Origin of the sequence: Erwinia sp. OLFS4 (assembly GCF_002752165.1) — a bacterium.
Taxonomy (GTDB): Bacteria; Pseudomonadota; Gammaproteobacteria; order Enterobacterales; family Enterobacteriaceae; genus Izhakiella.
This window is the reverse complement of sequence record NZ_MOMB01000003.1, coordinates 1-115,343: the sequence shown is the minus strand read 5'-3', so window position 1 is coordinate 115,343 and position 115,343 is coordinate 1. Positions and strand designations below refer to the sequence as shown.

Genomic DNA, 115,343 nt, shown 5'->3' with positions numbered 1-115,343 from the left:
GTGGAGCTGGCCTGGCCACAGCGCCGTGGTAACGCCCCACGCGATCTGCTTATCAGCCTGCTGCCGGAATTTGCAGATTTTGCCACCGCTTTCTATGAAGTGATAGACTTTGTCCCTCATGAAGAAACTTTGAAACAGCAGGCGCGTGAACGCTATAAAGCCTACCGCACCGCCGGCTTCCACTTGAATACGGCCACGCCTGTGCAGCCGCAAACGACATAGCAGAAATGGAAAAGACATATAACCCGCAAGAGATCGAACAACCGCTTTACCAGCACTGGGAAAAACAGGGCTACTTTAAGCCAAATGGCGATACCAGCCAGCAAAGTTTCTGCATCATGATCCCGCCGCCAAACGTAACCGGCAGTCTGCATATGGGACACGCCTTCCAGCAGACGATTATGGATACCCTGATCCGTTATCAGCGCATGCAGGGCAAAAATACCCTCTGGCAGGCCGGCACCGATCACGCGGGTATCGCAACCCAGATGGTGGTTGAGCGTAAAATTGCGGCGGAAGAAGGCAAAACGCGCCATGACTATGGCCGTGAAGCATTTATTGAGCGAATCTGGCAGTGGAAAGCCGAATCCGGTGGTGCCATTACCCGTCAGATGCGCCGTCTTGGCGATTCAGTGGACTGGGAACGCGAACGTTTTACGATGGATGAAGGTCTGTCGGAGGCTGTAAAAGAAGTTTTTGTCCGCCTGTATAAAGAAGACCTGATTTATCGTGGTAAACGGCTGGTTAACTGGGATCCTAAATTACGCACCGCCATTTCCGATCTTGAAGTGGAAAACCGCGAATCAAAAGGGTCGATGTGGCATATCCGCTACCCGTTACTTGATGGCGCCAAAACCGCTGACGGCAAAAATTACCTGGTGGTGGCCACCACCCGCCCGGAAACGCTGCTGGGTGACACCGGTGTAGCCGTCAATCCGCACGACCCGCGTTATAAAGACCTGATTGGCAAGTGCGTACTGCTGCCGCTGGTTAACCGCCGTATTCCGATTGTCGGTGACGAGCATGCCGATATGGAAAAAGGCACCGGCTGTGTAAAAATCACCCCGGCGCACGACTTCAATGACTACGAAGTGGGTAAACGTCACGGTCTGCCCATGATCAACATTCTGACCTTTGACGGTGCCATTCGGGAAAACGCCGAGGTATTTGACAGCGCCGGATGCGAATCTGCGGCTTATGATACGCATATCCCGGCAGAATTTCGTTGCCTTGAGCGTTTTGCGGCCCGTAAGGCCATTGTTGAGAGCATTGATGAGCTAGGTCTGCTTGAAGATATCAAGCCTCACGACCTGACCGTGCCTTATGGCGATCGTGGCGGCGTAGTGATTGAACCGATGCTGACAGACCAGTGGTATGTGCGCACGGCCCCGCTGGCAAAAGTCGCGGTTGAGGCGGTGGAAAACGGCGAAATCCAGTTCGTACCGAAACAATATGAAAATATGTATTTTTCCTGGATGCGTGATATTCAGGACTGGTGCATTTCGCGCCAGCTCTGGTGGGGGCACCGTATTCCTGCCTGGTATGACGAAGCCGGCAACGTCTATGTTGGCCGTACTGAACAAGAAGTGCGTCAGGAATACCAGCTGGCCGCCGATGTAGCATTGCAGCAGGACGAAGACGTACTGGATACCTGGTTCTCTTCCGGTCTCTGGACTTTTTCCACTCTCGGCTGGCCGGAAAACACCGAAGCGCTGCGTCAGTTCCACCCCACCAGCGTGCTGGTGAGCGGTTTTGACATTATCTTTTTCTGGATTGCGCGCATGATCATGCTGACCATGCATTTCATTAAAGATGAAAACGGCAAGCCGCAGGTTCCGTTTAAGACGGTCTATATGACGGGTCTTATTCGCGACGAGGAAGGACAGAAGATGTCCAAATCCAAAGGTAATGTCATTGACCCGCTGGATATGGTTGACGGTATCTCGCTGGCCGACCTGCTGGAAAAACGCACCGGCAATATGATGCAACCGCAGCTGGCAGAGAAGATCCGTAAACGCACTGAAAAGCAATTCCCTGACGGTATTGAAGCACACGGCACCGATGCGTTGCGCTTTACCCTCGCGGCGCTGGCGTCCACCGGGCGTGACATTAACTGGGACATGAAGCGCCTGGAAGGCTACCGTAACTTCTGTAATAAGCTGTGGAATGCCAGCCGCTTTGTGCTGATGAATACCGAAAATCAGGACTGCGGTCAGCATGGCGGTGACATGCAACTGTCGCTGGCAGACCGCTGGATCCTGAGCGAATTTAACCAGACGGTAAAAGCATACCGTGAGGCACTGGATAATTACCGTTTCGATATCGCTGCCAATATCCTTTACGATTTTACCTGGAATCAGTTCTGTGACTGGTATCTTGAACTGGCCAAGCCGGTAATGAACGGCGGCAGTGAAGCCGCACTGCGCGGTACAAGGCATACACTGGTCGACGTGCTGGAAGCCCTGCTGCGGCTGGCACATCCGATTATTCCGTTTATTACCGAAACCATCTGGCAGCGGGTGAAGCGGTTGAAAGGAATTAACGCCGATACCATCATGCTGCAGCCGATGCCGGACTATGAGGCGGCGAAGGTTGATCCCGTTGCTCAGGCCGATACCGAATGGCTGAAACAGGCAATAATTGCAGTACGTAACATCCGTGCCGAAATGAACCTTTCCCCGGCGAAATCCCTGAGGTTACTGTTACGTGATGCCAGTGCCGATGCCGAACGGCGCGTTAATGAAAACCGTCATTTCTTGTCAACACTGGCACGTCTTGACGATGTCACCGTGCTGCCGGCGGGTGATAAAGGTCCGGTATCCGTGATCAAACTGGTGGACGGTGCCGGGCTGCTGATCCCAATGGCGGGACTGATTGATAAAACCGCCGAAATGGAACGGCTCAACAAAGAAATTGCCCGACTGGATGACGAAATCGGACGCATTGCCAGTAAACTCAACAATGCCGGTTTTGTTGACCGTGCTCCGCCAGCGGTAGTGGCAAAAGAGCGTGAAAAAATGGAAAGTTACGCCCAGTCAAAAAGCAAAGTGCTTGAACAGCTGACGGTGATTCAGGGCCTGTAGCCAACCGGTTGAAGGGCTGTTACCACAGCCCTTTTATTCCCTTGCGCGATTCCCTGCGGCAATCGTCCAGCATAAAGTCAATAAATCGTCCCATTGCATCGGCAAAGCGGGGATGTTATTACAGTTTTTTCCCTGAATAAATGCTGAGTTGATGTGATGAGTACAGCGCTTAACCACGATCTGCGGCTGCGTCCGCTTACTGCCGCCGATAACGCCGCCATTGCCGGAGTAATCCGTGAGGTCTCGGCCGAATTTGGTCTGACTGCCGATCGTGGTTACACCGTGGCCGATCCCGACCTCGATCGTCTGTTTGAGCTTTACAGTCAGCCAGACAGCGCCTACTGGGTGGTGGAGCTGGAAGGTAAAGTCGTCGGCGGTGGCGGCGTAGCCCCCCTGCAATGCAGTAGCGAGGCCATTTGCGAACTGCAGAAAATGTATTTTCTGCCGGTCGCTCGTGGCCTTGGTCTCGCGCGCACCCTGGCGCTTAATGCCATGGACTTTGCCAGAAAACGCGGTTACCAGCGCTGCTATCTGGAAACCACCGCCAGCCTGACCCGCGCCATTAAATTGTATCAGCAGCTCGGTTTTACCCATATTGATACGGCCATGGGCTGTACCGGCCACGTTGATTGTGAAGTCAGAATGCTGAAAACGCTGTAACCGCCTGGGCTATCTGGTCGTCCTGTGGTGCCCCTTGTTATTGTCACCGCGCGTCCTGTGCCAGCAGGCGGCTGGGCGAAAACGGTTTAAAACGCCGGTACACCACTGTGAAAACGCAGTTCGTCGTCCGGCTGGTTAATCAGCCGCGCCTCAGCCCGGCCAATTTTGTCTACCCGCGGAGCAATATCCAGCGGCGAGATTTGCTGTGCCAGCGCCAGATAATCCTGGTAGTGGCGCGCTTCAGAACGCAGCAGCGAAACATAAAAGGTACGCAGTTCGCTATCCAGCAGCGGCGCCAGACTGGCAAAGCGTTCACAGGAACGCGCCTCAATGTACGCACCGCAAATCAGCTTATCCACCAGCGTATCCGGTTCGTGGGTGGTCACTTCGCGCATTAATCCCCTGGCATAACGGCTGGCAGTGATTCTGCGGTAGGGAATCGCGCGTGCCTGCATGATTTCCCAGACCTGATAAAAATGATGCAATTCTTCTTTGATTAACAGCACCATCTTATCCACTAGCTCATCCGCCCACGGCAGGGTATTTTGCACAATAATCCGCCGGTTCAGATTACGGTGAGCGTTGATGAAATCACTGTCAGCGTCTTCATAATAAATAAAATCTTCATAGGGCTTGAGCCAGGCAAGGATTGCCTCTCCGCTCGGCTTATCCGCAACATATTTACGAATCAGCCAGGTAGCGGTTTGTGCGGCCTTGAGTTCACAAACCAGATGATCGGTTAGCAACAGAGCCAGATTTTCCGGCTGACTGGCAACATCCAACCAGCGTTGCGGCGTCCGGCATTGCAGGAAAGCGTAGATTGGCGAAAGCAGCGCGTCGTATTTCATCGTTCAACATCAATGTTATTGTCAGGCATTCTCTGGCGCGCTCAACCCGGCGCGCCGTCAGGCAGCAATCAGTGGCGGACGCCGTCGTCGTCTTCATCGACATAGTCATCGTCTGATTGTGGATCTTCCGCATTCGGATCTTCGAAATAAGTCCCCCAGCCGTCATAATCAACATTGAATTTTCCGGCCAGCTTAACCAGCTGTTCCACTTGTTCATCAAGCAGCGCGGCATTTAATGCCAGCTCACTGATAATGTCACAGCACATGACTTTACTGCCGTCTTCAAGCTCCAGCTCTTCAGGATCGGTTACTTCATAGCCGAGCCTGAACGCTTCCACTGCCACCTTTTCCAGCGCGTCAAAGTTTGCGCAGGACAGGTGATGCTCAATGGTATACAGCGCGTCGGGATCGCTACCGTCCTCCAGCAATTCATCAATAATCAGCCGCGTCTCTTCGCGCTGCTCTTCCAGCAATTCTTCATAGGACATGATGCGACTCCTTCGGTCAGCACAGGTTACCGGCGTATTTTCCCACAGCGCTTCGGGCACCACTACCCTTATGAGAAAAAGTTTCTTCACGTCAAGCTTGAAAAAGCATATTCATGCGGTTAAATTGAATTTTAATTCACATGACCGGAGTGCAGTATGAGTCAGCTTTTTCAACGTCATTTACTCAGACTTCTTGATTTCACCCCTGCAGAAATTACCACCCTGCTGGCGCTGGCAGCCACGCTTAAAGCGGCAAAAAAACAGGGTCGCGAAGTGCAGCGACTGACGGGAAAAAATATTGCGCTCATCTTCGAAAAAGATTCAACCCGCACCCGTTGCTCTTTCGAAGTTGCCGCTTTTGACCAGGGCGCAAAGGTCACCTATCTTGGCCCGAGTGGTAGCCAGATTGGCCATAAAGAATCGATGAAAGACAGCGCGCGGGTGCTGGGACGGCTATATGATGGTATTCAGTATCGCGGGTACGGTCAGTCGCTGGTGGAAACGCTGGCTAAGTATGCCGGCGTCCCGGTGTGGAATGGTCTGACTAATGAGTTTCATCCAACGCAAATCCTCGCTGACCTGTTGACCATGCAGGAACAGTTACCGGAGAAGCCGTTGAGCGCCATGACGCTGGTGTATGTCGGTGATGCACGCTACAACATGGGCAACAGCATGCTGGAAGCGGCAGCGGTCGCCGGACTGGATTTACGTATTGTGGCGCCACAAAGCTGCTGGCCGCAGCAACAGCTGGTTGACGAGTGCAGACAAGCCGCGCAAGCCAGCGGTGGCCGCATAACCCTGACAGAAGATGTCGCTGCCGGCGTTAAAGGGTCCGATTTTATCTATACCGATGTCTGGGTGTCGATGGGAGAGGATAAAACGGTCTGGCAGCAGCGTATTGCGCTGCTACGTGCTTATCAGGTTAATCGTGAAATGCTGGCGCTGACCGGCAATCCCCAGGTAAAATTTCTCCATTGCCTGCCGGCTTTTCATGATGATGAAACCACGCTTGGTCAGCAAATTGCCGAACAATATGGCCTGACGGGCGGCATGGAAGTCACCGACGAGGTCTTCGAATCCGAACATAGTGTGGTATTCGATCAGGCCGAAAACCGCATGCATACCATTAAAGCGGTGATGGTAGCGACTCTGAGCCCGGAAGCCGGCTAGCGAAAGCCGCTGTCTGCCATCAGCGCCGGTGATAACACGGATAACTACCCGCTTATTGTGAATGAATATTCACAGCAAACGTTTAATAAGCTAATTTTTCGCATGGTCAGGGTTGCTAAACGATCGGACATGAGTATAATGCCCGGCAATTTGCCAGGAGGAAATATGCAACTGCGATTGTTGAACATTGTCGACAACCCCGCTCTGAATGCAGCGGAGCAAAATCCGTTTTATTTCCGTGGTAATACCGATCGTAACAGCCCCTTTTAAAGGGGCTTTTTTTTGTCCGTCGATAAGCTGCATAACGGCATCCGGAGGGGAAGATGGCCAACCCGCTGTACAAAAAACATATCATTTCCATCAACGATTTAAGCCGTGAAGAGCTGGAACTGGTGCTGGATACCGCCGCCCGGCTGAAAGCAAATCCACAGCCAGAACTGTTAAAAAATAAGGTGATTGCCAGCTGCTTTTTTGAAGCATCCACCCGCACCCGGCTGTCGTTTGAAACCGCCATGCAACGGCTGGGTGCTTCGGTGGTGGGTTTTGCTGATAGCAGCAATACCTCGCTGGGTAAAAAAGGCGAATCTCTGGCGGACACGATTTCGGTTATCAGTACCTACGTTGATGCCATCGTCATGCGCCATCCGCAGGAGGGGGCAGCCCGGCTGGCCGCTGAGTTTGCTGGTGACATTCCGGTGCTTAACGCCGGTGACGGCGCCAATCAGCATCCTACCCAGACCCTGCTGGATCTGTTTACCATTCAGCACACCCAAAGCCGCTTAAGCCATCTGAAAGTAGCTATGGTCGGCGATTTAAAATATGGCCGTACCGTTCACTCTCTGACCCAGGCACTGGCCAAATTCGACGGAAACCACTTCTATTTTATCGCCCCGGATGCTCTGGCAATGCCCGGCCATATCACCAGCATGCTTGATGACAAAGGCATTGCGTGGTCACGCCACAGCAGTATTGACGAAGTGATAACCGAGGTGGATATCCTGTATATGACCCGCGTACAGAAAGAACGCCTTGACCCCTCTGAATACGCTAACGTCAAGGCGCAGTTCGTTCTGCGTGCCGCTGACCTCACCGGCGCGCGTGACAACATGAAGGTGCTGCATCCGCTGCCACGTATCGATGAAATTGCCACCGACGTAGATAAGACCCCCCATGCCTGGTACTTTCAGCAGGCCGGTAACGGTATTTTCGCCCGTCAGGCATTACTGGCCCTGGTGCTGAACAGTGAACTGCCGCAGTAAGGAGATGTAAGATGAAACAAGACAATAAATTGCAGGTTGAAGCGATTAAAAGCGGCACGGTGATCGACCATATTCCGGCACAGGTTGGTTTTAAGCTGCTGTCGTTGTTTCGCCTGACCGAAACCGATCAGCGTATTACCATCGGCCTGAACCTGCCTTCCGGTGAAATGGGCCGCAAAGATCTGATTAAGATTGAAAATACCTTTCTGACGGACGACCAGATCAACCAGCTGGCAGTGTATGCGCCGCACGCCACGGTGAATCGTATTGATGACTATGAAGTGGTTGGCAAAGCGACGCCGGCCTTACCCGATATTATTGAACGGGTACTGACGTGTCCCAATGGCAACTGTATCAGTCGCAGTGAGCCGGTCATGTCCAGCTTTACCGTCAGGCAGCGACCGCATGATATTCATCTGCAGTGTAAGTACTGTGAAAAAGAGTTTGCCCATCACGTGGTCCTGAGTAACGGCTGATAAAGGCAGAGGTTGCTGAACAGCGCCGGGCAGCAGTGCTATAGTGCTGCTGTCATTTTTAAAGGAGAACGCTATGTCCCGCGAAATCAGTACCGAAAATGCCCCAGCGGCGATCGGCCCCTACGTACAGGCCGTTGACCTGGGTAATATGATCATCACCTCTGGCCAAATCCCGGTTGATCCGCAATCAGGCGCGGTTGCTGAGGATATCGCCGCCCAGACGCGTCAGTCACTGGCAAACGTCAAAGCTATTGTCGAAGCCGCCGGGCTTGCCGTGGCTGATATTGTCAAAACCACGGTGTTTGTTAAAGACCTGAATGATTTTGCCACGGTAAACAGCACCTACGAGGCGTTTTTCAATCAGCACAAGGCCAGCTTCCCTGCCCGTTCCTGTGTGGAAGTCGCCCGCCTGCCAAAAGATGTGAAAATTGAAATTGAAGCCATTGCGGTGCGCCGTTAAGGGCTGATACAACTTCAGCGCTGACCCGGTTATTCGCGGCCGGGTTCGCGGTTTTATTTTTCTGCCTGTAGCAATGTTTCAACCGGATACACCAGCGCATTTACCGTTTCACCCTGCACCTGTGCCGCATTATCCAGCCGGTCATGCATATGCTGGCGTTCCCGAGCGCCGAAAGTGCGATCGTTTTCCATGGCATTCAGTATGGCAATCCCAATGGCACTGACCTCTTTGGTCTGCTGCGCCAGCGGTTTTAACGCCTGTAACTGATAATTTTGCTCCAGCAAAGGCATCACCACCGGCACAATATTTTGCCAGCGCAGTAACTTTTGCCGTATTGCCTCTGCCACCCACTTATCACCCCGGTTTTTTATCAGCTGGTTGACCATCATTTGCAGTTCACGCATCGCATTACTTTCCGCCGGCAGCACATCCACCAGCCGGTTGAGCGCTTCAGACTGGTTGTCGCGTCCACGGTGAAACTTAAGGTGATAACGGGTGTAGTACTGGGCCGGTTCCAGCACCTCGGCGAAAACCTGCAGCGGCAGGATAGCCTGATGGTTAGCCAGCCGCATCATTTGTAGCTCTGTCTGCGCGTGCTGTTGCAAACCAACCGAAACAACTGACCAGCGATCCACGGCTTTCAGCCGCTGATAAAGATGGGTTTCGTCGCTGACGGCCTTTGCCGACCACAATCGTTCAGCAATAACAAAAAGCCGCGGCCAGAGTTTGGTATCAATATTGCGGGCGTTCACCAGTTCGCTCCACAATGTTGCTTCACCCCCCAGAATATAGCCTTGCTGTAAAGGCGTCGCGGCCAGCGGTAGCCTGCCCGGTGGCCTATTTTCCAGCCGGTGGCCGGTCAGCGGATAGCGGACATTGCCAATCCGTGCATAGCCACTGATCCGCTGCTGATTAAAGGTCATTACCGGTTGTATGACACTCATCCAGTTATCCACGCTAAACGTCAGCTGATCCGGTGCCAGCCAGTGAATGCGCCGTACCTCGCGGCGGGAATAGCCATCAAAGTCGATAAATCCGCGCGGACCTTTTTTCCCGTCAATCAGCGTAAAAGTGCCGCTCACGACTTTTCCTTTCAGCATCAGCAACGTAAATCGCCAGCTTTGGCTGCATTCCCCTTCCTGCGCACTATCGCGTCCGTTCAGCGCCGGCACCTCAGGGTCGTTACGATAGTAATAAGCAGCGGGTTGTGGCTGATTAAGAGAAAATCCGCCGGAAAATATCGCGCGATAATTTGCGCTGACGGCAGCGGCAAGCGCGTCCTGTCCCTGCCATGACTGAATCACACTTTCAGCGGGTAGGCCAGAATTGCGCATTTCATCCCAGCCGACCATCCGGCGCTTATGGGCAATCAGGATCTTTGCAACCCGGCGATTAAAATAGGCCTGCAGGGCGTGGGTATCCGCCAGTCCATGACGATGCATAAATTGCTGGATAGTCGCTGACTCGTTCCACTGGCTGGCATCGATTTCATCGCCCCCCATATGTAAATAGCTGTCGGGAAAGATGTCTGTCAGTTCACCCACCAGGGTATCGATAAACTGATAAACCCGCTCATTACTGGGGTCGAGCACCGGTTTCATCATGCCCCAGCTTCGCGCTATCTGATAATGTCCCGGCGCGGCGATTAATTCCGGCATCGCCGCCGCCAGTGCCGAAGCGTGGCCGGGCAGGTCTACTTCCGGTACCACCCGAATGCCAAGATCGCGGGCATAGGCGACAATATCACGCATCTGTTGCTGACTGTAAAACAGCCCGTCACTGCCTTTTTCCGTCAGCGCCGGAAAATGCGAAGACGCCAGACGCCAGCCCTGATCGTCGGTGAGATGCCAGTGCAAAACGTTCAGACGGGCAGCCGCCATACCATCGAGCTGTCGTTTGATATCTTCTACCGGCAGAAAATGGCGCGCCGAATCCAGTAACAGCCCGCGCCAGGGAAATCGCGGTTTATCATTGATAGTCACCAGTGGGATAAAACTGTCGTGCGGGCCATTTTGTACCAGCTGTAGCAGGGTTTCCATTCCGCGCAGGGCGCCAAAACGGGTCTGCGCCTCCAGTATCACGCCCTGATGGTCAACCTGCAGGCGGTAGCGTTCATCAATCCCCAGCGCCGGCAGCGGATTAACGCGCCTGGCAATACGGATACAAATAGTTGGCCGGCCTTGACTGCCGGTTTGCGGCCGTAATTCCCAGCCGGTCTGACGGGCAATCCGTTCGCGCCAGCGGATGACCGCATCCGCTAAATCGTCACCACTTACCGAAATGGACAGCTCAGGACTGAGGGTGAATTGCCCGCCGTTTACCGGCAACACAACCTGCTGTGGCCAGGGCATAAGGGGTAACGGACTGCCGCCGTGGGCGGCCAGCAACGAACCGGGTAAGATCAGCGCCACCGTCAGCACAATGAAAAGCAAAACGCGCAACATGAAGACTCCCTTCAAATCATGATGTTATGACGAAATGAACGGGCTGATAACACAGAACGGATAACACCTATCGGCTCTCAGCATAACCACTCGTTCATTCAGGAACTCAGCAGACCCGCCAGCTCTTCATCACTGAACAAAGCGGTTTCATCGGCGCTGCCTTGCAAAATACTCTCGGCCAGAGAAGCCTTTTGCTGCTGCAGATTAACAATCTTTTCTTCAATACTGTCTGCAACAATCAGTTTATAAACAAAAACGGTTTTTTGCTGCCCGATACGCCAGGCCCGATCGGTCGCCTGGTTTTCCGCCGCCGGATTCCACCAGGGATCATAGTGTATCACCGTATCTGCCGCCGTCAGATTGAGCCCGACGCCCCCCGCCTTCAGGCTAATGAGAAATACCGGTACTTCACCGCGCTGGAAGCGTTCCACCGGCGCCTGACGATCGCGGGTACTGCCGGTCAGCATCGCGTAATCAATCCGCGCTTTTTTCAGCTCCCCGGCGATCAGCATCAGCATTTCGGTAAACTGGGAAAAAATCAGCACATGGCGATCCTCTGCCAGCAGTTCCAGCAACATTTCACGCAGCAGCGTCAGTTTCGCCGACTGACGTACGCTGGTCGCATTATCCAGCTTAACCAGCCGCGGATCGCAGCAGATCTGACGCAGTTTGAGCAACGCGTCCAGCACCAGAATCCGGCTGGAAGCATGTCCCTGACGGCGGCTGAGTGCCAGCCTGACCTGACGTTCCAGCGCGACGCGTACCGTCTCATACAGGTCGCGCTGCGCCCCTTCAAGCAATACACGACGCACCATACTGTTTTTCGGCGGCAGTTCTGCAACGACTTCCTGCTTGCGGCGACGGAGCATAAAAGGCCGCACTCGCTGCGCCAGCAGCTGACGGCGGGTGTGATCACCATGGCGTTCCACAGGAATACGCCACTGATGTAAAAAATCTTTTTCGCTACCCAGAAAACCGGGCAATAAAAAATCAAACTGCGCCCACAGCTCACCAAGGTGATTTTCCAGCGGGGTACCGGTGAGACAGAGACGATGACGTGCATCCAGCTTACGAATGGCCCGTCCGGCCTGAGAATGTGGATTTTTCACATACTGCGCTTCATCAAGGATCAGCAGATGCCAGGACTGGTTCCTTAACACCGCCTGATCGCGCCATAATAATGAATAGCTGGTCAGCACCACATCATACTGATCAAGACAGGAAAAATATTCGTTGCGCTGTGGTCCGCTAAGGGATAACACGCGCAGCTCAGGAGCAAAGCGCTGAGCTTCACTCAGCCAGTTATAAATAAGGGTGGTCGGCACCACAATTAACGCCGGCAGATCCAGCCTGGCGTTCTCTTTTTCCAGCAAGATATGCGCCAGGGTTTGTACCGTTTTACCCAGTCCCATATCATCGGCCAGAACGCCGGCCAGCGATTGCCGGCTTAAGGCCTGCATCCAGCTTACCCCCTGCAGCTGATAATCACGCAGGGTCGCCTGCAGACCCGCCGGGGGCGTAATAGCCGGTAACTTATCCACCTGCAGCAACTCGCCATTCAAAGCCAGTCTTGCTGCCTCATCATCCGCCTGCCAGCATCCCACCTGGGACAGAGCCGCCAACCGGCCCCGATCCCACCGCGGCAGCGGCAGGCTGTGACTCTGTGTGCCATCATCAGGCAGCACGTCAATCAGATTCGCCAGCAGCGGTTTCAGCTGCGCCGCCGCCAGCGCCAGCCGCGTATTATCGGCATCACGCAGCTCAATAATTTCCTCATTGGCAATGGTGCTAAGATCGCCGCTGAGCCAGCGAGTATCCTGGGCCAGCAGAGCCGGTAACATGGGCAACAGTGGGATGATACGCTGACCGGCGCTGACCGTCAGTTCTATTGCGAAATCACCCTGTTCGTGGCGGCTTATCCGGCCGGAGATCATCTCGATATCACGGCGATTCCAGGTAAAATCGTCATCCAGAGTGATAAGCCATCCGCGGGCGCGCAATGCCGGTAAAAGCAGCCGGATAATCTGCCGCCAGTCGCCGGGTTGCTCTGGCACAAGTAGCTGGCCGGGCAACGGCGAAGAGGCCGGCGTATAGATGTGGCTGGCCGGCACCCCATGCAAGCCGGCCGCCTGTAATTCAGCCAGCCAGCGTTGCTCTTTTTCGGTCTGACGCACCAGCTGCCAGCGCTGGCCACGGTCATCAGGAAAAATCGTTTCCTGACTATCGGCATCAACCATGATGCCGTTATAGCTGAAGGATAGCGCGGCAAAATCCAGTCGTTTCTGCCGGTGACCATAGCGGCCATAGCCACTGACAAAGCGCGAACGCGATTGCAAATGCAGCGCCGGAACCGGCTCAGCATGCAGCGGCCGCGGCGCAGAAGCTTCCTGTTGTACCGGCTGTTGCAAATTAGCCAGCATCACTGCTGCAACATGCCGGCAGTTGGTTTGCACCGGACAGGTACATTCGCCACTGACGTGCAGTTTTCCTTGTGGTCTGCTGAAATGGACAACAACCCGCCATGGCTCATCCCCGACGCCAGGAATTTCCCCCGTTAACAGATTATGCTGTCGCTGCAGGTTCTGTACCCTCGGGATCAGGTCCTGTGCCTTGGTAACAGTCCGCCCCCCGAGCCAGCGTCTGACCTGAGTCGCGTCATAAGAAAAAGAAGACATTAAGGTTCTCATTAAGCCTTTTACGGACTTTTTTTACCGCATAACAGGAAATAGTAACGACCTGCGGCAGGGAGATGCAACCCGCTTTACCGTGACATTGCCAATTTATTCGCTGTTGTCTGTTCTTTGACCTGTATCAATTCAACCACAGTTATTTTCGACAAAACGCTACATATTGGGTCTATTATCGAATTAACACGCCATATATTGATAAGGAGTCAATCGTGGCGACACAGGTGATCAAACGAGATGGTTGCAAAGTGGCCTTCGATGCCAGCCGCATTGAACAGGCTGTTCGCCGGGCAGCGCAGGCCGCCGGAGTAGCAGATAGCCCCCTGAGCCAGACAATCACCGCCAGCGTCTGTGAACGCCTGCAAACCCAGCATGAAGTCGATATCAGCGACATTCAGCGGGCGGTGGAAGATGCGCTGATGGCCAGTGCCTGGCCGCAGGTCGCACGCTGCTGGATTGAATATCGCCACGATCGCGATCTGGCGCGCGAGCAACGCGGCCGGCTGAATACGGCAATTCGTGGTCTGATTGAGCAAAGTGACGCCGCCTTGCTCAGCGAAAATGCCAATAAAGATGGCAAAGTCATCCCCACCCAGCGCGACCTGCTGGCCGGCATTGTTGCTAAGCACTATGCCACCCGCTACCTGCTGCCGCGCGAAGTGGTTGAGGGACACGAACGCGGTGAAATTCATTACCATGACCTGGATTACGCGCCTTTTTTTCCCATGTTCAACTGCATGCTGATTGATCTGCAAGGTATGCTGACCCGCGGTTTTAAAATGGGAAATGCCGAGATAGAACCGCCAAAATCCATTGCCACTGCCACCGCCGTAACGGCTCAAATCATTGCTCAGGTTGCCAGCCATATTTATGGTGGCACGACAATTAACCGCATCGACGAAGTGCTGGCACCCTATGTGCGCGCCAGTCAGGAAAAACATCGGGCCATTGCCAGACAGTGGCAAATTGCCGACGTTGAAGGCTATGCTGATGCGCGCACGCGCAAAGAGTGTTATGACGCGTTCCAGTCACTGGAATATGAAGTTAATACGCTGCACACGGCCAATGGCCAGACGCCTTTTGTCACCTTTGGTTTTGGGTTGGGGACCGATGAGGCAGCGCGCCTGATTCAGCAGGCGATTTTAGAAAACCGGCTGGCGGGTCTTGGCCGCAACCATAAAACCGCCGTGTTTCCCAAGCTGGTTTTTGCCCTGCGTGAAGGGGTAAATTTACGTCCACAGGACGCTAACTACGATATCAAACAGCTGGCCCTACGCTGCGCCAGTCAGAGGATGTACCCCGACATTCTCAATTTTGAACAGGTAGTGAAGGTGACCGGCTCATTTAAAACCCCGATGGGTTGCCGCAGTTTTCTGGGCCGCTATGAAGAAAATGGCGAAGAAATCCATGAAGGACGCAATAATCTCGGGGTGATCAGCCTTAATCTGCCGCGCATTGCGCTGGAAGCCGCCGGTGATGAATCGCGTTTCTGGTCATTGCTGGATGAGCGGCTGACGCTCGCCAGATGTGCGTTAATGACCCGGGTAGCCCGGCTGGAAGGGGTAAAAGCGCGCGTTGCACCCATTCTCTATATGGAAGGTGCCTGTGGCGTTCGTTTACAGGCGGATGATGATATTGCCCCGTTATTCCGTCACGGCAGAGCCAGCCTGTCGCTGGGCTACATCGGCTTACATGAGACCATCAACGCCTTGTATGGCACCGAATGTCATTTGTTTGACTCGCCGGCACGTCGTGAAAAAGCGCTGGCTATTGTGCAGCATCTGCGGACAGCGACGGAAAAATGGAAGGCGGAAACCGGCTACGGGTTCAGCCTGTACAGCACCCCAAGCGAAAATCTGTGCGATCGCTTCTGCCGGTTGGATGCCGCCCGCTTCGGGCTGGTCGCCGGGGTAACCGATAAAGGCTATTACACCAACAGCTACCATCTTGATGTGGAAAAAAAGGTCAACCCCTACGATAAACTGGACTTTGAAGCCCCTTATCCTGCTATCGCCAGCGGTGGTTTCATCTGCTACGGCGAATACCCTAATTTACAGCATAACCTGAAAGCGCTGGAGGATGTCTGGGATTACAGTTACAGCCGGGTACCCTACTACGGCACCAACACGCCAATTGATGAATGTTATGCATGCGGCTATCACGGCGAATTTACCTGTACCAGTAAAGGATTTGTCTGCCCTGGCTGTGGTAATCACGACCCGGCTAGCGTTTCGGTAACCCGCCGCGTCTGTGGCTACCTTGGCAGCCCCGACGCCCGTCCGTTTAATGCCGGCAAGCAGGAGGAGGTTAAACGACGGGTAAAACATTTGCCCGCAGGAGTAGCGGAATGAATATTCAGCAATATTATCCGGTGGATGTGGTTAATGGTCCCGGTACCCGCTGCACGCTGTTTGTATCCGGCTGTGAGCATCAGTGCCCGGGCTGTTATAACCAGTGTAGCTGGCGGGTAAATAGTGGCGTGCCTTTTACCTGCGAGTGGGAAGATCGGCTCATTGCTGATCTGCAGGATCGTCGCATTCCGCGCCAGGGGCTGTCACTCTCCGGTGGCGATCCGCTGCATCCGGCCAACGTTGCGGAAGTACTGCATCTGGTGAAACGCGTGCGGCATGAGTGTGCCGGAAAAGATATCTGGCTGTGGACCGGCTACCGGCTGGAGGAGCTTAACAGCGCACAGCAGGCAGTTATTGCCCATCTGGATGTCTTGGTGGATGGCCGCTTTGAGCTGGCAAAAAAAGATCCTCGCCTGGTGTGGCGCGGCAGCAGCAACCAGGTTATCCATCGGCTGCGTCAGGCCAGTAGCAGCACGCTGTAGTCAGCTTACGGCCAGCACACTCTCCTTTCAAAAACTGGCAGCATAGCGGTTGCAGAATATTCCTGGTTGCATAACCACCATCGCCAGCCAGACTTAACCGGTGGGTATGATGATCTGAAAGGAGGAAACATGATGAAGACCATCGCGGTGCTGATCAGCGACCAATTCGAAGACACCGAATTCACTTCCCCCGCCAAAGCCTATCGTGATGCGGGTTATAACGTGGTAACCATTGAGAAACAGGCGGGAAAAACCGTCACAGGCAAAAAAGGCCAGACGGTGGTGATCGATAAAGCCATTGACGGCGTCAGCCCGGCAGACTTTGATGCATTGCTGCTTCCCGGCGGTTACTCACCGGACAGCCTGCGTGCAGACGACCGTTTTGTAACATTCACCCGGGACTTTGTCGCCAGTGGTAAACCGGTTTTTGCTATCTGTCATGGTCCGCAGCTGCTGATCAGTGCCGATGCGGTACGCGGCCGAAAAATGACGGCGGTGAAACCGATCGTAGTTGACTTAAAAAACGCGGGTGCCGATTTTTATGATAAAGAAGTGGTAGTCGATAACGATAATCTGGTTACCAGCAGAACACCGGACGATCTGCCCGCTTTTAATCGCGAATCACTGCGTCTTCTCAAAATGGCATCCTGAACGCCGGGCGGGATCGGTCGCCGTTAGACACTTTCATGCTGCCAGCGTAACTTGCTGCCAAATCCCAGCGTGTTATCCGTCATTTTCAGCTCCCTGATGGCGATTTCCCACAGCGGAGCTTGCGCACTGGCAGCAATGGGGAAACGGCGGATATAGGCACTGCGCGCCCGTGAAGCCTGTTCGCCAGCAAGCCGGACAATAACGCCCTGATACTGGACACCTTTAATCAGCATCGGACTGCGCGTCTGGCCATTAATCGTTCCGGCCACCAGCGGTTGTGCCTGCATCAGCATGCCGTGGCGCGTGGCGGCATCGCTCATCAGCCAGAAGACCTGCTGCTGTTCATTGAAAACGTAAAAACAGTTAGCACACCACGGCGGGGTTCCGGCGCACAGCGATAGCACATGTTGTTTTTTCAGGTAGCGGCAGATAGCCGCCGGGATGCTATTATCCATACTGATTAATTCCTGAATAAAAAAGGTGCGTTGCCATAGCATCCGGCATAACCATGACTTCTGCCCTGTTACCACCTGCACAATCAGCAGCGCTAACGCCGCCATTGGTGGCCGCCTGGCGGCTCTATATTCTGCGCACCGCGCGCGGCGTGCTTTATACCGGCATCAGCACCGATGTCAGCCGCCGTTTTGCCCAGCACCAGCGTGGCAAAGGGGCAAAATCTTTGCGTGGCAAAGGCCCGCTGGAATTACTTTTTGATACTGCCGCCGGCGATCGCGCCAGTGCATCGCGGCTCGAATATCGGGTTAAGCAGTTAACACGCCAGCAAAAACTGCGTCTGATTGCTGAACAGCCATGCTGTCTCAGTCACTGGCTGCTGTCGGTTAAACACGGTTAAAAGGTGCGGAAAACTCAACCTCACCCTGCACACCTTCAACAGCCTGTGCAGCCAGTGGGTAAACCTGAAAAGTTGCCTCGCTTTCTGGCCAACGACAGCGCAGCTGATAATCTGCTGCCGGTACGAAACCATAACGGCCATATCTCGTCGCATCGCCCAGCACAAAAATAGCGCTATAGCCGAACTCATTAAGCACATCCATGGCTTCATAGATCAATTTTTTGCCCAGCCCTTCGCCGCGCATACGTTCATCGACCGCCAGCGGCGACAGCACCACCCAGCCGCGATCTTCACCCCTGAGCGTAAGCGGACTGAATGCGGCATAGCCCAATACCTGCCCTTCCTCATCTGTTGCCACCATGCCCAGCGTTAACAGACCGTCTTCGCGCAACTGGTGCACCAGTTGCGCTTCGTCAGACCCGGCAAAGCAGCTGCGTAACAAGCTGTCGATGCTGGCGGCATCAACCCCAATTTCAGTTCTGATTAACATAGCTTACCTGCGCGATCCGGCGACGAATTCGCGCCCTCGTTAAGTCCCGCTTCGACAAAAGATGCCAGCGTTAATAACCCGATACGCAGGGGCGCTGGCAGCGTTTCAAGCTCGATGGCGTCCATCAGGTTTTTTACCTCCAGCCCGAGTTCTGTATCACCTTCGATAATCAGCCTGCGCTGGAAAAATAGCGTGTCCGGATCCTGCTTACGGGCAGCAATTAACAGTAAATCATTTACCTGACCGCGAAACCATACATCAGCCAGGGGGCCTTCGGCCAGCACAATCCGGCCGTTACTGACCGTCATTTTCCAGCATAAAGCCAGATCGGTGATATCAATCCCTAACCAGCGCCCTTCAAGAAAGTCTATCTCACCGTCAGCCAGTGCCTGGCTGAACTGCCAGCATAGCACTTGTTGCAACACATGTTTCCTGACGATGAAAGGGGTAACGCGCAGTGGAAACCGCATAAAACCCGGACCTTTATTAACGCATGCCGCACGGAAGCGATGGAACATCTGATAACTCCTGTTTGCAAATTTTTCTCATTTTGCCACAGGCCGATTAACGATCGGCTGGCTGGATCAACAAAGCAGGCGATTGGCCGTATTTTTCCTCAGCAACCGTAATCCGTCCTTTTCACTGCCTCAAATCAAAGCCAGCATGCGCCAGGCTATTTAAACTGCTGCGCACCTCTCAAAAAATAAGGACCCCGAAAATGGAACTGCTATGCCCGGCCGGGAATCTTCCTGCGCTGAAAGCAGCCATTGAAAATGGTGCGGATGCGGTTTATATCGGCCTGAAAGATGATACCAACGCTCGCCATTTTGCTGGCCTGAATTTTAGCGAAAAGCGCTTACAGGAAGCGGTCGCTTACACCCATCAGCATCAGCGCAAGCTGCATGTGGCCATTAACACCTTTTCCCATCCGGATAATTTTCGCCGCTGGCAGCAGGCCGTCGATATTGCGGTCAATAGCGGCGCCGATGCGCTGATTCTGGCAGATATTGCCACGCTGGAATACGCTTCGACGCGTTATCCGGCAATGGAGCTGCATCTTTCCGTTCAGGCATCGGCCACTAACAGCGAAGCGATTGCTTTTTACCAGCGCCATTTCGCCATTGCCCGAGTGGTATTGCCACGCGTGTTGTCCCTGCATCAGGTACGTCAGCTGGCACGAAGTACTCGGGTTCCGCTGGAAGTTTTCGCCTTTGGCAGCCTGTGCATTATGGCTGAAGGTCGCTGTTATCTCTCTTCATGGCTAACCGGTGAGTCGCCCAATACTGCCGGCGCCTGTTCGCCAGCCCGCTTTGTCCGCTGGCAGCAAACGGACGACGGCTTAGAGTCACGGCTTAATAATGTGCTGATTGACCGTTACCGACCGGATGAAAATGCCGGCTACCCAACCCTGTGCAAAGGTCGTTACCGCGTGGATAAACACTGCTATCACACGCTGGAGGAACCGACCAGCCTGAATACCCTTGAGCTTCTGCCCGAACTACTGGCAAGCGGTATTGTTTCGGTAAAAATCGAAGGCCGCCAGCGCAGTCCGGCCTATGTTGCTCAGGTGTCAGCTATCTGGCGTCAGGCTATTGACCAGTGTAAAGCTTGCCCGGACGATTTTCGTATCGATCCGGCCTGGAACGAAGGACTCGGTAAACTGGCGGAAGGCACACAGACCACGCTCGGTGCCTATCACCGCCAATGGCAGTAGGAGACACCATGAAATATGCTCTCGGCCCGGTACTCTGGTACTGGCCAAAAGATCGGCTTACAACCTTCTGTGAAATCGCCAGTCAGAGTGAAGCAGATATTATTTATCTTGGTGAAACGGTATGTAGCAAACGCCGTGAAACCAAATTTGCTGACTGGATGGCACTGGCGCGTGAACTGAGCGCCAGCGGTAAGCAGGTCATACTCAGTACTCTGTCACTGATACAGGCGCCTTCTGAACTCAGTGAGCTAAAGCGGCTGGTGGAAAACGGGGAATTTATCATTGAAGCGAATGATTTTGGCACGGTCAATATGGCCGCTGAACGTCAGCTTCCCTTCGTTGCCGGGCACGCACTTAATGTGTATAACGCCCAGACGTTGCAGCTGTTGCAGCGTCTGGGAATGATTCGCTGGTGTATGCCGGTTGAATTATCCCGCGACTGGCTGATCAACCTGCTGGCACAGTTTGATGCGCTCAAACTCCCCCGGCAGTTTGAGATTGAGGTTTTCGGTTACGGACATCTGCCCCTGGCATTATCAGCGCGCTGTTTCAGCGCCCGTGCGGAAAATCGCAGCAAAGATGCCTGTCAGACCTGCTGCATTGACTATCCCCAGGGCCGCCAGGTCTATAGCCAGGAAGATCAGCAGGTGTTTGTGCTGAACGGCATCCAGACCATGAGCGGAGAGTGCTACCACCTCGGTAACCATCTGCCGGGAATGCAGGGACTGGTAGATGTCGTGCGCCTCTCGCCGCAAGATAGCGACACACCGGCGCTGATTAGCCGGTTCCGTGCCAATGAGCAGGGCGAGCAGCCTTTTTCTGCCGACGATCGCCCCTACTGTGATGGTTACTGGCGTCAGCTGGCAGGACTGACGCAGGTAACCGCTTAACCAGGCAGCCTTCTGCGCTGGCGATGTAATCGCAGCCAGCGCAAGGCAAGACCACATAATGTCCAGCCCGCACCCAGTAACAACAGCATCCCCACGCCTGGCAAGGTCTGCTGCCAGGGCCGCCCCATCTGATTGACGCTGGCAAGAATGTTGACCTGCCAGGTAGAAGGGAAAAGATGGGTAAACAAATTAATCCAGACCGGCATGGATTGTAGTGGCCAGAGCATACCAGACAAATAATAGACCGGCGTGGTGATAAAGGTGAGCGTCAGGTAGATATGCTCAATTCTCCCCAGACATTCAGTGATAAACTTGCCAAACCCCAGCACCGCCAGCAAAAAAGGAAACGTCAGTAGCAGAACTTCCGCCACGCTGCCGGTCTGGCGATAACCCAGCACCCAGGGCCAGAGAATATAAAGCAGGATAGAAAGAAACAGCCAGGGGGGAATCAACGCACTCAGGGTACCCAGCGTTTGTGCCACCGGCACGTTACCCTTCGCCCGCAGCACAATATTAACGCGAATACTGGCAATCAGCAGGGTTTGCTGCAACAGCATCACCAGCAAGCCGGGGAAAATAATCGCCGCAAATCCAATTCCGGGGTTAAATACTTCTTCGGTCTGACCAATAAAAGGGGTGATAACAACCTTCGCTTCCTGACGCGAAAAATTCTGATCTTGTGCCAGTCTTAGCTGATATTTCGTCAGCATCTCCTGATACGCGGCGCTAACGTCCATCTCAATCTGCCCCCCCGCCAGACGATTGGTCGCATCGCCGTATACCGGGATCGTCACCGCAATGCCGGCCAGCATTTTCTTTTCAAGATCCTGCGGCATAATAATAACGGCAAACAATTTACGTCGTCCCAGATCATGCAACGCGTCACGCAAACTACTGTAGCTGACGGTATTCATCTTCGACGTGGCGTTCAGATCGCGAATAATCCGGTAACTGGCGGTTGAATGGTCCTGATCGATAACCCCTACCGGCAGATCCCAGACGCTTCCCTTTGCGTATATCAGACTCATCAGGCAGAGCGATATCAGCAGCATCAACCACATCGGACGTTCCAGTAAGCCTTTCAGTGTAGTACTGAATGCCTGCCACCACTGCTTCATGCCAGCGTCTCCTTTTGCTCAAGTCGCCATTTAAGGCGTTTACGTAGCACGATGATGGCGATTAAGGGATAAATCAGAAGCAGCATGCAGGTATTCATGACCGGGGCCACGGGAATATCACGCAGGAAAAGATCGAACATTGCGGCCAGCGCATGCGTCAGTGGCTCAAGGTCGGCAATTAAACGCGCCGGCAGCGGCATAGAAAGCTGAGGCATGGCCGTACCCGAGAAAGACATCGCTACACCAACCAGAATACTGGTAAACATGTAGGCAAAAATGATCCCCGGAGTGAAGGAAAACAGCATAAGGCCAATGCTCTGAGCGGCGATAACGTAGAAAAAAGCAACCGCCAGCATATAAAGTGGGTCACCGACAACCCTGGCGCCAAAAATACCCACCAGCAACGCTAACTGCACCATCAGCAGCGTGGTAAAACATAATGTGTAAGGCAGTAATTTACCGATCAGCGAGGCAAAAAAATAACGCTGCTTTACCAGCGGCCGGCTGCGCGCCAGCACGTAGATCATACAAACCACGGCAAACAGCTGGGTCAGATGAATGGTGGCGGAAAACTGCTGATAATAGATATAGCTGCCACTGGCGTTAAACAGGCTATCGTACATTAAAGCGACCTGCGGCATACCGCCCAGCGCTTTGCCCGAGGCGCTGGCTAAAAGCGGACTGTACTGGCTGTTAATTGCACTGACCAGTCCGGCGAAATCCTGCGTGGAGTAAAAGCCCGGGCCAAACATCAGGGCGTTATAATACAGTGTGACCCGCGGCTGGCGCCCTGCCAGGGTGTCGGATTCGAAATTACGTGGCACCCACAGCAGGGCATAAACACCGGCGCTTTCCAGTTGCTCGCGGGCTTCAGGCAGATTGCCGTTAAAACGGGTAATACGCGCATGGGAACTGGCATTGAGATTACGAATGAGCGTACGTGACAGGTTGCTGTGGTCATTATCCACCGCCGCTACCGGTAAATGAAGTAACGTCCCTTCCGAAAACGCACTGCCCAGCACCGCAAACAGCAGTAGCGGAAAACACCAGCATAACCAGTGAATCACCGGCTTACGCCAGGCGACGCGGACTTCATGGCCAAAAGCACGGCTAAAACCATGCCAGTGGGCTTTCAGTACTTCCATGACCATAATGCGCTCATTCCCTGACGCAAGCCTGAGACCGGCTCCAGCGGATAAAGCCTTACCTCAAAGGTTTTCAGATCGAAATCACCGGTTGCCCGCGTGGCACGCCGGGTCGCGTAATCCCCCAGTGGGGCTATATAGCGCACTTCAGCTTCAATCTCTTTATTGCCCAGTGCCGGGACCCGCATCTTAACCTTATCGCCTTTACGCACATGGGCCAGAATATCCTCACGCAGGTCGAAAACAAAATAAGCCCGTGATAAACGAACCAGTGTTAGCAAAGGGCTGGATGCGTTGAGTAGCTCGCCATCCTCCGCCGGAATCGGCCCGACCTCACCGGCAACCGGTGCATGGACATTCAGCTCTTCAGCCACCGCTTCCACTTCGTGCAGCTGTTGCTCTGCCGCCCTTAGCGCAGCGGCATAGCCTTCGCGCTGCTCGATACGGTCACCATGAATACCTTCATCAAGGCTGGCTTCAGCGGCACGCATTGCCTGCCAGGCACTTTCACGATTCTGACGAGCGGTTTCCAGTGCCTGCGCGGAAACATATCCTTTGGCAGCAACGGCGTTATCACGTTTCCAGATGGCATCAGCATCCTGATATTTTGCCTGCGCCTGCAGCCACTGCGCGCGCAAATTTCTCAGGCTCTCTTTTCGGGTACCGTCGAGCGACATTTTCAGCTGAGCCGCGGCCTGATCGCGGGTCGCTTGCGCAGCACCAAGCTGGGCAATCAGCTCCGGAGCGGAGAGCCGCATCAGGGGCTGGCCCGCTTTAACATCATCGCCACGATGGACAAAACGCTCCACCACTCTGCCCTTCGCTTTCGAGGTCACAATCACTTCAGGTGCATCAACCTCGCCCTGCAACAGCAAATCGTCACTGTGCGCGCGAAATAATACGGCCAGTGCCACAACGATAATCATAAAAAGCAGGGTGAGAAAGGTGGTCTTTTTCATTAAGACGCGCCTCCGTATCCAGACAGGAAGCGGTGATATCCATATGGCGTCACAATAAAGTCCTGATAAGCAGTTAACAGAAAAACCGGATTATAGCGGCGCACAGATGATTTGATTTGATTTAAAACCACGATCATCGCCAATGGATGACCAGAAAGGGTTAACATCTGTTACAAATATAGTGAATACTTTCCGGAGAGCAGACTACCCCGGGAGTGAATGATGACTGAAAAAACACAACTTCGTGTCTCCGTGCTGGATTTAGCCCCTATTCCACAGGGCGCCACGCCACGTGATGCCTTTCATTCTTCTCTGGCACTGGCTCAACTGGCGGAAAAGCTGGGATATCATCGTTACTGGCTGGCGGAACATCACAATATGACCGGCATTGCCAGCGCCGCAACCTCGGTGTTAATTGGTCATCTGGCTGCGCATACCTCAACGCTGCATCTGGGTTCCGGGGGGGTGATGTTACCCAATCACGCACCGCTGGTAATTGCCGAACAGTTCGGCACGCTGGCGTCACTGTTTCCCGGCCGTATCGACCTGGGTCTGGGACGTGCTCCCGGTTCCGATCAGCGAACGATGATGGCATTACGGCGTGATATCCCGGGGCGGGCAGACACCTTTCCTGAAGATGTAAAACAGCTCATCGAATGGTTTGATTATCAGCAGCAGGAACAGCCGGCAATACAACCGGTACCGGGGCTTGGACTGCGGGTGCCCATCTGGCTGCTTGGTTCCAGCCTGTACAGCGCCCAACTGGCCGCTCAGCTTGGGCTACCCTTTGCCTTTGCGTCACACTTTGCCCCCGAGATGTTGTTTCAGGCACTGCATCTTTATCGCGAAAAATTTCAGCCATCTGCCCGGCTGGAAAAACCTTATGCCATGGTATGTATTAACGTCGTGGCTGCCGACAGTGAGCGCGACGCACGTTTTCTGTTTACCTCTATGCAGCAACAGTTTATTAATCTGCGCCGGGGTAAACCGGGACCGTTACCGCCACCGGTGGATAATATGGACACCATCTGGTCGCCTTCGGAGCAGTTTGGCGTGCAGCAGGCACTGAGTATGTCAGTGGTTGGCGATCGGGAAAAGGTTCGTCAGGGCCTGGCCGCGCTGCGGCGTGAAACCCAGGCGGATGAAATTATGCTTAATGGTCAGATTTTTGATCGCCAGGCACGCCTCGACTCCTTCGCGCTGGCAAAAGCAGCCTGTGACGACCTCGGATAAGTGGCCAGTCGACATAAAAAAGCCCGCAGAAGCGGGCTTTTTTACTGGTGTTTACTGCTAAGCGTTATCAGGCATCACGACGACGCACCGGGGCCGCGTCATCGCGACGACCACGGCCACCTTCACGGCGTTCACCGGCATAACCACCGCGACCGCCTTCACGGCGATCGCTAAAGCGACGACCACCTTCGCTACGCTCACCGCCAACGTTACGACCGCCACCATCACGTCCACCCCGGCGCTCACCACGCTGTGGCTGGGCTGCACCAATAAGCTGCATATTCATTGGCTTATTAAGGATACGGGTGCGAGTAAAATGTTGCAGTACTTCACCCGGCATGCCTTTGGGCAGCTCGATAGTCGAATGGGAAGCGAACAGTTTAATGTTACCAATATAACGGCTGCTGATATCACCTTCGTTGGCAATCGCCCCCACAATGTGGCGCACTTCAACGCCATCATCACGGCCCACGTCAATGCGGTACAGTTCCATATCGCCCACGTCACGACGCTCACGCCGCGGCCGATCGCCATCACGTCCACCGTCACGTCCGGCACGACGGTCATCGCGGCGATCGTCACGGTCACGGAATTCACGACGCGCAGGACGCGGCGCATCAGGTGGCAGGATCAACGGACGTTCACCCTGTGCCATTTTCAGCAATGCGGCGGCCAGCGTATCCATATCCAGTTCATTCTGCGGTGCAATTTTGCTCAGCAGAGCACGATATTGCTCCAGATCGCTGCTTTCCAGCTGCAACTGCACTTTTTCCGCAAACTTAGTCTGACGACGCTCGCTCAGCAGATCGGCATTTGGCAGCTCTACTTCCGGAATAGTCAGCTTCATAGTGCGTTCAATATTACGCAGCAGCCGGCGTTCACGATTCTCAACAAACAGCAGCGCCCGTCCGGCACGACCCGCGCGGCCGGTACGGCCGATTCGGTGTACATAAGACTCTGAATCCATCGGAATATCGTAGTTAACCACCAGACTGATACGTTCAACATCAAGCCCACGGGCCGCAACATCCGTTGCAATCAGAATATCGAGACGGCCATCTTTCAGACGCTCCAGCGTCTGCTCACGCAACGCCTGATTCATGTCACCATTCAGTGCAGCACTGTTATAACCACTGCGTTCCAGCGCTTCAGCCACTTCCAGCGTGGCATTTTTAGTGCGGACAAAAATAATTGCCGCATCAAAATCTTCCGCTTCAAGAAAACGGACTAACCCGTCAGTTTTACGTCCCCATACCGTCCAGTAACTCTGGCTGATATCCGGACGGGTAGTGATACTGGACTGAATACGCACTTCCTGCGGTTCTTTCATAAACCGGCGGGTAATACGACGGATTGCTTCCGGCATAGTGGCAGAAAACAGTGCGGTCTGATGTCCATCAGGGATCTGAGCCATAATGGTTTCGACATCTTCAATAAAGCCCATACGCAACATTTCGTCGGCTTCATCCAGTACCAGCCCACGCAGGCTGGACAGATTCAGGGTGCCACGTTTCAGGTGGTCAAGCAGACGACCAGGCGTCCCGACAACAATTTGTGGTCCCTGGCGTAAAGCGCGCAGCTGTACGTCATAGCGCTGGCCGCCATACAGGGCCAGCACGTTTACGCCACGCATATATTTGGAAAATTCAGTGGCGGCCTCCGCCACCTGCACCGCCAGTTCGCGGGTCGGTGCCAGCACCAGGATCTGTGGTGCTTTCAGTTCAGGATCAATATTGTTCAGCAGCGGTAAGGAAAACGCAGCCGTTTTTCCGCTCCCGGTTTGTGCCATACCCAGTACGTCACGACCTGCCAGCAGATGCGGGATACAGGCGGCCTGGATTGGTGAGGGTTTAACATAGCCCATATCATTCAGTGCTGACAGAATGGATTCGTTAAGGCCAAGGTCGGAAAAATTAGTTTCAATATCAGTCATGTAGTACATGTGCCTCTTGGATTGCGGCGGCCAGTCTACATAACTCGTCATGAAAATCTTCAGTCATTTTCATCGAAAAGTGTGAACCGGCTCATATTAGTGGTTTGGACGAACAACAAAGCCTTCACCCACCTGGGTGATGACTTTTAAAAACATCAGGCAATGAAAGTTCGTCAGCTATTGCTGGTCAGATTCTGATAAATCGTCTTGTGTCTGGCCAAGAAGCGCCAGTTCCAACAATGCATACCGGTGCTCAACAAAATTATTCACGTTGTTGGCGACCGTCAGCTTGAATAACGCTTCCGCGTTATCCTTATCCCCCAGACTTAGGTAGTACTTACCTAAATAGAAGTTGGTTTCACTGAGATGCTCAGCGAGCGAGGTGTTATCCGTTGCGTCCGCCTTGAGTCGTTCCATCAGCGTTTTTTCACTGATGTCGCCAAGGTAGAACTCGACAATGTTCCATCCCCACTGGTCTCTGACCGCTTTGTCGTAACGCTGTCTTAGCGCCACATTAGCCTGTTTAGCATTCATCTCACGCTCCGTGAGATAGAGCCACAGGCTGCGGAAAGGATCATTAGGATCGTCTTGATAAAACGCCAGCAGATCATCTTGCGACAATTTATACCGACCGCCATAGTAAAGCGCGATACCCCGGTTTAAATGCGCATAGTTATAAGTTGGATCAAGCTCAAGTACAGAATCAAACGCTTCGTAGGCAGCATCAAAATTGCCTGCCTGCGTTAAATATATGCCTAAGTAATTGAATACTTCAGGCATATCGGGTCTGATGGATAGCGCTTGCGAAAAATCGTTACGCGCTAAAGCCCGCAGACCAAGACTATCATACAACACTCCGCGCTCATATAACAGCTGTGCGCGTTCATCATCGCTCAGTGCACGACTGGCAAGAATTTGTTCCATACGTGCGAGGATAACTTCCTGCTGCAACGTAGGCTGTAGCGGAACCGCCAGTACTGCATCTTTACGCCAGTTAGCGTTGCTGCATCCTGCCAGCATTAAAGCCGTTGCAACAAAACACCAGCGCAAAAAAGGCTTCATTTCCCACTCCCGAATACAAACATTGGGATAACGTTCCGGTTATCCGCCTGCCATGCACAAGGTTTCCCGTCCTCGCAATTAAACGCCACCCTGTACATTTCCGTTACCGCTATTCTGGCAGTTCCACACCGCCTGAAAAGACGGCAATCATAATTCCAGGACTCGCGGTTACCAGCGGGTAACATCGAGCAAGCAGCGCAACTCTACCCGGGTATCCGCTACGGCCGTTGGCCTCATTATCCGGATCCGGAGCAGATCAGCATACCTCCGTCTGCGATATATCTTTGCTCGCAAACGAAGGAAAGCTAATTTATTGCGTTATTCTGCTTCAGGTGCAACAGGTGCCGCTTCCGCTGCGGGCTGTTCGCTGGCCTCCTTAATGCTCAGACGAATACGCCCCTGACGGTCAACTTCCAGCACCTTAACCGGTACGTCCTGACCCATTTGCAGATAATCAGTCACTTTCTCAACGCGCTTCTCGGCAATTTGAGAGATGTGTACCAGGCCTTCTTTGCCGCCGCCAATCGCCACAAAAGCACCGAAATCGACAATACGAGTGACTTTACCGTTGTAGATACGACCGACTTCAATTTCAGCAGTGATCTCTTCAATCCGGCGGATAGCATGTTTTGCTTTTTCACCGTCGGTTGCAGCAATTTTCACCGTGCCGTCATCTTCGATTTCAATGGTGGTGCCCGTCTCTTCGGTCAGCGCACGAATCACTGAACCACCTTTACCAATCACGTCCTTAATTTTGTCCGGATTGATACGGATGGTGTGAATACGTGGTGCAAATTCAGAAATATCACCACGAGGGGTACTGATAGCCTGCTCCATCACGCCAAGAATATGCAGACGCGCACCTTTTGCCTGGTTCAGCGCAACCTGCATGATTTCACGGGTGATACCCTCGATTTTAATGTCCATTTGCAGCGCCGTAATTCCCTCGCGGCTACCGGCAACTTTGAAGTCCATATCACCAAGATGATCTTCATCACCGAGGATATCGGACAGCACCACAAAGTTATCACCTTCTTTAACCAACCCCATCGCGATACCGGCAACTGCCGTTTTAATCGGCACGCCAGCGTCCATCAGCGCCAGAGAAGCACCACAGACAGACGCCATAGAAGACGATCCGTTTGATTCGGTAATTTCAGATACCACACGTACGGTATAAGGGAAAGCTTCCTGTTTCGGCATGACAGCCAGTACGCCACGTTTTGCCAGACGGCCATGACCAATTTCACGGCGTTTCGGTGAGCCAACCATCCCGGTTTCACCTACAGAGTAGGGAGGGAAGTTGTAGTGGAACAGGAAATTATCGGTACGTTCACCCATCAGCTCATCAAGGTTTTGTGCGTCGCGGGCAGTGCCCAGCGTCGCCGTCACCAGTGCCTGGGTTTCACCACGGGTAAACAGAGCAGAACCATGGGTACGCGGCAACACGCCGGTCCGCACATCCAGCCCACGGATCATATCTTTTTCGCGGCCATCGATACGTGGTTCACCACGCAACACCCGGCTACGCACCACGTTTTTCTCGATGGTGTGCAGAAGCTCACCCAGTTCGTTTTCGTCCAGCGTATCGTCTTCGGCCAGCAGAGTTGCCACCGTTTCAGATTTAATCGCGTCGATCTGTTCGTAACGCGCCTGCTTATCGGTAACGCGATAAGCATCGCTGAGCCGTGACTCTGCCAGCGCCGCTACCCGTGCATTCAGCGCTTCATTGATAGCTTCAGGCTGCCAGTCCCAACGCGGTTTACCCGCTTCAGCAACCAGGGAATTGATATTCTCAATCACCACCTGCTGTTGTTCATGACCATAAACCACAGCACCCAGCATCTGATCTTCACTTAACAGCTCAGCTTCAGATTCAACCATCAGTACCGCACCCTGTGTGCCGGCGACCACCAGGTCCAGCTTACTCTGTGCCAGCTCTTCAACCGTCGGGTTCAGTACATACTGATCGTTGATATAACCTACCCGCGCAGCACCAATCGGGCCGTTAAACGGAATACCAGAAAGCGACAACGCGGCGGAAGCGCCAATCATGGCAACAATATCCGGGTTCACCTGCGGATTAACTGAAACAACGGTTGCAATGACCTGCACTTCGTTGACAAAACCTTCAGGGAACAGCGGACGAACCGGGCGGTCAATCAGACGCGCGATCAGAGTTTCGCCCTCGCTGGGACGCCCTTCACGCCGGAAAAAACTACCCGGAATGCGACCAGCAGCGTAGGTACGCTCCTGATAGTTAACCGTCAGTGGAAAAAAGTCCTGACCAGGCTTCGCTTTTTTCTGACCAACCACGGTGACAAATACTGCGGTGTCATCCATGCTGGCCATAACGGCTGCAGTGGCCTGACGGGCCATCATACCGGTCTCAAGCGTTACGGTATGCTGACCATACTGAAATTTACGTACAATCGCGTTCAGCAAAATTTTATCCTTAACTTCCTGGCAGATAACGCGCCGTAGCAGCGCGTTGCCGTGGATCTCTCAATCTTCTGATGCATCCTCGCGACTAATGACAAACTTCAATCCAGTGGAATAAAGCTTCTCATTAGCCGCGCGAACCTCTGCAGCAAAAGATCACCCCTGCAACAATACATTAATTTGATTTGAATTGCTGCCGGTTACTTGAAAAAAGGGGCCACAAAGGCCCCTTTTTAGCGAAACTCATATAAATCCGAAAATGGCATAACAGCGTGCACTGAAATCATCGGATTATGAAGACTTAGCGACGCAGACCCAGGCTTTCGATCAGGCTGGAATAACGCGCAACATCTTTACGTTTCAGGTAGTCGAGCAGCTTACGGCGCTGAGATACCATACGCAGCAGCCCACGGCGGCTGTGATGATCTTTCTTATGCTCAGAAAAGTGACCCTGCAGATGATTGATCTGAGCGGTTAACAGCGCAACCTGAACTTCAGTAGAACCACTGTCATTGGTGCCACGACCGTATTTAGCAACGATCTCAGCTTTAGTTTCTACGCTTAGAGACATAGTAAACTCCGTTATAATGTGAATGACGGGGGCCGATCTCTAATTCAGCACACCCAAGTATAAAGCCGGCGTATTTTACTCTGCGTTTGTGTTGATAGCAAACAGAGAAACAGGAAAAACCGCTAAATTGACGGCAGGCCCCCGGAAAACTCAGGTTACGGCAGCCGGGTATTCAACCACTAACCGCCGTGGAGCAACCCGCCCGCTGTCATCAATTTCGGCCATCCCAATAAATAACCGGTGTTCACCTTCAGTCACCCGAACCAATCCCCGTACAGGTGCACCAGCAACCTGTACGGGCTGCCCTTGTTTGAAATACGCTGCCGTCGCCGGCAATATATTGACTTCAGGCAAGCTGGCCGCCGGGCTATCCATCGGCATTAGCAATGCATCGAGACGCTCATATGGTGAGCATTCACTCACATTTTCTTCAGCGGCAATCTGCTGTAACTGCTGCAAAGTGATCATCTTTTCCAGCGGGTAGCCGGCAACCTGCAGACGGCGTAGCACGGTCACATGTGCGCCACAGGACAGCTTTTCGCCGAGATCATCAATAATCGTGCGAATGTAAGTACCTTTGGAGCAGTGAATTTCCAGCTCCAGCTCCAGTTCAGTCCGATCATAGCGAATAAATCGCAACTCATGAACGGTGATCGGACGCGCTTCACGCGGTACCTCTCGCCCTTCACGGGCATACTCGTACAGCTTACGCCCCTGATATTTCAGCGCCGAATACATGGATGGTATCTGCATTGAATCGCCACGAAAACTGTCCAGCGCAGCATCAAGCTGCTCATCACTGAATGTTAGCGGGCGCTCACTAATGATCCTGCCATCGGCGTCAGAAGTATCAGTGCGCTGGCCCAGACGGGCAACAACCCGATAGCGTTTATCAGAATCCAGTAAGTAGCGGGAAAACTTGGTGGCTTCTCCCAGGCAAATCGGCAGCATGCCGGTTGCCAGCGGATCTAACGCACCGGTATGCCCTGCCCGGTTGGCATTGTAGAGACGCTTAACCTTTTGCAGGGCATCGTTAGACGAGAGTCCCGGCGGTTTATCAAGCAGCAATACGCCATGAACGTCGCGCCCGCGACGCCGGGGACGGCTCATCCCTCCTCCTTGCCATCATCATCGTGATTAACACGACGCGCATCATCATTGCGGATCACCGTGCTCACCAGATTAGACATACGCATACCTTCGATCAGTGAATTATCATAAAAGAAGGTGAGTTCAGGCACGATGCGTAAACGCATCGCTTTACCCAGCAAGGTTCGGATGTAGCCCGACGCTTCCTTGAGCGCTTTAAGACCATTGTTGATTGCATCGGCATCCTGGTCATTAAGGAAAGTGACAAAGACCTTCGCATAAGCCAGATCGCGCGAAACTTCCACACCAGAGACGGTGACCATCATACCAAGGCGCGGATCTTTGATTTCACGCTGCAGGATGATAGCAATCTCTTTTTGCAGTTCCTGAGAAACGCGCTGCGGGCGACCAAATTCTTTCGCCATAAAATATCTCCAAATAATTAGGAGGCCGAGCGGCCTCCCAAAAGTGTCGTTGTCATACGTAACAGATTAATCAATCGTGCGTTTTATTTCGATCACTTCAAATACTTCAATCATGTCGCCTGGGCGAACATCATTGTAGTTTTTCACGCCGATACCACATTCCATACCGTTACGCACTTCGTTAACATCATCTTTAAAGCGACGCAGAGACTCCAGCTCGCCTTCATAAATGACCACGTTATCACGCAGCACGCGGATTGGATTGTGACGTTTAACCAGACCTTCAGTAACCATACAACCGGCAATTGCACCAAATTTCGGTGACTTAAATACGTCACGAACTTCAGCCAGACCAATAATCTGCTGCTTGTATTCCGGTGCCAGCATACCGCTCATTGCCGCTTTCACTTCATCAATCAGATGATAGATCACTGAGTAGTAACGCAGGTCCAGACTTTCTGCTTCAATTACCCGCCGCGCAGAAGCGTCAGCACGTACGTTAAAGCCGAGGATGATAGCATTAGACGCCGCCGCCAGCGTGGCATCGGTTTCAGTAATACCGCCGACACCAGAACCCACGATTTTCACTTTCACTTCATCAGTGGACAGCTTAATCAATGAATCAGCAATCGCCTCAACAGAACCCTGAACATCAGCTTTAAGCACAATATTCAGTTCAGAAACTTCACCTTCTGACATGTTAGCAAACATGTTTTCCAGTTTGGATTTCTGCTGGCGAGCCAGCTTAACGTCACGGAATTTACCCTGACGATAGAGCGCCACTTCACGCGCTTTCTTCTCGTCACGGACCACCGTCGCCTCATCACCGGCAGCCGGTACGCCGGACATGCCAAGAATTTCAACCGGAATAGAAGGACCCGCTTGTGTCACTTCACGTCCCAGCTCATCACGCATCGCCCGCACGCGGCCATACTCAAAACCACAGAGTACGATGTCGCCTTTGTTCAGAGTACCTTCACGAACCAGCACGGTAGCAACCGGACCGCGACCTTTGTCGAGGAAAGACTCGATCACCACGCCGCTGGCCATGCCACTGCGAATTGCAGTCAGTTCCAGCACCTCTGCCTGCAACAGAATCGCCTGCAGCAGTTCGTCAATACCGGTACCCGCTTTAGCAGAGACGTTGACGAACATATTTTCACCACCCCACTCTTCAGGGATGATGCTGTACTGGGTCAGTTCGTTCTTAACCCGATCCGGATCCGCTTCTGGTTTATCCACTTTATTGACAGCAACCACCACCGGCACACCAGCCGCTTTCGCATGCTGAATAGCTTCAATGGTTTGCGGCATCACGCCATCATCAGCCGCCACCACCAGCACCACGATATCCGTCGCTTGTGCACCACGGGCACGCATCGCGGTAAACGCAGCATGTCCCGGTGTATCAAGGAAAGTAATCATGCCATTTTCAGTTTCGACATGATAAGCACCGATATGCTGGGTAATCCCTCCCGCTTCGCCCGACGCAACCTTCGTGGAACGAATGTAGTCCAGCAAAGAGGTTTTACCGTGGTCAACGTGACCCATGATGGTCACAACTGGCGCACGGGATTCCATCGCAGCACCGGTATCACGGTCGCTCATTACCGCTTCTTCCAGCTCGTTTTCACGACGCAGAATCACTTTATGGCCCATTTCTTCGGCAACCAGCTGAGCGGTTTCCTGGTCAATAACCTGATTAATGGTGGCCATTGCGCCCATTTTCATCATAGCTTTGATGACCTGAGAGCCTTTTACCGCCATTTTATTAGCCAGTTCAGCCACGGTAATGGTTTCGCCGATAACCACATCACGGTTAACTACCTGCGCAGGTTTGGTAAAGCTCTGCTGCAGAGCGCTGCCTTTACGGTGTTTGCCACCTTTGCCACCACGGATAGCGGCGCGCGCTTCTTCCCGATCGGTTTTGGCTTCCGCGTGTTTATTGCCTTTTTTAGCGCGCGGGGCTTTTGCGTTACGGCCATGGCCACGAGCGCCCTCTACCTCACGATCGCTCTCATCTTCAGCCTGGCGCGCATGCTGGGAAGTGGTAACGTGATAATCCGTTTCCTCTTCAACTTCATTTTTTTCCCATTCGCTGGCTTTTTCTTCTGCCAGCCGACGCGCTTCTTCAGCGGCTTTTTTGGCATTTTCTTCCAGCTTGCGACGCGCTTCTTCCTCTGCTTTACGCTGGAGTTCTGCCGTTTCGGCCTCACGGCGCGCCTTTTCAGCCTGGTTCATACGGGTTGCTTCGTTGATAGGTTGATTGCTCACTTTGCTCTTTTCCGCAGCCTCGCGCCTGGCTTTTTCTGCCGCCTCACGTTTGGCCTGCTCCTCGGCTACACGCTTGGCTTTTTCCTGAGCTTCACGCCTGGCTTTTTCTTCTGCCTCACGCTTAGCCTGTTCTTCTGCCTCACGTTGCGCCTGGGCTTCTGCTTCTGCCTGTTCCGCATCCGCAGCATCGCCTTTTACATAAGTACGCTTTTTACGCACTTCAATTTGTACTGACTTACTTTTACCCCCGGAACCGGGAATATTCAAGGTACTGCGTGTTTTACGCTGCAACGTCAGTTTACCACCGTTGCTATGATCGCGGCTAAGGTGTGTCAATAACGTCTCTTTTTCATGTTGGCTTACAGAGTCATTTTCAGACTTGCGGATCCCCGCTTCAGCAAACTGCTGTACCAGGCGTTCAACCGGGGTCTGAATCTCTGCAGCCAGGGATTTTACAGTTACATCTGTCATGCTGTTCCTTCCTGCTACAGTTTATTACGCGTCATCACCGAACCAGCAAATATTGCGTGCAGCCATAATCAGCGCACCGGCTTTCTCATCATCCAGCCCTTCAATATCTGTCAGATCGTCGACACCCTGTTCGGCAAGATCTTCCAGCGTGCAAACGCCTTTTGCTGCCAGTTTGAATGCCAGGGTACGATCTAAGCCTTCAAGGTTCAGCAGATCTTCCGCAGGTTTGTTATCGCCCAGGCTCTCTTCCTGTGCCAGCGCGAGGTTAGTCAACGCACTCTTCGCTCGCTCACGTAAAGCTTCCACCGTCTCTTCATCAAGACCATCAATTTCCAGTAGTTCATTGATGGGCACGTAGGCCAGTTCTTCCAGAGATGAAAAGCCTTCCTCAACCAGCACCGTGGCGAACTCTTCATCAATATCAAGATGTTTTGTGAAAGCATCGATTGCAGCGTGTGCTTCAGCCTGATGTTTGGCCTGAAGATCGTCGACAGTCATCACGTTCAGCTCCCAACCACTCAGTTGCGAGGCTAAACGGACGTTCTGGCCATTACGGCCAATCGCCTGAGCCAGATTCCCGGCTTCTACGGCAATATCCATGGTGTGATTATCTTCATCCACCACGATGGAAGCGACATCAGCCGGGGCCATTGCATTGATGACGAACTGTGCCGGATTATCATCCCACAGTACGATGTCAATACGTTCGCCACCCAGTTCACTGGACACCGCCTGAACGCGCGCACCGCGCATCCCGACGCAGGCGCCAACCGGATCGATCCGCTTATCGTTGGTTTTAACCGCGATTTTGGCCCGGGAACCCGGATCACGGGCAGCGGCTTTAATCTCTATCACTTCTTCGCCGATTTCCGGCACTTCAATGCGGAACAGCTCAATCAGCATTTCCGGACGTGAACGGCTGACAAACAGCTGAGCACCGCGCGCTTCCGGACGTACCGCATAAAGGATACCGCGAATGCGGTCACCAGGCCGGAAATTTTCACGCGGCAGCATATCTTCGCGAATAATTACGGCCTCTGCATTGCTGCCTAAATCGAGGGTAATGTTATCGCGGTTAACCTTCTTCACCACGCCGGTGATAATATCGCCTTCCTGCTCGCGGAACTGGTCCACGACCATGGCGCGTTCAGCTTCGCGCACTTTCTGAACGATAACCTGTTTAGCCGTTTGCGTGGTGATACGATCGAAAGTGACCGATTCGATCTGATCTTCCACATAATCACCAGGCTTGAGGGTTTCATCCTCAAACTGTGCCGCCTCAAGGGTGATTTCACGTGTCGGCTGGGTGACCTCTTCAACAACCAGCCAGCGACGGTAAGTGTCAAAATCGCCGCTTTTACGGTCGATGCTGACGCGTACGTCGATTTCCTGCTCATACTTTTTCTTGGTTGCTGTCGCCAGTGCGCTCTCCAGCGCCTCGAAGATTTTCTCACGGGGCAGTGCTTTCTCGTTGGAAACGGCTTCAACGACAGCTAAGATCTCTTTATTCATCCTGGTTAGCCTCAATCCTGACGTTTAAAAGTGGGGGACCAGATTCGCCTTCTGAATGTTGCTCAGCGCGAACACTTCATCGTTACCCTCAACGGTCACAGTGATCATTTCACCGTCGACAGACTTAATTATACCCTGCCATTTGCGGCGGTTTTGTACAGCTATCCGTAATACAAGACTGACTTCCTCTCCCAGAAAACGAACATAGTGTTCCGCGGTGAACATCGGACGGTCAAGCCCGGGTGAGGAAACTTCGAGGTTATAAGCGACGCTGATTGGATCTTCAACATCCAGAACCGCGCTGACCTGATGGCTGACATCGGCGCAATCATCGACAGTAATACCGTTCTCACTATCAATATAGATACGCAGCGTTGAAGTGCGGCCGCGCACAAACTCAATACCAACCAATTCGTAGCCGAGCGCTTCAACGGGAGCCGAAATCAGCTCTGTCAATTTTTGCTCTAATGTGGACAAAGCCACCTCCAGGACATAAAAAAAGGGCTTACAGCCCAGTAATACAATTGCCTGATAACAAAAAACCCCGATAAATCGGGGCTTTGTGCGACTGGACCCTGTATGTCGCTGCACGCGACATGGCACACTATCCAGAAAAATTTTTTTCAAAACTCACTGTCATGCATTGATCACTGCCTGCAGCATATTTGAAAAAGAACTCTTAAGGAAAGTGGTTGCGGGGGCCGGATTTGAACCGACGACCTTCGGGTTATGAGCCCGACGAGCTACCAAGCTGCTCCACCCCGCGTCCGAAAACGTGGCGAATATTACGCCTAACCTGCATAAAATGCAAGTAAAACTATGATTTGGTACCGAGGACGGGACTTGAACCCGTAAGCCCAATCGGGCACTACCACCTCAAGGTAGCGTGTCTACCAATTCCACCACCTCGGCACGATAATCTGCAAATTTTTGCTCAGATTTACAGAAAATATGTTACACCAGCTTATTTAGGAATATCATTTCCCGGCGCTGGTTTTGCAGGCTGCTGTTGCGGTGCCTGCTGGCTTTGTGCAGGCGCAGTAAGATTTTCCCACTCGCTGCCTTTCTGCGTTTTGTTACTGTTCAGGTTACCCAGCACCAGGCTGATAATAAAAAACAGGGTTGCCAGTACAGCTGTGGTACGGGTCATAAAATTGCCTGAACCGGAAGAACCAAACAGCGTCGCAGAAGCGCCTGCTCCGAAAGAGGCACCCATATCAGCACCTTTACCTTGTTGCAGCATAATAAGACCCACAAGGCCAACGGCTACAATAAGGAAAATAACTAACAGAGCGTCGTACATAATCAACCTTTTTCCTAGCGGCATTGACCGCACCTGAACAAACTTCAGCCACACTACGGCGATAATGTCATTTCTCACCCACTGAAGCGGGTGAGAATACTAACTAATGCCCCTTATCCACGCAAGTGCAATTTGCGCCGAAACGCGCGTTTGCGGAAAAAAACGGCAGTCGGTCCGCTGAATACCCGCTTACGCCTGAAAAACCATGATAACGTTTGTTGCCCGCATTTATACCGCTTTTACTGCTTCGGCAATCTGATGCGCCAGTTCGCTGACAACCGTTTCGTTTTCACCTTCAACCATTACGCGAATCAGCGGCTCAGTACCGGATTTACGCAGCAGAACCCGCCCTTTGCCCTGCAGTGTTTTTTCCGCCTGACGGGTAAGCGCGAGAACATCTTCATCTTTAAGCGGATCCTGCTGCCCGCTGAAACGCACGTTTACCAGTATCTGCGGCAGCAACGTCATACCACTGCACAGATCGTGCAGACTCATATGGTTACGTACCATTGCAGTCAGCACCTGCAATCCGGCAACAATACCGTCTCCGGTGGTGGTTTTATCCAGTAAAATCACGTGCCCGGAGTTTTCGGCACCGAGACGCCAGCCTTTTTCTTTTAATAATTCAAGGACGTACCTGTCACCTACTTTCGCTCTGGCGAAAGGGATACCCAGTTGTTTCAGCGCCAGCTCAAGTCCCATATTACTCATTAAGGTGCCGACAACGCCGCCACGCAGCTGCCCCTGACGCAATCCTTCACGGGCAATGATATAGAGAATCTGGTCACCATCAATTCTTCGCCCCAGATGGTCAACCATCATGACGCGATCGCCATCACCATCAAAAGCCAGACCTAAATCCGCCTTTTCAGCCAGCACACGCTCCTGCAGCAGACGGGTATCAGTGGCGCCGCACGCTTTATTGATATTCATACCGTCCGGCTGCACGCCGATAGAAACGACCTCAGCACCCAGCTCACGCATAACGTTAGGCGCAATGTGGTAAGTTGCGCCGTTCGCGCAATCCACCACGATCTTCAGACCATTCAGGTTCAGCTCGCTGGGAAACGTCCCTTTGCAAAACTCAATATAGCGACCGGCTGCATCGACGATACGACTGGCACGTCCGAGATCGGCCGATTCAACGCAGGTAATCGCTTTTTCCATTTCGGCTTCAATCGCCGCTTCCACTTCGTCGGGGAGCTTGGTGCCATCGGTGGAGAAAAATTTTATGCCGTTATCATCATAAGGATTATGGGATGCGGAAATCACAATGCCCGCTTCGGCACGGAAAGTACGGGTCAGGTAGGCGACAGCAGGCGTTGGCATCGGCCCGGTAAAAGCAGCGGAGAGACCGGCAGCAGCCAGACCGGCCTCAAGCGCCGACTCCAGCATATAACCAGAAATGCGCGTGTCCTTGCCGATAATCACTTTACGCGAACCCTGACCGGAGAGGACCTTGCCCGCCGCCCAGCCAAGCTTGAGCACAAAATCGGGAGTGATAGGTGATTCCCCTACTTTGCCACGAATACCATCTGTACCAAAATATTTACGCTTGCTCATATACCCTTCATCTTTCTGATAGCCGGTTACGTCAGGAAGAGATGACAAAATAAGCCATCCACCAGACTCGCCTACTGATTTCTTTCGTTCAGTGTCGCTTCCACAACGCGCATTGCGTCAACGGTCTCTTTCACATCATGAACGCGGATTATATGCGCCCCCTGCATGGCGGCAATCACCGCGCAGGCCAGGCTACCACTTAAACGCTGTGATGGTCCGACATTCAGTAGCTGACCAACCATACTTTTACGCGACATGCCGACAAGCAGCGGCAGACCAAAATGGTGATAATCGCTCAGCCGGGCCAGCAGCTGATAATTGTGACTAAGATTTTTACCGAAACCAAATCCCGGGTCGAGCAGCATCTGCGATTTAGTGATCCCGGCCGAAACACAACGGGTGATATGCCGGGTAAAAAAATCATCGACGGCACGATACACATCGGCATAACAAGGATCTGACTGCATGGTTTGTGGCTCGCCCTGCATATGCATGAGGCAAACCGGCAACCCGCTGGCCACAGCAGCCTCCAGAGCACCAGGCAACCGCAATGCACGCACATCATTAATAATATGTGCTCCGGCATTTGCCACTGCCTGAATCACCTCGGGTCTGGAGGTATCGACAGAAATCCACACTTCAAAACGTTGGGCAATGGCTTCCACCACCGGAATCACGCGATCCAGTTCCTGCTCTATGCTAACCTTATCTGCCCCCGGGCGCGTTGATTCACCGCCCACATCAATAATGGTCGCCCCTGCATTAATCATTTCATTCGCATGCGTCAGGGCGGCGGTAAGGGTGTTATGTTTACCGCCATCAGAGAACGAATCGGGCGTGACATTTAAGATTCCCATGACGTGGGGATGCGACAAATCCAGCACGCTATCCCTGGCGTAAAGTTTCATCAGCGCACGCTCCTTATAACCGGACAAAATAAAAAGCCCCGGCATTTCCGGGGCTCAGTCTTAACGTTAACCGCCGAATAACCTCGTCGGAACCACTTACATGGTATTGCCAGGATTAGGTGAGCGCGGCTCATCAACCGGCCGCGGTGCCTGCGGCGAGCCGTTATCAGAGTCATTGCTTTGTGCCTCTTCCCAGCCGGCAGGCGGGCGGACTTCACGCCGGGCCATCAGATCGTCAATTTGCGGCGCATCAATGGTTTCATACTTCATTAACGCATCTTTCATGGCATGAAGAATGTCCATATTGTCATTCAGGATCTGACGGGCACGCTGATAGTTGGTTTCGATCAGATGTTTGACTTCCTGATCGATAATGCGGGCCGTTTCATCTGACATATGCTTAGCTTTTGCAACAGAACGGCCGAGGAAAACTTCACCTTCCTCTTCGGCATACAGCAAGGGGCCAAGCTTCTCAGAGAAGCCCCACTGCGTCACCATGTTACGTGCCAGGTTAGTCGCGACCTTAATGTCATTAGACGCCCCGGTCGACACATGCTCAGCACCGTAGATAATCTCTTCGGCCAGACGGCCACCGTAAAGGGTCGAAATCTGGCTTTCCAGCTTCTGACGACTGGCACTGATAGCATCGCCTTCCGGCAGGAAAAAAGTCACGCCAAGCGCGCGGCCACGCGGGATAATCGTTACTTTATGTACCGGATCATGTTCTGGTACCAGACGTCCAATAATCGCATGTCCTGCTTCATGATAAGCCGTTGACTCTTTTTGCGCTTCTGTCATAACCATTGAGCGCCGTTCAGCACCCATCATGATTTTGTCTTTGGCTTTTTCAAACTCAACCATTGACACAACCCGGCGATTGCTGCGCGCCGCAAACAAGGCAGCTTCGTTTACCAGATTCGCCAAATCGGCACCGGAGAAGCCGGGTGTACCACGTGCAATAATCGCCGCATCAATATCTGTCGCCAGCGGGACGCGCCGCATATGAACTTTAAGAATCTGTTCACGGCCGCGCACGTCCGGCAATCCAACCACAACCTGACGGTCAAAGCGTCCCGGACGCAGCAAGGCGGGATCCAGCACATCCGGACGGTTAGTGGCAGCAATCACGATAATGCCTTCATTGCCCTCAAAACCATCCATCTCAACCAGCATCTGGTTCAGCGTCTGTTCACGTTCGTCGTGACCACCACCGAGCCCTGCTCCACGCTGACGTCCGACCGCATCGATTTCATCGATGAAAATAATACAAGGCGCGGCTTTCTTCGCCTGCTCAAACATATCACGCACGCGTGAAGCACCAACACCGACGAACATCTCAACGAAGTCAGAACCAGAAATAGTAAAGAAAGGTACTTTCGCTTCACCGGCAATAGCTTTCGCCAGCAGCGTTTTACCGGTCCCCGGTGGCCCCACCATCAGCACACCTTTTGGAATTTTACCGCCCAGCTTTTGAAAACGACTGGGTTCGCGCAAATATTCCACCAGCTCACCGACTTCTTCTTTTGCTTCGTCACAGCCGGCGACGTCAGCAAACGTGGTCTTAATCTGATCTTCGGTCAGCATTCGGGCCTTGCTTTTGCCGAATGACATTGCCCCTTTACCGCCACCACCCTGCATCTGGCGCATAAAGAAGATCCAGACGCCTATTAACAACAGCATCGGGAACCAGGAAATAAAAATGGTGGTCAGCATGCTCGGTTCTTCAGGCGGATCACCCACCACTTTGACATTCTTAGTCAAAAGGTTATCGAGCAACTTGGGATCGTTGACAGGAATATAGGTCGTGTATCGATTACTGTCTTTTTTGGTTACATTGATTTCACGCCCGTTAATACGTGCCTCACGGATCTGATCCTGATTCACTTCCTGCAGGAAGGTTGAGTAATCAACTCTTCGGCTATTAGACTCGCTGGGCCCAAAGCTCTGGAATACCGACATCAGTACGACTGCGATGACTAACCAGAGGATCAGGTTTTTCGCCATGTCACTCAAGGGATTAACCTCTTATTACAACTGTGTTAACAGACAGCGTAGGGTACTATAGTTTGCGCCCTGTCGCTACAATGTACACTTCGCGCGAACGTGAGCGCGAAGCGTCCGGCTTACGAATTTTCACTTTCGTAAACAGGGAGCGAATTTCCCGGAGGTATTCATCGAAGCCTTCTCCCTGAAACACTTTCACTACAAAGCTACCACCCGGTGCCAGCACGTCCCGACACATTTCAAGCGCCAGCTCAACCAGATACATTGAGCGTGGAATGTCAACCGCAGGCGTGCCGCTCATATTTGGCGCCATATCCGACATGATCGCCTGGACTTTTTCTTCACCAACCCGATCCAGAAGTGCCTTGATGACTAACTCATCACGAAAATCACCCTGAAGGAAATCAACACCAACAATAGGATCCATGGGCAAAATATCACAAGCAATGATACGCCCTTTGGCCCCTATCAGCGTGGCGACATATTGCGACCATCCGCCAGGTGCCGCCCCCAAATCCACGACCGTCATTCCAGGTTTAAACAACTGGTCACTTTGCTGTATTTCATCCAGTTTAAACCAGGCACGCGAACGCAGGCCCTTTTTCTGTGCCTGCTGCACGTATTTATCGCTAAAGTGTTCCTGTAGCCAGCGGCTGGAACTGGCTGAACGCTTTTTACCAGTCATACTATTTCCAACTATGATTCATCGTGAGCGATAAATAAACCGCATAAACCCGTGCTGCCGATTTGGTGATACACCAGAGATGGCGGTAGAATGCTCTGTTTTCAATCCCTGTTAAGTAAAAAATACAATGAATCTGAGTACTAAACAAAAACAGCACCTGAAAGGGCTGGCCCATCCATTGAAACCGGTGGTAATGCTGGGTAACAATGGTCTGACAGAAGGGGTGTTAGCCGAAATCGAACAGGCTCTCGAACACCACGAACTCATCAAAGTAAAAGTCGCCACGGAAGACCGTGAGACAAAAAACCTGGTGGTGGAAGCCATTGTACGCGAAACGGGCGCTGCAAACGTGCAGGTGATCGGTAAAACACTGGTACTCTACCGTCCTTCCCAGGAGCGTAAAATATCCCTTCCCCGTTAATTTCCCTGACCTGCGGCGTCACGTCAAGCAACGTGGCACAGGTCTGAATGAAATTGACACGCTCTTTAACGGTATGAAAGGCCGCACCGCGGCCTTTTTCTTTTCTTTACAAAATATCTCAACTAAAGCAACCGCTGCAGACCGGCGGCATCCGCTGCCATCAGATATAGTCGATTTTGATGATTTCGTATTCCACATCGCCGCCCGGAGCTTTAACGATAGCAACGTCGCCCTGCTCTTTGCCTATCAAACCCCGCGCCATGGGTGAATTTACCGAAATCAGATTTTGTTTAAAATCGGCTTCATCATCGCCCACAATGCGGTAAGTCGACTCTTCATCATTGTCGAGGTTTAACACCGTTACCGTCGCGCCAAAAATAACCCGGCCATTCGCGTTCATTTTTGTTACGTCAATCACCTGAGCATTGGAGAGCTTGGCTTCAATCTCCTGAATGCGTCCTTCGCAAAAACCCTGCTCCTCACGCGCAGCGTGATACTCTGCGTTTTCTTTCAGGTCGCCGTGTTCACGAGCCTCAGCAATAGCGGCGATAATCCGCGGGCGCTTTACCGATTTCAGCTCTTCGAGTTCAGCACGTAGCTTTTCCGCGCCACGCAACGTCATCGGAATCTGGTTCATCTCAATACCTCATTAAATCAATCCTGTGTAAAACTTCGTCATCCTTACCGGTGATTGCAGAAAAGCGTTCTGCGGCGCTTATTATCAGGTTTACAAACGAAAGAAACCTGACCCAGAGCGTTCCCCAGGCCAGATCATCATTTTGCATTTTGATACGTATTTTACCCAGGAGTTCCCCCCGGGTCATCGTTTACTTTCCACCTCAATGCACCGTAGTATGACAGCACCATCTGCTTTTTTCCGCGAGATTATGCGATTTTTACGAATTCTTACCCGTGCTGCCTGTGCAGTTTTACTGACAGTGCAAGCGGCACAGGCCGCCTCAGTAGCAAGTTATACGCAATTTTTACCTGAAGGGACAAACCTGGCATTTCTGGCGCAGAAAATAGGTTCGCCGACGCCACTTCTCGAATACAACAGTAAGCAGATGGCGCTGCCGGCAAGTACCATGAAAGTGCTTACGGCGCTGGCGGCGCTGCTTCAGCTGGGGCCGGATTTTCGCTTTACCACCACGCTGGAGAGTCATGGCCGCGTCAGTGGTAATACGCTGAATGGCGATTTAATTGCACGTTTCGCTGGCGATCCAACATTATCCCGGCAAGATATGCGCAATATGGTCGCTCAGCTAAAAAAACTGGGTATCAGCCACATTGACGGAAATCTGGTTATTGATACTTCGGTATTTGCCAGCCACGACAAAGCGCCAGGCTGGCCGTGGAACGATATTTCTGAGTGTTTCGATGCCCCTCCGGCCGCAGCAATTGTTGACCGTAACTGTTTTTCGGTTGCCTTGCATAGTGGCCAGCCGGATGAAATAGCCCATGTCACCGTGGCATCTTTTTATCCGGTCAGCGTTTTCAGCCAGGTACGGACTCTGGGCCGCAATTCCACTGATGGACAATATTGCGAACTGGATGTGGTAACCGGCGAGCTAAATCGCTACACCCTGACGGGCTGTATGCCGCAGCGAGCCGAACCTTTACCGCTGGCTTTCGCCATTCAGGACGGCGCAGCCTACGCAGGCCAGCTGCTGAAAGCCATGCTGTCAGATGCCGGCATTGATTACAGCGGGCACCTGGTACGACAGACCCAGGTTAACACCCCCGGTAATGTGCTGGCGCAAACGCAATCGGCACCATTACATAACCTTCTGCGTATCATGCTGAAAAAATCAGATAATATGATTGCCGACACCGTTTTCCGCACCATCGGCCATAACTATTTTGGCGTGCCCGGAACCTGGCGGGCAGGTTCTGATGCGGTACGGCGTATTCTGCGACAAAAAGCCGGTATTGATATGGGAAACAGTATTCAGGTGGATGGTTCAGGCCTGTCACGTCATGACCTGCTTTCCCCTGAAACAATGATGCAGGCATTACAATACATTGCCCAGCACGATCAGCAGCTGGATTTTATTTCTATGCTACCGCTTTCAGGTTATGACGGCACATTGCGCTACCGTGGCGGTCTGCATGAAGCAGGCGTTGACGGTAAGCTGTCAGCCAAAACCGGCTCGCTGTCTGGGGTCTATAACCTTGCCGGATTTTTGACTACCGCCAGCGGTCAGCGGGTAGCTTTCGTGCAATTTTTGTCGGGCTATGCTGTACCACCAGAGGATCAACGCCAGCGACGTATTCCGCTGGTGCGCTTTGAAAGCCGCCTCTATCGCGACCTTTATTCCGCTAATTAAACAGCAACGGGAGCCAAAGGCTCCCGTTGCTGTTGTCAACGCTGATAAACGGTTTCCACCCCTTCATCATCGTCTTCATCCCAATCATCGTCCCAGTCGTCATCTTCAGCTTCAGCGGCAGCTTCGAGTTGCTCACGATGATAGTCATCCCACATAAATTCAACTTTCTCAGCTGCCTGCGGTTGCTCTTCCGTCAGCGGTTTAGGATGGGCAACCAGAAATGACATGACATCCCAGCACAACTCTTTTATGCCGTGCTGGCTGGCCGCTGAGATAACATAATGTTTTTCTGGCCAGTCTAATGCATCTGCAATCGCCTGAGCACGCGCTGCGGCCTCCTGGGCATCAAGCAAATCTGCTTTATTGAACACCAGCCAGCGCGGCTCATGAAAAAGTTTTTCGCTGTATTTTTCCAGCTCACCGAGGATGATCCGGGCATTTTCAACCGGATCCGATTCGTCGATCGGAGCCAGATCGATCAGGTGTAACAATACCCGACAACGTTCGAGATGTTTCAGAAAGCGAATACCAAGGCCAGCGCCTTCAGAAGCGCCCTCAATCAGCCCGGGAATATCAGCAATAACAAAACTCTTTTCATTGTCCATACGCACCACCCCAAGGCTGGGCACCAGGGTAGTGAAAGGATAGTCAGCCACTTTGGGCCTGGCCGCAGAAACCGCGCGAATAAAGGTGGATTTCCCGGCATTGGGCAGACCCAGCATACCAACGTCAGCCAGCAGCATCAGTTCCAGCTGCAGGTCGCGTTGTTCACCTGGTGTTCCCATCGTTTTCTGACGCGGAGTACGGTTAACAGAGGATTTAAAACGGGTATTACCCAGCCCGTGCCATCCCCCTTTTGCCACCATCAGGCGCTGGTTGTGACGCATCATATCACCCAGGGTTTCACCGGTTCCCTGATCGATAATACGGGTGCCGACCGGTACTTTAATCACCACGTCTTTACCCCGTTTACCGGTACAATCGCGGCTCTGGCCATTCTGACCACGTTCGGCGCGAAAAGCTTTTTCAAAGCGATAGTCGATCAGCGTATTGAGGTTTTCATCCGCTTCAACATAGACATCGCCACCGTCCCCGCCATCACCGCCGTCCGGGCCGCCCTTCGGAATGTATTTTTCCCGGCGAAAGCTGACGCAACCATTACCACCATCACCTGCAGCCACCAGGATGGTCGCTTCATCAACAAACTTCATGCTACTTCTCCGTCTAACATTCGCCCGATGTCTGGCGCAGAAAAACCACGCCGGCAATCCGGGATGACGCCCTGCGGACTTAACACCAGCGACGACACACTGTGTATAAAGTGTACAACATCCCGGCTCAACATCGCTAACAGTAGCCGGGCGCAGAATGTAAAAAGCCCCGCCATCTGAGCGGGGCTTTCTGAACCGTCGTTATACAGCCTTAGCGGCTGCGCGGCGTGCTAACCGTTACTCAGCAACAATGCTGATGTATTTACGGTTATTCGGGCCTTTAACTTCGAATTTCACTTTACCATTTGCGGTAGCAAACAGCGTGTGGTCACGGCCACAGCCAACGTTAGTGCCCGCATGGAATTTAGTACCGCGCTGACGAACAATAATGTTGCCTGCCAGAACAGTTTCACCGCCAAAACGTTTTACGCCCAGGCGTTTTGCATTTGAGTCGCGACCGTTACGAGTGGAGCCGCCAGCCTTTTTGTGTGCCATTTGTCAGATCTCCTCTTAGGCGCCGATGCCAGTGATTTTCACATCAGTGAACCACTGACGGTGACCCTGCTGCTTACGGTAGTGCTTACGACGACGAAACTTAACGATTTTAACTTTTTCGCCGCGACCGTGTGCAACAACTTCTGCTTTGATCACACCGCCTGAAATTAAAGGCGCGCCAATCGTCACGTCTTCACCATTGGCAATCATCAGAACCTGGTCGAACTCAATGGTTTCACCGGTTGCGATGTCCAGCTTTTCCAGGCGAACGGTCTGACCTTCGCTTACTCGGTGTTGTTTACCACCACTTTGGAAAACCGCGTACATATCAAACTCCGCTTATGCGCTTGCCATCTTAATTTTTCCGGCCGCGCTATAAATTATTCACAATAGGGCGCGAATTCTACGCAAGTTTATCAATTAAGACAAGTGCCAGATTGCGACTATTGCAGAAAAAAAGCGCAGCACAATTAGGTGCGTTTCAACCACACAATTTTCAAGTACACTCTTGCTGATATCCATCGGCATGTCCGGCATCTATGCCCGGAGATTGCCAGGGCACAGCCACGGTAACGGACGCTTATCCTGGCAGCAGATTGAGTAATAGCTGAACAGACTGATGAACTTAGAACAGATAAACGAACTCACCGCGCAGGACATGGCGGACGTTAACGCAATCATACTGGAACAACTGAATTCCGATGTGTCGCTGATCAATCAATTGGGCCACTACATCGTCAGCGGGGGTGGCAAACGCATCCGTCCGATGATTGCCATTCTGGCCGCGCGCGCGCTGAATTACAGCGGGCAGCAGCATACTATGGTAGCGGCGCTGATTGAATTTATTCACACCGCAACGCTACTACATGACGACGTGGTTGACGAATCAGATATGCGCCGGGGCAAAGCGACCGCCAATGCCGCATTTGGTAACGCCGCCAGCGTGCTGGTTGGTGATTTCATCTACACCCGCGCTTTTCAGATGATGACCGGACTGGGTTCGCTACGGGTACTGGGGCTGATGTCAGAAGCGGTAAACGTCATTGCGGAAGGCGAAGTACTGCAATTAATGAATTGTAATGACCCCGATATTACTGAAGACAGCTATATGCGGGTAATTTACAGTAAAACCGCACGTTTATTCGAAGCCGCAGCGCAGGCTTCAGCCATTCTTGCCGGTGCCACATCTGAACAGGAAAAGGCACTACAGGATTATGGCCGCTACATCGGAACCGCCTTTCAGCTGATTGACGATTTGCTTGATTACAGTGCCGATGGCAAAACGCTGGGTAAGAACGTCGGTGACGATCTCAGCGAAGGCAAACCGACGCTACCTTTATTATACGCCATGCGTCACGGCACGCCTGACCAGACTGCAATGATTCGTGGTGCTATTGAACAGGGTAACGGACGGCATTTGCTGGAACCGGTGTTGCAGGCAATGCATCAGTGCGGCTCACTGGAATGGACGCGCCAGCGCGCCGAACAGGAAGCCGACAAAGCCATTACTGCCCTGAACGCATTACCTGAATCCCCCTGGCGTAGCGCGCTGGAAGGGCTGGCTCATATGTCTGTGCAGCGTGAATTCTGAAGATCCAGCGGCAGTTCTGACCGCCGCATCGACAGGATCACTGCAGGTTTATTGCACTATCAGGTAACTTTCGCCAACGCATAGCCAGGCGATGACCGGCGTTCATCAGGCCAATGGTATTAGTCAGATCAACAACCTGTTTTGCAATGAAAGACACGCAGGCTCTTATGTAACGCCTGCCGTTGTAACGCCTGCAGTCTCCCTTAACCAACCACCAGGGTCAGGGTTTCCGCCCAGGCCAGCGCCGTTTTCTTAGTCGGTATCAACCCCTCCCCGGCTTTATACCCGCCGCCGATCAGCGTAATTTTTCCTGCATGACTTTCCATTGCTTGCAGCAACTCAGCTGTCGGCATACCAATACAGTAAGTACAACCGTTACTCAGCGTCCCCCAGGAAAACCAATTTAGCCCACGTTAAAAATTATCCGCTGTTCGCCGGAGTGCTGAGGCAGATCCCCCGCGCGCTCTGCTGCTGAGGGTCAACATGCTGCCTGCCTGTGGTTTGGAACTTTACGGCCAGCGCCGGTATCCGCTGAGCAAAACACGCTGTTAATTGCCTGACTGCACCACTATTCCCTCCCGAAACCCTAATCCCGGCGTTTTTTGCAACGTTGCAGTTTGGAATGTGGTATCTGACACACAACAGGAAATTTTTATGAAAGCGCTATAAAAACGGTATTTATTTTTTGTTATAACGCTACAAGATAAATTAAACTATTAATAAATAGCATAATAGCAATAAATTTCATGGCATTAATAAACTAACTAACACGAAAAAGTATCATCCGGAATTTCCAGAAAACATCAAGGAGGACTTATGCAACCGCTAAAAAGCGACTGGCATTCTGCCGATATTATTGAAAAACCTCTCTGGCCGCGCTTTCCCGCGCTTCAGGTTTGAGCTCCTCTACGCTGGCCAACGCACTCTGCCGTCCCTGGCCGAAAGGTGAATGGCTGATCGCCAATGCCCTGGGCATCCATCCGGCTGAAATCTGGCCAAGTCGTTATTACGACCCCGATTCACACCAGCTGCTTGACCGTAAAAGATTGATGCGACCGCATTCTGCAGACAAAAACAGCGATAAACAGAATCAGCAGAGCTAAAAAAAACGGACGACCCAGGTCGTCCGTCATCAATTCTGCGTTAGCGCTGCGGGCGGTTTCAGAGCGTTTCTTCTTCGCCAACCCGATCAATATTGGCCCCCAGCATGCGCAGCTTATCTTCAATGCGCTCATAACCCCGATCAATGTGATAAATACGATCCACCAGCGTCGTGCCTTCTGCAATACACCCCGCCAGCACCAGGCTTGCTGATGCACGCAAATCCGTGGCCATGACCTGGGCACCGGAAAGCTGCTCCACGCCGTGACAGATTGCGGTATTACTTTCAATTTCAGCGTGCGCCCCCATACGAATCAGCTCCGGCAGGTGCATGAAGCGATTTTCGAAAATAGTTTCGGTAATCACCCCGGTACCTTCTGCCACCAGGTTAAGCAGGGTAAACTGTGCCTGCATATCGGTGGGAAATCCAGGATGGGGAGCGGTACGCACGTTCACCGCTTTCGGCCGCCGGCCGTGCATATCCAGCGAAATCCAGTCTTCGCCTACTTCAATCTCGGCACCGGCTTCACGTAATTTTGCCAGCACTGCATCAAGCGTATCGGGACGGGTCTGACGACAGATAACTTTGCCACCGGAAACGGCTCCGGCCACCAGAAAAGTGCCTGTTTCAATACGATCGGGCAATACACGATAGCTACCGCCACCCAGACGCGCTACGCCTTCAATGGTAATACGATCGCTGCCCATTCCGCTGATTCGGGCACCCAGGGTATTGAGAAAGTTCGCCGTATCCACAATCTCAGGTTCACGTGCCGCATTTTCGATGATGGTGGTACCCGTTGCCAGCGTAGCGGCAGACATTATCGTAACAGTCGCCCCCACGCTTACTTTATCCATTACGATATGCGCCCCTTTCAGGCGCCCGTCTACCGATGCTTTAACGTAACCCTCTTCCAGCTTTATCTGCGCCCCCAGCTGCTCAAGGCCGGTGATATGCAAATCGACAGGGCGTGCGCCAATAGCACAGCCGCCCGGTAGAGAAACCTGCCCCTGGCCGAAACGGGCAACCAGTGGCCCGAGCGCCCAGATAGAGGCGCGCATCGTTTTAACCAGCTCATACGGAGCACAGTAAATATCAACGCTGCTGGCATCAACATGCACAGAGCCATTACGTTCGACTTTAGCGCCAAGCTGGCTCAGCAGCTTCATTGTCGTATCAATGTCCCGTAGTTTCGGGACATTACGAATTTCTACCGGTTCTTCAGCCAGCAAAGCAGCGAACAGGATCGGCAGCGCGGCGTTTTTCGCACCGGAAATTGTCACTTCACCACTCAGCCGGGTTGGCCCCTGCACACGAAATTTGTCCATCGCTACTGTTCTCTGTTTACTTAATACTTATTTGCCGCCCGCCAGTCTGTCCGGGATCAGGCAAGCCAATTAAAAACCGTTCAGCTTACGGTCACGTGCCCATTCTGCAGGAGTGTATGTTTTGATGGAAACCGCATGAATACGGTTATCCGCAATATATTCCATCAGCGGCGCATACACTGCCTGCTGTTTTTTTACCCGGCTGAGTTCGGCAAAAATTTCGCCGACGGCAATCACCTGAAAATGGCTGCCATCGCCGGATACATGAACCTCTTCTAAGGGTAGTGCGCTTAAGAGCACAGATTGTATTTCGCTATTTTCCATGACCGTTCTGACATTAATGAATGATAACAGCCCCACATAGTAGAGGAATTTGTCTTTGTCTTAAACACGCAGAAAGCCCCAGCCTGAGCAGGGGCTTTCCAATAATAAGCATCGGATGATGACATCGCTATACGGTAATCATCACAGATTGTAAATTATACAACCCGATTAGCGCGCGCAATCTGTCGGTAATCCCGCTCATTTGCAGCGTCAGCGGCTGCTTTTTTGCCGTTTCGCGCAAATGGATCAACAGCGCCAGACCGGCCGTATCCACCTGTTCAAGGCCACTGACATCCAGCAGGCTGACGCCATTCATTAGATCTTCTCGCTGCTGCCATAAAGGCAGTAACGTTTCATGCGTCAGCCAACCACTGAGCGCCAGCTTGCCTTGTGCGCTTGTCCAGCTTAGCGACGGATTCACTGTTGCTTATCCAGGGTAATGTGCTGTGCGGCATAAGACTCGAGGCGTTGGGTTAACGCATCCACCCCCTGGGTCCGCAGGATATCGCTCCATTCGTTTTGTTTTGTCGTAATCATACTGACACCTTCCGCAATCATATCGAATGCCTGCCAGTTGCCATTAACACTGTTTTTGCGCCACTGAAAATCCAGACGAACCGGCGGCCGGCCATTAGGGTCAATAATGGTCACGCGAATAGCAATAATATTAGCATCACCCAGCGGCTGTGCCGGTGCCACGTTATAGGTCTGCCCGTGATAAAGTGCCAGGGCCTGGCCATAAGCCTGAGCAAGATAATCGGCAAAAGCTTTAAAATATGCATCGCGCTGCGCGGGAGTGGCCTGCTGATAGTAACGGCCCAGAACCAGCGCGCCGGCATATTTTATTTGCACATACGGCAGCAACTCCTCACGCACAATCTGACGCAGATAGTCAGGATTTTGTTTAATCTTCGGTTGCTCATTCTTCAGGCGGTTAAATGTCTTCGCTGCCGCCTGATCCATCAGTGTGTAGGGGTTGCTCTGATCGGTTGCCGCACTGGCAGTCAGAGGTACAATCGCCAACAGGGCGATAATCAGTAAACGTTTCAACATGCCAATCCTCATTTAGGCTGGGTGGGAGCAGACAATTCAGGCGGTGTGGTGCCCTGAGCAGGCTGCTGACCTTTTTTATTACTCTCGTCGTTGCTCTTATACAAGAACTGGCCGATGAGATCCTCCAGTACCAGTGCCGATTTGGTATCCTGAATGGTGCTACCGTCTTTCAGCATGGCAGTGCCCATGTCCGGGTCAGAGAAACCTACATTTAAAGCCAGAAATTGTTCACCAAGTAAGCCCTGCGTGCGCACCGCCAGCGAACTGGTGTCCGGCAACTGGTTATACTTATCTTCAATGGCCATGGTGACACGCGGCAGATAAGTTTTCGCATCGAGTGAAATATCCGTCACCCGGCCGATCACTACGCCACCGACTTTCACCGGCGAGCCGGTTTTCAGGCCGCCAATATTGTCAAAATTGGCATAAAGACGCCAGGTTGGTTCGTTACCCAGCGATTTCACATCTGCCACACGCAGGCACAGAAAAATGGCCGCGCAAAGCGCCAGAAGTAAAAAAATGCCGACCCAAATTTCACTTTTCTTTGTATACATTGCATCAGTTCCCAAACATCAGTGCTGTCAGCACAAAATCCAGCCCCAGTACCGCCAGTGATGCGTGTACTACGGTACGCGTTGTCGCCCGGCTAATCCCTTCCGAGGTCGGAATAGCATCGTAGCCATTAAATAAGGCTATCCAGGTCACGGTAATGGCAAAAACGGCGCTTTTAATCACACAGTTGACAATATCCCGCCGCAAATCAACGGCATTTTGCATTGCGGTCCAGAAAAAACCGCTGTCGATACCTTTCCAGGTTACTCCCACCAGCGCGCCGCCGAGAATACCAACGGCGACAAAAAGCAGCGCCAGTAGCGGCATGCTAATAAATCCAGCCCAGAAGCGCGGTGAAATAACCCGACGCAATGGGTCCACCGCCATCATCTCCATACTGGAAAGCTGTTCGGTGGCTTTCATCAGGCCAATTTCAGCCGTCAGGGCCGAGCCGGCGCGCCCGGCGAACAAAAGCGCTGTGACCACGGGTCCCAACTCGCGCAGCAAAGAAAGTGCCACCAGCATGCCAAGACTGGTCTCCGCGCTATAGGTGGTGAGCACCAGATAACCTTGTAAACCGAGCACCATGCCGATAAACAGACCGGAGACCACCACAATCAGCAGGGAAAGAACGCCGACGCTGTACAATTGACCGATAAGCAGCGGCGCGTGTTTACGAAACTCGGGCCGCCCTATTAACGCGTGAAATAACATCAGTCCTGCGCGGCCAAAAGCAGCGCAGCTATCAATACCGCGTCTTCCCAGCGAAGCCAGAAAACGAACTAACATGGTCAGATTAACTCCCTGATCCGATTAAATCCGGCAGGTATTCCCCTGCCGGAAAACGAAAAGGTACCGGTCCATCCGCAATACCATCAATAAACTGGCGGACACGGCTATCCGTATTGTCTTTTAATTGTTTGGCAGTGCCTTCAGCAATCACTTTCTGACCGGCAATAATGTAAGCATAATCAGCGATACTTAATACTTCCGGCACATCATGTGACACCACGATACAGGTGACACCTAACGCATGATTGAGTTCATCAATCAGTTTAACCAGTACGCCCATCGTGATGGGGTCCTGGCCGACAAAAGGCTCATCAAACATGATCAGCTCTGGTTCCAGTGCAATCGCACGTGCCAGCGCCACCCGGCGCGCCATTCCGCCGGAGAGTTCGGAAGGCATTAATCGCGCCGCGCCGCGCAGCCCGACCGCTTCCAGTTTCATCATTACAGTGGCGTGTAATAACGGTTCCGGCAGACGGGTATGTTCACGCAATGGCCAGGCGACATTGTCAAAAACAGTGAGATCGGTAAACAAAGCACCAGACTGAAACAACATGCTCATTTTCTTTCTGGCGCTATACAGACGGGAACGTGAAAGCGCCGGGATGTTTTCTCCCTGGAACCAGATCTCGCCGCTATCGGGCTGGAGCTGCCCGCCAATCAGCCTGAGCAAGGTGGTTTTGCCAATCCCGGATGGGCCCATAATCGCCGTAACCTTACCTTTCGGCACCGTCAGCGAAATGTTATCAAAAATGAGGCGGTCGCCACGGCGGAACGTAACGCCGCGTACATCAACCAGATTCCCTGGCGTCTGCTCCATAGTGACCTCTGTTTATCAGGTAATAATCATTAAGTGTAGATGGTAACCTATTAAATTCTGTTGCCACGAGTTTTACAGAAACTTACTGCACTATGGCAATCAAACCCGGCATAAGTTTTACTTTTTCTGTCCAGGGCGTCAGAATTACATCCATTATTATGACCTTATCTGCCACCGTCCATAGCAAAATGACGCTGGTTTCGCTGAAAGGATCTTTCATGCTCGTTGCGACCGCCCTTCTGGTAATCGGTTTGGTGCTGCTGGCCTATGGCGCTGACCGACTGGTTTTTAGTGCATCGATCCTTTGCCGCTCACTGGGGATTCCGCCAATTATTATCGGCATGACCGTAGTGGGTATTGGCACCTCGTTACCTGAATTTATCGTTTCACTGTCGGCAGCCAACCATGGTCAGCTTGATATGTCGGTGGGAACGGTCATGGGGTCGAACATCATCAATATTCTGCTTATTCTTGGCAGCGCGGCGCTGATTCACCCACTGGCCGTACAATCAAATCTTATCCGACGCGAATTACCGCTAATGTTGCTGGTAACGTTACTCAGCGGTTTTTTACTGTTTAATAACCATCTCAGCCGGATTGACGGCCTGTTGCTGATTAGCATGGCGATCGTCTATCTGCTGGTCACTATCCGAATTGCCAGACGCAGCCTCGATAACAACAGTGATACCCTGACCAGCGAACAGCTGGCGGAACTTCCCCGCGGAGATGGAGGGAACACCGTTGCCTTTCTCTGGCTGGCTGTGGCACTGATTATGCTGCCGGTCGCCACCAATATGGTGATTGATAACGCAACGGTGGTGGCCGATTATCTCGGAGTCAGCGAGCTGATCATTGGCCTGACCATCGTTTCTGTCGGCACCAGCCTGCCGGAACTGGCTACGGTGATTGCTGGCGCACTGAAAGATGAAGATGATATCGCGATCGGTAACCTGATCGGCGCTAACATTTATAATATCGCAATTGTTCTGGGCGTACCGGCATTACTCCACCCTGGCAGCATTGATAGCGAAGCGTTCGCCCGCGACTATTGGGTGATGCTGGGGGTCAGCGCATTGTTCATGCTGATTTGCTTACAGCGACGCCGGCGAATCGGGCGACTGACGGGGGCGCTGTTACTCGGGGGGTTTATTCTCTGGGTAGCCCTGCTTTACTTTTTTCCCTCAGAGAGCTTCTGGTAAGGACTGAATGATGCCCCATAGTGAACTGGAACCGGGTTTTGACTTCCAACTGGCCGGCAAAGAAGTGCTACGTATTGAGCGTGAAGGGCTTGAACAGCTGGATAACTACATCAACGATGATTTCAGCAAAGCCTGTGAGAAAATCTTTTACTGCCACGGCAAAATCGTGGTGATGGGCATGGGAAAATCCGGCCATATTGGTAAAAAAATGGCCGCCACCTTTGCCAGCACCGGCTCGCCGGCTTTTTTCGTCCACCCGGCGGAGGCCAGCCATGGTGATCTGGGGATGGTGTCCAGCAACGACGTGGTGATTGCGATTTCCAATTCCGGGGAATCAGCGGAAATACTGGCGCTTATCCCGGTCCTGAAGCGGCTGAGAGTCTCACTGATTTGTATCACCAGCCGCCCGGAAAGCAGTATGGGCGAAGCGGCAGATGTCCACCTGTGCGTGAAAGTGCCTCAGGAAGCCTGTCCCCTTGGATTAGCCCCCACCAGTAGCACCACGGCCACCTTAGTGATGGGTGATGCGCTGGCTGTTGCCTTGCTTAAAGCACGTGGATTCACCGCTGAAGATTTTGCGCTGTCTCATCCTGGTGGCGCGCTCGGCCGCAAACTGTTGTTACGCGTCGATGATATTATGCATACCGGAGCAGAAATTCCCCATGTCAGTCGCGATGCCAGCCTGCGCGATGCGCTACTGGAAATTACCCGTAAACATCTGGGGATGACGGTAATCTGTGATGATGTAATGCAGATTGCAGGCATTTTCACTGATGGCGATCTGCGTCGTGTACTTGATATGGGAATCGATTTTCAGCAGGCACGCATCGACAAGGTGATGACGGCGGGCGGTATCCGGGTGCGTTCTGGCATGCTGGCGGTGGATGCCCTGAACCTGATGCAAAGTAAAAATATAACCTCCGTACTGGTCGCAGAAGGTGACCGGTTGCTGGGCGTTGTTCATCTGCACGACTTACTGCGCGCTGGCGTGGTGTAAGCCATTAAACGAGAAAAAAAGCAAGATGGTTATGGTTGAAACCTGTTACGGCCCGGTAAGCCGTAGCGTAATGCAAAAGGCCCGCGCAATAAAGCTACTCATTTGCGATGTTGATGGCGTGATGTCCGATGGCGTTATCTATCAGGGCAATAACGGTGAAGAATTAAAAGCGTTCAACGTGCGCGACGGTTATGGTATACGCTGTTTGCTGACCTCTGGCGTGGAAGTCGCTATTATTACCGGCCGCAAAGCAAAGCTGCTGGAAGACCGTTGTGCAACCCTGGGAATTACACATCTTTACCAGGGGCAGTCAGATAAGCTTTTGGCCTTCGCTGAACTTGTGGATAAACTGTCGTTATTGCCCGAACACATCGCCTATATTGGCGATGACCTGATAGACTGGCCGGTAATGGCACAGGTCGGGCTGAGCGTCACGGTTGCTGACGCACATCCGGCTATGCTGCCACGGGCAGATTACATAACCCATCTTGCCGGTGGGCGTGGGGCAGTACGTGAGATTTGCGATGTGATTCTAATCGCACAGGATAAGTTTGATGAGGCCAAAGGGCAGTCAGTATGAGTAAATTAAAGCGCTGGATAACGCTCATTCTGGCATTAATCGCCCTGATTTTAATCGGCTGGAATATGGCTGATAACGGGCGTGAAGCGGACAATCAAAACCAGACGAAGCAGAATGAACCTGACTATACCAGCGATCGCTCAGATACCGTGGTCTACAGTCCGACCGGTTCACTTAATTACCGGCTGGTCTCCGAGAAAGTCACCTATTATACCAACGAGGCCGTCAGCTGGTTTGAAAAACCGGTAATGACCGTTTTTGACGATAATAAAGTCCCTATCTGGTCTGTCCGGTCAGATAAAGCCAGATTAACCAATGACCGCATGCTTTATCTGTATGGCCACGTCGAAGTAAACAGTCTGACCAGTACTTCTCAGCTGCAACGTATTGTTACCGATACTGCGGTAATTAACCTGACGACGCTGGACGTCACATCAGACGAACAGGTCACACTTTATGGTACCAACTTTAACTCTACCGGCATGAAGATGCGCGGAAATTTACGGAAGAAAACGGCCCAGCTGATTGAAAAGGTTAAAACCTCTTATGAAATCCAAAACGAAAAACAACATTAAGTTATTCCTGGCCGGTTCTCTTCTGGCTGCTGCCCTGCCGGTCATGGCGTTAACCGGTGACACCGAAAAACCAGTGCATATTGATTCAGAAAATCAGGCGCTGGACATGCAGGGAAATGTTGCGACCTTCACGGGTAACGTTATCGCTACCCAGGGGACAATTAAAGTGACCGCAGATAAAGTCGTGGTCACCCGTCCCGGCGGAGACAGCAATAAAACCATTATTGATGCCTACGGTAATCCGGCGACTTTTTATCAGATGCAGGATAACGGAAAGCCGGTGCAGGGACACGCCGCCAGACTGCATTACGAACTGGCGAACGATTTTATTGAGCTGACCGGCAACGCATTCCTGCAACAACAGGACAGCAACGTTAACGGCGACCGCATTACCTATCTGGTGAAAGCACAAAAAGTGCAGGCATTCAGCAGCACCGGCAAACGCGTCACGACCGTTCTGGTACCGTCCCAGCTGCAGGATAAAAACAAACACGATCAGGCTAACAAGAGTAACTAACGCTATATGGCAACCTTAATTGCAGAAAATCTGGCGAAAGCCTACAAAGGTCGCCGGGTCGTCGAAGATGTCAGCCTGGAGGTAAACTCAGGCGAAATCGTTGGTCTGCTAGGGCCAAACGGGGCCGGTAAAACCACCACGTTTTATATGGTGGTCGGTATTGTCCCGCGCGACGCCGGTCGTATCGTGATTGATAACGACGATATCAGTCTTCTGCCTCTGCACGCCCGGGCCCGCCGGGGAATTGGCTATCTGCCGCAGGAAGCCTCTATTTTTCGCCGGCTGACGGTTTACGATAACCTGATGGCAGTGCTGCAAATCCGCGCTGATTTAACCGCAGAACAGCGCGACGATCGGGCAAATGAACTGATGGAAGAATTCCATATTGGACACCTGCGTAACAGCCTTGGGCAGTCGCTATCCGGCGGTGAACGCCGTCGGGTCGAAATAGCCCGTGCGCTGGCAGCTAATCCCAAATTTATTCTGCTCGATGAACCTTTTGCCGGCGTCGACCCTATCTCGGTGATTGATATTAAAAAGATCATCGAACACTTACGCGACAGCGGTCTCGGTGTACTGATTACCGATCATAATGTGCGCGAAACTCTGGCGGTCTGCGAACGGGCTTATATCGTCAGTCAGGGTCACATGATCGCCCATGGGACACCAGCAGAGGTGCTGGCCAATGAACAGGTGAAACGCGTTTATTTGGGCGAAGAGTTCAGACTCTGATATGGTGTTTATCATGGGTCCGTTTTACCGGGAAATGACATCCTGACTATGAAGCAAAGTTTGCAACTTCGGCTAAGTCAGCAGCTCGCCATGACACCCCAGCTACAGCAGGCTATCCGCTTGCTGCAACTTTCAACGCTTGAACTTCAGCAGGAAATACAGCTGGCGCTGGAAAGCAATCCACTACTGGAGCAAACAGAAAATAATGACGAGGTAGACAGCCACGCCGTTGCGGAAAATGAAGCGTTAGACACCCGTGAAGCACTGGAGCAAAAGGACATGCCGGAAGAACTGCCGCTGGACGCGACCTGGGACGAAATATACACCGCCGGCACCCCTTCCGGAACCGGCACCGATTACCACGACGAAGAATTGCCGGTTTATCAGGGTGAAACCACGCTGACGTTGCAGGACTATCTGATGTGGCAGGTAGAGCTGACGCCTTTTTCTGACACCGATCGGGCCATTGCTACCTCGATTGTCGATGCCGTTGATGACACCGGCTATCTGACCGTGTCGCTGCAGGATATTCTTGACAGTATCGGTAATGATGAACTCGACATGGAAGAAGTGGAAGCGGTACTAAAACGTATTCAGCGTTTTGATCCTGTAGGCGTCGCCGCCCGTGACCTGCGCGATTGCCTGCTGGTACAGCTTTCACAATTTGTCGACGACACGCCCTGGCTAAAAGAAGCCCGCATGGTAGTCAGCCAGCATCTCGATCTGCTGGCTAACCACGATTTCCGAACTCTGATGCGGGTGTCACGATTGAAAGAAAAATCACTTAAAGGCGCAATGCGGCTTATTCAGTCGCTCGATCCGCGCCCAGGACAGTCAGTCAACACCAGCGAACCCGAGTATGTCATTCCCGATGTACTGGTCCGCAAAGTGCAGGGGCGCTGGTCGGTTGAACTGAACCCCGATAGCATTCCCCGCCTAAAAATCAATCAGCACTATGCCGCGCTGGGAACCACAACCCGTAGCGATAGCGACAGCCAGTTTATTCGCAGCAATCTGCAGGAGGCCCGCTGGCTGATTAAAAGCCTTGAAAGCCGCAATGAAACGCTGCTTAAAGTGTCGCGCTGTATTGTCGAACAACAGCAGGCGTTTTTTGATCAGGGTGAAGAGTATATGCGGCCAATGGTGCTGGCAGACATTGCCAGCGCGGTGGACATGCATGAGTCAACTATCTCCCGCGTGACGACACAAAAATATCTGCACAGTCCGCGCGGTATTTTTGAACTAAAATACTTTTTCTCCAGCCATGTGAATACGGAAGGCGGTGGCGAAGCCTCATCTACCGCTATTCGTGCACTGGTGAAAAAACTGGTTTCAGCGGAGAATCCGGCTAAACCACTGAGCGACAGTAAACTCACCAGCATGCTTTCGGAACAAGGCATTATGGTGGCACGGCGTACCGTCGCTAAATACCGTGAATCTTTATCCATCCCGCCCTCAAACCAGCGTAAACGGCTGGTCTGAACGCACTGATAAGGAAGCAACTATGCAGCTAAATATCACCGGGCAAAATGTCGACATCACGCCGGCACTGCGTGAATTCGTCACCGCTAAATTTGCTAAACTGGAACAATTTTTTGACAGAATTAATCAGGTCTATATTGTTCTAAAGGTAGAGAAGCTTTCGCAGATAGCGGAAGCCACGCTGCATATGAACGGAGGGGAGCTGCATGCCTCATCAGAAGAACGAGATATGTATGCAGCCATTGATGGTTTAATTGATAAACTTGCTCGTCAGCTCAATAAACATAAAGATAAACTAAAGCAGCGTTGACCTTAGCAAATAGCGACACAACGGGCACGGCGCCACATGGCGGCATTCCCGCCCGGTAACCCATCGGCTCGCCCTTGTGGCGAGCCGTTCATCAATCAGGCCATACGTTAGGTTGTACCTGACGCAAAGCTGAGCCAGGGTTCAGGGACGAGTAATGTTAAGCACGACACCAGGCGTAAAGAACACCTAAGTGAAACTATGATGAATACTGATCAAACACTGGAACTTAACTCTGTACTAAGCCAGTCCTGTACACGCAACGACGTACATTGTCAGAGCAAAAAAAGAGCGCTGGAAATTATCAGCGAGCTGGCTGCCAAGCAGTTAAACCTGCCGCACCAGACAATTTTTGAGTCTATTCTCACCCGTGAACGCATGGGCAGTACCGGTATTGGTAATGGCATTGCCATTCCGCATGGCAAGCTTGAGGAAGATACCTTACGCGCCGTCGGGGTATTTATTCGCCTCGACCAGCCAATTGCATTTGACGCTATTGATAATCAGCCTGTCGACCTGTTATTTGCACTACTGGTGCCGGCAGATCAGTGTAAAACGCATCTGCATACCCTGTCACTGGTGGCAAAGCGCCTGGCCGATAAATCGATCTGTCGTCGCCTGCGCGCCGCACAAAACGATGAAGAACTCTATCAGATAATCACAGAAGGTAATGAACAAAACCAGTAAGGCCAGCCGCAGTCACTCAGGAGAAAGCACATGGTGCTGATGATCGTTAGTGGTCGATCGGGGTCAGGAAAATCCGTTGCCCTGCGCGCACTGGAAGACATGGGGTTTTATTGTGTTGATAATCTGCCGGTAGAGCTACTACCGGCACTTGCCAACTCATTAACCGAACGGCAAACATCCGCCGCCGTCAGCATTGACGTGCGAAATATGCCGGAAACGCCGGAAATTCTGGAAACGGCACTGACTGATTTGCCCACAACGTTTTCTCCACAGCTGCTCTTTCTCGATGCGGACCGTAGTACCCTGATCAGGCGCTACAGTGATACCCGTCGGTTGCATCCACTTTCCAGCAAAAATTTGTCGCTGGAAAGCGCTATTGATGAAGAGAATAATCTGCTGGAACCTCTGCGTTCGCGGGCAGACCTGATTATCGACACCTCGGAAATGTCGGTACATGAACTGGCCGAAATGTTACGCGCGCGCCTGCTGGGTAAACGTGAGCGCGAGCTGACAATGGTCTTTGAATCTTTCGGTTTCAAACATGGCATCCCAATTGATGCTGACTACGTGTTTGATGTCCGCTTTTTGCCTAATCCACACTGGGATCCGAAACTACGCCCGATGACCGGCCTTGACAGGCCGGTTGCTGCTTTTCTTGATCGCCATACGGAAGTACATAACTTTATTTATCAAACCCGTAGTTATCTGGAGCTCTGGCTGCCTATGCTTGAGACCAATAATCGCAGCTATCTGACGGTTGCCATCGGATGTACAGGGGGCAAGCATCGCTCAGTGTATATCGCAGAACAACTGGCAGATTATTTTCGCTCACGCGGTAAGAACGTCCAGTCCCGGCACCGGACGCTGGAAAAACGTAAATCATGACTGTCAAACAAACCGTTGAAATAAAAAATAAGCTGGGTATGCATGCACGACCAGCAATGAAGCTTTTTGAGCTGGTACAAAGTTTTGATGCAGACGTTTTGCTGCGCAACGAAAGTGGTACTGAAGCCGAAGCCAGCAGTGTCATCGCCCTGTTAATGCTGGATTCAGCCAAAGGCGGCCACATAGAAATTGAGGCCAGTGGCCCTGAAGAACACCAGGCCCTGGCTGCGGTTATTCAACTGTTTGATGCCGGCTTTGACGAAGATTAAGCCGGCACGTTAGCGCAGTTTGTATTCACGCAAAAAACCTTCTCCACCCAGCTGGCGCATCTGGCGCATAATCCACAGCTGACGTTGACGCAAATATGCGGATGGTGCATCGGCGCGAAAGCGTAATGGGCTGGGTAATACCGCCGCCAGTAAGGCTGCTTCAGCCGGTGTCAGCCGGCTGGCTGGCTTATGAAAATAGTGGCGCGATGCTGCCTCAACGCCAAAAATCCCTTTCCCGAACTCGGCCACATTCAGATACACCGTCAGAATACGCCGTTTGCTCCAGACGGTTTCAATGCCCACCGTCAGCCCGGCTTCCAGTCCTTTACGTATCCAGCTATGTCCGTCCCACAGGAACAAATTTTTCGCCGTCTGCTGAGAAAGTGTTGAGGCACCACGCATCTGTCCATCATGCGCATCATCCAGCACGGATTGAATCGCGGCGACATCAAACCCCCAGTGCACAGGAAATTTCTGGTCTTCTGCAGCAATAACGGCCAGTTTCATCCAGGAAGAGATTTCATCGCGACCAACCCAGTCAGAATGGGCAACATAACCGAAATCACCACGCATCCATGCCCCAACCTGACGTTCTGCCATCACGGCAGAAAAGGGCACCGGCAGAAAAGCAAACAGAATAATACCGGCCGCCCAGGCCGCCAGAATAGTCAGCACACCGGTGATGAAAAATCGCTTAAGTCGCAATCCGCCTTTCCCTTTTCTCAAAATGTGCTCTCCGCGAATGAACTACTGGTAATCATAATTACACATAACCCTCTGTCTGCTTCAGCGGCAGACTGACATTGTACTTTCAGCATCGTAACGGTTGCCATCCGTTAATTTACAAAGGGTACAGATTCATTATTTGCTGTCCATAGTCTGATGACCAGGAGTATCAGTAACGGGGGTTAAGACAGGTAAAAGTTTCCCGGAATAAATGGTTGCAAATGACAATATTCACTTTAATTATTAGTTAAGCATTTTAATAAATAACAATTAACATTAGCTCGCTATTTATTTCAATATTCTGCTTTTATTCGAAAACATCACTTAATTATTCATCATTTGTTACGATACTTTACTATACAAATGCCACCTGATTTCAATAAAAATAGCCAGAGATCAATAGTGAAAACGGCGGCTTCCAGCCAAAAAAGCAGCCATATATTTTTCAGATAACCGGTTAACTAAAAATAAATCAGCCTTTAAATAACAACAAGATACAAGAAATATGACGGCGCCATTTTAGCCATCACTTACTGATAACTACTTAAATAACTTAGAAAAAAAGCTTAGTTAAAACAGTAACCGGTGTTATGATCACAAACGGTCAAATTCAGGCCAATCGCCCCTATATATTGATTAGCCGCTTGACAGTATCAGTAAATTAATGTTTCCTATACATATATGTGGTCCTGTATCACACATTTTAATGGTTTTTTCACCAGTGCAGACAAAATTTGCTACTGTAGTGATTAAATGATTTACCCAATACCGTTCGGCGCACATCGACTCCAACTTTGACAATTGCGACGAATAGAGTTTCCCTGGTGTTGGCGCAGTATTCGCGCACCCCGGCTTAGGCTGGGGTCATTTTTTTTCTTTTCCGGATAACCACTGGCGCAACACCTCCACATCATGCCGCCATTCTCGCTTTAGCTCTTCCACCCATTCCTGAACGTTATCCCACCACGCCGGTAACTCAGGCGTCTGGATTTGTTTCGCCAGCTGTTGTAAGTGCGCCAGCCCGACCGAACCGGCGGCACCTTTAATTTTATGCCCTTCTTCCGCAATCCCTTTCTGGTCACGTGCCATCAGATTGGAATCCAGCACTTCCAGATAGCCTGGCATCATCTTCTCAAAAATATCCAGACTCTGATAAACCAGTGAAGGACCGACTAATTCGATATATTGTTGCAGCACCGCCAGGTCCAGAACCCCGTGCTCTGCGGCATCGTGACTGACCTGCGGCAGGGTCTCTGCAGCAGGTGCTGCCTGATAACCCCAATATTTTTTGATCATCGCCGCCAGCGCCGGAATAGCAAGCGGCTTACTCAGCACATCATTCATTCCGGCATCCAGATACTCTTTTTTATCTTTCAACACATTTGCCGTCAGCGCGACCAGTGGCGGTAACTCTCTGCCGGCAAAACGCTGACGGATCGCCTTTGCCACTTCCAGTCCACTCATATCCGGCAGCTGAATATCCAGTAAGACCAAATCAAATTCATCGGGATCAAACATCGTCAGCGCCGCCTGACCGGTCATTGCCACTTCCACACTACTGCCCAGCTTTTCCAGTACCGAGCGGGCAACCACCACGTTAAGCTCAATATCTTCCACCAGCAGAACATTCAGAGCGGGTAACGGCGTCTCATCGTCCGTCCCGGCATCACCCACCTCTTCCTCCACGCGCGGCGCATGAATAGTTAATGAAAAACAGGCACCTTCGCCAGGCACACTGCGAACGCTAATATCACCGCCCATACTTTGCGCCAGCCGCCGCGATACCGCCAGACCAATACCCGTACCGGTCGCCGGTTTGCCACCCTGCTGGTCTTTCACCTGATAATACATTGCGAAGATTTTTTCCTGCTCCTCCTCCGGGATCCCCATACCGGAATCCTCCACCTCAAAACGCAAATTATCTGCGTCCAGGTAGGTAATTCGCACCACAATCTCACCCTGCTGAGTAAATTTCACCGCGTTTCCAATCAGATTCCACAGAATCTGGCGCAGACGGGTGCCGTCAGTAATGATTTTATGTGGCAGCGGTAACACCGGCGCCATAACAAACTTCAGCCCTTTCGGTTGCGCCAGTAATCCTGAGAGATTTTCCAGATCGGCCAGGAAGCCAGTAAAATCGATCGGCTGTAAATCCAGCTGGACCTTCCGGCGTTCAATTTTGTCCATCTCAATGACGTCATTGAAGATATTGCCAAGGGTAATGGCAGAAACATGGATGGTTTTCAGATAATTGAGCTGTTCCTGATTTAAATTGGTATCCAGCAGAATACGGCTCAGGCCGACGATACCATTTAGCGGTGTGCGTAACTCATGGCTTATCGTCGAAATAAAAGTTGTTTTTTCCCGACTGGCATTTTCCAGCGCATCCTGATAGCGCTTACGTTCCGTAATATCCCGGCCAAAACCCATCAGGCCGCTACGCTTACCAACCCGGTCATAATAAGGAACTTTTCGAATTTCAAAACAGGCTTTACGGCCGTCCGGATACTGCAACCACTGCTCATAAGTCAGCGAGACGTTGTGACGGAAAACCTTCTCGTCCGTTTCCAGAACTTTGGTCGCGGCTTCATTATCGTAAACGTCTTCAGGCGACAAGCCGATAAGCTGCTTTTCGCTCTTGCCGGTCAGCAGTTCCATCGCCCGGTTGCAACCGGAAAACAGCTGATCGCTATTGCGGTAAAAGACCAGGTCAGGAGATGCATCAAGAAACGAGCGCAGGAAGGTGGATTGCTGTTCCAGTTCAATCTGCGCCTGCTCACGCCGAGCCATTTCTTCTTTCAGCTTCTCCACCACCCGCAAACGGGCTTCCTCAGCTTTAATGCGATCGGCAATCTCCTGATTGAGACGGGTAATCGTCTCCTGTTTCTGCTGATTTAGCTCCATATCGCGCTGGCGCATTTCACCCAGCTTGTCCACCAGCCGCGCCAACCTCTGACGGGACTCCTCCAGCTGTTCCACCACCACCGAGAGGAAATAAACTGCCCAGGGCGTGATCAACAGACCAAAAAAAACCGAACGCACCACGTCAATACTTTCAACGCGGCCATGTAATAACATGGTCACTGCCATCTGGACGATTATCGCCAGAATGACCAGTGCTGAAGCCAGCAGCAGAGAAAAACGGACCAGTCCGAGCTTAACCATCAGGTCAACGTAATACTGCGCCAGCAATCTAATCTGTTTCATAGGTCTGTCCCGACACCAAAATGCTGTTAATCATACCGCATAACTGTCGCACACGCTTTGCAGCGATAGCGTGAGTTAGCCCTGCAGCGGGAATTTTCGACAGAAATCACCGATCATCTGCACCATTAAAGTGCAGCGATGGAATTATTTCGCGCAGGTTTTATCCGGCTATTGACTAATTTTCTTAACCGCATAATCTGAATATCCGGGTGTTACCCGCCCGTCTCACAATGCTGTTCACTTTCTGAACGATAACACCGGATTGTCGTCCTGCCATTCTTTTTAATTTTCGAATAATGATTCACAATAAACGCTATTTTAGTCACTTCTTCCCTGATTAATTTTACTAATACAGCACCCCTGTTTAATTCAAATAAGCATATAAATCAAAAACAGCTTTTTTACAGACAAAAAGCTGATTTTTTAGATGATAAAACCACATTAAAATAAAAAATAAGGATAAAAATACATACTGCCGGCTTATGGATAGTGATACAACTCACATAACTGGCCAGTGTGACAGCCGGATGAATGCAGGCTAAACAGATGCAAAAATAATTAAAATCAATAGATTAATAATAAACAGAGCGAAAAAGTTCGATGAATAAGCCAATTTGACCTGACTACGCTTTCCCGATAAGTTGGGAATCCGCTGGAAGAGTTCTGGACGGGTGCTTGGCTCGTCATAATTATGCAGTAATGAGATTCCCTCAGAAGCAAGTCCTCTATACTTGTCTGAACGATGCAAAAAGCTGGAAGAAAGGCGACCTGGATGTGAGCGTGGATACGCAAACCTGTCGCCGGCCCTTTCTGCGCCTGACCGCCGTCGGAATCGGGAGTCCACAGAGCCTGGGGAGGTTCACTGATATGTTGTACGATAAATCCCTTGAAAAGGATAACTGTGGTTTTGGTCTTATCGCCCATATAGAAGGCGAGCCAAGCCACAAAGTAGTGCGTACTGCCATTCACGCACTGGCCCGGATGCAGCACCGTGGTGCAATTCTTGCCGACGGTAAAACCGGTGACGGCTGTGGCCTGTTATTGCAAAAACCCGATCGGTTCTTCCAGGTTATTGCCAAAGAACAAGGCTGGCGCCTGGCAAAAAATTATGCGGTCGGCATGCTATTCCTTAATAAGGATAGTCAGCAGGCCGAACGCACCCGCCGCATTGTTGAAGAAGAAGTACTGCGTGAGACCCTCTCCATTGTTGGCTGGCGTGAAGTCCCCACCAACCAGGACGTGCTGGGTGAAATCGCCCTCTCCTCACTGCCGGGTATTGAACAATTGTTTATCAATGCCCCCGCCGGCTGGCGGCCACGCGACATGGAGCGTCGCCTGTTCATGGCGCGTTGCCGCATTGAAAAACGCGTTGAAGCCCTGGGCGATAAAGAATTTTATATCTGCAGCTTTTCAAACCAGGTCAACATTTATAAAGGGTTGTGCATGCCGGCGGATCTGCCGCGCTTTTATCTTGACCTGGCAGATCTGCGTCTTGAATCAGCAATTTGTTTATTCCACCAGCGCTTTTCAACCAATACCGTGCCGCGCTGGCCGCTGGCACAACCGTTTCGCTATATGGCTCACAACGGTGAAATTAACACTATTGCCGGTAACCGTCAGTGGGCACGGGCGCGGGCATACAAATTTAATACTCCGCTGATTCCGGATTTACAGAACGCAGCCCCGTTTGTGAACGAAACCGGTTCCGATTCCAGTTCAATGGATAACATGCTTGAGCTGTTTCTCGCCGGCGGTATGGACCTGGTTCGCGCGATGCGTCTGCTGGTTCCGCCTGCCTGGCAAAACAACCCCGACATGGACCCGGAACTGCGCGCTTTCTTTGATTTTAACTCCATGCATATGGAGCCCTGGGATGGTCCGGCAGGCATCGTGATGTCTGATGGGCGCTATGCCGCCTGTAACCTCGATCGTAACGGCTTACGTCCGGCACGCTATGTCATCACGACCGACAAGCTGATTACCTGTGCATCTGAAGTGGGTATCTGGGACTATCAGCCCGATGAAGTAGTAGAAAAAGGCCGTGTTGGCCCCGGTGAGCTGATGGTCATCGACACCCGTGCTGGCCGCATCCTGCACTCAGCGGAAACCGATCACGATCTGCAAAGCCGCCATCCCTATAAACAGTGGATGGAAAAAAACGTTAAACGCCTGGTGCCGTTTGAAGATCTGCCGGATGATCAGGTCGGTAACCGCGAGCTGGATGACAATCAGCTGGCCACCTTCCAGAAACAATTTGCCTACAGCAGTGAAGAACTTGATGCCATCGTGCGTGTACTGGGGGAAAATGGGCAGGAAGCCGTAGGGTCAATGGGCGATGACACGCCGTTTGCCGTACTCTCCAGCCGGCCACGTATTATTTACGATTATTTCCGCCAGCAGTTCGCACAGGTGACTAACCCGCCTATCGATCCGCTGCGTGAAAATCACGTGATGTCGCTGGCCACCAGCATCGGTCGCGAAATGAACGTCTTTTGTGAAGCGGAAGGCCAGGCACACCGTGTCAGCTTTAAATCGCCGATTCTGCTCTACTCTGACTTTCGCCAGCTCACCACGATGGAAGGTGAATATTACCGGTCAGATATGCTCAACTGCACCTTTAATCCGGCGCAGCAAACCCTGGAAGAAGCGATTTACCAGCTGTGCGACACGGCTGAACAGATGGTCCGCTCCGGTACCGTATTACTGGTTCTTTCCGATCGTCATATCACCCCCGATCAGCTGCCCGTACCGGCACCGATGATTGTTGGTGCGGTACAAACTCGTCTGGTGGAAAAAAACCTGCGCTGCGATGCAAACATTATTGTTGAAACCGGCAGCGCCCGCGACCCGCACCATTTTGCCGTACTGCTCGGTTTCGGGGCCACCGCCATCTATCCGTGGCTGGCCTACGAATCACTGGCCAAAATGGCCGACAGTGGCATTATTGAAAAAGATTACCGCAGCATAATGCTGAATTACCGTAACGGCATTAATAAAGGCCTTTACAAAATCATGTCGAAAATGGGCATTTCAACCATTGCCTCCTACCGCTGCTCTAAGCTCTTTGAAGCGGTCGGACTTCATGATGAAATTACCGCTTTCTGCTTCCAGGGCGTCACCAGCCGTATCGGCGGCGCCAACTTTGCTGACTTCCAGCAGGATTTAATCAATCTGGCCAAACGCGCCTGGTTGCAGCGTAAACCGCTGGACCAGGGGGGATTGTTAAAGTACGTTCACGGCGGCGAATATCATGCATACAATCCCGACGTGGTTGGTATGCTACAGAAAGCCGTCATCAGCGGTGAATACAGTGATTATCAGCAGTATGCCCGCCAGGTTAACGAACGCCCTGTCGCGACGCTGCGCGACCTGCTGGTGCTTAACCCAGGCGGTCAGGGTATTCCGCCTGACGAGGTGGAACCCGCCAGCGAACTGTATAAACGTTTCGATACCGCGGCGATGTCAATCGGCGCACTGAGTCCGGAAGCCCACGAATCACTGGCGGAAGCGATGAACAGCCTCGGCGGCTTCTCTAACTCCGGTGAAGGTGGTGAAGATCCTGCCCGCTATGGCACCAGTAAAGTCTCGCGCATTAAGCAGGTTGCCTCCGGTCGTTTCGGCGTAACGCCGGCCTATCTGGTGAACGCCGATGTCATCCAGATTAAAGTCGCTCAAGGGGCAAAACCCGGTGAGGGAGGCCAGTTGCCGGGGGATAAAGTCACACCTTACATTGCCAGACTCCGCTATTCCGTGCCTGGCGTCACCCTGATTTCACCGCCACCGCACCACGATATCTATTCGATTGAAGACCTGGCGCAGCTGATTTTTGACCTTAAACAAGTCAACCCGAAAGCGATGATTTCGGTGAAACTGGTGTCTGAACCCGGCGTAGGCACCATTGCGACCGGCGTAGCTAAAGCTTATGCCGACCTGATAACCATCGCCGGCTACGACGGTGGAACCGGTGCCAGCCCGCTCAGTTCAGTTAAATATGCCGGCTGTCCGTGGGAACTGGGGCTGGTTGAAACGCAGCAGGCGCTGGTGGCCAACGGGCTACGACATAAAATTCGCCTGCAGGTAGATGGCGGGCTTAAAACCGGCCTGGATATCGTTAAAGCCGCGATTCTTGGTGCCGAAAGCTTCGGCTTTGGCACCGGGCCAATGGTGGCACTAGGCTGTAAATATCTGCGAATTTGCCATCTGAATAACTGCGCAACCGGCGTGGCAACGCAGGATGAAAAATTGCGCAAAAATCATTATCACGGTTTGCCGCTGCGGGTGACCAACTACTTTCAGTTTATTGCTCGTGAAACCCGGGAAATCATGGCTCAGCTTGGCGTGAAGCGGCTGGTTGATTTGATTGGTCGCACCGATCTGCTCACCGCACTGGAAGGCTTCACTGCCAAGCAGCAAAACCTCGATCTTTCCCGATTGCTGGAAACGGCTAACCCCATGCCGGACAAAGCGCTGTATTGCACGGAAGGGAACCCCGCTTTTGATAAGGGCGTGCTGAACAAAACATTGCTGGCCCAGGCCATGCCGTATGTTGAAGCCCGGCAAAGCAAAACTTTCTGGTTTGACATTCGCAATACCGACCGCTCTGTTGGCGCCACGCTCTCAGGTGCGATTGCGGCGCAACACGGCGATCAGGGGCTGGCTGCTGACCCTATCCGCGTTCATTTCAACGGCACGGCTGGCCAAAGTTTTGGCGTCTGGAATTCCGGCGGCGTTGAGCTGGTGCTTACCGGAGATGCCAACGACTATGTCGGGAAAGGAATGGCAGGTGGTATGCTGGCCATTCGTCCCCCTGTCGGCTCGGCATTCCGTAGTCACGAAGCAACTATTGCCGGAAACACCTGCCTTTATGGCGCAACGGGTGGCAAGCTATTCGCTGCCGGCCGCGCCGGTGAGCGTTTTGCCGTCCGTAACTCCGGTGCTATCACCGTGGTTGAAGGTATCGGTGATAATGGGTGTGAATATATGACCGGCGGAATTGTCTGCGTACTGGGTCGGACTGGCGTCAATTTTGGTGCCGGTATGACCGGCGGTTTCGCTTATGTTCTGGACGAAGACGGTGAGTTTCGCCAACGGGTCAATGCCGAGCTGGTTGAAGTGCTCAACGTTGATGAATTGCCCATTCACGAAGAACATCTGCGAGGTCTGATTACCGAACATGTCCAGATCACCGGCTCTGGTCGTGGCGAAGAAATTCTGGCTAACTGGCCAGCTTTCTCCGGTAAATTTGCACTGATAAAACCTAAGTCCAGTGATGTCAAAGCGTTATTAGGTCACCGTAGTCGTTCCGCAGCTGAGCTGCGGGTGCAGGCGCAGTAAGGGGTTATTGTTCATGAGTCAGAACGTTTATCAGTTTATCGACCTACAGCGCGTTGATCCGCCGAAAAAGCCGCTGAAAATACGTAAAATCGAGTTTGTGGAGATTTACGAGCCGTTTTCAGAAAGCCAGGCAAAAGCGCAGGCTGACCGCTGTCTTTCCTGCGGCAACCCCTATTGCGAATGGAAATGTCCGGTTCATAACTACATTCCTAACTGGCTGAAACTGGCCAATGAAGGGCGCATTATTGAAGCCGCCGAGCTGTCTCATCAGACGAATAGCCTGCCGGAAGTGTGTGGCCGCGTTTGTCCACAGGACCGGCTATGCGAAGGTTCCTGCACCCTTAACGATGAATTCGGTGCCGTCACGATTGGCAACATTGAGCGTTATATTAACGATAAAGCCATTGAGATGGGCTGGAAACCCGATCTCGGCGAGGTTAAACCTACCGGTAAGCGTGTCGCCATTATCGGCGCCGGTCCGGCGGGCCTGGCCTGTGCTGACGTTCTGACACGCAACGGCGTCAAAGCGGTGGTGTTCGATCGTCATCCGGAAATTGGTGGCCTGCTGACCTTCGGTATTCCCTCGTTTAAGCTGGAAAAAGAAGTTATGGTACGCCGGCGTGAAATATTTACCGGTATGGGCATCGAATTCCGCCTGAATACTGAAATCGGTCGCGATGTGCAGATAGACGATTTGCTGAATGATTACGATGCGGTGTTTCTTGGCGTGGGGACTTACCAGTCAATGCGAGGCGGCCTTCATAATGAAGAGGCTTCCGGCGTCTACGACGCCCTGCCCTTCCTGATCGCCAATACTAAAAATGTCATGGGATTTGCGCAAAGCGACGACGCCCCATTTGTCGATATGCATGGTAAGCGTGTCGTGGTGCTGGGCGGTGGCGATACCGCCATGGACTGCGTACGTACCTCCGTACGTCAGGGAGCCACCCACGTCACCTGCGCCTACCGGCGTGATGAAGAGAATATGCCAGGCTCTCGTCGCGAAGTAAAAAATGCCCGTGAAGAGGGTGTTGAATTCCAGTTCAATATCCAGCCACTGGCCGTAGAAATCAATGCTAACGGCAACGTCTGCGGCGTGAAAATGGCGCGTACCGAAATGGGCGAGCCCGATGCCAATGGCCGGCGCCGGGCTGAAATCATCGCCGGCTCTGAGCACGTTCTGCCCGCCGATGCGGTTATTATGGCGTTTGGTTTCCGGCCGCATGCGATGAGCTGGCTGGAAAAACATAGCGTTGAACTGGATAAACAAGGACGGATTATTGCACCGGAAGGCAGTGAAAACCCGTTTCAGACCAGCAATCCGAAAATCTTTGCCGGCGGTGATGCGGTTCGCGGTTCAGACCTTGTGGTGACCGCCATTGCCGAAGGACGCAAGGCTGCAGATGGGATTATGAACTATCTGGAAGTCTGATGACGCTCTCTTTGCCGTAAACAAAAGGCCCGGATCGCTCAGCGTATCCGGGCCTTTTTTCTGTCCGGTCTATCGGACTGTTTATTTCACCACGCGCAGTGAAGGACGGCCACCACGCGGCGGTGGTTCATCATCCGGTGTGCCATCATCGTCACTTATTGCTGCATCGTCCGGGCGGTCACCATCAATGACCGACATCACCGTCTCCGGTGCGCCCTGCTGGGTCACGGTGGAATCAAACTCAGCACCGTCATAAGCCGGTTCAGGCTCAAACATGGTCCCGGCACCGTTTTCACGCGCATAGATTGCCATCACGGCAGCAAGCGGAACCGTAACCTGCCGCGGCACGCCACCAAAGCGGGCGTTAAAGCGTACTTCATCGTTACCCAGTTCCAGATTACCTACCGCACGTGGCGCAATATTTAATACAATTTGTCCATCACGCGCGTATTCCAGCGGCACCATGACACCCGGCAGATTAATATCCACCACCAGGTGTGGTGTCAGCTGGTTATCGAGCAGCCAGTCATAAAACGCCCGCAGCAGGTACGGCCGGCGAGGTGTTAATTGTGACATTTCCATGGCAATCAGCCCCGTGTTTGCAGGCGCATTTCACGTTCAGCTTCGGTCAATGAAGCCAGAAAAGAATCGCGTTCAAATACGCGTGTCATATAGCCTTTAAGCTCTTTCGCGCCGCTACCGAGCAGCTCAACACCCAGCTGAGGAAGACGCCATAACAGCGGGGCCAGATAGCAATCAACCAGGCTGAATTCTTCACTAAGAAAATACGGAGTGCGGGAGAACAAAGGTCCGATGGCAAGCAGCTCTTCACGCAACTGCTTACGTGCAGATTCAGCTTCCTGCGCATTACCACGTTCAATGGTACGCATCAGGCTGTACCAGTCATGTTCAATGCGATGCATCATCAGGCGACTTTCTCCGCGCGCTACCGGATAAACCGGCATCAACGGCGGATGCGGGAAACGCTCGTCAAGATATTCCATGATGATGCGCGATTCATACAACGTCAGCTCACGATCGACTAACGTTGGCACAGTACGATACGGATTGAGGTCAATCAGATCCTGCGGCAGGTTATCGATCTCGACCTGCTCAATCTCCACGCTGACACCCTTTTCAGCCAGCACAATACGCACCTGATGGCTAAAAATATCAGTTGGACCAGAAAACAGCGTCATTACCGAACGTTTGTTGGCAGCGACAGCCATGTAAACCTCCAAGTTTATCCAGAAAATTACTGCGAATAGCCAACCACGAGGCGACTAACCTGTTCATTATAATGGCCCCAGTTATATGCTGGTCCCGAACCGGCTTTCTGCGCAGAGAAAAGCAGGTATAGTGCCCCTGACAAACAGGCACAAAGTGTCAGACAGTCTACCAGATTTTAGACAGTTTGTGGGCGCACTGATGTGGAATTGTCGGCAATATCGCGCAAAGATATGGGAGATCTATGATATTAAAAAAAAACCCGGCATAAAGCCGGGCTTTTCTGTACCGGAATCTGCCGAAGCAGATATCGGTTAACGTTTGGAGAACTGTGGACGGCGACGTGCTTTGCGCAGACCCACTTTTTTACGTTCAACCTGACGAGCATCACGCGTAACAAAACCGGCTTTACGCAGTTCAGCGCGCAGTGATTCGTCATATTCCATCAGCGCACGGGTAATACCGTGACGGATAGCGCCAGCCTGACCAGAGATACCACCACCTTTAACGGTGATGTACAGATCCAGTTTGCCGACCATATCGACCAGTTCCAGCGGCTGACGCACTACCATACGGGCAGTTTCGCGACCGAAGTATTGTTCCAGAGAACGCTGGTTGATAACGATGTTACCGCTACCCGGCTTGATAAAGACGCGAGCGGAAGAGCTTTTGCGGCGACCAGTGCCGTAGTTTTGAGTTTCAGCCATTGCCTGTAATCCCGATTAAATGTCAAGAACTTGCGGTTGCTGCGCCGCGTGGTTGTGCTCATTGCCAGCGTAAACTTTCAGTTTACGGAACATAGCACGACCCAGCGGGCCCTTCGGCAACATGCCTTTAACCGCGATTTCAATCACACGCTCAGGACGGCGGGCAATCATCTCTTCAAAAGTCGCCTGCTTGATACCACCGATGTGACCGGTGTGATGATAATAGACTTTATCCAGACGTTTGTTACCGGTTACGGCAACTTTGTCAGCGTTAAGAACGATGATGTAATCACCGGTATCAACGTGCGGCGTATACTCCGCTTTATGCTTACCACGCAGACGGCGCGCCAGTTCAGTCGCCAGACGGCCTAAAGTTTTGCCTGTCGCGTCAACAACATACCAGTCACGCTGTACGGTTTCTGGTTTAGCTGTAAAAGTTTTCATTAAAAGCTTACCCAATAGTAGTTACACGTTGGTGAAATCCCAAACGCTTGAATAAACGGTTGAGGCTCACACGACCATCTTGTCCAGCAAGCCCACCCCCTCAGGCAAGGTTGCCGGCGCAGCAAAGTTTTGGGAAAAAACTTTGTCGTAACGTGGGGTCGCAAGATTATAGAGAAGTCGATATGAAAGATCGACCTCTTTTTGCATGATATTCTGGCCGCGGCCGTCTCAGGGAAGATGAAGCAAACGCAAATATTCTTCGCTTTGCATCTCCTGCAAACGTGAGACGCAGCGCTGATATTCAAATTTCAGCTGAGTACCCTGATAAATTTCATACAGCGATGTTTCTGCTGATACCACCAGCTTAACGTGCCGTTCATAAAACTCATCGACCAACGCCAGAAAACGCCGCGCCTGGTCTTCAGATTTATAAATCATCACCGGCACATTAAACAGCAAAACACTATGAAAACGTCGTGATAGCTCAATATAGTCATGCTGGCTACGTCCCTGACCACAAAGCACGTGAAAATCAATGGCCAGGACGCCCTGCGCACTGCCCAGCGTTTCTATCGAACGATGATTGATATTCAGTACCTGCTGCCCACCACGTGGCTGCCCCGCCAGGGCAACAAACATTTTCTCCATCGCCACCTGATTAGCTTCATTTAACGGCGTCATCCACAGATGGGCCGAGGTCAGGGTACGTAAACGATAGTCAATGCCCGCATCAACATTCATCACGTCGCAATAGCGCTTAATCAGCGCAATGGCCGGCAGGAAGCGCGCCCGCTGTAATCCGTTGCGGTACAGTTCATCCGGCGGAATATTCGAGGTAGCCACCAGCGTGATACCGCGCGCAAACAGCGCTTCCATCAGCGTGCCCAGCAGCATGGCATCGGTAATGTCAGAAACAAAAAACTCGTCGAAGCACAGCAAATCCGTCTCTGACTTAAAACTGTCGGCCACCCGCTGTAACGGGTCGCTGTGGCCCTGTAATTCAGTCAGCGACTGGTGGACACGCAGCATAAAACGATGAAAGTGAAGACGCAGCTTACGCTCGCCAGGAATCGACTGAAAAAACAGATCCATCAGCCAGGTCTTGCCCCGTCCAACGCCCCCCCACATATAGAGGCCCTGCACCGGCTGCAGCGTGACGTTTTTTTCTTTACCTATCAGCTTTTTCAGCTTGCCGAACAAACCCTGACCACCCTCTGAAAGCGGCACTGTCTGCTCCTGGCTGAAAGCCTGCCAGATGCTGTTCAGGCGGGTTATTGCATCAAGCTGAACGTCATCCGGCTGGTATTCACCGCTATCCAGCGCCTGCTGATAGCGAGCCAGAGGAGAAGATGTCTGCATAATCACCACCAGGTCCCTGAATAAATTACAATACAACAGGATATACTATTGGAAATAGGCTTTTCCACGCGGCTGACCGCGACGGGATTCCACTTCGGTAAGATTAACGGTTATAGTGGTGTCAGTGGAAGCCCTTACGGATAACGAAGAAAGTTGGGAGTCATTATGACCTGGGAATATGCGCTCATTGGTTTAGTTGTTGGCATCATCATTGGTGCCGTGGCGGTGCGTTTTGGTAACCGCAAACTGCGTGAGCAACGCCATATGCAATATGAACTGGAAAAAACAAAAGCAGAGCTGGCAGATTATCGCGAAGAGCTGACCAATCATTTCGCCCGTAGCGCGGAACTGCTCGATAACATGGCGCGCGATTATCGCCAGCTTTATCAACACATGGCAAAAGGGTCTAACGATTTGCTACCCAATCTGCCGGGTGAGCAGAATCCCTTTGCCTGGCAGCTTACCGGCTCAGAAGCCGATAACGATCAGGCGCCAGTACAGATGCCCCGTGACTATTCCGATAGCGGCGCATCTGGCTTATTGCGCGGAGAGCGCCCACAGCGTGATTAATACAATACGGTTAACCAGGGGCGCGCGCAGCGCCCCTTTCACTGGCAGGCATTAAAACTGGAACCCTTTCCTTATCTGTGTGTCACAACATCCAGACTCTATGTTGTTGTCAGCCTGTCAGGCTCCATTTTCACTGCGTAGCGAGAGTGTTGTAACGATGAAGAAAAAAACAGTATTGGTAAGCGCACTGGCGCTGGCTATCAGTATGAATTTGCCTCTCGCCTCCCAGGCGCTGGCATCAATACCAGCACAGATTCAGGGCCAGCCGCTGCCTAGCCTGGCACCGATGCTGGAAAAAGTCCTTCCTGCGGTGGTCAGCGTGCATGTAGAAGGGACCGAAACCGACGCCCAGGAACAAATTCCGGAACCGTTAAAGCGTTTTTTTGGTCAACAGGGCCAGAACGCGCAACCTCAGCCATTTGAAGGTCTGGCTTCTGGTGTCGTGATCAATGCCGAAAAAGGGTATGTACTGACCAACAATCATGTCGTCAACGGCGCAAATAAAATTAGCGTTCAGCTGAGCGATGGCCGTGAATATGACGCCAGACTGGTTGGTCATGACGAACAGACCGATATCGCTCTGCTGCAGCTCAAAGATGCCAAAAATCTGACCCAGATTAAAATTGCCGACTCAGACAAACTGAAAGTGGGCGATTTTGCTATTGCCATCGGTAACCCTTTTGGTCTTGGCCAGACAGCAACCTCAGGCATTGTTTCGGCATTAGGCCGTAGCGGTCTTAACCTTGAAGGCCTGGAAAATTTTATCCAGACCGATGCCGCCATTAACCGCGGAAACTCAGGGGGAGCCCTGGTCAATCTTAACGGTGAACTGATCGGTATTAACACCGCCATTCTGGCTTCTTCCGGCGGGAACATTGGTATTGGTTTCGCAATCCCTGGCAATATGGCAATGAACCTTGCGCAGCAGCTGATTAAGTTTGGCGAGGTCAAACGCGGACAACTCGGTATTAAAGGCACCGAGATGACGGCAGATATGGCGAAAGCGTTCAATGTTGATCAGCAACGTGGTGCCTTTGTCAATGAAGTTCTTCCCGATTCGGCGGCGTCTAAAGCCGGCATTAAAGCCGGTGATATTATTACTTCGGTTGATGGCAAAACCATCTCCAGCTTTGGTGAACTGAGGGTGAAAATTGGCACCTCTGCACCGGGCAAAGAGGTGAAGATTGGTCTGCTGCGTGACGGAAAACCACAGACCGTCAGCGTCAAGCTCAATAACGGCAGTCAGTCAACCAGCACCCCGGAACTGTTATCACCGGCGCTACAGGGCGCCAGGCTGAGCGACGGAGCGGCTAAAGACGGCAGTAAAGGCGTGAAAATCGACAGCGTGGATAAATCCACACCGGCAGAACAAGTCGGGCTGCAAAAAGGTGACGTCATCATTGGCGTTAACCGCACCCGGGTACAAAATCTTGCCGATCTGCGTAAGGCACTGGAAGCCAAACCGTCTGTTCTGGCAATGAATGTCATCCGCGGTGACGAGAATATTTATCTGCTTATGCGTTAAAACCGGTGAAAATCATGACGCGGACACCTGCGTGTCCGCGTAACTCGTGTTATCCTTCCGGGCGTGACCCACTCACCACATTAAGCCATGCTTTTCAAACTTTTGCGTTCGGTGATCATTGGACTGGTCGTTGCGGGACTGCTGCTGGCAGCCATGCCGGCTTTGCGACTGGGAAAAGCGCTGTTTAGCCATACTGATGACAGTGTTGATGAAGCCCCCATTAGCTATAATGCGGGTGTGCGACGTGCTGCGCCTGCGGTGGTCAATGTCTATAACCGCAGTACCAATAGCAGTGATGACCGCCTCGGCATCCATACCTTAGGTTCTGGTGTCATCATGGATGGCAGAGGTTATATTCTCACCAACAAACATGTGATTAATGATGCCGACCAGATTATTGTTGCCCTGCAGGATGGTCGCCTTTTCGAGGCCATGCTGCAGGGCTCCGATTCGTTAACCGATCTGGCGGTCCTCAAAATTAACGCCAGTAACCTGCCGGTTATTCCTATCAATGCCCACCGGGTTGCCCATATTGGCGATCTGGTGATGGCTATCGGTAATCCCTACAATATCGGCCAGACGGTCACCCAGGGGATCATCAGCGCAACCGGACGCGTCGGGCTAAGCCCGTCACGCTATCAAAACTTTCTGCAAACTGACGCGTCAATAAACCGTGGTAACTCGGGGGGCGCACTGATCAATTCACTCGGCGAGCTGATGGGTATCAATACCCGTTCATTTGATAAAAGCGACAATGGCGAAACGCCGGAAGGGATTGGCTTTGCCATCCCGACGGCACTGGCCGTTAAGGTTATGGATAAGCTGATTCGTGACGGCCGGGTTATTCGTGGTTACATCGGCATTAGCGGCCGTGAAATCCCACAGTTACGCAACCAGACTGGCGATCTCGACCATATTCAGGGCATTGTGGTTACCAATGTTGCCGCCGATGGCCCAGCGGCGAAAGCCGGTATCCAGGTCAATGACATTATTACCAATGTCAATGGAAAACCGGCCGTATCCGCCATCGAAACCATGGATCAGGTGGCCGAAGTCCGGCCAGGCACAGTGATTGAGGTTAATGTATTACGTAACGACCGCCAGCTGCACTTTAAAGTCACCGTGCTGGAATATCCTCAGACTTAATCTGATACATAAAAAAACGGGCGACCCATCGGTCGCCCTGTCATTGAGCCACACAGACTTTATTTCACAAAGTCGACGCCCAGCTGAATATCTTTTTTCAGCGTATCCAGCATCCCATCCAGTGAATGCTGTTCGAACGCACTCAGTTTACCGATAGGCTTGCGCTCCTGAATACCGTTTTTGCCCAGCAGTAGCGGTTGCGAAAAGAAACGTGCATGTTCGCCCTCACCTTCAACATAAGCACATTCAACAACATTACTTTCACCCTGCAAGGCGCGCACCAGCGACAGACCAAATTTTGCCGCCGCCTGTCCCATAGACAGGGTCGCTGACCCGCCACCGGCTTTGGCTTCCACCACTTCGGTTCCGGCGTTCTGAATACGTTTGGTCAGATCGACCACTTCCTGTTCGCTGAAACTGACACCCGGAATCTGCGACAGCAGCGGCAGAATAGTCACCCCGGAATGGCCACCCACCACCGGCACGTTGAGGGTCTGGGGATCTTTACCTTTCAGCGCGGCAACAAATGTATTTGAACGAATAATATCAAGCGTGGTAACACCAAACAGACGGTTTTTATCATAGACACCGGCTTTTTTCAGCACCTCTGCCGCAATGGCAACGGTGGTATTTACCGGGTTGGTGATAACCCCAATCAGCGCTTTCGGACAGGTATCAGCCACCTGCTGAATCAGATTGCGCACAATGCCAGCATTGACGTTAAACAGATCGGAACGGTCCATGCCCGGTTTACGCGCTACGCCGGCAGAAATCAGCACCACGTCAGCACCTTTCAGTGCAGGTGTCGCATCTTCACCGCTGAAACCTTCCGTTTTTACTGCGGTAGGAATATGACTGAGGTCAACGGCAACGCCCGGAGTAACTGGCGCAATATCGTACAGTGAGAGTTGTGAACCGGCAGGGAGCTGATTTTTAAGCAGAAGTGCCAACGCCTGACCAATACCACCTGCTGCACCAAGAACTGCGACTTTCATCCTAAAACTCCTATGTAGTGAAGGTAAAGTGTCAGGGGATCCAGCGGTTAGCATCCTGAACGACTTTCCGGACCGTCACAATGGCTTCTGTGTCGTTACGCTCCCGGCCATACACAAAGAAACCGTGGTGGTGGATAACGCTTATCCCGATGCGTCCTGCCGATCTCTAACTTCCGCCTGCCCTGACAGCAATAGCTAATCCCAAAATGATTTGACAAATCCACTGAATTTTATAACAACATATTAACTTATCCAGTCCATATGTCGCAAAACAGAGTTTTTTCTCCCCCGCCATGCAACCGCGCTGGCTACGGCAGCCAGACGCAATATACCGGCCGTCAGGTTGCATAATCATGCAATAAAATGCATAATAATTTTTACTCTGACCCGATACCCTATACAGCAACTTATTGAGCGGAAACTTATGCGTACCCCATCCCGACAGGACGATTTAATCAAGGCTTTCAAAGCGCTACTGAAAGAAGAAAAATTCAGTTCGCAGGGCGAAATTGTCATGGCGCTCCAGGAAGAAGGGTTCGAAAACATCAACCAGTCAAAAGTGTCCCGTATGCTGACCAAGTTCGGCGCGGTACGCACCCGCAATGCAAAAATGGAAATGGTTTACTGCCTGCCCGCCGAGCTGGGTGTCCCTACCGCCACCAGCCCGTTAAAAAATCTGGTACTGGATATTGATTACAACGACGCCCTCGTCGTCATTCATACCAGCCCCGGTGCCGCACAGCTGATTGCCCGTCTGCTTGACTCCCTGGGTAAATCAGAAGGTATTCTCGGCACCATCGCCGGTGACGATACTATTTTTATCACCCCCGCCCGCTCGTTCACGGTACGTCAGTTGTACGATGCCGTCCTGGTCTTATTCGAACAGGAACTGTGAACCCGCGAGTGGCGACCCGGCATGGCCCGGCACAGTTATGCATGTTTTAGTCATTAGCATGCCGGAGGTAACGGCAGCGTTTCGCCGCTACGCTACAGCCGGGCATAGTAAAATAAAAAACCAATCAGCCGCCACAAAATCAGAATTAAGAACCAGCTTTATTACAAGAGCGATGTAATCCACCATAAAATCCCGCACTAATCGCTAAATTACACTAATTCAATGATTTTACAGAAAATTAACAAATAAAGTTCTCTTTTTATCCCTTTTTTATAACCTTAAGTTATAAAAATGCCTTCAACCTCCATGAAATCCCGCAAAAAGATTATTAGCCTACTATTAATCTTCCCCGTAACCAGATCTATAATTATTTTGTGATGTAAATCACACCCAACAAATAAAATAAAACATCAGACGAGGAATAAAACATGCGCATTACTACTACCATCGCCACTGTCAGCCTGCTTTCTGTGCTTTCCTTTAGCATTTTTGCCGCAGATTCAGTGAGCAGTGAACAGGCGAGAAATCTCCACCCGGCAGGGGTTGTTAGCGTAAGCGTCGTTGGTGGTTCTCCGATGGACCTGCACAGCGCCCTGGACTCAAAAGCGGCCGCGCAAGGCGCTTCTGCATACCGGGTAATTGAAGCCCGTGAAGCCGGTAACTGGCATGCCACGGCCGAACTTTACCGGTAAAAGCGCCAGCATTTTCATTGCAGTCAGTTAACCGATCACCAACCGGTAAAACCTCAGCCGGTTACTGAAAACAGGAGCAAACATCATGAAAACCAAATTAACAATGACGCTCGCAGGTCTGGCTTGTGCTTTGACATTTGGCGTCAGCGCCGCCCAACTGGTGACCAGCGACGTCGCTCGCCAGCAAAATTTGCAGCCTGTTGGCGTTATTAGCGTAAGCGGTCTGGACAGCTCGCCAATGACAATCCGTCAGAATCTGTCGCGAAAAGCCGATACGCAGGGTGCCAGCAAATATCGTGTCATCGAGGCCTACACCAATGGCAACTACCATGCCACGGCTGAAATCTATAAATAAATCAAGCTCAGGCAGGCCGCCTTATGTTATCCGGTGAAAGATACCCGCAGCCTGCTCTGAACCGAAAAAATGAATTATTACCACGACCATGATGCCCACATCTGGTGAGTTATTCACGCGCTCAATCTGTATCACCGTGGCTGACCCCGCAATCCGGGGTCATTTTTTTGCTCTCAGTGAAGGTTAAATCGCAGCTGACCTTCCAGCTCCTCTTCTGCTTCATCAAATAGCAGAATCAGTGCGCCATAACGGCGTTTTTGCCCGCTGCCCAGATTGCTAAAAACAATCTCCAGCGGAAGCGGTAGTTTCGAGGCGGTCACCACTTCCCACAAACTGTCCAGATCGGATACCGGCTTATCGGTCAGAGAAAATCGGGCGCTGAACTGACGATAAAAATGGGCCTGGTCCACGATTTCGTTAAAATCAAAAACTTCTCGTCTCATACTGACTTTTCCCGACCAGATAAGGGCGCTCAGACCGCCCGATGGTTACAGTCCACCGAGGTGCAAGGCCTTTACTTCAAGAAACTCCTCCAGTCCAAGCACGGACCCCTCGCGCCCTAAGCCAGACTCTTTCACGCCACCAAACGGCGCCAGCTCGGTGGACACCGCACATTCATTAATCCCGACCATGCCGCTTTCAAGGGCGGCGGACACCCGGAAAACCCGCTGCAAATTTTGCGTATAGAAATAGGCGGCAAGTCCAAATTCGGTGTCGTTAGCCCGCTGAATCACCTCTGCTTCACTGTCAAAGCGAAAACAGGCTGCCACCGGTCCGAACGTTTCTTCCTTCGCCAGTTTCATTGTTTCGTTGGCATCAGCAATCACCGTAGGCTGCCAGAAATTACCGCCCAGGGGATGATGATCGCCACCCGCAGTGATACGCCCACCTTTCTCCAGCGCATCTTTGACATGCTCTGCCACTTTCTTAACGGCACTTTCATCAATCAGCGGACCAACAACCACCCCTTCTTCCATGCCATTGCCAACTTTCAGCTTATTCACCTCATCAGAAAGCTGACGCACAAAACGATCATAGACACGACTGTGAATATAGAACCGGTTAACGCTGACACAAACCTGTCCCGCATTGCGAAACTTATTGGCAATGGCGCCTTTAACAGCAGCATCCACATCGGCATCGTCAAACACAATGTAAGGTGCGTTGCCCCCCAGCTCCATCGAAACCTTTTTCATCGTTTCGGCCGCATTACGCATCAGCAATTTCCCGACCTGGGTTGAACCGGTAAACGAAATTTTGCGCACCGCCTGACTGGCCATAATGGCTTCACTGATCGCCGAAGTATCACCCGCCACCGCATTAAGCACACCATCAGGCAGCCCGGCTTTTTTTGCCAGTTCCAGCAGAGCAAACGCACTTAGCGGCGTATTATTCGCCGGTTTGATAATGCCGGTACAGCCCGCAGCCAGCGCCGGACCAAGTTTACGCGTCAGCATCGCCATCGGGAAATTCCAGGGAGTAATGGCGGCAACCACACCAATCGGTTCCCGGGTCGCGAAGATCCGGCTGCCTGGTTTTGCCGGTGGAATAATTTCACCATTGGCGCGTTTTGCCTGTTCGGCGAACCATTGAATAAAACTGGCGGCATACTCGACTTCACCTTCAGCTTCCTTCAGCGGTTTACCCTGCTCTGCGGTCATCAGTGTTGCCAGCCAGCTTTTATGTTCCAGTATCAGCTGATACCAGCGGTAAAGAATGTCTGAGCGAGATTTTGCGGTGCGAGCCCGCCAGTCGGGGAATGCGCGATGGGCAGCGTCGATGGCCGCTTCCGTTTCGCGTTTTCCGGCGCGCGCAACCTGCGCAATGACCTCACCGGTGGCGGGATTATAGACGTCGAATTTATCGTTGAGGCTTTGCCACTGGCCATTAACCAGATAGCCCGTACAAAACAGCGTGTTTTGCTGCAGAGTCTGCATATTCATCATTATTGTCCTCCAGTTATGTCGGCATCCTGAAGTGTAAGTATAGATGGCAATTCTGCTTCGCTCTGCGGGCCTGCGGCGCTTTAGTGAGCCGCCAGGCAACGCCACCCGATGTTATATCTGCACAAGTGCATGCTGGTATTTTTTCAGCATCATGATCATCCGTGACACCGCTTCTGTCACACTGACAGGTGCATCATATTGCGCCAGCTTTTGCTGATACACATCCAGCTGCTCAAGCAGATGCCGAAAGTGAATCCGGCGGCGGCTATCGCTGTGGGCGGCAATAACCTGATCTGCCGAGTGTCGCAACTGCTTATGAAAAGCGGATAAATCAGCGTTAACCGGCACGTCAGCATTGCGCAAACGCTGATGGCAGATAATCAGAGTCAGGCCGATACGGTATTTAGCAATATCACCAGGAAACAGATTCAGTAATAAAAATAGCTGTTGATAAAGTGCCGGCAAATGGTTTTCCTGCCGACGGACCATATTGGTTGTCATCGCCGACACGGCGGCGTACATCAGCCGGTTGAGTAATTTACGGCCGGTACGGGCGCGGGAATTATCACGAATTAACAAAATGACCATCAGCGCTAAAAAGCAGCCAATCATCTGGCCGAGGGCGTTATCCAGAAACGCACTGATATTAAAAGACATCGGATTATCCAGTACCAGTAAGTTAATGGTCCCGACTAACGCACCAAGTGTACCGGTCTGCCGGCGCTGAATCAGTATGCCGCCGATAAAAGCCATCACCCCAAGGGCAATGCAGAGTAATAGCATACTCTGCTGAGTTGCGGGCAGAACCACCGCGTAGTACAACAATCCGAGCGGCAATGCCACGGTCATACCATAGAGAAAATCCTTTGCCATCATCAGTGGATTGGGCGTGCGCATGGCCAGTGCGGTAATCACCGCCAGCATCACCATACATCCGCTGCCAGAGCTCCAGCCGGTCCACAGCCAGAACAGCGAGCCCGCCGCCGTTGCCACAAACGTACGGATGCCATTAATCATTGCGTGGTGCGTTTCAGCCGACCGCGCTTTGATGACCACCTCCGCGTCTATGACATCTTCTTCAACACGGCTGATACTGGAATTGGTATGCACCCCTTTCATCAGTAATGCATAACGGGAGGCAGTACCTACCCAGTTACTGATGGTTTCCGGTGCATTTTTACTGCCGCCTGCGGTAATAGCGCGGCGCAGCAGTTTAAGACGCCGACGGACCTCCAGCGCGCTTTCTACCGGTTTATCAAAAAAGACGCGAAATTGCGCCGCAATATAGGTACTGCTGGAGTTCTGAATCAGAAAGGTCTCACCGGCCTGGGTTATCAGCATCAGTGACAGTGAATTCATCACTTTCAGGCGGCGGTTTACCCGCTGCCAGCGTGATGACTCCATCATCAGATTATTACGCATGCTGTTTAATGCCGTGGTACGCCGCACCAGTGCCGCCCAGGATTTATCAACCGCCTCCCGATCTTCATGCGCAATACACAGCTGCATCAGACGGTAATGTTCAATCAATAGCTGTTCTGCCTCCCGATCGATCTCACTTTTAATCGATCGCGGTGAAAACAGCAGATCCGCCAGTACCGCACAGACAATACCGATAATAATTTCGCTGCAGCGTTCAACGGCAAACTGTGGCGCCAGCAGCAGCGAACCTTGTGCATCAACACTGACAACAATAATAAAGGCGGTATAACCGGCCAGTGCCAGCGCGTAAGAGTTTTCAATACGCACCAGTGAAGAGAGCCAGACACAGATACCGGCCCAGATACAGCACAAAAGCAGCATCAGCGCCGGTGCGCGGATAGTGGCAATCATTATCGTCAGTGCCGCAATACAGCCAATAAAAGTGCCTATAATACGCAGCATGCCGCGATAGCGAAGTGCCCCGGAGTAGGGATCGCCACCCGCCACAAAAGCCATACCGCCGGCAACGATACAGGCGGTCATTACCGCCCAGCGCGGCGTTTCAAGATTAAAATGGAAACCAATCGTCAGCGCCAGAACCAGAGCAAACGTCAGTTTTATCGGGAAGCGAAGCTTATGCCAGGACATCACAGCCGCTTAACCGAATTCGCGCACACGGTTCACCAGCCTGATGAACGGTGAAATTTCATGCTGCTGGCGATCTTTCTTCCCGGTCACCACCACGGTCGCGGTGGTCCCTGCCGGATAGAGATTTCCCGGCTGACTGTCGAGACGGATACGAACCGGCACGCGCTGTGCAAGCCGGACCCATTCCAGATTAGAATCCACGGTAGCCATTCCTTTACTGTCCACGCTGGTGCTGCTGTTAGTCACGCCGGCGGCAATACTTTCCACCGTTCCGTGCAGAGTCTGATTACTGCCAAGAGGCGTAATCTCCGCACGGTACCCAGGTCGAACGCCGGCAAGCTTAGTCTCTTCCATATATGCCTGCACGTAGTAACTATTGGCTTTAACCAGCGCCACCGCTGCAGAGCCGCGGGTAATAAATTCACCGGTGTATACGTTCAGGTTGGTCACCCAACCATCTGCCGGTGCGCTGACCATCGTCCGGGCCAGGTCAATCTTTGCCAGGTCACGGACGGCAATGGCTTTCGCCAGCTGATGCTGCGTGGTCTGCAAATCATTATTTGCCTGGTCAATCGCTTCACGTGACATCGCGGAGGTACCAAGCTGGTTACGACGTGCGGCCTCGCGCTGCTTTTCAGCAACCAGCGCCTGATAATAGGCAACGTCGGCTTCGTCTTCTTCCAGCGCTTTCTGATAACGAGGCCTATCGATGACAAACAGCACATCACCTTGTTTAACAAGCTGATTATCACTCACCTTCACCTGTGTCACCAGCCCCGTCACATCCGGAGCAATCGCCACGACATCGGCACTGAATTTTGCATCGCGCGTCCAGGGGGACTCGGTGTAAAACACCCAGGCGCGGAAAATAACCATCACTGCAATAATGACCAGCACGAGAGTAATGGCGAAACGGGAAATTTTTCTAGTTAGAGCTTTCACTATGACCTCAAACGAACAGGCGGGATACCAGATAAAACAGACAGCAATAGAGCGCTGTATTGAAAAGTGCAGGATGCCAGACGAAATCATAGATGCCGGTTGGCGTCAAAAGGCGGCGGGCGAACCAGAACAACAGCAACGCGATAATAATTTCAACAAATATGGGTGGAAATGACAGCCCAAATATGACAATAACCGGAAACGCACTCATCTTTAGTCCTTAAAAAAAACAGCCTGGCACTGCCCCTGATAAACCGTCAGAACTCTTCAGGCTCTGGCTATCTCACCGTTAACCGCTTGCTGATGGCCGGACTATAGGTACACTATCAACATTAAGTAACACGGTGGAAAATAACGCCGCTAAAAAGCGGCTTTCAGGAATCATGGCGTCAGGGGCTGTTGCCAGAAACCTCATAATAACGTGGTTTACTATATTGAATCCACTACGCGTGATCTAAATCACTTTTAAGCCAGAGTGAATAATGGAAAGACTCAAAGGCATGTCTGTCTTCGCCAGGGTTGTGGAGATGGGGTCATTCACCGCCGCAGCACGCCAGCTTAATCTTAGCGTTTCCGCAGTGAGCCAGATCGTCTCGCAGCTGGAAAATGAGCTGCAAGTACATATACTGAATCGAAGCACCCGCAGCCTCGGGCTGACCGAAGCCGGACGCATATATTATCAGGGCTGTCGTCGTATGCTTGCAGAAGCGCAACAGGTGCATGAACAAATTTATGCCTTCAACAATACGCCGGTCGGTACTCTGCGTATTGGCAGTTCGACCACCATGGCACAAAATGTGCTGGCAATGATGACGGCTGAAATGCTGAAAGAATTTCCTGGTCTGACGGTCAATGTGCTGACCGGTAACCCGGTACCCGACCTGATTACCGATGGCCTCGATCTGGTTATCCGTGTTGGCACCTTGCAGGACTCCAGCCCCTATTCACGCCGCCTTGGCAGCATGCCAATGGTGGTTTGTGCCGCACGTAGCTATCTGGCAGAACAGGGCGTCCCGGAAAAACCGGGCGACCTGAATAATTTCACCTGGCTTGAATACAGTGTGCGGCCGGATAACAGCTTTGAATTAGTGTCGCCGGAAGGGTCCCTGTCGCGCCTGTCACCACAAAGTCGCTATGCAACCAACGACCCGCTGACGCTCAATCGCTGGCTAAAAAATGGCGTGGGTATTGCGTATGTCCCAATGCTGTGGGTCATTGATGAAATTAACAGTGGTGACATCGAAATTCTGTTTAATGGTTATCAATCGGCGCCAAAACCGGTTTACGCCGTCTACACAGAAAAGGACAAGCTGCCGCTGAAAGTTCAGGTCTGTATTAACTATCTGACTGAATATTTCGACAGCGTGTCCCGGACCTGGCATGCGCACCACGAACAAAGTTAACGTCCGACGTTCGGTCTGCTGAACGCCAGACCAACCGCATAAGCTCCTCAGCGTTATGCCGTGCCACCGACGGTAATTTTATCCAGCTTCAGGCTGGGCTGACCGACGCCCACCGGCAGACTTTGCCCTTCTTTACCACAGACGCCAACCCCTTTATCCAGCGCCAGATCGTTACCCACCATTGATATCTGTTGCATCGCCTCAATACCAGAACCGATTAACGTGGCGCCTTTTACCGGTCTGGTCACCTTGCCTTTTTCTATCAGCCAGGCTTCCGACGTGGAAAATACAAACTTGCCAGAGGTGATATCCACCTGACCACCGCCGAAGTTAGGGGCATACAGACCATAATCCACGCTTTCGATAATCTCCTCGCGGGTGGATTGGCCGGCCAGCATATAAGTATTCGTCATGCGTGGCATTGGCAAATGCGCATACGATTCACGCCGGCCGTTGCCGGTTGGTTTCATCCCCATCAGACGGGCATTTAACTTATCCTGCATGTAGCCTTTGAGAATGCCATTTTCAATCAGGACGTTATATTGTCCGGGAACGCCTTCGTCGTCGATCGCCAGCGAGCCGCGCAGGCCTGCCAGTGTACCGTCATCAACGACGGTACAGAGCGCAGAGGCGACTTGCTGTCCTATCTGACCGCTGAATACAGAGGTTCCCCGGCGGTTAAAGTCACCTTCCAGACCGTGTCCGACCGCTTCGTGCAATAAGACCCCAGGCCAGCCGGCGCCCAGCACCACGGGCAAGGTACCGGCAGGAGCGGCCACCGCTTCAAGGTTTACCAGTGCCATGCGTACCGCTTCTTTTGCCCAGGCGTCGGCACGGACTTCACCCGTCTCATCGGCAAGAAAAAACTCATAGCCGGTTCGCCCACCGCCACCGCTACTGCCGCGTTCACGTTTACCGTTTTCCTCCACCTGAACACTGACTGACAGGCGTACCAACGGACGAATATCCGCCGCCAGGGTGCCATCGGTAGCGGCAACCAGTATCTGTTCATAAACGCCGCTCAGACTGGCGCTGACCTCCTGAACCCGGGGATCTGCCGCCCGTGCGGCTTGATCAACCCGATGTAACAGCGCAATTTTTTCCTCTCGTGACAAACTTTGTAACGGGTTATGGGCGGTATAAAGCGAGCGATTGACCACCGCGCCCAGCGTATGGGCCTGACCACTTCCGGCTTCACGCACAATGCTACGCGCCGCGGTGGCACTTTGCTGCAAGGCATTCAGGGTGATTTGATCGGCATATGCGAACCCGGTTTTCTCACCGCTGATGGCACGTACGCCCACGCCCTGGTCGATATTCCAGGAACCATCTTTAATAATACGATCTTCAAGAACCCAGGACTCATGAAAGCTCGATTGAAAGTAGAGGTCGGCATAATCCACTTTTCGCTCGCAAAGCTGACTAAGCAGCGTATACAAGTCTTGTGGATTAATATTATTAGCAGATAGTAACTGCTCACTTACCATATTAAGAGTCATGAATTCTCGCTCTGGCGTATCGCATCCGTCGCTGCGGATAACAGAATAAAACTTACAGTCTAGCCTGAGGCAATTCTCAGGCAACGTCAAATTCACTTCGCCTCACCAGACCGGTTCTGACGCAGTATTTCATCAATTTTCGGTTTATCAAGCGGGCCGCTGATGTGATAACGCAGCACCGATATTTTACTCCATAGCGGTCCCAGCACCTTGCTGGCGGCAAACACCGCAGCCCCCACCACCGGATTGACCGCAAAGGCGGTGGCCACACCGACCGTGGTGGAAATTTCAGGGGCAACAACCGCTTCCATATTAAGCTGCCGCTTAACCAGATCCACGCTGCCCTGCATGGCAATATCCGCTTCCAGACCGTCAACCAGCAGATTATTGGTATGCATCACCCCGTTTTCAATCCAGGCGCTGCCGTCGATCGCATCAAAAGAGAAGCCCTGACTGAAAGAGTCGCTGAAATCCAGCCGCAGCTTACGTAGCAACGCATCAACGCTAAACAGACGCAAGATTTGCCCGGCGCGGCCGGTACTGACGTCGGCGATCTCCCCACTACCCAGTTGGGTTTTTATTGTGCCACTCAGCGTCGGCACAGAAGGCTGCCAGGGGGCTGAGCGCCAGTGCAAATCATAATCAATATTAAAAGAGGCATTACGGACGGGCGAGTCAACCCCGAACCAGTTAATCGCGTCATTAATATTTTTACCGCTGAGCTTACCTTGCAGTGAAGTACGCGGATTTTCCGGACGATTGACCCATTCACCGTTGATCTGCAACCGCGCTTTCCCGGTATCAATAATGCCCTGGCTGAGGGTCAGGGTGTCAGCACTATGTGCCAGTCTCGCCTGAATCTGGCCAAAGTTCTGGCCGCGTAACCAGCATTGCTGGCAGTTAATTCGTAGTGCCGGCCAGCGACTAAAATCAACCCTGTCACCGACCGCAAACAATGGAGAGGCCTCATTATTCCCCGCAGGCCACTGCGGATTATAATACAAATATTGCAGGTTAACGTCCCATGGCGCCTCTGCGGCCACCAGCAAGGTGCCATCAATTTCCTGCCCTTTAGCCTGTACCTGCCATGCGGCTGACGAACGGCGGGTAAACGTCGTTGTCAACGCATGCCACTGCTGGCCAGCCAGTTTAAGCAATGGTGTCGAAACTTTCAGATTTTCCGGTAACGGTAAGGTTGCAGGTAACATGCTATGGCTTGCGGCGCTGCCGTATTTACTGCCTGTGGCAGCATTGTGTGAACGCAATAATGACAACCAGCTATCGCCATCCAGTGCAGGCAAATTCAGTACCATGCCGGCGGAAGCCGGCAGCGGCGGAACCGCCTTAGCCTCTGTCAGCCAGACCCCGCGTTCAATGCGTAATGGCTTCGTCAGTAACCAGCGGCTGTTGAAAAATTGTGTCCTGCCGGCGCGGCCACTGACCGTCAACTGGTGGATATCCCCTGATGCATTAATCTCAACAGGAAATGCGCGATCCCCTTTCTTATCCAGCGGTGAAGGTAAGTAACTACTTACACCTTTAAGATCACTGCTAATGCTGACTTTGTAGCTGCTGTGTCCCTGATGCGGAAGGTCAACCGCTACTTTACTCTGCCAGGCCGCACTGCCTTTGAGTGCGCTTTTTAAGGAAGGCGGCAGCCCGGCTAGCGCGCCCGGCTGCCAGTTGCCTGCCAGATCAACACCAATAGTAAAGTTACTGGCACCTTCCCGGGTATTAAAACGAATATCCAGCGGCTGGCCAAGCCAGTCGGCACGCATGGGTTCACTATCAAGTGAGCCATTGTTGAAACGAAAGCGTCCGCTAAGGTGATTTAACGTCATCCCTACTGGCTTAATTGTCAGGCTGTTATTTTGCAGCATGACATCACCGGTAGCACGTACTATCCCCAAGCGGTGGTCAAGCGGAATATCCAGATGTAAGCGACTACTCACTTCGCCGCCAATAGGTAATTCTTTAAGGGCAGTTCCCAGCTGTTCACGTAAAGCTGACTGATTGAAATAATCACTGACGTCTGCACCCTGACCGCGCAAATCACCATCAATCAGCAAACGTTCTTTACTGTAATCCGGAATAGTTGCGGACACATTTGTTGCCTGAACCTTACCTAGCATTGCTTGCGGCGCGTTCATCCACAGGCCGTCGTTGATAAAATCGAGATCGATTGCCAGATTAGCAATAGCCGGCCAGTCGGGCTGAAAGGCGAAGGTGGCATTGCGTAGCGGTACCGCCACCTCAAACATCCCTTCATGATGCTTAAATGGGAACTGCCCGGGATCGCCGGAAAACAGTAATGTGGCATTTTCCGCGTTTCCGCCCTGGATAGCCGCGGTCAGGTAATCTACCAGCGATTTACCCATAAGAGGCTGAGGAAAATAACGCCACGCCTGGCGCGCATCGCTGACGCTGATACCGGACAAAATAGCCAGGTGCGGCGCGCCATTCGTCGGCTGCTCAAACCTGAAGTTGCCATGCGCGCTTAGCGCCAGCGCCTGCACATCAAGATCTTCGCCAGACAGGTTGAGTCCCTGCGCACCGTATTGCCAGTTAAAACGGCCGGAAAACGCGTTGATTTGTAGGGGTGCCTTAAACATCTGTTGATAATTCACTGTCGTTTCCGGCAGCGAAAGATAAAGCTGACCATTTGCCACGCTGCCACTCAGTTCACCATTCAGTTTCTGCATTTCTGGCAACAATTGCCAGGCATGCCAGCTGAGATTTTTCCAGCGCGCCTGAAAACGCGTTCGCTCAGGCTGACTCAGTGGAATATCCAGCGCCAGCGTTTCCAGCTGTCCGCGTGGTTGCAGTTGCTGCCAGTTTTTCATCAGCTGGGGTGAAAGCCGGCTGACCAGCGGAATCAGCGGTTCAAGACTGGCAAGATCCAGTTTTGTTGCCCGAATGCGCAGCTCTTCAGCGTGGGCTGGACCGGGCAAAAAATTATTTTCTGGCTGCCAGAGCACATCAAATCGTCCCTGCTGCCAGGCTTTGCCATCCGTCATCAGATGGGTCTGAGGCAAGCTCAGCTGCCAGCCGCTATTAATACGCCCAAAGTGGGCGGTTTGATTATCCACCTGCAAGGTGTGAACGCCGCCGATGCCTTGCCAGCTGGCACCGCCACGTCTCAGCCAGAGATCGCCATCGTAAATATCGCCATCTTTCAGATTGACCCAGGCTGCCAGGCTGAAGCGTGCTTTTTGCAGAGTAGTATGATCTTTAATCCACTGGCCCAACCACGGCCGGACATCAACATCATCCGCCTGCATCCAAATCCGGCCATTGTTGAGCAAACCATTGCTGTCACGCAGGTCCATACGCACCTGCAGAACGCCATGCTGCCCGTTAAGGCTCGACAGGCTGACTTCCCCTTCAGCACGATGGCGATTTTCTTCATTAAACCAGGTGAGGCTTGGCATTGCCAGCGTTAACCTTTGGCCAGAAGGTGCCGGAAAGCTCAGTTGGCTGTCACGCAAGATAAAATGGTCAAACTGCCGCAAAAATAGCTCGTTGATGTGATCACGCTGAAAATGACGCGTGTCATCATCACCACCGGTTAACGGGGTGTTGGTTTTCAGATTGAGTTGATAGAACGTCAGGTCGCGAAATTGCCAGTGACCATGCAGCAGCGACTGCCAGATATTAAGAGCCAGGTTGACGCGTGAAATTTTCAGTTCACCGCCATCTTTCATGGCCACCTGTACGTCATGAATGGTCAGCGACGGGCCAAAATTTTCCCAGCGTCCGTTAAGCTCGCTGGCATTAATTTGCAGGCCAGATAGCGAAGAAAGGGTATGGAGAATCGGCTGGCGCCAGCTGTTGAGCATTGGCATCGCCAGGCGTAACGCACTCACCATTAAAGCCACTATGACGATAATCGCAGCGCAGGTCAGTAACAATATCCGCGGCGGTTGCCTCACTCCCTTCTCCTTGTCCAGCGTAATACTTACCCTCTGGCTCGCTTGTTTTTATCTCTGCGCACCATGCTGGTAAAGCCTATTCGGGCAGGAGCCGCCAGTTTAGCGCATTTCATTACCGGCATTTAAGCCCGTCGTCCGGAATTGGGCCAGAATACGGATTTTTTACCTGCGCGGTCATTACATCATGACCACATCAAACTGCTCCTGGGTATAGAGTGGCTCAATTTGTACTTTAACTTCTTTACCAACAAACAGCTCTACTTCCGCCAACGCGTGTGATTCATCACTCTTTAGCGCCTCGCCCACCGTGGGGGAGGCATAAACCAAAAAGCGATCGGAATCATAAGCATGATGCACACGCACAATCTCGCGCATGATTTCATAGCACACTGTTTCAACCGTTTTAAGCGTACCGCGCCCTTTACATACCGGACAATGACCACAAAGCACGTGTTCAATACTTTCACGTGTACGTTTGCGCGTCATTTCCACCAGCCCTAGCTGAGAGAAGCCATTAATACTGGTTTTCACCCGGTCTTTACTGAGCGCCTGCTCCAGCGAATGGAGAACCCGCCGGCGATGATCTTCATTACTCATATCGATAAAGTCGATAATGATAATACCGCCAAGGTTACGCAAACGCAGCTGGCGGGCGATGGCCTGCGTGGCTTCAATATTGGTATTAAAAATGGTTTCATCGAGATTACGATGACCGACAAATGCCCCGGTATTAATATCAACCGTGGTCATGGCTTCGGTCTGATCAATGATCAGATAACCGCCGGATTTCAGCTCGACTTTACGGTCCAGCGCCCGCTGGATCTCGTTTTCCACATCATAAAGATCAAATATCGGCTGTTTACCGCTGTAGTGCTCGAGCATGCCGGTCATATCAGGAATATATTCACTGGTAAACTCAACCAGCTGTTCAAACGTCAGACGCGAATCCACCCGGATCCGATCCAGTTTGGCACCGGCGAAATCGCGCAAAATACGTTGAGCCAGCGCCACCTCACCATACAGGCGGCAGCGGGTCTGGTTACGCTTTTTCCGCTCCATCACCTTTGTCCACAGTCGTTTGAGGAAAGCCGCGTCAGAAGCCAGTTCCTGCTCGCCAATCCCTTCTGCCGCCGTACGGATAATATAACCACCCAGTTCGTCACAGTATCCTTGCACCACGGCTTTCAGCCGGTCGCGTTCGCTCTCACTTTCAATACGTTGTGAAACGCCGACGTGTGACGCCCCCGGCATAAACACCAAATAGCGCGACGGCAAGGTAATATCTGTCGTCAGGCGGGCGCCTTTGGTGCCCAGCGGATCTTTGACCACCTGCACCATCAAATCCTGTCCCTGGCGAACCAGCTCCGCAATGTCCCGGACGGCAAAATTTTTCTGTTCTTCACCTGCCACACACTCGGTATGTGGCATGATATCTGAGGCGTGAAGAAACGCCGCTTTATCCAGCCCAATATCGACAAAGGCCGCCTGCATGCCAGGCAGAACCCGGCTGACACGGCCTTTGTAGATATTGCCCACGATCCCGCGGCGGGCGTCGCGTTCAATGTGGATTTCCTGCAGGATCCCGCCGTCAATATAGGCGACCCGGGTTTCTGAAGGGGTAATATTGACCAGCAACTCAGCTGTCATGTTACTCTCCTGTCATACGCAGCGACTGAAACTGGCTGAAAAGTTCAGCGGTCTCAACCAGCGGCAGTCCCACTACCGCATGATAACTGCCATTAATTTTACGCACAAAATTACCCCCCAGCCCCTGAATACCATAAGCACCGGCTTTATCCATCGGTTCCTCACTGGCAATATAGCGCGCGATGTCATCGGCACTCAGATGACGAAACGTCACTTCCGTTAGCACCATGGTTTCCAGACAATGCTGTTGATCGGCAAAGGCGATGGCCGTCATTACCTGGTGGGTCTGACCCGAGAGCGCACCAAGCATCCGTGCTGCCACCCGGGCATCGGCTGGTTTTTCCAGCACCTCACCATTGAGTACCACGATAGTATCTGCGCCTAATACCGGTAAATCCTGTGGCGCCACGGCAACACCGGCCCAGGCTTTGTCACGCGCCAGTCGCCTGACATATTGTTCCGCGGTTTCACCCACCTGACGGCACTCTTCCACATGGGTATTCAGACGGCGAAACGCCAGCCCCAGCTGAGTCAGTAACTCATAGCGGCGCGGCGAGCCAGAAGCCAGATAAAGGGAGGTCATAGATATCCTTATTGCACTGCAAACTGACGTCGGACTTTTCTCATTAATAAGAATAGCCAGGGCCAGAGAATACCATCAACCAGACTGCCCCAGAAAATTTCCGGTCGGAATGAGACATTGATAACCAGAAATTCCGACCAGAAAACGATGACGTTCATCGTCAGAGAAAGCACCATGACCATCAGCGCCTGCTGCCAGAGCGCAAGATTGCGGAAGAGCTGAAATTTAAAGGCAACCAGGTAGGTGATAATACTTAACGCCAGTGCTCGCACGCCGAGGGTTGAACCTGAAATCAGGTCCATTATCGCACCCATTACAAAACCGGTACCGACGCTAACCCGGTGAGGCAATGCCAGCGTCCAGTAAATAATAATCAGCATTAACCATGAGGGACGGAACATATAAAACTGATCCGGCCAGGGCATAATTTGTAATATCAGCGCAAATAAAAAGGACAGCCAGACAACCCAGCGACCATGGCTACGATAACCGCTCAAGGCTGGCCTCCACGCACATTCGTCGGCCCGGGCATCGTGGTGGCGGAAGGACGAATGCCGTCGCGTGGAGATGACCGCGGACGCTTCTGCTGCGCTGCTGCCGGCGCCGCAGCGCGGCGCGGTAGCGCACTCTGATTGCCGGTTCCTGCCGGCCGGCTGTCAGGAACCGCCGTCACGCCCGGCTGCAGGTTATTAGTTGCAGAGGGCGGAGCCGGTGGTCCCATCAGGCCAGCCGGCGGTAATACCTGCGGCATCATCTGCAGCAAACGTTCATTGGCCACCCGGTGTACATCCTGCGGTGACATTGGCGCCGACCCATCGCGATTGGCCCCCCACAGTAATAACAAATAGCGCAAGCGCTGTAAGCCTGCGGTCGGGCGAGCCTGAATCACCGTATAAGCACGTTGTGTATCAACTTTAACCGATGAAACTACCGCAACCGGATACCCTTCAGGAAAGTGTCCGCCCAGTCCGGAAGTGACCAGGACGTCGCCGACGCGGACGTCCGTGTTACCTGGCAGGTGTTCCAGCTGCAGATCTTCCGTACAACCATTGCCAGCAGCAATGACCCGAATATCATTGCGCAATACCTGCACCGGTAACGCATGAGACGGGTCACAAATCAGTAATACACGGCTGGTAAACTTTGCGACGGCAATCACCTGCCCCACCGCCCCTTTATCGCTGATGATCGGCTGGCCTTCATAAACGCCATTAACGCTGCCTTTATCAATCACCACCTGATTACTGTAAGGGTCGGTACTGGTGGAGATAACCTGGGTCACCATCTTGTGTTCGTCCTGACGCAGTGGCGACCCTAGCAGTTCACGCAGCCGGGCATTTTCCTGCTTGTACTGCCCAAGCAGCTGCAGCTCGCTATTTTTCAATATAAGTTGACGCTGCAGGGCTCTATTTTCCTGCTCCATCTGCTGGCGCGATGTCAGCGATCCAGAAATACTATCCAGCAGCTGACGAGGACCATTGGCCAGAAAATAGAAAGGACTGACGGCGGTATCCATATAGGTACGGATACGGGAGAAGGCCCCCAACCGGCTGTCTGCCACTATCACCACAATGGCCACCAGCACGGCTAAAAACAGGCGTAACTGCAGGGAAGGGCCCCTGCTGAAAATTGGCTTCATAAAAGGTGAGTATTCCTCGACATCAAGAAAAGGGCGGTTAAACCGCCCCAGGCTGTGGCCTCTCTCCGGTCACGGACCCATTACCGTCGTGACGCACACAGCCTGGTACAAACGACTTATTCTTCGCTGAACAAGTCGCCGCCATGCATGTCGATCATTTCCAATGCCTTACCACCACCCCGTGCCACACAGGTCAACGGGTCTTCAGCAACGACTACCGGAATTCCGGTCTCTTCCATAAGCAGACGATCAAGGTTACGCAGCAAGGCGCCGCCACCGGTCAGCACCATGCCGCGCTCGGAGATATCGGAAGCCAGCTCCGGCGGACACTGTTCCAGTGCCACCATGACGGCACTGACGATTCCCGTCAGTGGTTCCTGAAGCGCTTCAAGAATTTCATTCGAGTTTAGCGTAAATCCACGTGGCACGCCTTCCGCCAGATTACGTCCGCGTACTTCAATTTCCCGCACTTCGTCGCCGGGATAAGCGGAGCCAATCTCATGTTTAATGCGTTCAGCGGTCGCTTCACCAATCAGGGCACCATAATTACGACGGACATAATTAATAATAGCTTCATCAAAGCGATCGCCGCCAATACGAACTGAAGAAGAGTAAACCACGCCATTCAGCGAGATCACGGCAACCTCTGTCGTCCCACCGCCGATATCAACCACCATGGAACCAGTAGCTTCAGAAACCGGCAGGCCAGCACCGATTGCCGCTGCCATGGGTTCTTCAATCAGGAACACTTCACGCGCGCCGGCACCCTGTGCAGATTCACGGATGGCACGGCGTTCAACCTGGGTAGCACCCACAGGCACGCACACCAGTACCCGCGGGCTTGGATGCAGGAAGCTGTTGCTGTGAACCTGTTTGATGAAGTGTTGCAGCATTTTTTCAGTGACGAAAAAATCCGCAATGACGCCATCTTTCATCGGTCGAATCGCGGCGATATTACCGGGCGTGCGGCCCAACATTTGTTTAGCATCGTGACCGACAGCAGCCACGCTTTTAGGCGAACCTGCTCGGTCCTGACGGATAGCAACGACTGAAGGCTCATTGAGGACAATGCCCTGCCCTTTTACATAGATCAGGGTATTCGCAGTACCCAGGTCAATGGACAAGTCGTTGGAAAACATGCCACGAAATTTTTTAAACATACTAAAGGATAATCCTGCAAGCTGGAGGCGGAATTTAAAATCCGCTTACTTTACCAACCACGCGCAACAGCGACAAGGCGCAAAATCGACCTGATTTGGTGAAAAAACCACCAGATCCGTTATCTAAGATAATTCTTAGATCCATTTAAAATGAACCGGACCCTATTTGCACCACTTTTCTTTGCCGGGCTGGAAGAGAAGCGAATATGACTGTTATAAAATTTAACATCTTTTTCGGTTTCGCTCTGGCTCACCGACCAAATTTTCCGGAGACCACAGCCGCGCGGCTATTCTACGTCAAATTGTGCCTGCCGACAGTGTAACCTTCTCATTCCGGGCGAATATTTTTGCTGTTGCGATTTACTAACTGCGTCGCAGCGAAAAAATCGCCCTGACCACCAAAAACACCCAACTTTTCCAGGGTGTGCCATTCCTGCGCACTTCGGACACCAGCAGCAAACACCCGGGTCGGCGTTTTAGCACAAACATCCACCAGACTCTGGACAAACAGCTGATTTTCCGTCCGGCGATCGATATTCCTTACCAGCCCCGGATGAAGCTTGATTAACTCAATCGAAAACTGCTTGATGTAAGCGGTACTGACTACCGTCAGCCCCGCCTGGTTAATCGCCACCCGGCAGCCAAAGCCATATAAAAACTTAAAAATTGGCTGCAACCGGCTGATGTGTTGACACACATCAGCCTCTGCAAGTTCAAATAAAATACGTTTTCTTTGCGATATGCTGCATTGAAGTAGCGCATCACGCAACCAGTGAAGAAATGAACGCTGTAACAGCGAATCAATGGTTACTGGTACGGCCAGTGCTTCCTGCGGCCAGATATCCAGCAACGACAAAATACCGCTTACCAGCAACCGATCATACTTCTCTGCCATGCCCATCTGCTGGATCATCGGCAGATATTCCGCCGACAGTACTTCTTTTTCACCATCAAAAATACGCGGCATCATCTCACGATGATGCACCACATTATCGCGGATCAACGCTGGCTTCTGATACAGCCGTGGTCCACCACGATTGAGCGTTTGTTCCAGCAGCGTGCGCCACTTCACGCTACCCCGCCCAAGGATTTGCGATGTACCCTCACCCACCGACCAGTTATTCCCTCCCAACAGGGCAGCATGACGCGTCGCCTGTTCGACGCTGTCCATAACCTGCTGGGTGGTCTGTTCGCTATGCCAGGCAGTAATACCAATATGAATCATGTCATTGCGATCGATAACACGCGTAGGGGGAAGAGAATCCACTGCATTGATCAACTGAGCAGCAATGCTGTCGGCATCTTTTAACGTCCGGTGAGGCAGAAGTACCGCATAATCACTGCGAAAATAACGCGCCAGTAACGCCCCAGGATAGCGCATAACAAAGGTGGAAAGCATATTCACAACGTCAAACTGATACTCGTCAATCCGGTGCGCTCCCCAGTATTCACGGAAAGACTCCACGTCGGGCAGGCGGATCATCATAACGACGCCATGCGTGCCAACATTTTCAGGATCTTCCAGCAGGTTAGCCAGCTGACTGTCGAAGAATAAGCGATTGTGTAAGCCGGTTCGCGCATCCTGAGAGGCGAACGCGCGGATGAGCGTGTCAATACGGATGCGCTGGTCGCCGGCTTCTCTCAGATCGGCCAGCAGCAGATCAAGCGCACTGCTGGTGCGCGGGGGCCACTCATGAACCGATCCCTGTTCGACACTGCCACGCTCACCGGTGAGGATACGCCCGGCACGTGCTTCCAGCTGCTCCATGCCTTTTAACTGCCGGTAAAGCCAGCGATTTGCCACCAGCAGGATAATCATCATCAGCAACGTAACAATACCAACAGCCACCATCAGCGACGTGCCAATTAGCGATCTGAACCAGGTTTTCAGGGTATCCAACCAATAAATTCGCAGCTCAAGCTGAGGATGGTTTTTCAATCTGATACGGGTTTCAGCATAGCGATTTGGCGCATCTTTTATCAGCAAATCCTGATGCTGCATCACCTGCATCAGGGTTTTATCCTGCTGTACCAGATCGATTCGCACAATTTGCATGGGTAACATCATCTTACGCAACCAGCCGCCTATCTGATCAATCTGTTGCTGCTGCAAAGCCGCATCGACTTCCATCGCGATGAGATTTACCCGTTTCTCAATACGCTGCGTACCCAGCCAGAAGAAACTGCCAAGGCAGCCCACCAGCATAAGCAGCACAGCCAGCACGCTAAGAAATGTTATAAACGCAGAAAGTTTAGTGGTTAATCGCATCCCTGTGCCTGTATTCGCTGCGGTTCGGAGAACATCACCTGTCGGACTCAGTCCAGTGAGTCAGTGCAATGATGGCCTGTCAGCAATGTATAAAGCCGGTAGTCGCAGGGAAAATACCATAACTTTCTTCCCCTGGCTTGCCCCATATCACACTGAATAGAATTTTCTGCCAGTATAGTTTGTTAATATTCATTTTCGCTGGCTATTACCTGTTTTCGGGGGATTCTTATGCAAGCATTATTACTGGAACAGCACAACGGACAGACCCACGCGCGCTTGTGTGCCATTTCCGCAGACGATCTGCCTGCCGGTGAGGTCACGGTTGAAGTGGACTGGTCAGGCATCAATTATAAAGATGCGCTGGCCATTACTGGCAAAGGGAAAGTGGTTCGTCAGTTTCCGATGGTGCCGGGCATTGACTTTGCCGGGCGGGTGTTACACAGCAGCGATCCTCGATTTCATCAGGGTCAGTCGGTTATCCTGACTGGCTGGGGCGTGGGTGAAAACCATTGGGGCGGTCTCGCCGGACTGGCACGGGTTAAAGCCGACTGGTTGGTGGCTATGCCAGAAGGCCTCGACAGCCGTAAAGCAATGATTATTGGTACCGCTGGTTTTACCGCAATGTTATGTGTTATGGCGCTGGAAGAAGGTGGCGTCACCCCGCAAAGCGGCGAAATTCTGGTTACCGGTGCCAGCGGTGGCGTAGGTAGCACTGCCGTTGCGTTACTGCATGCCCTCGGGTACCGCGTCTGCGCCATGACCGGCCGCAACAGCACGCATCCGCTGCTACAACAGCTGGGAGCGCAGATGATTATCGGCCGGGAAACATTAAGTGCTGATACCCGGCCGCTGGAAAAACAACGCTGGGCAGGGGCCATTGATACAGTCGGTGGCAAAGTACTGGCTAATTTGCTGACGCAGATTCATTATGGTGGTGTGGTTGCTGCTTGCGGACTGGCTGGCGGTACCGATCTTCCTGCTAGCGTGATGCCGTTTATTCTGCGCAACGTTCGCCTGCAAGGTATTGATTCAGTTAATTTTCCAGGCGTAGCACGAGCCAATGTCTGGAAACGGCTGGTGAAAAACCTGCCGGCCTCTTTTTATCCGTTGGCCGGGCACGAAGTGACACTGGCGCAGGTGGTTGAGGCCGCACAGGATCTGCTGGCAAACCGTATTGCCGGCCGCACACTGGTCAAAATTCGCTAACATTTTCCGCATGGTCGCTGCCGGCATGCGGCCACTGCGCAGGCTTTATTAATTACGCTTAAAGGTTCACCCGATCGATGGATTGATCTGATGCTTACTCGCCGTTGGCAGATTTAACCGGAGATCGTCATGCCTACACACTTCAGTAAATTGACCGAAAATGACGTCACGCCAGAAACCATTTTCAATGCTAACCGCCGTCAGCTGCTAAAAACACTGGGACTGAGCGCTGCGGCGTTGAGTTTGCCGGGCATGGCTCAGGCCAATGTGCTGTCATGGTTTAGCGGCCACGATCGTCCTCAGGCACCAGCAGGTAAAAAACTGACATTCAGCCAGCCCGGAGAATATCAGGCAGATTTGACACTAACGCCGGAAGCAAAAGTCACGGCCTATAATAATTTTTATGAATTTGGACTGGATAAGGCCGACCCGGCAGCCAATGCCGGCAGCCTGAAAACCGATCCCTGGAAAATTGAAATTGGCGGCGAAGTCGCAAAACCGCTAACACTGGATATGGACGACATCGCCAGGCGTTTTCCTTATGAACAGCGTATATACCGCATGCGCTGTGTCGAAGCCTGGTCGATGGTTGTCCCCTGGATAGGCTTTGAGCTTGGCAAGTTACTGAAAGCAGCGCAACCCACCAGCAACGCGCGATATGTGGCTTTTCAGACAGTTTTTGCCCCCGATCAGATGCCCGGACAGCAGGATCGATTTATTGGCGGTGGGCTATCTTATCCCTATACCGAGGGATTACGGCTGGATGAAGCCATGCACCCGTTAACACTTCTGACGACCGGGGTTTATGGCAAAGCGCTTCCGCCACAGAATGGTGCCCCTATCCGCCTGATTGTGCCATGGAAATATGGTTTCAAAGGGATTAAATCTATTGTCAAAATCATGCTGGTCAAAGAGATACCTGCCACCACATGGAATCTTTCAGCCCCTGATGAGTATGGTTTTTACGCCAATGTAAATCCCCATGTTGACCATCCCCGCTGGTCACAAGCCAGTGAACGCTTTATTGGCCCTGGGGGTATTCTTGATGTTAAGCGTCAGCCAACCCTGATGTTTAATGGTTACGCCGATAAAGTTGCCTCGCTATATCGCGGATTAAATCTGCGGGAGAACTTTTAAGTGCGCAGACTGAATGCAAAACAAATTGGCTGGCTAAAAGTTCTGCTGCACCTGGCTGCTTTTCTGCCGTTTATATGGTTGATTATCTCGGTAAATCAGGGCGGGTTCAGCGCCGATCCGGCAAAAGACATTCAGCATTTTACCGGTCGGATGGCGCTCAAGCTGTTGCTGGCCACCCTGGTGGTCACGCCACTGGCACGTTATATTAAACAACCGCTTCTGATTCGGCTACGACGCCTGCTGGGGCTATGGTGCTTCGCCTGGGCAAGTCTCCATCTCATCAGTTATGCGCTGCTGGAACTTGGTATCGGCCATCTTGATCTGCTGGGAGAAGAGCTGGTTTCGCGGCCTTATCTGACGCTGGGCATTATCAGCTGGTCTATTCTGCTACTGCTGGCGCTCACCTCGTTCCAGCGCGCACAGCGCAAATTAGGCACGCGCTGGCAGCAACTGCACAATACCCTCTATTTTGTGGTAATACTCGCGCCAATCCATTATATCTGGTCAGTGAAAATACTCTCACCACAGCCGCTGATTTATGCCGCTTTCGCCCTGCTTCTGTTAGCCTGGCGTTGGAAAAAATTTCATAAATGGTTGCAATAATGTGTGCCATACGGCATATCAGCTAGTCCATGCGGCTGATGGCCTGGATGAGGTTGATTATCTTCGCTGATAAGACCAGTATTTAGCTGCTAATTGTACTGATATCGTTATAATGCCCGCTTTTACTCGTCAGAAAAGCGCCTTTTTTACAGTTAAAGGTGACAAATGGCTTTTCGCGAGGTATTTTGTGCGATGCTCGTGTTATCGCAGGAGATGGCAGCAAGATGACCATGAATTTCCACATATTGCTTTTGAACGGTCCTAACCTCAATCTGCTGGGAACCCGTGAGCCAGACAAATATGGCAACACCACGTTAACCACGATTGTCAGCCAGCTGACCGAACTCGCCGCCAGTATGGATACAACGCTGAGCCATTTCCAGTCCAACGCGGAACATCAGCTCATTGACCGCATTCACGAAGCTCGTGGTAACATTGATTACATTATTATCAACCCGGCAGCTTTTACGCACACCAGCGTTGCGTTACGCGACGCGCTGCTGGCCGTTAACATCCCTTTTATCGAAGTTCATCTGTCGAATGTACATGCGCGTGAGCCGTTCCGTCATCACTCCTACCTTTCTGATATCGCCTCCGGCGTTATCTGCGGGCTCGGTGCTGACGGCTATACATGGGCGTTACAAACGGCAGTCAAACGTCTGCAACACTCCAAATAAACCAAGTACGGAACCCCTTCATGGATATTCGTAAGATTAAAAAACTGATCGAACTGGTTGAAGAATCAGGCATCGCTGAACTGGAAATTTCTGAAGGTGAAGAGTCAGTTCGCATCAGTCGCGCCCCGGTAAACACTGGCTACCCTGTTATGCAACAGGCTTATGCGCCTCAGTTCCAGCCGCAGCCGGCGCTTGCCAGCGCGGTTGCCCCTGCCGCCGCGCCGGCAGCGGAAGCCCCAGCCAGCACAGAGCTGAGTGGACATATTGTACGTTCTCCGATGGTAGGCACTTTCTACCGCACCCCAAGCCCCGATGCCAGGGCATTTGTGGAAATCGGCCAGAAAGTTAATGTAGGTGATACCCTGTGTATTGTTGAAGCTATGAAAATGATGAATCAGATCGAAGCTGATAAATCTGGCGTGGTGAAAGCCATTCTGGTCGAAAGCGGCCAACCTGTTGAATTCGACGAGCCGCTGGTCGTCATCGAATAACGAGGCGTACCATGCTGGATAAAATTGTCATAGCTAATCGCGGCGAGATCGCTTTGCGGATCCTCCGCGCCTGTAAAGAATCAGGCATTAAAACTGTCGCCGTGCACTCCAGCGCCGACCGTGACCTGAAACACGTGCTGCTGGCGGATGAAACGGTGTGCATCGGCCCGCCGCCGTCAGTAAAAAGTTACCTGAATATCCCGGCACTGATTTCAGCGGCAGAAATTACCGGCGCTGCGGCCATCCATCCAGGCTACGGCTTCTTATCTGAAAACGCCGATTTTGCTGAGCAGGTGGAGCGCTCTGGCTTTATTTTTATCGGCCCAAGAGCAGAAACTATCCGCCTGATGGGCGATAAAGTTTCCGCCATTAACGCCATGAAAAGCGCCGGCGTTCCCTGTGTACCGGGTTCCGGCGGCCCCCTCGGCGATGATATGGATAAAAACCGTGAAATCGCGAAAAAAATCGGCTATCCGGTGATCATTAAAGCGTCTGGCGGCGGTGGCGGACGGGGAATGCGCGTTGTCCGCGTGGAAAAAGAGCTGGAAAACTCCATTAATATGACCCGTGCGGAGGCCAAAGCTGCCTTCAATAACGATATGGTCTACATGGAAAAATACCTCGAAAACCCGCGCCATATTGAAATTCAGGTGATGGCCGATGGTCAGGGAAATGCGATCTACCTGGCAGAACGCGACTGTTCAATGCAGCGGCGTCACCAGAAAGTCGTTGAAGAAGCGCCGGCACCGGGCATCACCCCGGAGTTGCGCAAATTCATCGGTGAGCGGTGTGCCAACGCCTGTATTGAAATTGGCTATCGCGGTGCGGGCACCTTTGAGTTTCTGTATGAAAACGGTGAGTTCTACTTCATTGAAATGAACACCCGTATTCAGGTAGAACACCCGGTCACGGAGATGATCACTGGCGTGGACCTGATTAAAGAACAGTTGCGTATTGCCGCCGGGCAACCGCTGTCACTCAAGCAGGACGAAGTCAGGATTAAAGGCCATGCGATAGAATGCCGTATCAATGCTGAAGATCCTAACACCTTTCTGCCGAGTCCGGGCAAAATCACGCGCTTCCACGCCCCCGGTGGCTTTGGCGTTCGCTGGGAATCGCATATTTATGCCGGCTATACCGTGCCGCCATACTACGATTCCATGATCGGTAAACTGATTACCTACGGCGATACCCGGGAAGTAGCCATCGCCAGGATGAAAAACGCGCTGGCTGAGCTTATCATTGATGGCATTAAGACCAATGTTGAGCTGCAAATGAAAATTATGGCTGACGAAAAATTCCAGAAAGGTGGCACAAACATCCATTATCTGGAGAAGAAGTTAGGCATTAGCGAATAGCGCTACCCCGGTAACGCTATCCTGGATAAAGGCCGGTTTTCCGGCCTTTTTCTTTAGGCCCATTGCAAGGTGAAATCGATGGACAGTCGCTTTATTCAGGCACATAAAGAAGCTCGCTGGTCGTTTTGGCTGGCGGTCGCCTATCTTATCCTGTGGGCTTTAACCGCCTGGCTTGCCGGTACACAACCTGGCATTACCGGCCTTCCACGCTGGTTTGAACTTTCCTGTCTGTGGGTCCCTGTACTTTTTATGTTTCTTTGCTGGCTGATGATCCGCTGTGTGTTCCGGGAGATGCCGCTGGAGGAGAGTCATGACACGCCAACTTGAGGTCATTTTGCCGCTACTGGCTTATCTGCTGTTGGTTGCCGGGTTGTCATTGTATGCAATGCGTAAACGGCGCGAAGGCAATTTTCTCCATGAATATTTCCTCGGCGGGCGCTCAATGGGCGGCTTTGTGCTGGCAATGACGCTGGCGGCCACCTATATCAGCGCCAGTTCGTTTATCGGTGGCCCGGGCGCTGCCTATAAATATGGCCTTGGCTGGGTACTGCTGGCCATGATTCAGGTCCCTACCGTCTGGCTTTCACTTGGCGTACTGGGAAAAAAGTTTGCCATTCTGGCGCGGCGCTATAACGCCGTGACGCTCAACGACATGCTCTATGCCCGCTATGGCAGCGCGTTGCTGGTCTGGCTGGCCAGTCTGAGCCTGCTGGTTGCTTTTATGGGTGCCATGACGGTGCAGTTTATTGGTGGCGCCCGTTTGCTGGAGACCGCCGCCGGTATTCCCTACAATAGCGGATTGCTTATTTTTGGCGTCACTATCGCGCTTTACACGGCTTTTGGCGGTTTTCGTGCCAGCGTGTTAAATGATGCAATGCAGGGGCTGGTAATGCTGGCAGGAACCTTTCTGCTGCTGTTTGCCGTGATCCATGCGGCAGGCGGAACCGGCCAGGCGATGAGCAAACTTCAGCAAATTGATCCGCAGTTAATTATGCCCGGCGGCGCAGATAATATTATTACGCCCACCTTTCTTGGTTCATTCATTGTACTGGTCTGTTTTGGCGTGATCGGTTTACCCCATACGGCGGTGCGCTGTATCTCTTATAAAGACAGTAAAGCTGTGCATCGTGGCATGTTTATCGGCACCCTTGTGGTTTCAGTATTGATGCTGGGGATGCATCTGGCCGGCGCGCTGGGACGAGCCGTATTGCCAGACCTGAAAGTTCCTGACCTGGTCATTCCAACGTTAATGATCCAGGTATTGCCGCCCTGGGCTGCGGGGGTGTTTCTCGCGGCACCCATGGCAGCCATTATGTCATCAGTTAATGCCCATTTGCTGCAATCATCAGCCACCATCATCAAGGACCTTTACCTGCGTGTCGCCCCGCAGCAGGTGGCGAATGAAACACGTCTGAAACGTATTTCCGCGCTGGCGACGCTGCTGCAAGGTATACTGCTGCTGTTAGCCGCCTGGCATCCGCCGGAAATGATCATCTGGCTCAATCTGCTGTCGTTTGGCGGTCTCGAGGCTGTCTTCCTCTGGCCATTAGTGCTCGGACTTTACTGGCAAAATGCTAACGCCGCCGGGGCCCTGGGCAGCCTGATTGCTGGTGCCCTGAGCTATACCCTGCTGGCCAGTTTTCATCTGCAGCTGTGGGGGTTTCACCCCATCGTGCCTTCACTGGCTTTCAGCCTGCTAATGTTTATTATTGCTAACTATTTTGGCCGGGCAGCTTCATCGCCGCCGGCCGTCTGACGGAAAAGAGAAAACTATGCCCTGGATACAGATGAGGATTAACACCACCGGCACTCAGGCCGAAACCCTTGGTGATGCTCTGCTTGAGCAAGGTGCGGTCTCTGTCACCTTTCAGGATACCCACGACACGCCGGTTTTTGAGCCGTTGCCTGGCGAAACCCGGCTGTGGGGAGATACCGACGTTATCGGTTTATTTGATGCACAAGCGCCTATGGAACAGGTTGTGAGCGCACTGTCCGCACATCCGTTACTGGGTGAAGGCTTTCACCACAAAATCGAACAAATTGAAGATAAAGACTGGGAACGCGAATGGATGGATAACTTCCACCCGATGCGTTTTGGCCAACGCCTGTGGATCTGCCCCAGCTGGCGCGATGTGCCCGATCCTGACGCCGTTAACGTCATGCTCGATCCGGGGTTGGCCTTTGGTACCGGTACTCATCCCACCACTGCACTGTGCCTTAGCTGGCTGGATAGTCTTGATTTAGCAGGAAAAACCATCATAGATTTTGGTTGTGGCTCAGGCATTCTGGCCATTGCCGCACTCAAGCTCGGCGCCGCGCAGGCCATTGGTATTGATATCGACCCACAGGCTATTCAGGCCAGCCGGGACAATGCACAACGCAATGGTGTTTCCTCGCGCCTGGCACTTTATCTGCCACATCAGCAACCAGACAATCTGCACGCCGAGGTGGTTGTCGCGAATATTCTTGCAGGCCCGCTGCGCGAACTGGCTCCCCTTATCAGCGTGCTAGCGGATAAAGGGGGTTATCTCGGGTTATCGGGTATTCTGGCCAGCCAGGCGGCGAGCGTCAGTGAAGCCTATCAGGACCTTTTTGACCTTGATCCCGTCACAGAAAAAGAGGAGTGGTGTCGTATTACCGGCAGAAGACGCTAATTATCCTGCTGCGTTGCCGGCATAGAACAAAGCGGATAGAACGGCGGTTAAACGGGACATCACGGCGCTTATTTTTGCGGAAAATTTCAGCGACAGATGTAACGCCAGCGGCACTTCAGGGCGTTGATTATTCGGCGATTCGATTCTTTCAAAGAAAAATTTTTGCTCACAATTTCAGCGTATAAAGCTAACCCGTTGTTATCAATAGCGATTGTAAAATGTCATTTGGCTCAGCGGCTATTACATTGATCTGTCAACAGGAATTGTTCAAAGTTTGGCCTTTCATCTTGCGTGAAAAATGCGTAATATACGCCGCCTTGTGGACACACTATGGTCACATTGTACATGCGCATAGGACATCACCAGCTTCACAATCGTTTGATCGCCGCGCCTATGGCAGGCATCACCGACAGACCGTTCAGAACGCTCTGTCACGCGATGGGAGCCGGCATGACCGTTTCGGAGATGTTGTCGTCCAATCCTGAAGTCTGGGCCAGCGACAAATCTCGTCTGCGTATGGTGCATCGTGATGAATCCGGTATTCGGGCCGTGCAAATTGCCGGCTGCGATCCTGATGAGATGGCGCAAGCAGCGCGCATAAACGTAGCCTCTGGCGCTCAGCTCATCGACATTAACATGGGGTGCCCCGCCAAAAAGGTGAATCGCAAGATGGCTGGTTCTGCTTTACTGCAGTATCCACCGCTTGTTGCTTCTATCCTGAAAGCGGTGGTTAACGCGGTTGATGTACCCGTTACGCTTAAAATTCGTACCGGGTGGAATAGCGAAAACCGTAATTGTGTTGAGATTGCCCAATTGGCTGAACGTTGTGGCATTCAGGCTTTAACCATTCATGGGCGTACCCGCGCCTGCTTGTTTAATGGTGAGGCAGAATACGACAGCATTCGGACAGTTAAGCAGAACGTTGCTATTCCGGTCATTGCGAATGGCGACATAACTGACCCGCGTAAAGCCAGAGCGGTACTTAACTACACCGGGGCAGATGCCCTGATGATAGGACGTGCTGCTCAGGGAAGACCCTGGATCTTCCGGGAAATCCAGCATTATCTGGACACTGGGGAGCTGCTGGCACCGATGCCACTAGCTGAAGTCAAGCGCTTGCTTATTGGACATATACGTGAGCTACATGACTTTTACGGTCAGGCTAAAGGATATCGTATTGCCCGTAAGCACGTGTCCTGGTATCTACAGGAACACGCACCAGATGACCAGTTTCGGCGCACATTCAACGCCATTGAGGATGCCAGCGAACAGCTGGAGGCGTTGGAGGCATACTTCGAAAAACTTGCGTAAACAGAAATAAAGAGCTGACAGAACTATGTTCGAACAACGCGTGAATTCTGACGTACTGACCGTATCTACCGTTAACTCTCAGGATCAGGTAACCCAAAAGCCCCTGCGTGATTCGGTCAAGCAGGCATTGAAGAACTATTTTGCTCAACTGAATGGTCAGGATGTCAATGACCTCTATGAGCTGGTACTGGCTGAAGTGGAACAGCCCCTGTTGGACATGGTGATGCAATACACCCGTGGCAACCAGACCCGTGCAGCCCTGATGATGGGCATCAACCGCGGTACTCTGCGTAAAAAACTGAAAAAATACGGTATGAACTGATTTATCTTCAGTAAATACATTGAAAAAGGCGCCATTGCATAACCTGCAAAGCGCCTTTTTGGTATCTGTTTAAGCCCATCCTATATCCTATCAACAAAGCTTTAGCCGTCTGCCCAGCTTGCTTAACGATGCTTTTCCTCAAGCGTTGTTCCCCAGTCCCGGTACTTTTCCCGGTTTGGCATTAAACCCTTGTTCCATCGCCTTCAGGCAAGGCGCAATTTTTTAGTCCGAATACCGGTCATGCAGACCTTTCATCTGCAAGACGTGCCTGAGATTGATTGGCAATGATGGAAAGCCCTTATCACTGCAAAATAATCTCAGAAGCGGATCCTCGTCGTCCAAAGGAAACCGCTTTAGCGGTCATCGATGGCATTATCAGGTTGATGGCTGATGGCTGATGGCTGATGGCTGATGGCTGATGGCTGATGGCTGAAGATGCCATGCTTTAAATGCCACATTACAGGCAAAGCCCGCTAATTTAATGAACTAAATTAAGCGGGCTGATGCAGATTATCTCGTTAAAAAATCCGGATTATAATGGCTGATTATTAAAATAAACCGTTCTTTCCCAGTTTTTTTCAGGTCGCATAGGCCAGGCTTTATTGAATTTTTCTTCTATGTAGTTATCGTCACGCAGTTTCCGAAACTCAATAAAGTGACTATGATTATCAACTGGTTGCTCCTTGATACCATCATGGTACCAGGTAGATGAAAGATGAACATAGTTTTCCGTAATATCATCAACTAATTGCTGAGATATTTTAGCCTCTTCCCCTAAAAGAGCCATCATCATATTATTCATTGCATCTATATAATATGGTTTCAATTCCCCCTCAATCTTATCCTCATACTGCAAAATATCCTGATTAAATTTACAACCATGTCGTTGCGCACATTCAAACATCACTAATAAAGCAACATACTGTAGTTCTCCCCTAACTATTTTCGTGACGTCTGCCCAGGAGCCAACTAAGTTACTTACAGGGAACCAATTACTCATTAACACTCGCCATTTTTCATTTTCCCTGAGTAAGTTCATTTCTTCGGTTAAACGCTTAATGACCGTTTCTTCCCATGGCAGATACTTAACAAGTTCAGTAATTGCTGATGTTTCTTCCACACAAATGTCATAGCTTCCACCAATATCGCTATGGCAACCCGCCAATTCAAGCTGAGGATAATACCCTTCCAGACTACTCAACGGGAAATTATAACGGCATTCATGCATTGCTGTAAGCTGGAATACCTGACGAGCTACGTTTGGTGGAAGATTAACTTCAAGATGATTAGTATTCCCCTCATAGTCATGGGGATCATAAACACCCCACATACCAACTGACCATACTGAAGCAACCGTATCAAAAAGTCCAAGAAAATTTACCGACGGGCTACTTTGCAGAAAACAATTATAGGGACTAATAGCCCGATTAATTTTTTCCATAAAGCATCTATCATGCTGAGCAATTTTATTAGTAAAATGACGAGCAATCGCAGCACCACGACTGAAACCGAAGACATCAAATTCAATGTTTAACTGGCAACACTCTATTTTTTTATCCTCTAAGAAATCAGCAAGTTGTTTGGCTGCGCCCGCAACAGCATTTTCATATTTTGCAAATACTCCCCAGCCCTCAAACTGACCGAAGTCGACCCCCATAGCTATAATACATTGACTTTCTTCATTGTCTTTTGTGCCGACCCCTTCAACATAGACTTTAAGCGTGGCATCCCGTGTAGTGTTCTCAGTGCTATCACCGTAGTATTTATATAACCGATAAATATTGCTGTATTTATAGTCGTCAGCGTATTTATTTTTAATCAGATTGTTTGCATTCAATCCTGTACCATCAAAGAAAATGCCAATTCTGATATTAACACTCTGTTCTTCTTCATTATTTCTTACTGAATTAATCATCTTTCAATCCTATGAATGC

At 52.1% G+C, this 115,343-nt stretch carries 108 protein-coding genes, 2 tRNA genes and 1 pseudogene (1 of these 111 running past the window's edge); 49 read left to right on the top strand and 62 right to left on the bottom strand.

Going from position 1 to position 115,343, the window contains the following annotated elements; translation table 11 throughout:
- The 3 genes from BL249_RS02000 to BL249_RS01990 all read left to right on the top strand — a co-directional run.
- Positions 1-222, top strand: the end of a protein-coding gene (locus BL249_RS02000; protein WP_099705475.1) for a DNA polymerase III subunit chi. Its footprint begins 237 nt before the window's first position; the window shows 222 of its 459 coding nt (coding positions 238-459); its start codon lies beyond the left edge, outside the window; it ends in the stop codon at positions 220-222.
- Between the two features lie 5 nt (positions 223-227).
- Positions 228-3,083 carry a valine--tRNA ligase gene (locus BL249_RS01995; RefSeq protein WP_099705474.1) on the top strand — a complete coding sequence of 952 codons (2,856 nt, stop codon included), beginning with the start codon at positions 228-230 and terminating at the stop codon, positions 3,081-3,083.
- A gap of 156 nt (positions 3,084-3,239) precedes the next feature.
- Entirely contained in the window at positions 3,240-3,743 is a 504-nt protein-coding gene (locus BL249_RS01990) for a GNAT family N-acetyltransferase (RefSeq protein ID WP_099705473.1), read from the top strand.
- Between the two features lie 86 nt (positions 3,744-3,829).
- Here the strand turns inward: BL249_RS01990 and miaE are convergent, their stop codons facing one another.
- Together miaE and rraB are read right to left on the bottom strand one after the other, a co-directional pair.
- The gene (miaE, locus tag BL249_RS01985) at positions 3,830-4,591 is read right to left on the bottom strand and encodes a tRNA isopentenyl-2-thiomethyl-A-37 hydroxylase MiaE (RefSeq protein ID WP_099705472.1); all 762 of its coding nucleotides are present in this window, start codon (positions 4,589-4,591) and stop codon (positions 3,830-3,832) included.
- Between the two features lie 68 nt (positions 4,592-4,659).
- A complete protein-coding gene (gene rraB, locus BL249_RS01980; RefSeq protein ID WP_099705471.1) occupies positions 4,660-5,079 on the bottom strand; it encodes a ribonuclease E inhibitor RraB in 420 nt (139 codons plus the stop codon).
- Between the two features lie 156 nt (positions 5,080-5,235).
- On the opposite strand from rraB, the gene argF reads away from it, so the two are divergent.
- From argF to ridA, 4 genes are all read left to right on the top strand, one after another.
- Complete coding sequence (argF, locus tag BL249_RS01975) at positions 5,236-6,249, top strand: ornithine carbamoyltransferase (RefSeq protein WP_099705470.1); 1,014 nt, start codon at positions 5,236-5,238, stop codon at positions 6,247-6,249.
- 323 nt (positions 6,250-6,572) lie between these two features.
- On the top strand, positions 6,573-7,508 hold the full coding sequence (gene pyrB, locus BL249_RS01965) for an aspartate carbamoyltransferase (protein WP_099705468.1): 936 nt from the start codon (positions 6,573-6,575) through the stop codon (positions 7,506-7,508).
- Between the two features lie 11 nt (positions 7,509-7,519).
- Positions 7,520-7,984, top strand: coding sequence for an aspartate carbamoyltransferase regulatory subunit (gene pyrI, locus BL249_RS01960; protein WP_099705467.1), 465 nt, complete (start codon positions 7,520-7,522; stop codon positions 7,982-7,984).
- A 73-nt stretch (positions 7,985-8,057) separates the two neighbouring features.
- Complete coding sequence (gene ridA / locus BL249_RS01955) at positions 8,058-8,444, top strand: 2-iminobutanoate/2-iminopropanoate deaminase (RefSeq protein ID WP_099705466.1); 387 nt, start codon at positions 8,058-8,060, stop codon at positions 8,442-8,444.
- 53 nt (positions 8,445-8,497) lie between these two features.
- On the opposite strand, the gene BL249_RS01950 is transcribed toward ridA, so the two are convergent.
- Together BL249_RS01950 and BL249_RS01945 are read right to left on the bottom strand one after the other, a co-directional pair.
- A complete protein-coding gene (locus BL249_RS01950) occupies positions 8,498-10,888 on the bottom strand; it encodes a beta-N-acetylhexosaminidase (protein WP_099705465.1) in 2,391 nt (796 codons plus the stop codon).
- 98 nt (positions 10,889-10,986) lie between these two features.
- The gene (locus BL249_RS01945; RefSeq protein ID WP_099705464.1) at positions 10,987-13,563 is read right to left on the bottom strand and encodes a DEAD/DEAH box helicase; all 2,577 of its coding nucleotides are present in this window, start codon (positions 13,561-13,563) and stop codon (positions 10,987-10,989) included.
- Positions 13,564-13,787: 224 nt separating this feature from the next.
- Between BL249_RS01945 and nrdD the strand changes: the two genes are divergently transcribed.
- From nrdD to BL249_RS01930, 3 genes are all read left to right on the top strand, one after another.
- Positions 13,788-15,926 carry an anaerobic ribonucleoside-triphosphate reductase gene (gene nrdD / locus BL249_RS01940; RefSeq protein WP_099705463.1) on the top strand — a complete coding sequence of 713 codons (2,139 nt, stop codon included), beginning with the start codon at positions 13,788-13,790 and terminating at the stop codon, positions 15,924-15,926.
- Positions 15,923-16,408, top strand: a complete 486-nt coding sequence (gene nrdG, locus BL249_RS01935) for an anaerobic ribonucleoside-triphosphate reductase-activating protein (RefSeq protein WP_099705462.1) — start codon at positions 15,923-15,925, stop codon at positions 16,406-16,408. The genes nrdD and nrdG overlap by 4 nt, the downstream gene beginning before the upstream one ends.
- A 129-nt stretch (positions 16,409-16,537) precedes the next feature.
- Positions 16,538-17,059, top strand: coding sequence for a type 1 glutamine amidotransferase domain-containing protein (locus tag BL249_RS01930; RefSeq protein ID WP_099705461.1), 522 nt, complete (start codon positions 16,538-16,540; stop codon positions 17,057-17,059).
- Between the two features lie 23 nt (positions 17,060-17,082).
- Here BL249_RS01930 and BL249_RS01925 read toward each other — a convergent pair whose 3' ends face one another.
- Positions 17,083-17,514: a YhbP family protein gene (locus tag BL249_RS01925; RefSeq protein WP_099705504.1), complete on the bottom strand. Its 432-nt coding sequence runs from the start codon at positions 17,512-17,514 to the stop codon at positions 17,083-17,085.
- Between the two features lie 53 nt (positions 17,515-17,567).
- On the opposite strand from BL249_RS01925, the gene BL249_RS01920 reads away from it, so the two are divergent.
- A complete protein-coding gene (locus tag BL249_RS01920) occupies positions 17,568-17,912 on the top strand; it encodes a GIY-YIG nuclease family protein (protein WP_099705460.1) in 345 nt (114 codons plus the stop codon).
- Here BL249_RS01920 and BL249_RS01915 read toward each other — a convergent pair.
- Both BL249_RS01915 and ubiT read right to left on the bottom strand, forming a co-directional pair.
- On the bottom strand, positions 17,899-18,402 hold the full coding sequence (locus BL249_RS01915) for a GNAT family N-acetyltransferase (RefSeq protein ID WP_099705459.1): 504 nt from the start codon (positions 18,400-18,402) through the stop codon (positions 17,899-17,901). The two genes, BL249_RS01920 and BL249_RS01915, sit on opposite strands and share 14 nt — an antisense overlap.
- On the bottom strand, positions 18,396-18,920 hold the full coding sequence (gene ubiT / locus BL249_RS01910) for a ubiquinone anaerobic biosynthesis accessory factor UbiT (RefSeq protein WP_099705458.1): 525 nt from the start codon (positions 18,918-18,920) through the stop codon (positions 18,396-18,398). The genes BL249_RS01915 and ubiT overlap by 7 nt, the downstream gene beginning before the upstream one ends.
- Before the next feature lie 200 nt (positions 18,921-19,120).
- Here ubiT and ubiU point away from each other — a divergent pair, with 200 nt between their 5' ends.
- Both ubiU and BL249_RS01900 read left to right on the top strand, forming a co-directional pair.
- Positions 19,121-20,116, top strand: coding sequence for a ubiquinone anaerobic biosynthesis protein UbiU (gene ubiU, locus BL249_RS01905; protein WP_099705457.1), 996 nt, complete (start codon positions 19,121-19,123; stop codon positions 20,114-20,116).
- Between the two features lie 8 nt (positions 20,117-20,124).
- Positions 20,125-21,006, top strand: coding sequence for a U32 family peptidase (locus tag BL249_RS01900; RefSeq protein ID WP_099705456.1), 882 nt, complete (start codon positions 20,125-20,127; stop codon positions 21,004-21,006).
- Here the strand turns inward: BL249_RS01900 and BL249_RS01895 are convergent.
- Genes BL249_RS01895 through BL249_RS01885 form a run of 3 tightly spaced genes read right to left on the bottom strand, consistent with a single transcriptional unit; the run spans position 21,003 to position 24,228 of the window.
- A complete protein-coding gene (locus tag BL249_RS01895; protein ID WP_099705455.1) occupies positions 21,003-22,124 on the bottom strand; it encodes an ABC transporter permease in 1,122 nt (373 codons plus the stop codon). The two genes, BL249_RS01900 and BL249_RS01895, sit on opposite strands and share 4 nt — an antisense overlap.
- The gene (locus BL249_RS01890; protein ID WP_099705454.1) at positions 22,121-23,275 is read right to left on the bottom strand and encodes an ABC transporter permease; all 1,155 of its coding nucleotides are present in this window, start codon (positions 23,273-23,275) and stop codon (positions 22,121-22,123) included. Before BL249_RS01890 ends, BL249_RS01895 begins: the two co-directional genes overlap by 4 nt.
- Complete coding sequence (locus tag BL249_RS01885) at positions 23,257-24,228, bottom strand: HlyD family secretion protein (RefSeq protein WP_099705453.1); 972 nt, start codon at positions 24,226-24,228, stop codon at positions 23,257-23,259. The genes BL249_RS01890 and BL249_RS01885 overlap by 19 nt, the downstream gene beginning before the upstream one ends.
- Before the next feature lie 222 nt (positions 24,229-24,450).
- Between BL249_RS01885 and BL249_RS01880 the strand changes: the two genes are divergently transcribed.
- Positions 24,451-25,461, top strand: coding sequence for a luciferase-like monooxygenase (locus BL249_RS01880; RefSeq protein ID WP_099705452.1), 1,011 nt, complete (start codon positions 24,451-24,453; stop codon positions 25,459-25,461).
- Between the two features lie 67 nt (positions 25,462-25,528).
- Here the strand turns inward: BL249_RS01880 and BL249_RS01875 are convergent, their stop codons facing one another.
- From BL249_RS01875 to rlmE, 17 genes are all read right to left on the bottom strand, one after another.
- Positions 25,529-27,394 (bottom strand): DEAD/DEAH family ATP-dependent RNA helicase, encoded by a 1,866-nt coding sequence (locus BL249_RS01875; protein ID WP_143354773.1) that lies wholly within the window; start codon positions 27,392-27,394, stop codon positions 25,529-25,531.
- Positions 27,387-27,461, bottom strand: coding sequence for a protein YrbN (yrbN, locus tag BL249_RS19450; protein ID WP_446717691.1), 75 nt, complete (start codon positions 27,459-27,461; stop codon positions 27,387-27,389). The genes BL249_RS01875 and yrbN overlap by 8 nt, the downstream gene beginning before the upstream one ends.
- Positions 27,462-27,571: 110 nt before the next feature.
- Entirely contained in the window at positions 27,572-28,456 is an 885-nt protein-coding gene (gene nlpI / locus BL249_RS01865) for a lipoprotein NlpI (RefSeq protein WP_099705449.1), read from the bottom strand.
- 318 nt (positions 28,457-28,774) lie between these two features.
- Positions 28,775-30,901, bottom strand: coding sequence for a polyribonucleotide nucleotidyltransferase (gene pnp / locus BL249_RS01860; protein ID WP_099705448.1), 2,127 nt, complete (start codon positions 30,899-30,901; stop codon positions 28,775-28,777).
- Positions 30,902-31,199: 298 nt separating this feature from the next.
- Positions 31,200-31,469 carry a 30S ribosomal protein S15 gene (gene rpsO / locus BL249_RS01855; protein ID WP_099705447.1) on the bottom strand — a complete coding sequence of 90 codons (270 nt, stop codon included), beginning with the start codon at positions 31,467-31,469 and terminating at the stop codon, positions 31,200-31,202.
- A gap of 150 nt (positions 31,470-31,619) precedes the next feature.
- A complete protein-coding gene (gene truB / locus BL249_RS01850; protein WP_099705446.1) occupies positions 31,620-32,579 on the bottom strand; it encodes a tRNA pseudouridine(55) synthase TruB in 960 nt (319 codons plus the stop codon).
- Positions 32,576-32,983 (bottom strand): 30S ribosome-binding factor RbfA, encoded by a 408-nt coding sequence (gene rbfA / locus BL249_RS01845; RefSeq protein WP_099705445.1) that lies wholly within the window; start codon positions 32,981-32,983, stop codon positions 32,576-32,578. Before rbfA ends, truB begins: the two co-directional genes overlap by 4 nt.
- Before the next feature lie 66 nt (positions 32,984-33,049).
- Complete coding sequence (infB, locus tag BL249_RS01840) at positions 33,050-35,728, bottom strand: translation initiation factor IF-2 (RefSeq protein ID WP_099705444.1); 2,679 nt, start codon at positions 35,726-35,728, stop codon at positions 33,050-33,052.
- 24 nt (positions 35,729-35,752) lie between these two features.
- Entirely contained in the window at positions 35,753-37,240 is a 1,488-nt protein-coding gene (nusA, locus tag BL249_RS01835) for a transcription termination factor NusA (RefSeq protein WP_099705443.1), read from the bottom strand.
- A gap of 24 nt (positions 37,241-37,264) precedes the next feature.
- Complete coding sequence (gene rimP / locus BL249_RS01830; protein ID WP_143354772.1) at positions 37,265-37,717, bottom strand: ribosome maturation factor RimP; 453 nt, start codon at positions 37,715-37,717, stop codon at positions 37,265-37,267.
- A gap of 212 nt (positions 37,718-37,929) precedes the next feature.
- A tRNA-Met gene (locus BL249_RS01825) sits at positions 37,930-38,006 on the bottom strand.
- 59 nt (positions 38,007-38,065) lie between these two features.
- Positions 38,066-38,152 (bottom strand) — tRNA-Leu (locus BL249_RS01820).
- 52 nt (positions 38,153-38,204) lie between these two features.
- A complete protein-coding gene (gene secG / locus BL249_RS01815) occupies positions 38,205-38,543 on the bottom strand; it encodes a preprotein translocase subunit SecG (protein ID WP_099705442.1) in 339 nt (112 codons plus the stop codon).
- Between the two features lie 228 nt (positions 38,544-38,771).
- Positions 38,772-40,106 carry a phosphoglucosamine mutase gene (gene glmM / locus BL249_RS01810; protein WP_099705441.1) on the bottom strand — a complete coding sequence of 445 codons (1,335 nt, stop codon included), beginning with the start codon at positions 40,104-40,106 and terminating at the stop codon, positions 38,772-38,774.
- Positions 40,107-40,177: 71 nt separating this feature from the next.
- On the bottom strand, positions 40,178-41,014 hold the full coding sequence (gene folP, locus BL249_RS01805) for a dihydropteroate synthase (RefSeq protein WP_099705502.1): 837 nt from the start codon (positions 41,012-41,014) through the stop codon (positions 40,178-40,180).
- Positions 41,015-41,110: 96 nt separating this feature from the next.
- Positions 41,111-43,018: an ATP-dependent zinc metalloprotease FtsH gene (gene ftsH / locus BL249_RS01800; protein ID WP_099705440.1), complete on the bottom strand. Its 1,908-nt coding sequence runs from the start codon at positions 43,016-43,018 to the stop codon at positions 41,111-41,113.
- 55 nt (positions 43,019-43,073) lie between these two features.
- Positions 43,074-43,703, bottom strand: coding sequence for a 23S rRNA (uridine(2552)-2'-O)-methyltransferase RlmE (gene rlmE, locus BL249_RS01795; RefSeq protein WP_099705439.1), 630 nt, complete (start codon positions 43,701-43,703; stop codon positions 43,074-43,076).
- Positions 43,704-43,830: 127 nt separating this feature from the next.
- Here rlmE and yhbY point away from each other — a divergent pair, with 127 nt between their 5' ends.
- The gene (gene yhbY / locus BL249_RS01790) at positions 43,831-44,124 is read left to right on the top strand and encodes a ribosome assembly RNA-binding protein YhbY (protein ID WP_099705438.1); all 294 of its coding nucleotides are present in this window, start codon (positions 43,831-43,833) and stop codon (positions 44,122-44,124) included.
- A gap of 160 nt (positions 44,125-44,284) precedes the next feature.
- Here yhbY and greA read toward each other — a convergent pair whose 3' ends face one another.
- A complete protein-coding gene (gene greA / locus BL249_RS01785) occupies positions 44,285-44,761 on the bottom strand; it encodes a transcription elongation factor GreA (protein ID WP_099705437.1) in 477 nt (158 codons plus the stop codon).
- 250 nt (positions 44,762-45,011) lie between these two features.
- On the opposite strand from greA, the gene dacB reads away from it, so the two are divergent.
- Positions 45,012-46,451 carry a serine-type D-Ala-D-Ala carboxypeptidase gene (gene dacB, locus BL249_RS01775; protein ID WP_099705501.1) on the top strand — a complete coding sequence of 480 codons (1,440 nt, stop codon included), beginning with the start codon at positions 45,012-45,014 and terminating at the stop codon, positions 46,449-46,451.
- 35 nt (positions 46,452-46,486) lie between these two features.
- On the opposite strand, the gene cgtA is transcribed toward dacB, so the two are convergent.
- The 3 genes from cgtA to rplU all read right to left on the bottom strand — a co-directional run bounded on the left by cgtA (position 46,487) and on the right by rplU (position 48,484).
- A complete protein-coding gene (cgtA, locus tag BL249_RS01770; RefSeq protein ID WP_099705435.1) occupies positions 46,487-47,662 on the bottom strand; it encodes an Obg family GTPase CgtA in 1,176 nt (391 codons plus the stop codon).
- A 237-nt stretch (positions 47,663-47,899) separates the two neighbouring features.
- On the bottom strand, positions 47,900-48,157 hold the full coding sequence (gene rpmA, locus BL249_RS01765) for a 50S ribosomal protein L27 (protein ID WP_099705434.1): 258 nt from the start codon (positions 48,155-48,157) through the stop codon (positions 47,900-47,902).
- Positions 48,158-48,172: 15 nt separating this feature from the next.
- Entirely contained in the window at positions 48,173-48,484 is a 312-nt protein-coding gene (gene rplU / locus BL249_RS01760; protein ID WP_099705433.1) for a 50S ribosomal protein L21, read from the bottom strand.
- A gap of 292 nt (positions 48,485-48,776) precedes the next feature.
- Here rplU and ispB point away from each other — a divergent pair, with 292 nt between their 5' ends.
- Entirely contained in the window at positions 48,777-49,748 is a 972-nt protein-coding gene (gene ispB / locus BL249_RS01755; RefSeq protein ID WP_099705432.1) for an octaprenyl diphosphate synthase, read from the top strand.
- Positions 49,749-49,951: 203 nt separating this feature from the next.
- Here the strand turns inward: ispB and BL249_RS18900 are convergent, their stop codons facing one another.
- Positions 49,952-50,101 carry a hypothetical protein gene (locus BL249_RS18900; protein ID WP_158233085.1) on the bottom strand — a complete coding sequence of 50 codons (150 nt, stop codon included), beginning with the start codon at positions 50,099-50,101 and terminating at the stop codon, positions 49,952-49,954.
- Positions 50,102-50,564: 463 nt separating this feature from the next.
- Between BL249_RS18900 and BL249_RS01750 the strand changes: the two are divergent.
- Positions 50,565-50,851 (top strand): annotated as a pseudogene (locus BL249_RS01750) (helix-turn-helix domain-containing protein).
- 58 nt (positions 50,852-50,909) lie between these two features.
- Here the strand turns inward: BL249_RS01750 and murA are convergent.
- From murA to mlaF, 7 genes are all read right to left on the bottom strand, one after another.
- Positions 50,910-52,178 carry a UDP-N-acetylglucosamine 1-carboxyvinyltransferase gene (gene murA / locus BL249_RS01745; RefSeq protein ID WP_099705431.1) on the bottom strand — a complete coding sequence of 423 codons (1,269 nt, stop codon included), beginning with the start codon at positions 52,176-52,178 and terminating at the stop codon, positions 50,910-50,912.
- 69 nt (positions 52,179-52,247) lie between these two features.
- Positions 52,248-52,502 (bottom strand): BolA family iron metabolism protein IbaG, encoded by a 255-nt coding sequence (gene ibaG / locus BL249_RS01740; RefSeq protein ID WP_099705430.1) that lies wholly within the window; start codon positions 52,500-52,502, stop codon positions 52,248-52,250.
- A 127-nt stretch (positions 52,503-52,629) separates the two neighbouring features.
- Positions 52,630-52,923: a lipid asymmetry maintenance protein MlaB gene (mlaB, locus tag BL249_RS01735; protein ID WP_099705429.1), complete on the bottom strand. Its 294-nt coding sequence runs from the start codon at positions 52,921-52,923 to the stop codon at positions 52,630-52,632.
- Positions 52,920-53,555, bottom strand: coding sequence for a phospholipid-binding protein MlaC (mlaC, locus tag BL249_RS01730; protein WP_099705428.1), 636 nt, complete (start codon positions 53,553-53,555; stop codon positions 52,920-52,922). The genes mlaB and mlaC overlap by 4 nt, the downstream gene beginning before the upstream one ends.
- Before the next feature lie 8 nt (positions 53,556-53,563).
- Positions 53,564-54,109, bottom strand: a complete 546-nt coding sequence (gene mlaD, locus BL249_RS01725) for an outer membrane lipid asymmetry maintenance protein MlaD (protein WP_099705427.1) — start codon at positions 54,107-54,109, stop codon at positions 53,564-53,566.
- A 4-nt stretch (positions 54,110-54,113) separates the two neighbouring features.
- Positions 54,114-54,896, bottom strand: coding sequence for a lipid asymmetry maintenance ABC transporter permease subunit MlaE (gene mlaE / locus BL249_RS01720; protein WP_099705426.1), 783 nt, complete (start codon positions 54,894-54,896; stop codon positions 54,114-54,116).
- A 7-nt stretch (positions 54,897-54,903) separates the two neighbouring features.
- Positions 54,904-55,716, bottom strand: coding sequence for a phospholipid ABC transporter ATP-binding protein MlaF (gene mlaF / locus BL249_RS01715; RefSeq protein ID WP_099705425.1), 813 nt, complete (start codon positions 55,714-55,716; stop codon positions 54,904-54,906).
- 218 nt (positions 55,717-55,934) lie between these two features.
- Here mlaF and BL249_RS01710 point away from each other — a divergent pair, with 218 nt between their 5' ends.
- From BL249_RS01710 to npr, 11 genes are all read left to right on the top strand, one after another.
- Positions 55,935-56,915 (top strand): calcium/sodium antiporter, encoded by a 981-nt coding sequence (locus tag BL249_RS01710; protein WP_099705424.1) that lies wholly within the window; start codon positions 55,935-55,937, stop codon positions 56,913-56,915.
- A gap of 10 nt (positions 56,916-56,925) precedes the next feature.
- Positions 56,926-57,912, top strand: coding sequence for an arabinose-5-phosphate isomerase KdsD (kdsD, locus tag BL249_RS01705; protein ID WP_099705423.1), 987 nt, complete (start codon positions 56,926-56,928; stop codon positions 57,910-57,912).
- A 25-nt stretch (positions 57,913-57,937) separates the two neighbouring features.
- Positions 57,938-58,492 carry a 3-deoxy-manno-octulosonate-8-phosphatase KdsC gene (gene kdsC, locus BL249_RS01700; protein WP_099705422.1) on the top strand — a complete coding sequence of 185 codons (555 nt, stop codon included), beginning with the start codon at positions 57,938-57,940 and terminating at the stop codon, positions 58,490-58,492.
- Entirely contained in the window at positions 58,489-59,067 is a 579-nt protein-coding gene (gene lptC, locus BL249_RS01695; RefSeq protein WP_099705421.1) for an LPS export ABC transporter periplasmic protein LptC, read from the top strand. Before kdsC ends, lptC begins: the two co-directional genes overlap by 4 nt.
- Positions 59,039-59,584 (top strand): lipopolysaccharide ABC transporter substrate-binding protein LptA, encoded by a 546-nt coding sequence (gene lptA / locus BL249_RS01690; protein ID WP_099705420.1) that lies wholly within the window; start codon positions 59,039-59,041, stop codon positions 59,582-59,584. Before lptC ends, lptA begins: the two co-directional genes overlap by 29 nt.
- 6 nt (positions 59,585-59,590) lie before the next feature.
- The gene (lptB, locus tag BL249_RS01685; protein WP_099705419.1) at positions 59,591-60,316 is read left to right on the top strand and encodes an LPS export ABC transporter ATP-binding protein; all 726 of its coding nucleotides are present in this window, start codon (positions 59,591-59,593) and stop codon (positions 60,314-60,316) included.
- A 48-nt stretch (positions 60,317-60,364) separates the two neighbouring features.
- Entirely contained in the window at positions 60,365-61,798 is a 1,434-nt protein-coding gene (gene rpoN, locus BL249_RS01680) for an RNA polymerase factor sigma-54 (RefSeq protein WP_099705418.1), read from the top strand.
- Between the two features lie 22 nt (positions 61,799-61,820).
- Positions 61,821-62,108: a ribosome hibernation promoting factor gene (gene hpf, locus BL249_RS01675; RefSeq protein ID WP_099705417.1), complete on the top strand. Its 288-nt coding sequence runs from the start codon at positions 61,821-61,823 to the stop codon at positions 62,106-62,108.
- A gap of 198 nt (positions 62,109-62,306) precedes the next feature.
- Positions 62,307-62,792, top strand: a complete 486-nt coding sequence (gene ptsN, locus BL249_RS01670; protein ID WP_099705416.1) for a PTS IIA-like nitrogen regulatory protein PtsN — start codon at positions 62,307-62,309, stop codon at positions 62,790-62,792.
- A 30-nt stretch (positions 62,793-62,822) separates the two neighbouring features.
- Positions 62,823-63,677, top strand: coding sequence for an RNase adapter RapZ (gene rapZ, locus BL249_RS01665; RefSeq protein ID WP_099705415.1), 855 nt, complete (start codon positions 62,823-62,825; stop codon positions 63,675-63,677).
- Positions 63,674-63,946: a PTS phosphocarrier protein NPr gene (gene npr, locus BL249_RS01660; protein ID WP_099705414.1), complete on the top strand. Its 273-nt coding sequence runs from the start codon at positions 63,674-63,676 to the stop codon at positions 63,944-63,946. The genes rapZ and npr overlap by 4 nt, the downstream gene beginning before the upstream one ends.
- Positions 63,947-63,955: 9 nt before the next feature.
- Here npr and mtgA read toward each other — a convergent pair whose 3' ends face one another.
- Together mtgA and arcB are read right to left on the bottom strand one after the other, a co-directional pair.
- Positions 63,956-64,672 carry a monofunctional biosynthetic peptidoglycan transglycosylase gene (gene mtgA / locus BL249_RS01655; RefSeq protein ID WP_099705413.1) on the bottom strand — a complete coding sequence of 239 codons (717 nt, stop codon included), beginning with the start codon at positions 64,670-64,672 and terminating at the stop codon, positions 63,956-63,958.
- A gap of 864 nt (positions 64,673-65,536) precedes the next feature.
- Positions 65,537-67,879: an aerobic respiration two-component sensor histidine kinase ArcB gene (gene arcB / locus BL249_RS01650; RefSeq protein WP_099705412.1), complete on the bottom strand. Its 2,343-nt coding sequence runs from the start codon at positions 67,877-67,879 to the stop codon at positions 65,537-65,539.
- A gap of 867 nt (positions 67,880-68,746) precedes the next feature.
- Here arcB and gltB point away from each other — a divergent pair.
- Both gltB and BL249_RS01635 read left to right on the top strand, forming a co-directional pair.
- Complete coding sequence (gene gltB / locus BL249_RS01640) at positions 68,747-73,213, top strand: glutamate synthase large subunit (protein ID WP_099705500.1); 4,467 nt, start codon at positions 68,747-68,749, stop codon at positions 73,211-73,213.
- Between the two features lie 13 nt (positions 73,214-73,226).
- Positions 73,227-74,645: a glutamate synthase small subunit gene (locus BL249_RS01635; protein WP_099705410.1), complete on the top strand. Its 1,419-nt coding sequence runs from the start codon at positions 73,227-73,229 to the stop codon at positions 74,643-74,645.
- Between the two features lie 81 nt (positions 74,646-74,726).
- Here the strand turns inward: BL249_RS01635 and sspB are convergent, their stop codons facing one another.
- The 6 genes from sspB to zapE form a co-directional block, all read right to left on the bottom strand.
- Positions 74,727-75,227 carry a ClpXP protease specificity-enhancing factor gene (gene sspB / locus BL249_RS01630; RefSeq protein ID WP_099705409.1) on the bottom strand — a complete coding sequence of 167 codons (501 nt, stop codon included), beginning with the start codon at positions 75,225-75,227 and terminating at the stop codon, positions 74,727-74,729.
- Between the two features lie 5 nt (positions 75,228-75,232).
- Entirely contained in the window at positions 75,233-75,874 is a 642-nt protein-coding gene (gene sspA, locus BL249_RS01625) for a stringent starvation protein SspA (RefSeq protein ID WP_099705408.1), read from the bottom strand.
- Between the two features lie 312 nt (positions 75,875-76,186).
- Positions 76,187-76,579 (bottom strand): 30S ribosomal protein S9, encoded by a 393-nt coding sequence (gene rpsI / locus BL249_RS01615; protein ID WP_078003492.1) that lies wholly within the window; start codon positions 76,577-76,579, stop codon positions 76,187-76,189.
- 15 nt (positions 76,580-76,594) lie between these two features.
- Positions 76,595-77,023 carry a 50S ribosomal protein L13 gene (rplM, locus tag BL249_RS01610; RefSeq protein WP_078003493.1) on the bottom strand — a complete coding sequence of 143 codons (429 nt, stop codon included), beginning with the start codon at positions 77,021-77,023 and terminating at the stop codon, positions 76,595-76,597.
- A 66-nt stretch (positions 77,024-77,089) separates the two neighbouring features.
- Positions 77,090-77,230: a hypothetical protein gene (locus BL249_RS19160; protein WP_206746962.1), complete on the bottom strand. Its 141-nt coding sequence runs from the start codon at positions 77,228-77,230 to the stop codon at positions 77,090-77,092.
- A gap of 21 nt (positions 77,231-77,251) precedes the next feature.
- Positions 77,252-78,382, bottom strand: coding sequence for a cell division protein ZapE (zapE, locus tag BL249_RS01605; protein ID WP_099705499.1), 1,131 nt, complete (start codon positions 78,380-78,382; stop codon positions 77,252-77,254).
- Positions 78,383-78,547: 165 nt separating this feature from the next.
- Here zapE and zapG point away from each other — a divergent pair, with 165 nt between their 5' ends.
- From zapG to degS, 3 genes are all read left to right on the top strand, one after another.
- Positions 78,548-78,952: a Z-ring associated protein ZapG gene (gene zapG, locus BL249_RS01600; RefSeq protein WP_099705406.1), complete on the top strand. Its 405-nt coding sequence runs from the start codon at positions 78,548-78,550 to the stop codon at positions 78,950-78,952.
- Between the two features lie 157 nt (positions 78,953-79,109).
- Positions 79,110-80,477 carry a serine endoprotease DegQ gene (gene degQ / locus BL249_RS01595; RefSeq protein ID WP_099705405.1) on the top strand — a complete coding sequence of 456 codons (1,368 nt, stop codon included), beginning with the start codon at positions 79,110-79,112 and terminating at the stop codon, positions 80,475-80,477.
- Positions 80,478-80,564: 87 nt separating this feature from the next.
- Positions 80,565-81,623 carry an outer membrane-stress sensor serine endopeptidase DegS gene (gene degS / locus BL249_RS01590; protein WP_099705404.1) on the top strand — a complete coding sequence of 353 codons (1,059 nt, stop codon included), beginning with the start codon at positions 80,565-80,567 and terminating at the stop codon, positions 81,621-81,623.
- Between the two features lie 59 nt (positions 81,624-81,682).
- Here the strand turns inward: degS and mdh are convergent, their stop codons facing one another.
- Positions 81,683-82,618 carry a malate dehydrogenase gene (gene mdh, locus BL249_RS01585; RefSeq protein WP_099705403.1) on the bottom strand — a complete coding sequence of 312 codons (936 nt, stop codon included), beginning with the start codon at positions 82,616-82,618 and terminating at the stop codon, positions 81,683-81,685.
- Between the two features lie 424 nt (positions 82,619-83,042).
- On the opposite strand from mdh, the gene argR reads away from it, so the two are divergent.
- From argR to BL249_RS01570, 3 genes are all read left to right on the top strand, one after another.
- Positions 83,043-83,513 (top strand): transcriptional regulator ArgR, encoded by a 471-nt coding sequence (gene argR / locus BL249_RS01580; protein ID WP_099705402.1) that lies wholly within the window; start codon positions 83,043-83,045, stop codon positions 83,511-83,513.
- Positions 83,514-83,941: 428 nt separating this feature from the next.
- The gene (gene yhcN / locus BL249_RS01575) at positions 83,942-84,205 is read left to right on the top strand and encodes a peroxide/acid stress response protein YhcN (RefSeq protein ID WP_099705401.1); all 264 of its coding nucleotides are present in this window, start codon (positions 83,942-83,944) and stop codon (positions 84,203-84,205) included.
- A gap of 85 nt (positions 84,206-84,290) precedes the next feature.
- Positions 84,291-84,560, top strand: a complete 270-nt coding sequence (locus BL249_RS01570) for a YdgH/BhsA/McbA-like domain containing protein (protein WP_099705400.1) — start codon at positions 84,291-84,293, stop codon at positions 84,558-84,560.
- 173 nt (positions 84,561-84,733) lie between these two features.
- Here BL249_RS01570 and BL249_RS01565 read toward each other — a convergent pair whose 3' ends face one another.
- The 5 genes from BL249_RS01565 to aaeX form a co-directional block, all read right to left on the bottom strand.
- On the bottom strand, positions 84,734-85,003 hold the full coding sequence (locus BL249_RS01565) for a barstar family protein (protein ID WP_099705399.1): 270 nt from the start codon (positions 85,001-85,003) through the stop codon (positions 84,734-84,736).
- 45 nt (positions 85,004-85,048) lie between these two features.
- Complete coding sequence (locus BL249_RS01560) at positions 85,049-86,503, bottom strand: NAD-dependent succinate-semialdehyde dehydrogenase (protein WP_446717690.1); 1,455 nt, start codon at positions 86,501-86,503, stop codon at positions 85,049-85,051.
- Positions 86,504-86,617: 114 nt separating this feature from the next.
- Positions 86,618-88,576: a p-hydroxybenzoic acid efflux pump subunit AaeB gene (gene aaeB, locus BL249_RS01555; RefSeq protein ID WP_099705398.1), complete on the bottom strand. Its 1,959-nt coding sequence runs from the start codon at positions 88,574-88,576 to the stop codon at positions 86,618-86,620.
- Positions 88,577-88,585: 9 nt separating this feature from the next.
- Complete coding sequence (aaeA, locus tag BL249_RS01550) at positions 88,586-89,518, bottom strand: p-hydroxybenzoic acid efflux pump subunit AaeA (protein WP_099705397.1); 933 nt, start codon at positions 89,516-89,518, stop codon at positions 88,586-88,588.
- A gap of 7 nt (positions 89,519-89,525) precedes the next feature.
- On the bottom strand, positions 89,526-89,729 hold the full coding sequence (gene aaeX / locus BL249_RS01545) for a p-hydroxybenzoic acid efflux pump operon protein AaeX (protein ID WP_099705396.1): 204 nt from the start codon (positions 89,727-89,729) through the stop codon (positions 89,526-89,528).
- A gap of 271 nt (positions 89,730-90,000) precedes the next feature.
- On the opposite strand from aaeX, the gene aaeR reads away from it, so the two are divergent.
- On the top strand, positions 90,001-90,921 hold the full coding sequence (aaeR, locus tag BL249_RS01540; RefSeq protein WP_099705395.1) for an HTH-type transcriptional activator AaeR: 921 nt from the start codon (positions 90,001-90,003) through the stop codon (positions 90,919-90,921).
- Between the two features lie 53 nt (positions 90,922-90,974).
- Here aaeR and tldD read toward each other — a convergent pair whose 3' ends face one another.
- The 8 genes from tldD to csrD form a co-directional block, all read right to left on the bottom strand.
- Positions 90,975-92,420: a metalloprotease TldD gene (gene tldD, locus BL249_RS01535; RefSeq protein ID WP_099705394.1), complete on the bottom strand. Its 1,446-nt coding sequence runs from the start codon at positions 92,418-92,420 to the stop codon at positions 90,975-90,977.
- A gap of 92 nt (positions 92,421-92,512) precedes the next feature.
- A complete protein-coding gene (gene yhdP, locus BL249_RS01530) occupies positions 92,513-96,352 on the bottom strand; it encodes an AsmA2 domain-containing protein YhdP (protein WP_099705393.1) in 3,840 nt (1,279 codons plus the stop codon).
- Between the two features lie 177 nt (positions 96,353-96,529).
- Positions 96,530-97,999, bottom strand: a complete 1,470-nt coding sequence (rng, locus tag BL249_RS01525; RefSeq protein WP_099705392.1) for a ribonuclease G — start codon at positions 97,997-97,999, stop codon at positions 96,530-96,532.
- Between the two features lies 1 nt (position 98,000).
- Complete coding sequence (locus tag BL249_RS01520) at positions 98,001-98,582, bottom strand: Maf family protein (RefSeq protein WP_099705391.1); 582 nt, start codon at positions 98,580-98,582, stop codon at positions 98,001-98,003.
- Positions 98,583-98,590: 8 nt separating this feature from the next.
- Complete coding sequence (gene mreD / locus BL249_RS01515) at positions 98,591-99,079, bottom strand: rod shape-determining protein MreD (RefSeq protein ID WP_099705390.1); 489 nt, start codon at positions 99,077-99,079, stop codon at positions 98,591-98,593.
- Positions 99,076-100,221: a rod shape-determining protein MreC gene (gene mreC, locus BL249_RS01510; RefSeq protein ID WP_099705389.1), complete on the bottom strand. Its 1,146-nt coding sequence runs from the start codon at positions 100,219-100,221 to the stop codon at positions 99,076-99,078. The genes mreD and mreC overlap by 4 nt, the downstream gene beginning before the upstream one ends.
- Before the next feature lie 116 nt (positions 100,222-100,337).
- Positions 100,338-101,381: a rod shape-determining protein MreB gene (gene mreB / locus BL249_RS01505; RefSeq protein WP_099705388.1), complete on the bottom strand. Its 1,044-nt coding sequence runs from the start codon at positions 101,379-101,381 to the stop codon at positions 100,338-100,340.
- A 328-nt stretch (positions 101,382-101,709) separates the two neighbouring features.
- Positions 101,710-103,650: an RNase E specificity factor CsrD gene (gene csrD, locus BL249_RS01500; RefSeq protein ID WP_099705387.1), complete on the bottom strand. Its 1,941-nt coding sequence runs from the start codon at positions 103,648-103,650 to the stop codon at positions 101,710-101,712.
- A gap of 228 nt (positions 103,651-103,878) precedes the next feature.
- Between csrD and acuI the strand changes: the two genes are divergently transcribed.
- The 11 genes from acuI (at position 103,879) to fis (ending at position 113,409) form a co-directional block, all read left to right on the top strand.
- Complete coding sequence (gene acuI, locus BL249_RS01495) at positions 103,879-104,856, top strand: acrylyl-CoA reductase (NADPH) (RefSeq protein WP_099705386.1); 978 nt, start codon at positions 103,879-103,881, stop codon at positions 104,854-104,856.
- Between the two features lie 129 nt (positions 104,857-104,985).
- Positions 104,986-105,993, top strand: coding sequence for a protein-methionine-sulfoxide reductase catalytic subunit MsrP (msrP, locus tag BL249_RS01490; RefSeq protein WP_099705385.1), 1,008 nt, complete (start codon positions 104,986-104,988; stop codon positions 105,991-105,993).
- On the top strand, positions 105,994-106,596 hold the full coding sequence (gene msrQ, locus BL249_RS01485; RefSeq protein ID WP_099705384.1) for a protein-methionine-sulfoxide reductase heme-binding subunit MsrQ: 603 nt from the start codon (positions 105,994-105,996) through the stop codon (positions 106,594-106,596).
- A gap of 224 nt (positions 106,597-106,820) precedes the next feature.
- Complete coding sequence (gene aroQ, locus BL249_RS01480) at positions 106,821-107,273, top strand: type II 3-dehydroquinate dehydratase (protein WP_099705383.1); 453 nt, start codon at positions 106,821-106,823, stop codon at positions 107,271-107,273.
- Between the two features lie 20 nt (positions 107,274-107,293).
- On the top strand, positions 107,294-107,764 hold the full coding sequence (accB, locus tag BL249_RS01475) for an acetyl-CoA carboxylase biotin carboxyl carrier protein (RefSeq protein WP_099705382.1): 471 nt from the start codon (positions 107,294-107,296) through the stop codon (positions 107,762-107,764).
- 11 nt (positions 107,765-107,775) lie between these two features.
- The gene (gene accC, locus BL249_RS01470; protein WP_099705381.1) at positions 107,776-109,122 is read left to right on the top strand and encodes an acetyl-CoA carboxylase biotin carboxylase subunit; all 1,347 of its coding nucleotides are present in this window, start codon (positions 107,776-107,778) and stop codon (positions 109,120-109,122) included.
- A gap of 78 nt (positions 109,123-109,200) precedes the next feature.
- Positions 109,201-109,449: a YhdT family protein gene (locus tag BL249_RS01465; RefSeq protein WP_099705380.1), complete on the top strand. Its 249-nt coding sequence runs from the start codon at positions 109,201-109,203 to the stop codon at positions 109,447-109,449.
- Positions 109,433-110,878 (top strand): sodium/pantothenate symporter, encoded by a 1,446-nt coding sequence (gene panF, locus BL249_RS01460; RefSeq protein ID WP_099705379.1) that lies wholly within the window; start codon positions 109,433-109,435, stop codon positions 110,876-110,878. The genes BL249_RS01465 and panF overlap by 17 nt, the downstream gene beginning before the upstream one ends.
- 16 nt (positions 110,879-110,894) lie before the next feature.
- Positions 110,895-111,776 (top strand): 50S ribosomal protein L11 methyltransferase, encoded by an 882-nt coding sequence (gene prmA / locus BL249_RS01455; RefSeq protein WP_099705378.1) that lies wholly within the window; start codon positions 110,895-110,897, stop codon positions 111,774-111,776.
- A gap of 345 nt (positions 111,777-112,121) precedes the next feature.
- A complete protein-coding gene (gene dusB / locus BL249_RS01450) occupies positions 112,122-113,087 on the top strand; it encodes a tRNA dihydrouridine synthase DusB (protein ID WP_099705377.1) in 966 nt (321 codons plus the stop codon).
- A 25-nt stretch (positions 113,088-113,112) separates the two neighbouring features.
- Positions 113,113-113,409, top strand: a complete 297-nt coding sequence (gene fis / locus BL249_RS01445; RefSeq protein WP_000462905.1) for a DNA-binding transcriptional regulator Fis — start codon at positions 113,113-113,115, stop codon at positions 113,407-113,409.
- Positions 113,410-113,941: 532 nt separating this feature from the next.
- Here the strand turns inward: fis and BL249_RS01440 are convergent.
- A complete protein-coding gene (locus BL249_RS01440; RefSeq protein ID WP_099705376.1) occupies positions 113,942-115,324 on the bottom strand; it encodes a T6SS phospholipase effector Tle1-like catalytic domain-containing protein in 1,383 nt (460 codons plus the stop codon).
- Positions 115,325-115,343: the final 19 nt, after the last annotated feature.

What these genes read in the sequence shown, in the direction of transcription:
- npr (WP_099705414.1), top strand. Translation starts at nt 63,674, where the DNA reads ATGACTGTCAAACAAACCGTTGAAATAAAAAATAAGCTGGGTATGCAT.
- ubiU (WP_099705457.1), top strand. Translation starts at nt 19,121, where the DNA reads ATGGAACTGCTATGCCCGGCCGGGAATCTTCCTGCGCTGAAAGCAGCC.
- rpmA (WP_099705434.1), bottom strand. Translation starts at nt 48,157, where the DNA reads ATGGCACACAAAAAGGCTGGCGGCTCCACTCGTAACGGTCGCGACTCA.
- BL249_RS01915 (WP_099705459.1), bottom strand. Translation starts at nt 18,402, where the DNA reads ATGTTAATCAGAACTGAAATTGGGGTTGATGCCGCCAGCATCGACAGC.
- BL249_RS01565 (WP_099705399.1), bottom strand. Translation starts at nt 85,003, where the DNA reads ATGAGACGAGAAGTTTTTGATTTTAACGAAATCGTGGACCAGGCCCAT.
- degS (WP_099705404.1), top strand. Translation starts at nt 80,565, where the DNA reads ATGCTTTTCAAACTTTTGCGTTCGGTGATCATTGGACTGGTCGTTGCG.
- nlpI (WP_099705449.1), bottom strand. Translation starts at nt 28,456, where the DNA reads ATGAAGCCTTTTTTGCGCTGGTGTTTTGTTGCAACGGCTTTAATGCTG.
- nrdG (WP_099705462.1), top strand. Translation starts at nt 15,923, where the DNA reads ATGAATATTCAGCAATATTATCCGGTGGATGTGGTTAATGGTCCCGGT.
- rplM (WP_078003493.1), bottom strand. Translation starts at nt 77,023, where the DNA reads ATGAAAACTTTTACAGCTAAACCAGAAACCGTACAGCGTGACTGGTAT.
- rng (WP_099705392.1), bottom strand. Translation starts at nt 97,999, where the DNA reads ATGACAGCTGAGTTGCTGGTCAATATTACCCCTTCAGAAACCCGGGTC.
- rbfA (WP_099705445.1), bottom strand. Translation starts at nt 32,983, where the DNA reads ATGGCGAAAGAATTTGGTCGCCCGCAGCGCGTTTCTCAGGAACTGCAA.
- mlaE (WP_099705426.1), bottom strand. Translation starts at nt 54,896, where the DNA reads ATGTTAGTTCGTTTTCTGGCTTCGCTGGGAAGACGCGGTATTGATAGC.
- prmA (WP_099705378.1), top strand. Translation starts at nt 110,895, where the DNA reads ATGCCCTGGATACAGATGAGGATTAACACCACCGGCACTCAGGCCGAA.
- yhbY (WP_099705438.1), top strand. Translation starts at nt 43,831, where the DNA reads ATGAATCTGAGTACTAAACAAAAACAGCACCTGAAAGGGCTGGCCCAT.
- kdsD (WP_099705423.1), top strand. Translation starts at nt 56,926, where the DNA reads ATGCCCCATAGTGAACTGGAACCGGGTTTTGACTTCCAACTGGCCGGC.
- BL249_RS01440 (WP_099705376.1), bottom strand. Translation starts at nt 115,324, where the DNA reads ATGATTAATTCAGTAAGAAATAATGAAGAAGAACAGAGTGTTAATATC.
- rpsO (WP_099705447.1), bottom strand. Translation starts at nt 31,469, where the DNA reads ATGTCTCTAAGCGTAGAAACTAAAGCTGAGATCGTTGCTAAATACGGT.
- fis (WP_000462905.1), top strand. Translation starts at nt 113,113, where the DNA reads ATGTTCGAACAACGCGTGAATTCTGACGTACTGACCGTATCTACCGTT.
- BL249_RS01880 (WP_099705452.1), top strand. Translation starts at nt 24,451, where the DNA reads ATGACTGAAAAAACACAACTTCGTGTCTCCGTGCTGGATTTAGCCCCT.
- rapZ (WP_099705415.1), top strand. Translation starts at nt 62,823, where the DNA reads ATGGTGCTGATGATCGTTAGTGGTCGATCGGGGTCAGGAAAATCCGTT.
- BL249_RS01950 (WP_099705465.1), bottom strand. Translation starts at nt 10,888, where the DNA reads ATGTTGCGCGTTTTGCTTTTCATTGTGCTGACGGTGGCGCTGATCTTA.
- folP (WP_099705502.1), bottom strand. Translation starts at nt 41,014, where the DNA reads ATGAAACTTTACGCCAGGGATAGCGTGCTGGATTTGTCGCATCCCCAC.
- aaeB (WP_099705398.1), bottom strand. Translation starts at nt 88,576, where the DNA reads ATGTCCTGGCATAAGCTTCGCTTCCCGATAAAACTGACGTTTGCTCTG.
- BL249_RS01560 (WP_446717690.1), bottom strand. Translation starts at nt 86,503, where the DNA reads ATGAATATGCAGACTCTGCAGCAAAACACGCTGTTTTGTACGGGCTAT.
- nusA (WP_099705443.1), bottom strand. Translation starts at nt 37,240, where the DNA reads ATGAATAAAGAGATCTTAGCTGTCGTTGAAGCCGTTTCCAACGAGAAA.
- BL249_RS01900 (WP_099705456.1), top strand. Translation starts at nt 20,125, where the DNA reads ATGAAATATGCTCTCGGCCCGGTACTCTGGTACTGGCCAAAAGATCGG.
- csrD (WP_099705387.1), bottom strand. Translation starts at nt 103,650, where the DNA reads ATGCGATTAACCACTAAACTTTCTGCGTTTATAACATTTCTTAGCGTG.
- sspB (WP_099705409.1), bottom strand. Translation starts at nt 75,227, where the DNA reads ATGGAAATGTCACAATTAACACCTCGCCGGCCGTACCTGCTGCGGGCG.
- BL249_RS18900 (WP_158233085.1), bottom strand. Translation starts at nt 50,101, where the DNA reads ATGCCGACAGCTGAGTTGCTGCAAGCAATGGAAAGTCATGCAGGAAAA.
- acuI (WP_099705386.1), top strand. Translation starts at nt 103,879, where the DNA reads ATGCAAGCATTATTACTGGAACAGCACAACGGACAGACCCACGCGCGC.
- BL249_RS01895 (WP_099705455.1), bottom strand. Translation starts at nt 22,124, where the DNA reads ATGAAGCAGTGGTGGCAGGCATTCAGTACTACACTGAAAGGCTTACTG.
- mdh (WP_099705403.1), bottom strand. Translation starts at nt 82,618, where the DNA reads ATGAAAGTCGCAGTTCTTGGTGCAGCAGGTGGTATTGGTCAGGCGTTG.
- accB (WP_099705382.1), top strand. Translation starts at nt 107,294, where the DNA reads ATGGATATTCGTAAGATTAAAAAACTGATCGAACTGGTTGAAGAATCA.
- BL249_RS01920 (WP_099705460.1), top strand. Translation starts at nt 17,568, where the DNA reads ATGACTTCTGCCCTGTTACCACCTGCACAATCAGCAGCGCTAACGCCG.
- BL249_RS01990 (WP_099705473.1), top strand. Translation starts at nt 3,240, where the DNA reads ATGAGTACAGCGCTTAACCACGATCTGCGGCTGCGTCCGCTTACTGCC.
- ftsH (WP_099705440.1), bottom strand. Translation starts at nt 43,018, where the DNA reads ATGGCGAAAAACCTGATCCTCTGGTTAGTCATCGCAGTCGTACTGATG.
- greA (WP_099705437.1), bottom strand. Translation starts at nt 44,761, where the DNA reads ATGAACCAGATTCCGATGACGTTGCGTGGCGCGGAAAAGCTACGTGCT.
- BL249_RS01465 (WP_099705380.1), top strand. Translation starts at nt 109,201, where the DNA reads ATGGACAGTCGCTTTATTCAGGCACATAAAGAAGCTCGCTGGTCGTTT.
- glmM (WP_099705441.1), bottom strand. Translation starts at nt 40,106, where the DNA reads ATGAGCAAGCGTAAATATTTTGGTACAGATGGTATTCGTGGCAAAGTA.
- BL249_RS01995 (WP_099705474.1), top strand. Translation starts at nt 228, where the DNA reads ATGGAAAAGACATATAACCCGCAAGAGATCGAACAACCGCTTTACCAG.
- murA (WP_099705431.1), bottom strand. Translation starts at nt 52,178, where the DNA reads ATGGACAAATTTCGTGTGCAGGGGCCAACCCGGCTGAGTGGTGAAGTG.
- mreB (WP_099705388.1), bottom strand. Translation starts at nt 101,381, where the DNA reads ATGTTTAAAAAATTTCGTGGCATGTTTTCCAACGACTTGTCCATTGAC.
- aaeX (WP_099705396.1), bottom strand. Translation starts at nt 89,729, where the DNA reads ATGAGTGCGTTTCCGGTTATTGTCATATTTGGGCTGTCATTTCCACCC.
- lptC (WP_099705421.1), top strand. Translation starts at nt 58,489, where the DNA reads ATGAGTAAATTAAAGCGCTGGATAACGCTCATTCTGGCATTAATCGCC.
- zapE (WP_099705499.1), bottom strand. Translation starts at nt 78,382, where the DNA reads ATGCAGACATCTTCTCCTCTGGCTCGCTATCAGCAGGCGCTGGATAGC.
- BL249_RS01885 (WP_099705453.1), bottom strand. Translation starts at nt 24,228, where the DNA reads ATGAAAAAGACCACCTTTCTCACCCTGCTTTTTATGATTATCGTTGTG.
- mreC (WP_099705389.1), bottom strand. Translation starts at nt 100,221, where the DNA reads ATGAAGCCAATTTTCAGCAGGGGCCCTTCCCTGCAGTTACGCCTGTTT.
- BL249_RS01945 (WP_099705464.1), bottom strand. Translation starts at nt 13,563, where the DNA reads ATGTCTTCTTTTTCTTATGACGCGACTCAGGTCAGACGCTGGCTCGGG.
- lptB (WP_099705419.1), top strand. Translation starts at nt 59,591, where the DNA reads ATGGCAACCTTAATTGCAGAAAATCTGGCGAAAGCCTACAAAGGTCGC.
- mlaF (WP_099705425.1), bottom strand. Translation starts at nt 55,716, where the DNA reads ATGGAGCAGACGCCAGGGAATCTGGTTGATGTACGCGGCGTTACGTTC.
- ispB (WP_099705432.1), top strand. Translation starts at nt 48,777, where the DNA reads ATGAACTTAGAACAGATAAACGAACTCACCGCGCAGGACATGGCGGAC.
- ubiT (WP_099705458.1), bottom strand. Translation starts at nt 18,920, where the DNA reads ATGTTCCATCGCTTCCGTGCGGCATGCGTTAATAAAGGTCCGGGTTTT.
- ibaG (WP_099705430.1), bottom strand. Translation starts at nt 52,502, where the DNA reads ATGGAAAATAGCGAAATACAATCTGTGCTCTTAAGCGCACTACCCTTA.
- BL249_RS01930 (WP_099705461.1), top strand. Translation starts at nt 16,538, where the DNA reads ATGATGAAGACCATCGCGGTGCTGATCAGCGACCAATTCGAAGACACC.
- BL249_RS01520 (WP_099705391.1), bottom strand. Translation starts at nt 98,582, where the DNA reads ATGACCTCCCTTTATCTGGCTTCTGGCTCGCCGCGCCGCTATGAGTTA.
- gltB (WP_099705500.1), top strand. Translation starts at nt 68,747, where the DNA reads ATGTTGTACGATAAATCCCTTGAAAAGGATAACTGTGGTTTTGGTCTT.
- mlaC (WP_099705428.1), bottom strand. Translation starts at nt 53,555, where the DNA reads ATGTTGAAACGTTTACTGATTATCGCCCTGTTGGCGATTGTACCTCTG.
- miaE (WP_099705472.1), bottom strand. Translation starts at nt 4,591, where the DNA reads ATGAAATACGACGCGCTGCTTTCGCCAATCTACGCTTTCCTGCAATGC.
- panF (WP_099705379.1), top strand. Translation starts at nt 109,433, where the DNA reads ATGACACGCCAACTTGAGGTCATTTTGCCGCTACTGGCTTATCTGCTG.
- rraB (WP_099705471.1), bottom strand. Translation starts at nt 5,079, where the DNA reads ATGTCCTATGAAGAATTGCTGGAAGAGCAGCGCGAAGAGACGCGGCTG.
- rlmE (WP_099705439.1), bottom strand. Translation starts at nt 43,703, where the DNA reads ATGACTGGTAAAAAGCGTTCAGCCAGTTCCAGCCGCTGGCTACAGGAA.
- rpsI (WP_078003492.1), bottom strand. Translation starts at nt 76,579, where the DNA reads ATGGCTGAAACTCAAAACTACGGCACTGGTCGCCGCAAAAGCTCTTCC.
- BL249_RS19160 (WP_206746962.1), bottom strand. Translation starts at nt 77,230, where the DNA reads ATGCAAAAAGAGGTCGATCTTTCATATCGACTTCTCTATAATCTTGCG.
- pyrB (WP_099705468.1), top strand. Translation starts at nt 6,573, where the DNA reads ATGGCCAACCCGCTGTACAAAAAACATATCATTTCCATCAACGATTTA.
- truB (WP_099705446.1), bottom strand. Translation starts at nt 32,579, where the DNA reads ATGAGCCGTCCCCGGCGTCGCGGGCGCGACGTTCATGGCGTATTGCTG.
- rpoN (WP_099705418.1), top strand. Translation starts at nt 60,365, where the DNA reads ATGAAGCAAAGTTTGCAACTTCGGCTAAGTCAGCAGCTCGCCATGACA.
- argF (WP_099705470.1), top strand. Translation starts at nt 5,236, where the DNA reads ATGAGTCAGCTTTTTCAACGTCATTTACTCAGACTTCTTGATTTCACC.
- secG (WP_099705442.1), bottom strand. Translation starts at nt 38,543, where the DNA reads ATGTACGACGCTCTGTTAGTTATTTTCCTTATTGTAGCCGTTGGCCTT.
- dacB (WP_099705501.1), top strand. Translation starts at nt 45,012, where the DNA reads ATGCGATTTTTACGAATTCTTACCCGTGCTGCCTGTGCAGTTTTACTG.
- dusB (WP_099705377.1), top strand. Translation starts at nt 112,122, where the DNA reads ATGCGCATAGGACATCACCAGCTTCACAATCGTTTGATCGCCGCGCCT.
- msrP (WP_099705385.1), top strand. Translation starts at nt 104,986, where the DNA reads ATGCCTACACACTTCAGTAAATTGACCGAAAATGACGTCACGCCAGAA.
- yhcN (WP_099705401.1), top strand. Translation starts at nt 83,942, where the DNA reads ATGCGCATTACTACTACCATCGCCACTGTCAGCCTGCTTTCTGTGCTT.
- BL249_RS01710 (WP_099705424.1), top strand. Translation starts at nt 55,935, where the DNA reads ATGCTCGTTGCGACCGCCCTTCTGGTAATCGGTTTGGTGCTGCTGGCC.
- tldD (WP_099705394.1), bottom strand. Translation starts at nt 92,420, where the DNA reads ATGACTCTTAATATGGTAAGTGAGCAGTTACTATCTGCTAATAATATT.
- infB (WP_099705444.1), bottom strand. Translation starts at nt 35,728, where the DNA reads ATGACAGATGTAACTGTAAAATCCCTGGCTGCAGAGATTCAGACCCCG.
- lptA (WP_099705420.1), top strand. Translation starts at nt 59,039, where the DNA reads ATGAAATCCAAAACGAAAAACAACATTAAGTTATTCCTGGCCGGTTCT.
- BL249_RS01570 (WP_099705400.1), top strand. Translation starts at nt 84,291, where the DNA reads ATGAAAACCAAATTAACAATGACGCTCGCAGGTCTGGCTTGTGCTTTG.
- arcB (WP_099705412.1), bottom strand. Translation starts at nt 67,879, where the DNA reads ATGAAACAGATTAGATTGCTGGCGCAGTATTACGTTGACCTGATGGTT.
- pyrI (WP_099705467.1), top strand. Translation starts at nt 7,520, where the DNA reads ATGAAACAAGACAATAAATTGCAGGTTGAAGCGATTAAAAGCGGCACG.
- BL249_RS01635 (WP_099705410.1), top strand. Translation starts at nt 73,227, where the DNA reads ATGAGTCAGAACGTTTATCAGTTTATCGACCTACAGCGCGTTGATCCG.
- argR (WP_099705402.1), top strand. Translation starts at nt 83,043, where the DNA reads ATGCGTACCCCATCCCGACAGGACGATTTAATCAAGGCTTTCAAAGCG.
- BL249_RS01875 (WP_143354773.1), bottom strand. Translation starts at nt 27,394, where the DNA reads ATGACTGATATTGAAACTAATTTTTCCGACCTTGGCCTTAACGAATCC.
- aaeR (WP_099705395.1), top strand. Translation starts at nt 90,001, where the DNA reads ATGGAAAGACTCAAAGGCATGTCTGTCTTCGCCAGGGTTGTGGAGATG.
- rplU (WP_099705433.1), bottom strand. Translation starts at nt 48,484, where the DNA reads ATGTACGCGGTTTTCCAAAGTGGTGGTAAACAACACCGAGTAAGCGAA.
- hpf (WP_099705417.1), top strand. Translation starts at nt 61,821, where the DNA reads ATGCAGCTAAATATCACCGGGCAAAATGTCGACATCACGCCGGCACTG.
- kdsC (WP_099705422.1), top strand. Translation starts at nt 57,938, where the DNA reads ATGGTTATGGTTGAAACCTGTTACGGCCCGGTAAGCCGTAGCGTAATG.
- cgtA (WP_099705435.1), bottom strand. Translation starts at nt 47,662, where the DNA reads ATGAAGTTTGTTGATGAAGCGACCATCCTGGTGGCTGCAGGTGATGGT.
- sspA (WP_099705408.1), bottom strand. Translation starts at nt 75,874, where the DNA reads ATGGCTGTCGCTGCCAACAAACGTTCGGTAATGACGCTGTTTTCTGGT.
- zapG (WP_099705406.1), top strand. Translation starts at nt 78,548, where the DNA reads ATGACCTGGGAATATGCGCTCATTGGTTTAGTTGTTGGCATCATCATT.
- ptsN (WP_099705416.1), top strand. Translation starts at nt 62,307, where the DNA reads ATGATGAATACTGATCAAACACTGGAACTTAACTCTGTACTAAGCCAG.
- ridA (WP_099705466.1), top strand. Translation starts at nt 8,058, where the DNA reads ATGTCCCGCGAAATCAGTACCGAAAATGCCCCAGCGGCGATCGGCCCC.
- accC (WP_099705381.1), top strand. Translation starts at nt 107,776, where the DNA reads ATGCTGGATAAAATTGTCATAGCTAATCGCGGCGAGATCGCTTTGCGG.
- BL249_RS01925 (WP_099705504.1), bottom strand. Translation starts at nt 17,514, where the DNA reads ATGGATAATAGCATCCCGGCGGCTATCTGCCGCTACCTGAAAAAACAA.
- aroQ (WP_099705383.1), top strand. Translation starts at nt 106,821, where the DNA reads ATGACCATGAATTTCCACATATTGCTTTTGAACGGTCCTAACCTCAAT.
- BL249_RS01890 (WP_099705454.1), bottom strand. Translation starts at nt 23,275, where the DNA reads ATGGTCATGGAAGTACTGAAAGCCCACTGGCATGGTTTTAGCCGTGCT.
- degQ (WP_099705405.1), top strand. Translation starts at nt 79,110, where the DNA reads ATGAAGAAAAAAACAGTATTGGTAAGCGCACTGGCGCTGGCTATCAGT.
- mlaD (WP_099705427.1), bottom strand. Translation starts at nt 54,109, where the DNA reads ATGTATACAAAGAAAAGTGAAATTTGGGTCGGCATTTTTTTACTTCTG.